The sequence below is a fragment of the Acidianus brierleyi genome (assembly GCF_003201835.2).
GTDB classification, from domain to species: Archaea; Thermoproteota; Thermoprotei_A; order Sulfolobales; family Sulfolobaceae; genus Aramenus; species Aramenus brierleyi.
Window position 1 is genome coordinate 2047101 of the sequence record NZ_CP029289.2, and the last position, 114215, is coordinate 2161315.

General features: G+C 31.4%; 130 protein-coding genes and 2 pseudogenes (2 of these 132 cut by a window edge). 65 read left to right on the top strand and 67 right to left on the bottom strand.

Annotated elements, in window-relative coordinates:
* Both DFR85_RS27250 and DFR85_RS27255 read right to left on the bottom strand, forming a co-directional pair.
* Window positions 1–954 carry the 5' portion of a dihydrolipoyl dehydrogenase family protein gene (locus DFR85_RS27250; protein WP_110270994.1) on the bottom strand. The gene continues 378 nt to the left of window position 1, outside the view, so 954 of the gene's 1332 nt are visible here — the first part of the coding sequence; its start codon is at window positions 952–954; the stop codon falls past the left edge of the window.
* Between the two features lie 5 nt (window positions 955–959).
* The gene (locus DFR85_RS27255; RefSeq protein WP_110270995.1) at window positions 960–1361 is read right to left on the bottom strand and encodes a DsrE family protein; all 402 of its coding nucleotides are present in this window, start codon (window positions 1359–1361) and stop codon (window positions 960–962) included.
* Window positions 1362–1512: 151 nt separating this feature from the next.
* Between DFR85_RS27255 and DFR85_RS27260 the strand changes: the two genes are divergently transcribed.
* The 9 genes from DFR85_RS27260 to DFR85_RS27300 all read left to right on the top strand — a co-directional run bounded on the left by DFR85_RS27260 (window position 1513) and on the right by DFR85_RS27300 (window position 8372).
* Window positions 1513–1932 carry a DsrE/DsrF/DrsH-like family protein gene (locus DFR85_RS27260; protein WP_110270996.1) on the top strand — a complete coding sequence of 140 codons (420 nt, stop codon included), beginning with the start codon at window positions 1513–1515 and terminating at the stop codon, window positions 1930–1932.
* A 10-nt stretch (window positions 1933–1942) separates the two neighbouring features.
* Window positions 1943–2185 carry a sulfurtransferase TusA family protein gene (locus DFR85_RS27265; protein ID WP_110271880.1) on the top strand — a complete coding sequence of 81 codons (243 nt, stop codon included), beginning with the start codon at window positions 1943–1945 and terminating at the stop codon, window positions 2183–2185.
* Between the two features lie 85 nt (window positions 2186–2270).
* Entirely contained in the window at window positions 2271–3107 is an 837-nt protein-coding gene (locus DFR85_RS27270) for a 4Fe-4S dicluster domain-containing protein (protein WP_110270997.1), read from the top strand.
* A gap of 116 nt (window positions 3108–3223) precedes the next feature.
* Entirely contained in the window at window positions 3224–4540 is a 1317-nt protein-coding gene (locus DFR85_RS27275) for a CoB--CoM heterodisulfide reductase iron-sulfur subunit B family protein (RefSeq protein ID WP_110270998.1), read from the top strand.
* Window positions 4541–4603: 63 nt separating this feature from the next.
* Complete coding sequence (locus DFR85_RS27280) at window positions 4604–5701, top strand: CoB--CoM heterodisulfide reductase iron-sulfur subunit A family protein (protein ID WP_110270999.1); 1098 nt, start codon at window positions 4604–4606, stop codon at window positions 5699–5701.
* A gap of 46 nt (window positions 5702–5747) precedes the next feature.
* On the top strand, window positions 5748–6440 hold the full coding sequence (locus DFR85_RS27285) for a hypothetical protein (protein WP_110271881.1): 693 nt from the start codon (window positions 5748–5750) through the stop codon (window positions 6438–6440).
* Complete coding sequence (locus tag DFR85_RS27290; protein WP_110271000.1) at window positions 6421–7113, top strand: 4Fe-4S dicluster domain-containing protein; 693 nt, start codon at window positions 6421–6423, stop codon at window positions 7111–7113. Before DFR85_RS27285 ends, DFR85_RS27290 begins: the two co-directional genes overlap by 20 nt.
* Window positions 7110–8018, top strand: coding sequence for a CoB--CoM heterodisulfide reductase iron-sulfur subunit B family protein (locus tag DFR85_RS27295; protein ID WP_110271001.1), 909 nt, complete (start codon window positions 7110–7112; stop codon window positions 8016–8018). Before DFR85_RS27290 ends, DFR85_RS27295 begins: the two co-directional genes overlap by 4 nt.
* 21 nt (window positions 8019–8039) lie before the next feature.
* A complete protein-coding gene (locus DFR85_RS27300) occupies window positions 8040–8372 on the top strand; it encodes a YidH family protein (protein WP_210433913.1) in 333 nt (110 codons plus the stop codon).
* Here the strand turns inward: DFR85_RS27300 and DFR85_RS27305 are convergent.
* The 3 genes from DFR85_RS27305 to DFR85_RS27315 are packed head-to-tail and all read right to left on the bottom strand — an operon-like array spanning window position 8365 to window position 10423.
* Window positions 8365–9291 carry a sodium:calcium antiporter gene (locus tag DFR85_RS27305; protein ID WP_110271003.1) on the bottom strand — a complete coding sequence of 309 codons (927 nt, stop codon included), beginning with the start codon at window positions 9289–9291 and terminating at the stop codon, window positions 8365–8367. The genes DFR85_RS27300 and DFR85_RS27305 overlap by 8 nt on opposite strands.
* Window positions 9292–9327: 36 nt before the next feature.
* Window positions 9328–9900: a hypothetical protein gene (locus DFR85_RS27310; RefSeq protein ID WP_110271004.1), complete on the bottom strand. Its 573-nt coding sequence runs from the start codon at window positions 9898–9900 to the stop codon at window positions 9328–9330.
* Window positions 9893–10423: an SLOG cluster 4 domain-containing protein gene (locus tag DFR85_RS27315; RefSeq protein WP_110271005.1), complete on the bottom strand. Its 531-nt coding sequence runs from the start codon at window positions 10421–10423 to the stop codon at window positions 9893–9895. Before DFR85_RS27315 ends, DFR85_RS27310 begins: the two co-directional genes overlap by 8 nt.
* Window positions 10424–10509: 86 nt before the next feature.
* On the opposite strand from DFR85_RS27315, the gene DFR85_RS27320 reads away from it, so the two are divergent.
* On the top strand, window positions 10510–11832 hold the full coding sequence (locus DFR85_RS27320) for an FAD-binding oxidoreductase (protein ID WP_110271006.1): 1323 nt from the start codon (window positions 10510–10512) through the stop codon (window positions 11830–11832).
* 32 nt (window positions 11833–11864) lie between these two features.
* The gene (locus DFR85_RS27325) at window positions 11865–12725 is read left to right on the top strand and encodes a LysO family transporter (RefSeq protein ID WP_110271007.1); all 861 of its coding nucleotides are present in this window, start codon (window positions 11865–11867) and stop codon (window positions 12723–12725) included.
* On the opposite strand, the gene DFR85_RS27330 is transcribed toward DFR85_RS27325, so the two are convergent.
* The 4 genes from DFR85_RS27330 to DFR85_RS31960 form a co-directional block, all read right to left on the bottom strand.
* Window positions 12633–13868, bottom strand: a complete 1236-nt coding sequence (locus tag DFR85_RS27330; protein WP_110271008.1) for an MFS transporter — start codon at window positions 13866–13868, stop codon at window positions 12633–12635. The genes DFR85_RS27325 and DFR85_RS27330 overlap by 93 nt on opposite strands.
* 453 nt (window positions 13869–14321) lie before the next feature.
* The gene (locus DFR85_RS27335; RefSeq protein WP_110271009.1) at window positions 14322–14771 is read right to left on the bottom strand and encodes a nucleotidyltransferase domain-containing protein; all 450 of its coding nucleotides are present in this window, start codon (window positions 14769–14771) and stop codon (window positions 14322–14324) included.
* Window positions 14734–15162 (bottom strand): HEPN domain-containing protein, encoded by a 429-nt coding sequence (locus DFR85_RS27340; RefSeq protein WP_110271882.1) that lies wholly within the window; start codon window positions 15160–15162, stop codon window positions 14734–14736. Before DFR85_RS27340 ends, DFR85_RS27335 begins: the two co-directional genes overlap by 38 nt.
* A 407-nt stretch (window positions 15163–15569) precedes the next feature.
* Window positions 15570–16538 (bottom strand): coiled-coil domain-containing protein, encoded by a 969-nt coding sequence (locus DFR85_RS31960; protein WP_246252874.1) that lies wholly within the window; start codon window positions 16536–16538, stop codon window positions 15570–15572.
* Window positions 16539–16644: 106 nt separating this feature from the next.
* Here DFR85_RS31960 and DFR85_RS27350 point away from each other — a divergent pair, with 106 nt between their 5' ends.
* Window positions 16645–16782, top strand: coding sequence for a hypothetical protein (locus tag DFR85_RS27350; protein ID WP_162582771.1), 138 nt, complete (start codon window positions 16645–16647; stop codon window positions 16780–16782).
* A 312-nt stretch (window positions 16783–17094) separates the two neighbouring features.
* Here the strand turns inward: DFR85_RS27350 and DFR85_RS27355 are convergent, their stop codons facing one another.
* The 5 genes from DFR85_RS27355 to DFR85_RS27375 form a co-directional block, all read right to left on the bottom strand.
* Window positions 17095–17388 carry a transcriptional regulator gene (locus tag DFR85_RS27355; protein ID WP_110271010.1) on the bottom strand — a complete coding sequence of 98 codons (294 nt, stop codon included), beginning with the start codon at window positions 17386–17388 and terminating at the stop codon, window positions 17095–17097.
* Window positions 17379–17990, bottom strand: a complete 612-nt coding sequence (locus DFR85_RS27360; protein ID WP_110271011.1) for a hypothetical protein — start codon at window positions 17988–17990, stop codon at window positions 17379–17381. Before DFR85_RS27360 ends, DFR85_RS27355 begins: the two co-directional genes overlap by 10 nt.
* 130 nt (window positions 17991–18120) lie before the next feature.
* Window positions 18121–18747 carry an ABC transporter ATP-binding protein gene (locus tag DFR85_RS27365; protein WP_110271884.1) on the bottom strand — a complete coding sequence of 209 codons (627 nt, stop codon included), beginning with the start codon at window positions 18745–18747 and terminating at the stop codon, window positions 18121–18123.
* Window positions 18747–19466 carry a hypothetical protein gene (locus DFR85_RS27370; protein WP_246252875.1) on the bottom strand — a complete coding sequence of 240 codons (720 nt, stop codon included), beginning with the start codon at window positions 19464–19466 and terminating at the stop codon, window positions 18747–18749. The genes DFR85_RS27365 and DFR85_RS27370 overlap by 1 nt, the downstream gene beginning before the upstream one ends.
* A gap of 251 nt (window positions 19467–19717) precedes the next feature.
* A complete protein-coding gene (locus tag DFR85_RS27375; RefSeq protein ID WP_110271013.1) occupies window positions 19718–20383 on the bottom strand; it encodes a hypothetical protein in 666 nt (221 codons plus the stop codon).
* 216 nt (window positions 20384–20599) lie between these two features.
* Between DFR85_RS27375 and DFR85_RS27380 the strand changes: the two genes are divergently transcribed.
* From DFR85_RS27380 to DFR85_RS27415, 8 genes are all read left to right on the top strand, one after another.
* Complete coding sequence (locus DFR85_RS27380) at window positions 20600–21253, top strand: hypothetical protein (protein ID WP_110271014.1); 654 nt, start codon at window positions 20600–20602, stop codon at window positions 21251–21253.
* On the top strand, window positions 21241–22542 hold the full coding sequence (locus DFR85_RS27385; RefSeq protein WP_110271015.1) for a YcaO-like family protein: 1302 nt from the start codon (window positions 21241–21243) through the stop codon (window positions 22540–22542). The genes DFR85_RS27380 and DFR85_RS27385 overlap by 13 nt, the downstream gene beginning before the upstream one ends.
* Window positions 22543–22552: 10 nt before the next feature.
* On the top strand, window positions 22553–23245 hold the full coding sequence (locus DFR85_RS27390; protein ID WP_110271885.1) for a SagB family peptide dehydrogenase: 693 nt from the start codon (window positions 22553–22555) through the stop codon (window positions 23243–23245).
* Window positions 23246–25553: 2308 nt separating this feature from the next.
* Window positions 25554–26030: a hypothetical protein gene (locus DFR85_RS27395; RefSeq protein ID WP_110271016.1), complete on the top strand. Its 477-nt coding sequence runs from the start codon at window positions 25554–25556 to the stop codon at window positions 26028–26030.
* A 76-nt stretch (window positions 26031–26106) separates the two neighbouring features.
* Complete coding sequence (locus tag DFR85_RS27400; RefSeq protein WP_110271886.1) at window positions 26107–27519, top strand: MFS transporter; 1413 nt, start codon at window positions 26107–26109, stop codon at window positions 27517–27519.
* 277 nt (window positions 27520–27796) lie between these two features.
* Window positions 27797–28216 (top strand): hypothetical protein, encoded by a 420-nt coding sequence (locus DFR85_RS27405; RefSeq protein ID WP_110271017.1) that lies wholly within the window; start codon window positions 27797–27799, stop codon window positions 28214–28216.
* A gap of 277 nt (window positions 28217–28493) precedes the next feature.
* Window positions 28494–28931: a hypothetical protein gene (locus tag DFR85_RS27410; protein ID WP_110271018.1), complete on the top strand. Its 438-nt coding sequence runs from the start codon at window positions 28494–28496 to the stop codon at window positions 28929–28931.
* 1032 nt (window positions 28932–29963) lie between these two features.
* A complete protein-coding gene (locus DFR85_RS27415) occupies window positions 29964–31151 on the top strand; it encodes an MFS transporter (protein ID WP_110271020.1) in 1188 nt (395 codons plus the stop codon).
* A 1-nt stretch (window position 31152) separates the two neighbouring features.
* Here DFR85_RS27415 and DFR85_RS27420 read toward each other — a convergent pair whose 3' ends face one another.
* Window positions 31153–31710 (bottom strand): cysteine hydrolase family protein, encoded by a 558-nt coding sequence (locus tag DFR85_RS27420; RefSeq protein ID WP_110271021.1) that lies wholly within the window; start codon window positions 31708–31710, stop codon window positions 31153–31155.
* A gap of 120 nt (window positions 31711–31830) precedes the next feature.
* Between DFR85_RS27420 and DFR85_RS27425 the strand changes: the two genes are divergently transcribed.
* A complete protein-coding gene (locus tag DFR85_RS27425) occupies window positions 31831–32937 on the top strand; it encodes an MFS transporter (RefSeq protein ID WP_110271022.1) in 1107 nt (368 codons plus the stop codon).
* Between the two features lie 202 nt (window positions 32938–33139).
* Here the strand turns inward: DFR85_RS27425 and DFR85_RS27430 are convergent, their stop codons facing one another.
* Complete coding sequence (locus DFR85_RS27430) at window positions 33140–34672, bottom strand: APC family permease (protein ID WP_110271023.1); 1533 nt, start codon at window positions 34670–34672, stop codon at window positions 33140–33142.
* Between the two features lie 162 nt (window positions 34673–34834).
* On the opposite strand from DFR85_RS27430, the gene DFR85_RS27435 reads away from it, so the two are divergent.
* Window positions 34835–35278, top strand: a complete 444-nt coding sequence (locus tag DFR85_RS27435) for a hypothetical protein (RefSeq protein WP_162582773.1) — start codon at window positions 34835–34837, stop codon at window positions 35276–35278.
* A 1-nt stretch (window position 35279) separates the two neighbouring features.
* Here the strand turns inward: DFR85_RS27435 and DFR85_RS27440 are convergent, their stop codons facing one another.
* The 5 genes from DFR85_RS27440 to treZ form a co-directional block, all read right to left on the bottom strand.
* A complete protein-coding gene (locus DFR85_RS27440) occupies window positions 35280–35765 on the bottom strand; it encodes a hypothetical protein (protein WP_110271025.1) in 486 nt (161 codons plus the stop codon).
* 74 nt (window positions 35766–35839) lie between these two features.
* The gene (locus DFR85_RS27445; protein ID WP_162582775.1) at window positions 35840–36418 is read right to left on the bottom strand and encodes a hypothetical protein; all 579 of its coding nucleotides are present in this window, start codon (window positions 36416–36418) and stop codon (window positions 35840–35842) included.
* A gap of 251 nt (window positions 36419–36669) precedes the next feature.
* Window positions 36670–38946, bottom strand: a complete 2277-nt coding sequence (gene treY, locus DFR85_RS27450) for a malto-oligosyltrehalose synthase (RefSeq protein ID WP_162582777.1) — start codon at window positions 38944–38946, stop codon at window positions 36670–36672.
* Between the two features lie 2 nt (window positions 38947–38948).
* Complete coding sequence (glgX, locus tag DFR85_RS27455) at window positions 38949–41084, bottom strand: glycogen debranching protein GlgX (protein WP_110271028.1); 2136 nt, start codon at window positions 41082–41084, stop codon at window positions 38949–38951.
* A gap of 26 nt (window positions 41085–41110) precedes the next feature.
* Window positions 41111–42820: a malto-oligosyltrehalose trehalohydrolase gene (treZ, locus tag DFR85_RS27460; RefSeq protein ID WP_110271029.1), complete on the bottom strand. Its 1710-nt coding sequence runs from the start codon at window positions 42818–42820 to the stop codon at window positions 41111–41113.
* A 260-nt stretch (window positions 42821–43080) separates the two neighbouring features.
* On the opposite strand from treZ, the gene DFR85_RS27465 reads away from it, so the two are divergent.
* Together DFR85_RS27465 and DFR85_RS27470 are read left to right on the top strand one after the other, a co-directional pair.
* On the top strand, window positions 43081–44496 hold the full coding sequence (locus DFR85_RS27465) for an MFS transporter (RefSeq protein ID WP_246252876.1): 1416 nt from the start codon (window positions 43081–43083) through the stop codon (window positions 44494–44496).
* Between the two features lie 123 nt (window positions 44497–44619).
* Complete coding sequence (locus tag DFR85_RS27470) at window positions 44620–45246, top strand: hypothetical protein (protein WP_110271030.1); 627 nt, start codon at window positions 44620–44622, stop codon at window positions 45244–45246.
* Window positions 45247–45348: 102 nt separating this feature from the next.
* Here DFR85_RS27470 and DFR85_RS27475 read toward each other — a convergent pair whose 3' ends face one another.
* A complete protein-coding gene (locus tag DFR85_RS27475) occupies window positions 45349–46182 on the bottom strand; it encodes a DMT family transporter (protein ID WP_110271031.1) in 834 nt (277 codons plus the stop codon).
* A 350-nt stretch (window positions 46183–46532) separates the two neighbouring features.
* Between DFR85_RS27475 and DFR85_RS27480 the strand changes: the two genes are divergently transcribed.
* On the top strand, window positions 46533–46862 hold the full coding sequence (locus tag DFR85_RS27480; RefSeq protein ID WP_246252877.1) for a hypothetical protein: 330 nt from the start codon (window positions 46533–46535) through the stop codon (window positions 46860–46862).
* Here the strand turns inward: DFR85_RS27480 and DFR85_RS27485 are convergent.
* Together DFR85_RS27485 and DFR85_RS27490 are read right to left on the bottom strand one after the other, a co-directional pair.
* Window positions 46846–47442 (bottom strand): FAD-dependent oxidoreductase, encoded by a 597-nt coding sequence (locus tag DFR85_RS27485; RefSeq protein WP_110271033.1) that lies wholly within the window; start codon window positions 47440–47442, stop codon window positions 46846–46848. The genes DFR85_RS27480 and DFR85_RS27485 overlap by 17 nt on opposite strands.
* 50 nt (window positions 47443–47492) lie before the next feature.
* Window positions 47493–48575, bottom strand: coding sequence for a glucose 1-dehydrogenase (locus DFR85_RS27490; RefSeq protein WP_110271034.1), 1083 nt, complete (start codon window positions 48573–48575; stop codon window positions 47493–47495).
* 142 nt (window positions 48576–48717) lie between these two features.
* Between DFR85_RS27490 and DFR85_RS27495 the strand changes: the two genes are divergently transcribed.
* Window positions 48718–50685 (top strand): protein kinase domain-containing protein, encoded by a 1968-nt coding sequence (locus tag DFR85_RS27495; RefSeq protein ID WP_110271035.1) that lies wholly within the window; start codon window positions 48718–48720, stop codon window positions 50683–50685.
* Here the strand turns inward: DFR85_RS27495 and DFR85_RS27500 are convergent.
* On the bottom strand, window positions 50671–51483 hold the full coding sequence (locus tag DFR85_RS27500) for a DMT family transporter (RefSeq protein WP_246252878.1): 813 nt from the start codon (window positions 51481–51483) through the stop codon (window positions 50671–50673). The two genes, DFR85_RS27495 and DFR85_RS27500, sit on opposite strands and share 15 nt — an antisense overlap.
* Before the next feature lie 145 nt (window positions 51484–51628).
* On the opposite strand from DFR85_RS27500, the gene DFR85_RS27505 reads away from it, so the two are divergent.
* Window positions 51629–51808, top strand: a complete 180-nt coding sequence (locus DFR85_RS27505; RefSeq protein ID WP_110271037.1) for a hypothetical protein — start codon at window positions 51629–51631, stop codon at window positions 51806–51808.
* A 10-nt stretch (window positions 51809–51818) separates the two neighbouring features.
* Here the strand turns inward: DFR85_RS27505 and DFR85_RS27510 are convergent, their stop codons facing one another.
* Window positions 51819–52196, bottom strand: a complete 378-nt coding sequence (locus DFR85_RS27510; protein ID WP_110271038.1) for a RidA family protein — start codon at window positions 52194–52196, stop codon at window positions 51819–51821.
* An 18-nt stretch (window positions 52197–52214) separates the two neighbouring features.
* Window positions 52215–53057 carry a CBS domain-containing protein gene (locus tag DFR85_RS27515; protein ID WP_110271039.1) on the bottom strand — a complete coding sequence of 281 codons (843 nt, stop codon included), beginning with the start codon at window positions 53055–53057 and terminating at the stop codon, window positions 52215–52217.
* Between the two features lie 126 nt (window positions 53058–53183).
* On the opposite strand from DFR85_RS27515, the gene DFR85_RS27520 reads away from it, so the two are divergent.
* Window positions 53184–53627, top strand: a complete 444-nt coding sequence (locus tag DFR85_RS27520) for an 8-oxo-dGTP diphosphatase (RefSeq protein WP_110271040.1) — start codon at window positions 53184–53186, stop codon at window positions 53625–53627.
* Window positions 53628–53915: 288 nt separating this feature from the next.
* Here DFR85_RS27520 and DFR85_RS27525 read toward each other — a convergent pair.
* From DFR85_RS27525 to DFR85_RS27540, 4 genes and pseudogenes are all read right to left on the bottom strand, one after another.
* Window positions 53916–54232: pseudogene (locus tag DFR85_RS27525) on the bottom strand (PaREP1 family protein); the annotation flags it as partial.
* A gap of 195 nt (window positions 54233–54427) precedes the next feature.
* Window positions 54428–54658: a hypothetical protein gene (locus DFR85_RS27530; RefSeq protein ID WP_162582779.1), complete on the bottom strand. Its 231-nt coding sequence runs from the start codon at window positions 54656–54658 to the stop codon at window positions 54428–54430.
* A 12-nt stretch (window positions 54659–54670) separates the two neighbouring features.
* Window positions 54671–54862, bottom strand: a complete 192-nt coding sequence (locus tag DFR85_RS27535) for a hypothetical protein (protein ID WP_110271042.1) — start codon at window positions 54860–54862, stop codon at window positions 54671–54673.
* Between the two features lie 35 nt (window positions 54863–54897).
* A complete protein-coding gene (locus DFR85_RS27540; RefSeq protein ID WP_110271043.1) occupies window positions 54898–55857 on the bottom strand; it encodes an alpha/beta hydrolase-fold protein in 960 nt (319 codons plus the stop codon).
* 32 nt (window positions 55858–55889) lie between these two features.
* Between DFR85_RS27540 and DFR85_RS27545 the strand changes: the two genes are divergently transcribed.
* The gene (locus DFR85_RS27545) at window positions 55890–57458 is read left to right on the top strand and encodes a cation:proton antiporter (protein ID WP_110271044.1); all 1569 of its coding nucleotides are present in this window, start codon (window positions 55890–55892) and stop codon (window positions 57456–57458) included.
* Here the strand turns inward: DFR85_RS27545 and DFR85_RS27550 are convergent.
* Complete coding sequence (locus tag DFR85_RS27550; protein WP_110271887.1) at window positions 57408–57932, bottom strand: DUF429 domain-containing protein; 525 nt, start codon at window positions 57930–57932, stop codon at window positions 57408–57410. The two genes, DFR85_RS27545 and DFR85_RS27550, sit on opposite strands and share 51 nt — an antisense overlap.
* A 26-nt stretch (window positions 57933–57958) precedes the next feature.
* On the opposite strand from DFR85_RS27550, the gene tpiA reads away from it, so the two are divergent.
* Both tpiA and DFR85_RS27560 read left to right on the top strand, forming a co-directional pair.
* On the top strand, window positions 57959–58645 hold the full coding sequence (gene tpiA, locus DFR85_RS27555) for a triose-phosphate isomerase (protein ID WP_110271045.1): 687 nt from the start codon (window positions 57959–57961) through the stop codon (window positions 58643–58645).
* A complete protein-coding gene (locus tag DFR85_RS27560; protein ID WP_110271046.1) occupies window positions 58645–59088 on the top strand; it encodes an alanyl-tRNA editing protein in 444 nt (147 codons plus the stop codon). Before tpiA ends, DFR85_RS27560 begins: the two co-directional genes overlap by 1 nt.
* Here DFR85_RS27560 and DFR85_RS27565 read toward each other — a convergent pair.
* Genes DFR85_RS27565 through purE form a run of 3 tightly spaced genes read right to left on the bottom strand, consistent with a single transcriptional unit; the run spans window position 59072 to window position 60934 of the window.
* The gene (locus DFR85_RS27565) at window positions 59072–59404 is read right to left on the bottom strand and encodes a winged helix-turn-helix domain-containing protein (protein ID WP_110271047.1); all 333 of its coding nucleotides are present in this window, start codon (window positions 59402–59404) and stop codon (window positions 59072–59074) included. The two genes, DFR85_RS27560 and DFR85_RS27565, sit on opposite strands and share 17 nt — an antisense overlap.
* Window positions 59401–60486 (bottom strand): 5-(carboxyamino)imidazole ribonucleotide synthase, encoded by a 1086-nt coding sequence (locus DFR85_RS27570; RefSeq protein WP_110271048.1) that lies wholly within the window; start codon window positions 60484–60486, stop codon window positions 59401–59403. The genes DFR85_RS27565 and DFR85_RS27570 overlap by 4 nt, the downstream gene beginning before the upstream one ends.
* A complete protein-coding gene (gene purE, locus DFR85_RS27575; RefSeq protein WP_110271049.1) occupies window positions 60464–60934 on the bottom strand; it encodes a 5-(carboxyamino)imidazole ribonucleotide mutase in 471 nt (156 codons plus the stop codon). Before purE ends, DFR85_RS27570 begins: the two co-directional genes overlap by 23 nt.
* Window positions 60935–61010: 76 nt before the next feature.
* On the opposite strand from purE, the gene DFR85_RS27580 reads away from it, so the two are divergent.
* Together DFR85_RS27580 and DFR85_RS27585 are read left to right on the top strand one after the other, a co-directional pair.
* Complete coding sequence (locus tag DFR85_RS27580) at window positions 61011–61874, top strand: FAD-binding protein (protein WP_246252880.1); 864 nt, start codon at window positions 61011–61013, stop codon at window positions 61872–61874.
* 36 nt (window positions 61875–61910) lie between these two features.
* Window positions 61911–62852, top strand: a complete 942-nt coding sequence (locus DFR85_RS27585; RefSeq protein ID WP_110271050.1) for a nucleoside hydrolase — start codon at window positions 61911–61913, stop codon at window positions 62850–62852.
* Here the strand turns inward: DFR85_RS27585 and DFR85_RS27590 are convergent.
* Window positions 62849–63127: a MarR family transcriptional regulator gene (locus DFR85_RS27590; protein WP_110271051.1), complete on the bottom strand. Its 279-nt coding sequence runs from the start codon at window positions 63125–63127 to the stop codon at window positions 62849–62851. The genes DFR85_RS27585 and DFR85_RS27590 overlap by 4 nt on opposite strands.
* A 247-nt stretch (window positions 63128–63374) precedes the next feature.
* Here DFR85_RS27590 and acs point away from each other — a divergent pair, with 247 nt between their 5' ends.
* From acs to DFR85_RS27625, 7 genes are all read left to right on the top strand, one after another.
* Complete coding sequence (acs, locus tag DFR85_RS27595) at window positions 63375–65324, top strand: acetate--CoA ligase (RefSeq protein WP_432417910.1); 1950 nt, start codon at window positions 63375–63377, stop codon at window positions 65322–65324.
* A gap of 201 nt (window positions 65325–65525) precedes the next feature.
* Window positions 65526–65705: a hypothetical protein gene (locus DFR85_RS27600; RefSeq protein ID WP_162582781.1), complete on the top strand. Its 180-nt coding sequence runs from the start codon at window positions 65526–65528 to the stop codon at window positions 65703–65705.
* A gap of 54 nt (window positions 65706–65759) precedes the next feature.
* A complete protein-coding gene (locus tag DFR85_RS27605) occupies window positions 65760–66422 on the top strand; it encodes an HAD family hydrolase (protein WP_110271053.1) in 663 nt (220 codons plus the stop codon).
* Between the two features lie 331 nt (window positions 66423–66753).
* Window positions 66754–68622 carry an amino acid permease gene (locus tag DFR85_RS27610; protein ID WP_110271054.1) on the top strand — a complete coding sequence of 623 codons (1869 nt, stop codon included), beginning with the start codon at window positions 66754–66756 and terminating at the stop codon, window positions 68620–68622.
* A gap of 30 nt (window positions 68623–68652) precedes the next feature.
* Window positions 68653–69420, top strand: coding sequence for an MBL fold metallo-hydrolase (locus DFR85_RS27615; RefSeq protein WP_110271055.1), 768 nt, complete (start codon window positions 68653–68655; stop codon window positions 69418–69420).
* 33 nt (window positions 69421–69453) lie between these two features.
* Complete coding sequence (locus DFR85_RS27620) at window positions 69454–70779, top strand: class II fumarate hydratase (RefSeq protein WP_110271889.1); 1326 nt, start codon at window positions 69454–69456, stop codon at window positions 70777–70779.
* Window positions 70780–70782: 3 nt separating this feature from the next.
* The gene (locus DFR85_RS27625; protein ID WP_110271056.1) at window positions 70783–71139 is read left to right on the top strand and encodes a hypothetical protein; all 357 of its coding nucleotides are present in this window, start codon (window positions 70783–70785) and stop codon (window positions 71137–71139) included.
* On the opposite strand, the gene DFR85_RS27630 is transcribed toward DFR85_RS27625, so the two are convergent.
* The 3 genes from DFR85_RS27630 to DFR85_RS27640 all read right to left on the bottom strand — a co-directional run bounded on the left by DFR85_RS27630 (window position 71129) and on the right by DFR85_RS27640 (window position 74704).
* Entirely contained in the window at window positions 71129–71911 is a 783-nt protein-coding gene (locus DFR85_RS27630; RefSeq protein ID WP_110271057.1) for an MBL fold metallo-hydrolase, read from the bottom strand. The two genes, DFR85_RS27625 and DFR85_RS27630, sit on opposite strands and share 11 nt — an antisense overlap.
* A gap of 70 nt (window positions 71912–71981) precedes the next feature.
* Window positions 71982–73568, bottom strand: coding sequence for an APC family permease (locus tag DFR85_RS27635; RefSeq protein WP_110271058.1), 1587 nt, complete (start codon window positions 73566–73568; stop codon window positions 71982–71984).
* Window positions 73569–73696: 128 nt separating this feature from the next.
* A complete protein-coding gene (locus DFR85_RS27640; RefSeq protein ID WP_110271059.1) occupies window positions 73697–74704 on the bottom strand; it encodes an MFS transporter in 1008 nt (335 codons plus the stop codon).
* A 126-nt stretch (window positions 74705–74830) separates the two neighbouring features.
* Here DFR85_RS27640 and DFR85_RS27645 point away from each other — a divergent pair, with 126 nt between their 5' ends.
* Window positions 74831–75109: a hypothetical protein gene (locus DFR85_RS27645; RefSeq protein ID WP_110271060.1), complete on the top strand. Its 279-nt coding sequence runs from the start codon at window positions 74831–74833 to the stop codon at window positions 75107–75109.
* Here the strand turns inward: DFR85_RS27645 and DFR85_RS27650 are convergent.
* Both DFR85_RS27650 and DFR85_RS27655 read right to left on the bottom strand, forming a co-directional pair.
* On the bottom strand, window positions 75098–75784 hold the full coding sequence (locus DFR85_RS27650) for a DUF3834 domain-containing protein (RefSeq protein WP_110271061.1): 687 nt from the start codon (window positions 75782–75784) through the stop codon (window positions 75098–75100). The genes DFR85_RS27645 and DFR85_RS27650 overlap by 12 nt on opposite strands.
* Window positions 75785–75813: 29 nt before the next feature.
* Entirely contained in the window at window positions 75814–76173 is a 360-nt protein-coding gene (locus DFR85_RS27655; protein ID WP_110271062.1) for a GIY-YIG nuclease family protein, read from the bottom strand.
* A 132-nt stretch (window positions 76174–76305) separates the two neighbouring features.
* Here DFR85_RS27655 and DFR85_RS27660 point away from each other — a divergent pair, with 132 nt between their 5' ends.
* Window positions 76306–76749 (top strand): glycine cleavage system protein H, encoded by a 444-nt coding sequence (locus DFR85_RS27660; protein ID WP_110271063.1) that lies wholly within the window; start codon window positions 76306–76308, stop codon window positions 76747–76749.
* Between the two features lies 1 nt (window position 76750).
* Window positions 76751–77845, top strand: a complete 1095-nt coding sequence (locus DFR85_RS27665) for a lipoyl protein ligase domain-containing protein (RefSeq protein ID WP_110271064.1) — start codon at window positions 76751–76753, stop codon at window positions 77843–77845.
* Here the strand turns inward: DFR85_RS27665 and DFR85_RS27670 are convergent.
* Window positions 77838–78554 (bottom strand): CBS domain-containing protein, encoded by a 717-nt coding sequence (locus DFR85_RS27670; RefSeq protein WP_110271065.1) that lies wholly within the window; start codon window positions 78552–78554, stop codon window positions 77838–77840. The two genes, DFR85_RS27665 and DFR85_RS27670, sit on opposite strands and share 8 nt — an antisense overlap.
* Window positions 78555–78763: 209 nt before the next feature.
* Here DFR85_RS27670 and DFR85_RS27675 point away from each other — a divergent pair, with 209 nt between their 5' ends.
* The 7 genes from DFR85_RS27675 to DFR85_RS27705 all read left to right on the top strand — a co-directional run bounded on the left by DFR85_RS27675 (window position 78764) and on the right by DFR85_RS27705 (window position 82575).
* The gene (locus DFR85_RS27675; RefSeq protein ID WP_110271066.1) at window positions 78764–79210 is read left to right on the top strand and encodes a hypothetical protein; all 447 of its coding nucleotides are present in this window, start codon (window positions 78764–78766) and stop codon (window positions 79208–79210) included.
* 11 nt (window positions 79211–79221) lie between these two features.
* Complete coding sequence (locus DFR85_RS27680; RefSeq protein ID WP_110271067.1) at window positions 79222–79629, top strand: OsmC family protein; 408 nt, start codon at window positions 79222–79224, stop codon at window positions 79627–79629.
* Between the two features lie 40 nt (window positions 79630–79669).
* Window positions 79670–79996, top strand: coding sequence for a hypothetical protein (locus tag DFR85_RS27685; protein WP_110271068.1), 327 nt, complete (start codon window positions 79670–79672; stop codon window positions 79994–79996).
* Between the two features lie 42 nt (window positions 79997–80038).
* Window positions 80039–80704: a DsbA family oxidoreductase gene (locus DFR85_RS27690; protein WP_210433914.1), complete on the top strand. Its 666-nt coding sequence runs from the start codon at window positions 80039–80041 to the stop codon at window positions 80702–80704.
* Between the two features lie 15 nt (window positions 80705–80719).
* Window positions 80720–81103 carry a CBS domain-containing protein gene (locus DFR85_RS27695; RefSeq protein WP_110271069.1) on the top strand — a complete coding sequence of 128 codons (384 nt, stop codon included), beginning with the start codon at window positions 80720–80722 and terminating at the stop codon, window positions 81101–81103.
* A 33-nt stretch (window positions 81104–81136) separates the two neighbouring features.
* Window positions 81137–81742 (top strand): class I SAM-dependent methyltransferase, encoded by a 606-nt coding sequence (locus DFR85_RS27700; RefSeq protein ID WP_162582783.1) that lies wholly within the window; start codon window positions 81137–81139, stop codon window positions 81740–81742.
* Between the two features lie 83 nt (window positions 81743–81825).
* Entirely contained in the window at window positions 81826–82575 is a 750-nt protein-coding gene (locus tag DFR85_RS27705) for a CoA transferase subunit A (RefSeq protein WP_110271071.1), read from the top strand.
* Here the strand turns inward: DFR85_RS27705 and DFR85_RS27710 are convergent.
* Window positions 82556–83272, bottom strand: coding sequence for a CoA-transferase subunit beta (locus DFR85_RS27710; RefSeq protein ID WP_110271072.1), 717 nt, complete (start codon window positions 83270–83272; stop codon window positions 82556–82558). The two genes, DFR85_RS27705 and DFR85_RS27710, sit on opposite strands and share 20 nt — an antisense overlap.
* A 40-nt stretch (window positions 83273–83312) precedes the next feature.
* Between DFR85_RS27710 and DFR85_RS27715 the strand changes: the two genes are divergently transcribed.
* Window positions 83313–83627, top strand: coding sequence for a hypothetical protein (locus DFR85_RS27715; protein ID WP_110271891.1), 315 nt, complete (start codon window positions 83313–83315; stop codon window positions 83625–83627).
* On the opposite strand, the gene trm10 is transcribed toward DFR85_RS27715, so the two are convergent.
* The gene (gene trm10 / locus DFR85_RS27720) at window positions 83609–84484 is read right to left on the bottom strand and encodes a tRNA (adenine(9)-N1)-methyltransferase Trm10 (RefSeq protein WP_110271073.1); all 876 of its coding nucleotides are present in this window, start codon (window positions 84482–84484) and stop codon (window positions 83609–83611) included. The two genes, DFR85_RS27715 and trm10, sit on opposite strands and share 19 nt — an antisense overlap.
* Window positions 84481–85554: a VWA domain-containing protein gene (locus DFR85_RS27725; RefSeq protein ID WP_110271074.1), complete on the bottom strand. Its 1074-nt coding sequence runs from the start codon at window positions 85552–85554 to the stop codon at window positions 84481–84483. Before DFR85_RS27725 ends, trm10 begins: the two co-directional genes overlap by 4 nt.
* A gap of 65 nt (window positions 85555–85619) precedes the next feature.
* On the opposite strand from DFR85_RS27725, the gene DFR85_RS27730 reads away from it, so the two are divergent.
* The 3 genes from DFR85_RS27730 to DFR85_RS27740 are packed head-to-tail and all read left to right on the top strand — an operon-like array spanning window position 85620 to window position 88309.
* Window positions 85620–86321, top strand: coding sequence for an FHA domain-containing protein (locus tag DFR85_RS27730; protein WP_110271075.1), 702 nt, complete (start codon window positions 85620–85622; stop codon window positions 86319–86321).
* A complete protein-coding gene (locus tag DFR85_RS27735; protein WP_110271076.1) occupies window positions 86318–87151 on the top strand; it encodes a metallophosphoesterase in 834 nt (277 codons plus the stop codon). Before DFR85_RS27730 ends, DFR85_RS27735 begins: the two co-directional genes overlap by 4 nt.
* 9 nt (window positions 87152–87160) lie before the next feature.
* Window positions 87161–88309, top strand: coding sequence for a vWA domain-containing protein (locus DFR85_RS27740; RefSeq protein WP_110271892.1), 1149 nt, complete (start codon window positions 87161–87163; stop codon window positions 88307–88309).
* On the opposite strand, the gene DFR85_RS27745 is transcribed toward DFR85_RS27740, so the two are convergent.
* The gene (locus DFR85_RS27745) at window positions 88293–88826 is read right to left on the bottom strand and encodes a hypothetical protein (protein ID WP_110271077.1); all 534 of its coding nucleotides are present in this window, start codon (window positions 88824–88826) and stop codon (window positions 88293–88295) included. The two genes, DFR85_RS27740 and DFR85_RS27745, sit on opposite strands and share 17 nt — an antisense overlap.
* Before the next feature lie 411 nt (window positions 88827–89237).
* Between DFR85_RS27745 and DFR85_RS27750 the strand changes: the two genes are divergently transcribed.
* Window positions 89238–89393 carry an AbrB/MazE/SpoVT family DNA-binding domain-containing protein gene (locus tag DFR85_RS27750; RefSeq protein ID WP_110271078.1) on the top strand — a complete coding sequence of 52 codons (156 nt, stop codon included), beginning with the start codon at window positions 89238–89240 and terminating at the stop codon, window positions 89391–89393.
* On the opposite strand, the gene DFR85_RS27755 is transcribed toward DFR85_RS27750, so the two are convergent.
* From DFR85_RS27755 to DFR85_RS27785, 8 genes are all read right to left on the bottom strand, one after another.
* Window positions 89380–90594, bottom strand: coding sequence for a ribonuclease FAU-1 family protein (locus tag DFR85_RS27755; RefSeq protein ID WP_110271079.1), 1215 nt, complete (start codon window positions 90592–90594; stop codon window positions 89380–89382). The genes DFR85_RS27750 and DFR85_RS27755 overlap by 14 nt on opposite strands.
* A complete protein-coding gene (acnA, locus tag DFR85_RS27760; RefSeq protein WP_246252882.1) occupies window positions 90560–93058 on the bottom strand; it encodes an aconitate hydratase AcnA in 2499 nt (832 codons plus the stop codon). Before acnA ends, DFR85_RS27755 begins: the two co-directional genes overlap by 35 nt.
* A 156-nt stretch (window positions 93059–93214) precedes the next feature.
* Window positions 93215–93565, bottom strand: a complete 351-nt coding sequence (locus DFR85_RS27765; protein ID WP_110271080.1) for a nucleotidyltransferase domain-containing protein — start codon at window positions 93563–93565, stop codon at window positions 93215–93217.
* A complete protein-coding gene (locus DFR85_RS32340; protein WP_432417930.1) occupies window positions 93541–93678 on the bottom strand; it encodes a HEPN domain-containing protein in 138 nt (45 codons plus the stop codon). Before DFR85_RS32340 ends, DFR85_RS27765 begins: the two co-directional genes overlap by 25 nt.
* Window positions 93656–93931, bottom strand: a complete 276-nt coding sequence (locus tag DFR85_RS27770; protein ID WP_281351035.1) for a HEPN domain-containing protein — start codon at window positions 93929–93931, stop codon at window positions 93656–93658. Before DFR85_RS27770 ends, DFR85_RS32340 begins: the two co-directional genes overlap by 23 nt.
* Window positions 93932–94080: 149 nt before the next feature.
* Complete coding sequence (locus DFR85_RS27775) at window positions 94081–94707, bottom strand: ATP-binding cassette domain-containing protein (RefSeq protein WP_162582785.1); 627 nt, start codon at window positions 94705–94707, stop codon at window positions 94081–94083.
* A complete protein-coding gene (locus DFR85_RS27780; protein WP_162582787.1) occupies window positions 94700–95590 on the bottom strand; it encodes a hypothetical protein in 891 nt (296 codons plus the stop codon). Before DFR85_RS27780 ends, DFR85_RS27775 begins: the two co-directional genes overlap by 8 nt.
* A 120-nt stretch (window positions 95591–95710) precedes the next feature.
* Window positions 95711–96211 (bottom strand): hypothetical protein, encoded by a 501-nt coding sequence (locus tag DFR85_RS27785; RefSeq protein ID WP_162582789.1) that lies wholly within the window; start codon window positions 96209–96211, stop codon window positions 95711–95713.
* Window positions 96212–96492: 281 nt separating this feature from the next.
* Between DFR85_RS27785 and DFR85_RS27790 the strand changes: the two genes are divergently transcribed.
* The 3 genes from DFR85_RS27790 to DFR85_RS27800 all read left to right on the top strand — a co-directional run bounded on the left by DFR85_RS27790 (window position 96493) and on the right by DFR85_RS27800 (window position 98689).
* On the top strand, window positions 96493–97200 hold the full coding sequence (locus DFR85_RS27790; RefSeq protein ID WP_162582791.1) for a hypothetical protein: 708 nt from the start codon (window positions 96493–96495) through the stop codon (window positions 97198–97200).
* Window positions 97201–97279: 79 nt separating this feature from the next.
* Entirely contained in the window at window positions 97280–97747 is a 468-nt protein-coding gene (locus DFR85_RS27795) for a DUF2258 domain-containing protein (RefSeq protein ID WP_110271085.1), read from the top strand.
* 12 nt (window positions 97748–97759) lie between these two features.
* Window positions 97760–98689: a zinc metalloprotease HtpX gene (locus tag DFR85_RS27800; RefSeq protein WP_110271086.1), complete on the top strand. Its 930-nt coding sequence runs from the start codon at window positions 97760–97762 to the stop codon at window positions 98687–98689.
* Here the strand turns inward: DFR85_RS27800 and DFR85_RS27805 are convergent.
* Window positions 98675–98995 carry a hypothetical protein gene (locus DFR85_RS27805; protein WP_246252883.1) on the bottom strand — a complete coding sequence of 107 codons (321 nt, stop codon included), beginning with the start codon at window positions 98993–98995 and terminating at the stop codon, window positions 98675–98677. The genes DFR85_RS27800 and DFR85_RS27805 overlap by 15 nt on opposite strands.
* Window positions 98996–99050: 55 nt before the next feature.
* Between DFR85_RS27805 and DFR85_RS27810 the strand changes: the two genes are divergently transcribed.
* Complete coding sequence (locus tag DFR85_RS27810) at window positions 99051–99464, top strand: hypothetical protein (RefSeq protein ID WP_246252884.1); 414 nt, start codon at window positions 99051–99053, stop codon at window positions 99462–99464.
* 26 nt (window positions 99465–99490) lie between these two features.
* On the opposite strand, the gene lrs14 is transcribed toward DFR85_RS27810, so the two are convergent.
* Window positions 99491–99871, bottom strand: coding sequence for an Lrs14 family HTH-type transcriptional regulator (gene lrs14 / locus DFR85_RS27815; protein WP_110271894.1), 381 nt, complete (start codon window positions 99869–99871; stop codon window positions 99491–99493).
* A gap of 238 nt (window positions 99872–100109) precedes the next feature.
* Here lrs14 and DFR85_RS27820 point away from each other — a divergent pair, with 238 nt between their 5' ends.
* From DFR85_RS27820 to DFR85_RS27835, 4 genes and pseudogenes are all read left to right on the top strand, one after another.
* A complete protein-coding gene (locus tag DFR85_RS27820; RefSeq protein ID WP_110271088.1) occupies window positions 100110–100424 on the top strand; it encodes a transcriptional regulator in 315 nt (104 codons plus the stop codon).
* A gap of 30 nt (window positions 100425–100454) precedes the next feature.
* Window positions 100455–101570 (top strand): MFS transporter, encoded by a 1116-nt coding sequence (locus tag DFR85_RS27825; RefSeq protein ID WP_110271089.1) that lies wholly within the window; start codon window positions 100455–100457, stop codon window positions 101568–101570.
* A gap of 278 nt (window positions 101571–101848) precedes the next feature.
* Window positions 101849–102235, top strand: a pseudogene (locus DFR85_RS31965) (hypothetical protein).
* 38 nt (window positions 102236–102273) lie between these two features.
* Window positions 102274–103308, top strand: coding sequence for a metallopeptidase TldD-related protein (locus DFR85_RS27835; RefSeq protein ID WP_110271090.1), 1035 nt, complete (start codon window positions 102274–102276; stop codon window positions 103306–103308).
* On the opposite strand, the gene tsaA is transcribed toward DFR85_RS27835, so the two are convergent.
* The 6 genes from tsaA to DFR85_RS27865 all read right to left on the bottom strand — a co-directional run bounded on the left by tsaA (window position 103305) and on the right by DFR85_RS27865 (window position 109104).
* Complete coding sequence (gene tsaA / locus DFR85_RS27840; RefSeq protein ID WP_110271091.1) at window positions 103305–103712, bottom strand: tRNA (N6-threonylcarbamoyladenosine(37)-N6)-methyltransferase TrmO; 408 nt, start codon at window positions 103710–103712, stop codon at window positions 103305–103307. The two genes, DFR85_RS27835 and tsaA, sit on opposite strands and share 4 nt — an antisense overlap.
* A 3-nt stretch (window positions 103713–103715) precedes the next feature.
* On the bottom strand, window positions 103716–104285 hold the full coding sequence (locus tag DFR85_RS27845) for an XdhC family protein (protein ID WP_110271092.1): 570 nt from the start codon (window positions 104283–104285) through the stop codon (window positions 103716–103718).
* A gap of 52 nt (window positions 104286–104337) precedes the next feature.
* The gene (locus DFR85_RS27850) at window positions 104338–104868 is read right to left on the bottom strand and encodes a hypothetical protein (RefSeq protein ID WP_110271093.1); all 531 of its coding nucleotides are present in this window, start codon (window positions 104866–104868) and stop codon (window positions 104338–104340) included.
* Window positions 104869–104873: 5 nt separating this feature from the next.
* Window positions 104874–106412, bottom strand: a complete 1539-nt coding sequence (locus tag DFR85_RS27855; protein WP_110271094.1) for an alkaline phosphatase family protein — start codon at window positions 106410–106412, stop codon at window positions 104874–104876.
* Between the two features lie 78 nt (window positions 106413–106490).
* Window positions 106491–108149 (bottom strand): AMP-binding protein, encoded by a 1659-nt coding sequence (locus tag DFR85_RS27860; protein ID WP_110271095.1) that lies wholly within the window; start codon window positions 108147–108149, stop codon window positions 106491–106493.
* Window positions 108139–109104, bottom strand: coding sequence for a BadF/BadG/BcrA/BcrD ATPase family protein (locus DFR85_RS27865; RefSeq protein ID WP_110271096.1), 966 nt, complete (start codon window positions 109102–109104; stop codon window positions 108139–108141). The genes DFR85_RS27860 and DFR85_RS27865 overlap by 11 nt, the downstream gene beginning before the upstream one ends.
* A 47-nt stretch (window positions 109105–109151) precedes the next feature.
* On the opposite strand from DFR85_RS27865, the gene DFR85_RS27870 reads away from it, so the two are divergent.
* Both DFR85_RS27870 and DFR85_RS27875 read left to right on the top strand, forming a co-directional pair.
* The gene (locus tag DFR85_RS27870) at window positions 109152–110024 is read left to right on the top strand and encodes a heterodisulfide reductase-related iron-sulfur binding cluster (protein WP_110271097.1); all 873 of its coding nucleotides are present in this window, start codon (window positions 109152–109154) and stop codon (window positions 110022–110024) included.
* Window positions 110018–111154, top strand: a complete 1137-nt coding sequence (locus tag DFR85_RS27875) for an LUD domain-containing protein (RefSeq protein WP_110271098.1) — start codon at window positions 110018–110020, stop codon at window positions 111152–111154. The genes DFR85_RS27870 and DFR85_RS27875 overlap by 7 nt, the downstream gene beginning before the upstream one ends.
* 18 nt (window positions 111155–111172) lie before the next feature.
* On the opposite strand, the gene DFR85_RS27880 is transcribed toward DFR85_RS27875, so the two are convergent.
* The 5 genes in view from DFR85_RS27880 to DFR85_RS27900 are tightly spaced (at most 57 nt apart) and all read right to left on the bottom strand, a layout consistent with a single transcriptional unit that may run on beyond the window.
* The gene (locus tag DFR85_RS27880; protein ID WP_110271099.1) at window positions 111173–111553 is read right to left on the bottom strand and encodes a hypothetical protein; all 381 of its coding nucleotides are present in this window, start codon (window positions 111551–111553) and stop codon (window positions 111173–111175) included.
* A 57-nt stretch (window positions 111554–111610) separates the two neighbouring features.
* Complete coding sequence (rfbC, locus tag DFR85_RS27885; RefSeq protein ID WP_110271100.1) at window positions 111611–112150, bottom strand: dTDP-4-dehydrorhamnose 3,5-epimerase; 540 nt, start codon at window positions 112148–112150, stop codon at window positions 111611–111613.
* On the bottom strand, window positions 112140–112979 hold the full coding sequence (locus DFR85_RS27890; RefSeq protein WP_110271101.1) for an SDR family oxidoreductase: 840 nt from the start codon (window positions 112977–112979) through the stop codon (window positions 112140–112142). The genes rfbC and DFR85_RS27890 overlap by 11 nt, the downstream gene beginning before the upstream one ends.
* Window positions 112973–113908: a dTDP-glucose 4,6-dehydratase gene (gene rfbB / locus DFR85_RS27895; RefSeq protein WP_246252885.1), complete on the bottom strand. Its 936-nt coding sequence runs from the start codon at window positions 113906–113908 to the stop codon at window positions 112973–112975. The genes DFR85_RS27890 and rfbB overlap by 7 nt, the downstream gene beginning before the upstream one ends.
* A gap of 3 nt (window positions 113909–113911) precedes the next feature.
* Window positions 113912–114215, bottom strand: the end of a protein-coding gene (locus DFR85_RS27900) for a glucose-1-phosphate thymidylyltransferase (RefSeq protein WP_110271102.1). 737 nt of this gene lie beyond the right edge of the window; the window shows 304 of its 1041 coding nt (coding positions 738–1041); the start codon falls outside the window, past its right edge; it ends in the stop codon at window positions 113912–113914.

Genomic DNA, 114215 nt, shown 5'->3' on the forward strand with positions numbered 1-114215 from the left:
AGTTTCCTTTATCCCCAATATGTCTAAAGCTGCAATCATTCCTTCAGACATTGCAGCATGTGCAACTTTTTTTTCTTTATCAATAACGTCTCCTATAGCATGTACTCTTGGATTATCAGTCTCCATGTTATTATTAACCTCTATACCATTTGAAAAAGATTTGACCCCAAGTAACTCTAAACCATAAGGAAAATTAGGTTTTCTTCCAGTAGCATAAACAATTATTTCTCCTTTAAATTCTCCTTTATTAGTAATCACTTTTTCATCTTTTATATGTTTTATCTCAGTATTCTCATAAATCTGAATATTATCCCAATCAAAACTGTCTAGTAAAATATTTCTAGCATCTTCAGTTATTTCCTTAAGTATCTTACCTCTAGTTATTAGCGTTACATTACTACCAAGTCTAGCAAATATTTGGGCTATCTCTGTTCCTGCATATCCTCCACCTATTACTACCATACTTGAAGGTATCTCATGAAGATTTACAGCTTCGTCCTCACTTATTGCGTAATCTATTCCATCTATTTGCGGGGGTACAGAAGAAGATCCAGTAGCAATAATTAGCTTTTCAAATCCTATTTTTTCACCATTTACTTCTATTTCTTTATCTCCATTGATTTTTCCTTCTCCTATAAAAGTATCTCCTCCAGCGTCTTCTATTAATTTCCTTCCTGCATCTGAAAGATAATTTATTATTTCGTCTCTCTTTTTAAAGAAATTATCCTTAGATATCGAAATATTTAGTCCTTTATAATTTCCTAACTCTTCTAATCTAGAAAAAAGAAAAGAAATATCTGATAAAAAAATGCTAGGGACACATCCAGAGTTAACGCATACTCCTCCGAATGCTTTTTTCTCTATTACAGCTACTTTTAGATTATTACGAGCTAATATACTACCTGCAACATATCCAGCCGATCCTCCGCCAAGCACTACAACATCATAATGCATGCCAATCAGAAGAATAATGTTCTATCAGCATCTAAAGTTAAGTCTATTAGTGTTGATCCTCCTACTAGTTCTATTCCGTCTACTACATCTGTTTCATTCATATGGCACATATCTTTAAGACTTTGCACGCAGACATACATTTTAACTCCGTTGTCTTTTGCCATATCGAAGAAGTGTATGAATGGATTTCCTCCTTTCTTTCTTTCATCTTCTTGCCATTTTTTGGAAAGTAATAATGGTCCCTTTATCATGAAGAATACTGAAGTTTCATATTCCATAGAAGCGGAAATAGAAGCCATAAATAATGGAGCATAAGTTCTATCTAGATCCTCCGGTCCATGTGTTACTACTATTAATATTTTCTTTTTTTGCTCACTTTCTTGAGATTCAGCTGTAGTTTGGGACATTTCTCATCAACATTATATTTATTTAGCTTACTTATATTTTTTATCAAAAATATTTACCTAAGATCTTGATCTTTTTTTAACTTTTTTTAAATAATTAAGGAATAGCATAAAGCTTAAATATTTTTAAGAGAAAGTAGATTTTGGTGAAAAAGTGTCCAGTAACAAGAAACTATCCATAATCGTATTTTCTGGAACTATAGATAAACTAATGCCAGTTGGAATACTAGCTAGTGGAGCTGCTGCTTCTGGATATGAAGTTAATCTATTCTTCACGTTTTGGGGATTAAATTCAATAACTAAGAAATCACTTGAACAAATGCAACCTATTGATAAGAATTATGAACAATTCGGTTCTGTTATGATGCAAAGAATGCAAGAAATGAAATTTCCAAGTTGGGTTCAACTAATACAACAAGCAAAAGAAGTAGGCGAAGTTAAAGTTATAGCGTGTTCTACTACGATGGAATTCTTCGGAATTAAAAAAGAAGATCTGGCTGACTTTGTAGATGATGTAGCAGGCGTGGCGACATTTTTAGATAGAGCAGAAGGAGGAATTACATTATTTATCTGAGGTGAAGAAGATGAGTCAAGAAACTAAAATTGCAAAAACATTAGATCTAAAGGGAATGTATTGTCCTGGTCCAGTTATGGAAACAGCTAAAGGTATAAAGCAAATAAATGTAGGGGAAGTTCTAGAAGTTTTAGCTACAGATCCTGCAGCAAAGCCAGATATAGAAGCATGGGCAAGAAGGACTGGTCAACAAATACTAGATATACAACAGCAAGGCGGAATAACAAGAATACTCATTAAGAGAGTTAAATAATTAACTCATGCTAACTTATTTTATTTAAGATATTTTTTAATAAAATTTATAAGTTCCTTCTTCTAACATAAATCTGGTAATAGAAATGTCTCAGAGTAAAGTATTGCAACTTCCTGATGATCCAAGATTTCTTGATATGGCCTACGCTGAGCAAGGAGCTTTACCAGAAGAAATAAGAAATTTAGATTCTTTAAAGCCAGAGGATAAAGAAATAGCAGAAAAGTTCTGGAAAGCAGTTAAGTCGGATTTCAGATTTAATGAAGATTTAAGAGGTTGTCTTAACTGCGGTGTTTGTACTTCTGGTTGCCCCGCAGCAAAGTTCTATGATTTTGGACCAAGAGAAATGATTCAGTATATGATGAGGGATGAAGCAGACAAAATATGGGAATTCACAAATAAGAAAGTTTGGGCATGTGTGCAGTGCTATACTTGTTCTATGAGATGTCCATTCAATAATGAAATTGCTGGGTTAATAATGTTATTGAGAGAATACGCTGTGCAGTTCGCTCTTCCATCTGCTAAGGAAATATTAGCACCTTATAGAAGAGTGCTTTATACTGTAATGACACTTGGCAATCAAGTAACGCCAGATATGATACAACCAGAAGCATTTCCAGATTGGGGTCCTCAAGCAGTAGAAGAATCTAAAAATATGGACGTGTATAGGAAAGCTATCCCAGTAGATTTAATGCAGAGAACTGATGTAGGTTGGCATCCTTCTCTACAGACCTCTGTAGAAATGATGACAATAATGATAGAATCTGGAGTTATGGATTCTATAAAAGGAGTAGATCCAGATCTTTATGACATGATAATGGATATCTATGAAGATAGAAAAGCCCAACTAGAAGAAATCAAGGAAAAATGGCAGAAAGGAGAACTTAAAGAAGACGAATTACCAGATAGTTGGTTAGACTTATAAATTAACTTTTTTTTGAGAATTCAAAAATTTTTGTAATTTTTTAAATAATTAAATAGCTTCTTTAATAAGTAAAGTTTTTATGCCAAAAAAACCTACATATATATAGGGTTATACACATGAGTGAACAAGTAGATAAAAAGATTCAGGAAGGGATAAAAGACGCCTTCCCGATGGCAGATACTACTGACTGGAACGAAGTTTATCAAAGGATTATTTATAGGTATAGTACACCTCACGGGTTACAACATGTTAAGGAAGAATTATACAAATTAGAGGATGAAGGAGAAATAATAGTTCACCATATAAAGCCTTATAACGACCCAGTTAAGATGCAATCGCTAAATGGCACTCCAAAGGTCATACCTACAAATAAATTATGGCATCATAAGAGTTGTGGACAATGTGGCCATATACCTGGTTATCCTACATCCGTATTTTGGATGATGAATAAGATGGAAGTAGATTATCTAGACGAGCCACACCAAACTTCGTGTACTGGATGGAATTATCATGCTTCTGGTGCCTCAAATCCTGTAGCGTTAGCAGGAGTTTATGTAAGAAATATGTGGAGAGCATATGAAACTGGATATTATCCTTTAATTCATTGCGGGACCTCTTTTGGACATTATAAAGAAGTAAGAAATATGATAGTTTTACATAAAGAGGTAAGGGATAAATTAAGGCCAATTATGAGAAAATTGGATATGGATATAGTAGTTCCTGAAGAAGTAGTACATTACTCTGAATGGTTATTCACTATGAGCAAGAAAGCCGCACAACAAAAGAAATATGATCTAAGCGGTATAAAAGCGGCAGTTCATACACCTTGCCATGTTTACAAATTAGTCCCAGAGGATACTATATACGATCCAGAAGTATTTCAAGGAAGAAGACCTGCAGCACCTAGTGGAACAGTTCAGAATTTCGGCGCTAAACTAGTTGATTACTCAACATGGTGGGATTGCTGTGGATTCGGATTTAGACATATATTAACTGAAAGAGAGTTTTCAAGAAGTTTTGCATTATTCAAGAAAGTAATTCCTGCAGTAGAAGAAGCTCATGCAGATGTATTCGTAACTTCTGATACAGGCTGTGTTACTACATTAGATAAGAGTCAATGGGCAGGAAAAGCACATGGATTTAATTATAATTTACCAGTCTTAGCTGACGCTCAATTTGCAGCAATAGCGATGGGAGCAGATCCTTATACAATAGCACAAGTTCACTGGCACGCTACAGATGTAGAAAGCTTTATGAGAAAAATAGGAGTTCCAGTAGATGATTATAAGGAGAAATTTATACAATACTTATCAGATTTAAGAGAAGGGAAAGCAGAGCCACAGTATCTATATACTCCTCACAGGAAGATTGACTTCTACATAGCAGTTCCAGAAAGAGTAAAGTGGTATAAAGGACAACAAATACAAAAGTAAAACATAGTTAAAGTAAATCTTTTTAATTAAATTTATTAAAAATAAATAGGTAGGTGAATTTGATTGGTAAATGAAAAAGTTCTCGTGATTGGATCTGGTCCAGCAGGTCTTTCAGCTACAAAGGAATTAACAAATATGGGAGTTGACGTAGTATTAGTAGAGAAAGAATCGTATCTTGGAGGAACACCTAAAAAATTAAAATATAGTCTCCTATTTCCAGAACTTAGACCAGCCTCAGAAGTTTTAGATCCTATGATAAAGACTGTTCAAGAAAGCAAAATAAAGACTTACATGGAAAGCATAGTTGATGGAGTAAAGCAGGAAGACAAAGGCTTTACAGTTTCAATAAAAGATAAAACAGGAAAGATAACATCAGAAAAAGTTAACGCTATAATAGCCGCATCTGGTTTTGAACATTTTGATTCTAGAAGAAAATATGAATATGGTTATGGTATAGTTCCTAATATATATCAAATTTCAGATATAGAAAGGATGCTTTCAGAAAACAAACTTGTAACTACAAAAGGAACTCCACCTAAAAGAGTAGCTATATTACTCTGTGTAGGTTCAAGGGATGCAACAGTAGGGAATACATACTGTTCTAGAGTATGTTGTGCAGTATCAGTAAAGCAAGCTATGGAAATAAAGGAAAGAATACCAGATGCAGTAGTTCATATTTACTACATGGATATAAGGACATATGGTTTAATGGAAGATAAGCTATATTGGAAATCACAGTTAGAGTACAGAGTAGGTTACATAAGGGGTAGAATTTCAGAGTTTATGAGAGGACCAAACGATACTGTAATAATAAAGGGAGAAGATACTATGAATTTGAATAGAGCCCTAGTAGTTCCATACGATATGGTTATCTTAGCTAACGGAATGGAATTAGGTTTAGGATCAAAACAAGTAGCTAAAGCTTTAGGCCTAGAATTCGAGGAACATGGATTTATAAAACCATTAGACCCAGACAGATTACCAGTACAATCCACTAAGAAAGGAATATTCTTAGCTGGAGCATTAACTGGTCCTAAAACAATTTCTGATTCTATAACAGAAGGTTCTGCAGCAGCTATGAAAGCATATGAATACGTAACAAAGGGTATCTGGGAAGACTCAGATTTCGCCAAGAGAAAAATTGAGGTGGCACAACATTAGCCTTAGTTTTTTGAATATTGACTATGTTAGGGAAATTTATAATGCTATGTTAGAGGTAGATGTAAATAACACTGTTTCTGGAGACGCAAAAAAGTCTCTAGAAACAATCCTTCAGGCTATGAAAATTAAATCGGAAGAATTGAGAAAATTAGATATAAAAACAGAGTCAGACGTTAGAAAGGTATTTGATTCAGTTTTTTATGCTAAAAAACATTATACTGACGTTATATCAAAAACTCCTTTGCCACAAATTAGTCAAGCATTTAACGAACTTAAAGATGATAACAAGAGCTATAATGAGAGGGTTTCGTCTTTCCTTTCCAAAGTTAATGGAGGAGAAAGAGAAGACATAGAAGACATGGCTAAAGAAATAATACATTTCTTAGAACCAGAGAAGTATCCATTATGGACTAGATGGATATGGAATAAGAAAAGAAATTCTGGATCAATAAATTATGTATTAAAAGACGAAGTAAAAATAAATGGCGAGGAAGATTTTTGGACATCAATAGACGAATTAAAGAAAGTTTTAGATATATTTGGTCTTCACTCAGATAATTATTATGTTACATCTGTTTTTTTGGTTTATTCATACGTAAGATATTTAGATTACACTACACATCTCGCGGTAGATAAGAAAGCCGCGGGATTAATTCCAACTCATTTAACTACTACGGCCCTTGTTTTGGGCCTTAAACCATATCTTAAGGTGATCAAACTTGCCAATACCCGAACTTGAAAAACCCATAATTAAAGGTTTAATTGAAAAAAATAAGGTAGTAATAGATGGAGTAGAGCTTGACGGGACATGGAACGCATTCATGATAGAGAGAACACAGACAGGCTACGATCCTTCAGTATGGGACGAAATAGCGGATACTGTGGAAGGTAATACTATATCCTTATGCTGGCAGTGCGGTACATGTACTTCTGGATGTACCATGAGAGAATATGATCCTAACTATAGTCCTAGACGTTTTATTGATTTAGCAAGAAAAGGTGATAAGCAGAGTCTCATAGAACTACAAGATAGCTTATGGAGATGTGTATCGTGCCAAAAATGTACTCATAGATGTCCAAAGGGAGTTCTAGTAGAAGAAGTGGTTCATTCTATTCATAATTACATGTTAAAACATGGGTTAGTAAAAACAGATCCAGGAACAGTTTTTGACGAACTATTCCTTGACGCCGTTATGAAAAATGGAGGAAGAATATCCGAACTTATTCTTGGTGGAGCATCAGCCAAAGCAGGATTCGTGACATTAAGTATAAAGGATCTACTTACAATGACAGGTCCATTATTAAAATCTGGGTTAATTAAAGATTTAATGAAACCAAATAGAGTAAAGAATTGGGATAAGATAAAACCAGTATTAGAAGAAGCAATGAAAGAGGAGGTGAAACCAGAATGAGCACATATGGTAAAGTAGCGTTCTATCCAGGCTGCGCATTAGATGGACTAGGCAAAGGATACGAAGTATCATTAAAATTAGTAGCTCAAGATCTAGGGTTAGAATACGAAAAAATTGAAGATTATAACTGTTGTGGAGCGTTAGAAGTTAAGAACGTAAATACTATGGCTGGACTCTTACTTCCTGCTAGAAATCTATCATTAGCTAGAAATATGGGAGCTAATGCTATAATGTCAGCTTGTCCAGGATGTCATTACTCATTATCTAGAACTCAATACTTTATGACAAGATATCCTAAATTAGCAGCTAAAGTTAATGCATACTTAGAAAAAATGGGAGAAAAATCTTACGATAATCAATTATTAATGATTCATGCTGTAGAATTCTTCTACAACACAGTAGGCCCAGAAGGAATAAAATCTAGAGTTAAGAGACCACTAGAAGGACTTAAAGTAGCTCCATATTACGGTTGTCTATATACAAGGCCCAAAGCATATACTCTTACTGGCTACATGAAGCTAAAAGACGATCCAGAGAGACCAATATTTATGGATGAGCTATTGAAAGCTTTAGGTGCTGAAGTGGTTCCATTTGAAGCTAAAACCATGTGTTGTGGAGGCCCGCATGTATATTCTGACGCTCCAACGTCAATTCATTTAGAAGCCAGAATATTAAAGGAGGCTAAGAGAAATGGTGCAGAAGTATTAGTTACTGATTGCCCACTAGGACACGTAGCTATAGAGACTAATATGAATAAAATTGCAGAAAAATATGGTGAAGAATTAAGGATGCCGTTAGCATACTTTACACAGCTAATGGCATTTGCATTTGGTCACAGTCCTGATGAAGCACTACTAACTGCTAACCTAACTAATCCAATGTCTGTACTCAAAAGATATTTATAAATAATATAACCTTTTTTTATTATGACTTCTCCATCAGACCATTTCGCTAATGAAAGAACGTTTTTAGCTTGGGTAAGAACTGGTATAGCATTAATAGGTTTTGGTTTTGTAATAGCAAAGTTTGCTTTGTTTTTAGAAATTCTTAAAGGTGAGAAATCTATTGGTGGATCAGTAGCATATGGTGAAGTAATGATAATTTTAGGGGGAGGCGTAATAGCTTATGGGATCTATAATTATTTGAGAAACGAGAAGGATCTATTTAAGAACACTTATACTCCTAAAACTACTGAAAACGCTATGTTTGCACTAGCAGTTCTGCTTATATCTATAGTTTTAGCGCTGTTAATCATTTAGTAAATATAAAGGAAACATATATCATAAAGAAGTATAATATCATTAGGAAAGTAGACTCTTTAGCTCCTAATTTTCCATCTAGTAACGTTACTAGTCCTATTATATTGGCTATAAAGGCAGCTATAATTTCTGGTAATGTAGTATTAAGATTAAAACTGGAAAAAAGGCCAATTAAACCAAGGAGAACAGTTGCGTTCTCTATTTTACTTCCTATAAAACTTACAATGGCTAGAGATCCTCCTTCAGAATTAGCGAAAGTTAAGCGTAAAGCAGAAATTTTCTCTTCTAATTCACTCGCTATTGGAGTTATTACTAGAGCTAACCAAGCTGGAGAGATTCCAAAATCTTTTGCAGTTACATAAAGGTAATTTACAAAAAAACCAGAAAGCGTTACTATTATTATGGCTCCTATACTTAAATACGTTAATGCTTTTTTCATATTTATTTTATCAATTTCTCTATTTTCTCTCTTATTTAATCTATAGAAGATATAGTATATATAAATGAAAAATAACGGTATAGCAGTTATTATATTCAATTTCCCATAAACTATTATCAATGCCATACTTATTGTTGTTAAAATTAGAAATCTATTTTCAACTTTATAATCTCCTTTCATTCTAAGTTTAGATTTCCATTTAAAGAAGTAGGCTAGACCTATTAATCCTATTCCAAATGTAAATAATACGACGTTACCTCCTATTGCTGATCCTAGAGCTACTGAATATTTCTTATCTATTATTGCGACAATAACAAATATGGTTTCAGGCAGTGACGTTAGAAACCCTAAAACTAAGCCCCCTGCTATTCCTTGGCTTAAACCTTTCTCTAATTCTTCAGTTCCTCTAGCTAAAGACTCCGAAGCAAAGCCTAACGCAATTATTATAGCTGTTAGTACGCTTAGTGTATAAAAATCCATTAATTTTATCTTTAAAGATATTCCCTTTATACTTGTCTATAATATGTTATAGTATAAATATAACTCAGTTACTGTAAGGAAAGTTATAAAAACGAAGGCAAAAAATACTTGAGCTAATGTATGTTGCTTTAATTTAATCCTTGATATTCCTACAATTAAAGGTAAAAATAGAAGAAAAACGTAAGTAAACCCGAATATATAAATTACTGCTGAAACTATACCAGCAATACTTGATTCATGCAAGCTTATCTTAAATTTAAGAGTAATTATTGCCAAAAGAAGTGTATTAAAAGCATAACATATTGATAAATAGGTCACAATGTTCCTAGTATTGTCAAGATAAAGTAAAAAAGGGACTATTAGATATAAAGGGTAAGTTAAAGCAAACATAAGTGGTCTTTCTTTTCTTTCAGTTACAAAAATGTTGCTAACTTTTCCTTTAATTTTAAGAAAATATACCATTATATATGGCATAATACCATAAAATATAAGAAACAATATTATTACTGAAAGACGTAATTGAAATGCCATTGCTATAGCAGAAAAACCTACTGCTGAAGTAATTGAAGGATGAAATATTCTTGATATAACGCAGTATATTTTACCCAAAATCTTTCGTCTCGCTGCTCTTTAAAGAACATAAAGTTTTAGCTAATTCTCTAGGATTATCTATATAACTAACTTTTACTACCTCTCTATGATCAAAGTAATCTGGAAAAGCCTTAATTAGTTTGTCGGTACTGAAGCCAGTGTTACTCAATACAAAAACAGGTTTTCCCATTCCATACCCCATTAATATCTCGATTTCAGTCCCAACTCCTCCACCTAAAGCTACTACTGCATCACTAGATCTTATTAGAGGAATTGACCTAGCCCTATATTCCATTCCAGTCTTTATTTTTATAACACTATCTGGCGGACTAACGTCTTCGTTTTCTATTGGCAATAGGAGTATTACTCTTAAACCTAAATTACACGCTTGATCGACAACCTCTTTCATTAGTCCCCAATATCCTCCTAATAGAAGAACTGGATTCTTACATTCATTACTAACTCCTTCTAGAAACTCTTTAACTTTAATTTTCATTTCCTCATTGTACTCCCCACTATGAGCAGCTATTGCTATCTGCATATATCGATTTAAATAATTATTAATAAAAAAGATCTTTCCACGTCATTTTATATAAGGTTTTTAAAATTTTCATGTGAGTAATTATCATGGAGATAGAAAGTTTAGGAATAGAATATTCTAAAGAGGAAAGACAAGATTTTTCTGGATTTAAGGTTAATCCATCATTTATCTTTTATCCAAAAAACGAACATGATGTAGCAAAAATAGTAAAATTTGCAAACAATCATAAAATTCCTATAGTAGTTTGGGGAGCGGGAACTAGTCTTACTGGAGCAGTAAGTTGTAATGGATGTATCTTAATTGATATGAAATATATGAATAACATTATAGAAATTAATGATGTAGATTGGTACGTAAGGGTTCAGCCTGGAATAAATTTAGAATTTTTAAACAAAAAATTAATGGAAAAGGGGTTTTTCTTACCTCCAGATCCTGCTAGTTTTTTCCTTTGTACAGTAGGAGGTGCTACTTCTAACTCTTCTGGCGGAATGAGAGGAGTAAAATATGGAACTTTTAGAGATTGGGTTCTGGCATTAAAGGTAGTTCTTCCAGACGGAAATATAGTTAAGCTAGGAGAACCACTAAGAAAAAATAGAGCAGGATATGATTTAGTTAACCTGTTTGTAGGCAGTGAAGGTACTTTAGGCGTAATCACTGAAATATGGTTTAGAATAACTCCATTACCTAGAGAAAAAATACTTACAGTTCTAGCATACATGAAAGACTTAGAAAGTGCTGCCAATGTAATAATAGGTTTAAGGAAAGGAAAAATAATTCCTGAAATATCGGAGTATATGGATAATAACGTTATTAAGGCGCTTAATAAGAATCTCAATGCAGGATTAGAAGAAAGTGAAGGAGGTCTAATGTTAATTTCTATCGAAGAAAAATATCTAGAAGATCTAAAAGCTATTCTGAGAGATAACTCAACAAAGATCATAATTGCAGAAGGTGAAGAAGCTGAAAGACTGTATTCTATTAGGGCACAATCAGCAATAGCACTTAGAGCGGAAGCAAAGAATATGTTTGTGGAAGACATAGTAGTCCCAGTATCTAAATTACCAGAAGCTATATTGAGGCTAAGAGAAATAGAAAGTAAGTATAAAATCAAACTTCCTATAGTTTCTCACATAGGAGACGGGAATCTTCATCCAAACATTTTATTTGACGAAATGAGTAATGCCCAAGAGGTATTTGAGGAAATAGCAAGAATAGCAATAGAATTAGGAGGTTCAGTTTCAGGAGAACATGGAATAGGAGAACAAAAGGCTAAAGTTATGGCAGAGCAAATAAAATCGCATAATGGCGAAGAAGTTCTTGAAATAATGTATAAAATAAAAGGGCTAATAGATCCTAACAATATAATGAATCCAGGAAAATATGTGGAACTAGCATATAAATTAAGGTAATTTTTTAAGATATTACTCTTATTTTCCTATCCATGAACTTCACTATAACTTTTATTTTGCTATATGCAATTTCTCTAGCGGTAGGAAGGAAAGTTAAGCTCCCATCAGTTATAAGTGATATTACAGTACTTCTATTGATATTTTCCATATCATTTTGGGGAGGTAACGAAGTATCTACTCAAGCAATAGAGAGAATAGTATGGATTTCTATAGTATCATCGTTTATTATAGTGATCATAACTTATTTTGTAGGTTCCTTTATAAGACTAAAGGTAAAAGAAGGAAAAATAAAGTTAGATTGGAAAACTCAAGTTAAATATGTATTACCTTTAATATTCGGTTTTATCTTAGGTTTTTTAATAAAGGTTAATTTACCATTTGGCTCAATTATAGACTGGGAGTTATATCTTTTAGCTATAGTCATAGGTTTAAGTATAGGTAGAGATCTAAAGCTAGAAATTCTTAAAAGAATAAGCGGAATTGCCATATTTTCCATATTTGTAGCAATATTTGGAGGTTTAATTTCTTCTATTCCACTTTACTTTTTAGGTCTACGACCTTTTAATTTAGCCCTTTCAGTATCTTTAGGCTCTGGATGGTACTCTTATTCTGGACCTATAGTTGCAAAGTATTATGGCCCAATTGACGGGGTTATAGCATTTCTAATAAACTTTCTCAGAGAACAATTAACTTTCTCACTAGTTCCATTACTCTTAAAATTAAGATCCACCCCCTTAGGCGCAATAGCAGTAGGAGGCGCAACATCTATGGATACTACATTAGGTTTCTATGTAGATGTCTTAGGATACGAATACGGAATAGGTGCGATGATTAATGGCGTTATTCTCACTCTCATAGTTCCTATTGTGCTCCCCTTGATTCTCTCTCTTTAGAAGCTTCATATAAAGTATTCCACTAACAGCTTGAAATATTCCACCTATAAATAATGGTATCGGAAGATCTATTTCCATTAAATATCCACTAAGTCCAGAACTCATTTGTGAGGCTCTAGTTGCTATACCTTGTAAACTTGAAGCTGTACCATAATCTTCAGAAGAAACTCCTCTAATATTAACTGCAGTTCTATTTGGAGCACCGAAACCAGCATTAAATCCTCTTATAATATAAAATAAGGCTGCCAAGAAAAAGAAAGGAGATAAGGCCATTATAGCTAAGAATACACCATTTAAAATTCTTGTTATTGACGCAACTCTTAGAGATTCAAAAGATAGTCTAGTTGCCATAAAAGATCCTAAAGAGGTAGTAATATAAGATATAGTAAAGACTATTCCGATCAATGCAGAAGACGCATGATAATATAATGAAAACCATAGAGGTAGTAATGGAATAGCCATACCTATACCAAAACCTGCAAAAGAATTAGCCAATATTACCTTGGAAATATATTTTAAACTAGAAATTTTCATTATTTTAGTAGTCTTTTTAGGTCTAGGCTTTTCTTTCACCATAAAAACACTCACTAATGAAGCTAAAAGCATCAAGAATGAAACAAAGAAAAGAAACCTATAATCACCTACTGCACCAAAAGGTAGATAAGAATGGATAGTTAGCATTAAGCTGCCACCTATAGCAGAAACAGAAGCAACTGAAGTAAGTATACCTATTTTATTTACCCTGTCTTTCTCATATTCCCAATTGCTCATAACTAAGGCAGTTAATCCTGGAGAATAAACTCCTCTCATACCTCCAGCGGTTCCTCCAATTCCTGCTATTATTAATGCTATAGCAATAAGTAGTACATTTTGTGATAAAGAAAGAATTAAAACTCCTATAACAGCAAAACTATCGCCTATAATAATTGCGTTTTTATACCCTTTCCTATCTCCGAACATTCCTAAGATCAAAGAAAGTATAGACGAAAATCCTATAACTCCAGCAAATATTACACCAATAATTACCAGATGTACTCCGATTAACGCAAGATACAGAGAAGATGATAAAGTAACGAATATTATACCAATACTTCTTAGAATCCTCGATAAAACAAGATATTTGAAGCCCATATCCATTGGAATACACCAAAAACAGTAGTAGATAACAATTATACCTAAAAAAGTTTTATTAGATATATCTAAGAAAGAATAGAATTATGTAAGCAAATATATATTTACCCTTTTTTAGTAAAAACGCGATATAACATAATTTGATTTTATATTAGTATTAAAATATCTATTTTAATTTCGTATTCAGTATACTGATACATCAATCTGTTTATCTATACCAAAGAACACAGTGCAATTCAAATTTTATAATCAAAATCCCTCAAATGGAAATCTTAACATTTTTATGTTACTTTTAATTTTAAAGTATGATGTAATGATTTACAATATTATAATGACATATCTCTCTACTATTCAGTTAATTAAAAATCATTTACCTTATTCGTTAATGAATGATAGAGAAATTTAAGATAACGAGAAATCCATAAAACATTAGAAAAACTAGCATACTAAAGCTTCTCTAGATTTTCAGTCAAAATTAACTTTACATTTTCTAACGGTTTTACCAACAATGAATTTTCCATAAGGCAGTTCAAGCACTGCACCGTATTTCCTTATCTCATTACTCCATTTTACTAATTCCTCATAAATATTAATCTTATCATATGTAACACAAAATGCTATAGATACTCCCATTAAAACAGTCCCAAGAGTTAAGTTATTTTCAAATTCCTTTTTTGTCATAATGGTAGTATCTAAATAAATATTTGTATCTTTAACAAACCTCAGTCTAACATCGTTAAAATTCAATCCTTTGGCCTCGTCCTTTATAATAACCAATACATCTAGATCAGAATTCTTATCATATTTACCTATAACTCTACTTCCGAAGAATATTATGGCAAGTACCTCGTTTCTTCTTAAAAATAAGGTAGCTTTTCTAAATAACTCCATATTTTCTAAGATAGTTCCCTGCAATTGCGATCACCTCATTAGAATACTCTATTCCTTGTCTACACATTTCCTCAGTCACAAATTCTTCTGGAGTAGTTATATTATTTCCGTTAAAAAACGGGTATCTAGATATGTTCCATGCACCAGAAAGATAATCTAATGCATTCAAAACTATGTCTAATTCGTTTCCAAGATCCTGTAAATTGCTTGAAGCATCTGCTATAATATCATGTTCTTTTTTGTATATTAATTTTAATTCTAACATAGCTTTTACACTTTTTTCAACAGATTGCTGAGAATAAAAGAAACATTCAGGATAATCTTTAAGTTCCAGGGCTCTTTTTGCTCTATTATTATCCTTTATTGCAACATTGTAGAAAGCTTTAGCATATTCCCTAAACTTTGGAGGAATCACAAGCAATTTATAAAGCAAGAGAATAAATTATTTTACGCCTCTTATACTGAAGCACATTGCATTTCCAACTATTTTTAATCTCTTATAGAATAAAATATTCCAAATACTAGTATTTTCAGAAAGTTTATGGCTTTTATCTAAGGATTTACTGTTAAAATCCTGGTCTAAGAAATTTTGGAAAATACTAACGGGAGTATTTGCAGATCTCCAAAAAATTTTTCAGAAATAACGTATAACTTACTTTTAATCTTATGCTAGATTTAGATTTTTTTCTTTTCTAAGAGCTAAGAAAATTTTGCTAGTATACCTAGTAACATGGAAGTAGATTTTAGTTCCATTAATATCAAAAGTTAAAAACCCAATATGTACTTGATCTTTTAGAGTAATTTTCATATTTTATAATAAAATTATTCGACAATTATTCCAGCTATCACTTTTATTCCCAATTTCTCTGCCTCTTCTTTAACAGATTTTTCTATGGAATTAGCTATTAAAAATAATTTAACAGGCTTATTATACATCGATCTGAAGATTTTTTCCCTTATTTCTAATTGCTCTATAGCTCCTTCATCTCCAAAATTCTTAATCTCAAAAACGTAGATTGCGTCATTAGATTCATAGAAATCTACTTCATATTTTCTGCCCTTCTGAACAATGCCTATATTATCTATAATAGTAGTATGAGTAACATTTGAAGGATCTATTCCATGAAGTTTTAATGCTTCTTTATAAACCTCCATAATTGTTCTTTCAATGTAATGTCCACCTCTAGTAGTAAAAGAAGAAAATGAAATATTTAGCCTCTCAATACTTTCCCAGATCTTTCTATTTTCTTCTTGGATAGCCCTTATAGATTCCTGAGTCTCCTTTATACTTTCCCAGATCTTCTTGTTTTCCTCTTTGATCGCTTGAATTTCTTGCCAGATCTTCTTGTTTTCCTCTTTGATCGCTTGAATTTCTTGCCAGATCTTCTTGTTTTCCTCTTTGATCGCTTGAATTTCTTGCCAGATCTTCTTGTTTTCCTCTTTGATCGCTTGAATTTCTTGCCAGATCTTCTTGTTTTCCTCTTTGATCGCTTGAATTTCTTGCCAGATCTTCTTGTTTTCCTCGTTAATACTCTCTATTCTTTTATTAGTCTCTTGAATTTCTTTCCATATTTTTTCATTACTTTCCCAAATTAATACTATATTATCTGAATTGTTTTGAGTAACTTTCTTTAGTTCACTAATTTCATTACTCAAAGCTTTTATTGACGAAGTTAACTCGTCTATTTTCTTAAGGACTATATCATCCTTAAGTTTTGGATAAAGTTTATCGACTAACTTATCCAAAAGTTTCTCATCGCTAATTATTCTCTCTACTATATCTTCGCTCACAGAATTAACTTCTCAAGAAAAGATAAAAATCTTATCTAATAATGAGATAATCTTCAATCTTTAATCAAGATATAGCTTACTTTAGTTAACTCCTACGGTGATTTTCATGAACAACATTCCTAAACAAGAAGACAAGCTTTACAAGAGTGAGACTAAGAAGACTAGGTATAGGAGAGGAGGTGGTGAAGGCCCTCAAGTTAACCCCGATCAAGTAGTTCCTTCGGCTCTTCAAGCCATCGCCTAGCCATGTTAGAGGCAAAGCATGTGGAGCCTATCCATCTCCACGGATGGAGTCTTCCGCTCCCTTTGAACACCTGATCATGATAAAGCAAATATCAGTTCATTAGTTTATCTACTACTGAAATGTATCTTAATTAGTTATATCTAAATATGAGAATATTTTATAGGAAATAAGATAATTTTACAAATTAAAAGGTATACTTTAAACTACTCTATAAATTTAGTTTGAGAAGATATTTATTTTATAGGTTGTAAAACGAAATTTGGCTATTGGATTGCAATTTTTTATAGACTAATATATGTTGGAGCAAGCATATTATCCTCCCAATAATTCGAGGTATTGTTTTACAACTCCTTCGCCTTTTTTAGTTATTAAAACTTTTATCCTCTTACCCTCAACAGTAGGAACGTAGTTTATGTCTATATACCCCTCCCTATGTAAGACTCTTAAATGCTGATAGAGTTCAGCCTTATTTAACTTAGTAGCTTCTAACAATTCCTTAAACCATGCAGACCTTGTATAATAAAGTCCTAATAAGATTCCTAACCTAACGCTAACGTTCAATGTCTTATTATCCTTCAGCAGTTTTATTAACTTCTCTAGCTCCATTCCTGAGCTCTCCTCACTAATTTGTATAAAAGTGCTAAAAGTGGTGGAATTAATATAGTAATAGTACTGAAGGGTGAAAGTGCTATTGATATTCCAGAAATTATGTAGGAGAGGACTAGGAAGTATTCTATAGTTCTCTCTTTTAGAAACCTTATATTAGTAATTAACTGACTTCCAATAAAAGATATGTACCCCCCAACTAGAAAAGCCGGTAAGATAGATAAGGAGTGAACGTAAAATGATAGAAGAAATATAGCATTAAGCAATATAAGTGAAAGTACGTAGGTTAACTTAATAAGAAAGGGAAATTTTTTTGCTATTAGCAAAGATTTGTTGGAACTAAAGGTCTTAACTAAAGGGTATACAAATCTACTCATTTTCCAAGATATAACAACATACGTCGTGGAAAAGACTAGTAGACTAATGTTTAAGGTAAGAGGGTTCTGGAGAAGCCTTATTAGTAAAAAAGCGATTATGCTTCCAACTCCTATAAAGTCTAATACGATTTTTGATATGTTCAACATAACTCTATAATATAACATCTGACTTATCTCTAGGGATTTTTGAATATCTATTTCCTTATCTATAAGACTTCTCACCATTACTTAATTTTACTTTATAATAATTTTAAACTTAGAACACAGTTAAGATTTTTTAACTTGATGTGTAGTCCAACAGCTGAACCAGCATCCAGCCCAACAAGCTATATATACTTCTCCTCCTCTAGCCTTCCTATTGCATTTTATTATCTTCAACCAGTTCACCGTTGACCATATTGTAAACTCTTACATTCTTCTCCAAAAGCTTAATTAGTTCCTTCTGGTGAGTTACAATTATACCCTCATTAATCCTTTCTCGTAGTAACGATATTACCTTATCCAACCTATTAATGTCAATGTTTTCTATGGGTTCGTCGATAGTCACTATTTGTGGTCTTGTGAAGAGAGCTAATGCTAAGGATACTAAAGCCTTTTGTCCGGTTGACATCTTAAAAATCGGCTTATGAATTACTCTCCTATCCAAGTTTAAGTAGTCCAGGATTTTGAAGAAATCTTTCAAATCTCCTTTCTTTATTTCCGAGATTATTTTTGCTGTTTCTAATACTGAATTTCCTATAGTATATACCTCTTGAAGGTTAGTAGAGTACTCTAGCAAACCCTTTGCGCTCCTAACCTCCACACCGTTTATCTTTATTGAACCCTTATATGGGATTATACCTGAAATAGCTCTTAATAAAGTAGTCTTACCTGAACCGTTGGGACCCAAAATTATATACACTTCCTTGTCCAACTTTAGGTTAATGTCGTTTAGAACAGTAAAGTCATCAAATGAGACTGATAAGTCTTTTATCTCTAACATTACCATACCACCTCTTCTAATCTCAGCGCCCTAATCTTCCTTAGAGCTAAATTACCTAAGAATAGTAGCAGAAGGGCTAGTAAAGCTACTTCAATAGTGTAAACGCTTATACTGTAGTGGATTAGGGAGTATGAGATAATATTTTCAGCCTCGTAGAATGGATTCAGTGGAGATGATGCTGAAGGAGAGAGTTCTGAAATTGCCAGTAGCCCGAAGAAAATGTAGTAAACGTAGTTTGACGCCTTAGCACCTACCTTGATCAGTAGTGCTGATGTTATTGTAAACGTTAGAGAAAGTATGAAAAAACTAGAGATCAATACTGAGATTATGAATTGTGCAGCGTTACTCAATTTGATAACTTGGTAGAACTGATTTAGTGTGACTTTAGTTACTAGCGGTGTAACAAAAATTGTGAAGACTAAAGAGTATATAATGGTGGAGATTATTGCTCCCAAGAACAAGCTCATAACGTAATTATACATTTTAAGTTTACTGAACCGCAAGTAGTAAGCTAATGCTGAGGAATGATAGACTAGAGCTATGCTGAAGCCCGTTGAGAGGCTAGCTACTAATAGTATTATTGCAACGCTGTACCACATTATTCCCGAACCTATGCTTTTAACGCTATCTAGGGCAAAATAGAGTCCTACAGAGTCTAGCATCATCATTCCGAGTAGGTAAGATATTGCTGTTGGAGAGAAGGCGAATCTCTTTATCATAGATTTTTCTAATTCCATGAGTAAAATTTTGTGAAAGATAATAAAAATAGTGGATTAAGTTAAAACTTTATAACTTAGCAAAGGGTTTATTTTTGGTTTGAATTTAAGTGTATAGAGAAAGCGATAATAAATGAGAGTAATAACTAGTACTAATAAGAAATCAATAGATTTAGTCAGAACTAATCCAATAATGCTTGGTTGTTGGTTTGGGTGTTGGTGCTGTTGTGGATGTAGAATAAAATAAAAAATAATTAAGGAAGAACTTCCCTACTTTTTACCAAATTATTTATAAGCCGTAAGTTTAAGTATACGAAAATCGATATAGTTACTGAGAGAATAATTACGCTAGGTTGTATTGTAGTTTTTTCGATTAATATTCCAAATATCCAAAGAGGGTTAAACGAACTCTTTAAGAAGGAGATAATGAATGTTGGCACAATAACTATTGGGTAAATTATTACGATTATATAACAATCTAATCTCCCATTAGTTAATAGAAGCGATAAAAACATAGAAATAGATTCTAGAAATAGGAAGACTAGAAGTGCTGTAGTAAAAAAAGGAATCATGTCAATAATAGCAAGACTATTGGAGAAGAGACAGTATAAAATGATAAGTAATGTAGTGTATAATAATGCGGCTATCTCCCCCGAAAGGTAAAGTAATACTAAGTATATTCCTATTCTTAAGTTTCCGAATCTCATTAGGAAGGGCAGAGCAGAGGAGTTATAAAGTAACATAAAGCTTACTCCAACTGACAAGATACTGAGTATTAAAATTTCGGAAACATTTAAGGCAATGCTGGACTTAATTATTCTCCAAATAATTAGGGCGGTAATAAAGCCTAAGAGCATGTTATAAGCTGCAGGTTCACTTAATATTAGTTGTTTGAGGAAGTATGTAAAAAGGCTCTTCATCTTGTTGTATTAAGAAACTAGTGTTATCAAGACTAAATGTAGTTAAAAAGATTTAACTCTACTATGTGTTTTTATATTCAAAAATCAAAAATACTGCATGCAGATTGACTATACCTATAAGAAGGCAGTAGAGATAACTAAAGATAATAAAGTGGTTTTTAGCTGGGTTGGCTGTTGGATTGGTTGCTGGTTTGCTAGAAAATAAGGTGATATAAAGTGCAAGCTAGTCTAAAGGTATCACCTTTTTTCTCCATATATAGAAATGGCAATAAGTACATTGCATATGCAGAGGCTTCTGGTTTAATAGAGTTGAGTGAGGATGAGTTTAACAATCTATTGTCATTAGACGTGAAAGAATTAAAGGAAATTAGAATGTTGATTCCAGAAAAGGAGAAGAAGATTAATGCAGTAGTTAATGGTATAAGACTTTTAAATCAGGAAGCGATTAGCTTCTTTGAATCGGATAAAGAACTGCCTAAGGGCGAGAATGCATTAATAATCTCAAGTAGTATGAACTTTCTTCTCACTACTGACTTATCAAAGTTTGAAAAAGTCCTTATAGCATATGTCATGGATCCTTATAGATTTTTTATATATGTCATGAAAAAGAACAGTCCTTGTATTTACGAGATATACCTATGGTTAAAGAACTCTAGGCTAATCCTAGATGTGAAAGTTGATGGTGCCATTGTAAGAGAGGGATCTCCTACCCTAAGTGAGTTCACGGAATTTTTATTATTAGGACTCGCTAAAATACTCTTAAACGGTAATAGCTATGATGGGAAGCTAATATATATAGATATGATGGATGGGGAATTAATAGTAAACACACCGTTAAAGATCCCAGGGTGTCCTAAATGCAAGATTTGATCAACGAATTTTTAGGACCTATCTTAGGTTACACTATAGAAAAATATGATAATGTGGTAGTCACCAAACTACTAAATTACGTAAATAACGATTTGCTTGAATCCCATCTAGCAACTCAATATGTTAAGGCTAGGTATACCATAAAATTACCTATTGAATTTACGCCACTTCTAAGATACTTAGAAGACGTTGTACCTGCTGGAGGTAAAGGAGAGACTGAGGAGGAAAGCCTTATGGGTGCTATTGGAGAGTTTTTAGAAAGGTTTTACGGTTACTCGATCTTTTTCGATGATAATACATCAATTTTTGGAAGGGTAGGAGAATTGAAAGAACAATTTAACGTTCTTCCTACCAGATACAAGTTCTTTTCAAAGGAGCAAATTAGAAAGTTCTTCTTTTTTAAGGACTATTCCAATGACACATTTGTAACGTTTACTAAAGCAATTTCTTATAAGGATAATAAGACAATTTACGTACCCTCACAAATCGTTTATCTAACAGATCTAATCAGACCAGGCGAGAATTTAATAGCTTATTCAACTACTGGCGGTCTTTCTTATCATGAAGACTTCGAAAAAGCCTTCTTACACAGTTTGTTAGAGTACCTGGAGAGAGATGCAATAAATATCTCGTGGATTTCACGTATAAGTCCATTAAAAATACAAATTTCAGAAAAATTGAAAAGGAAATTTAAAGTATTGGAAAACAAGGACGTTGTTTGCCTAAGGTTTATTAATGAGTTTAAGGGACTTTTCGTAATAGGTTGTCTAGGATTTGTTAATGGATTTTATGTTGGCGGTGCTGCTGCAGATATAACTGTTGAAGATGCATTAAGAAGAGCAATTTATGAAGTTTATCAATCTATTTCATCTTTCAGTAAGGTAAGTGATGAGGAAATTAAGCTTGCTAAAAAGCTCAATCAAGATCTTTTAGTTGATTTCGGATTAGTTCCACTCTACTATACATATGTGAAAAGGGAATTTTTAATGGATTATTTAAATAATTTAAATACCGTTAGTTATGAAGAATTAGAAAGAGAAGAGTCATTGACTTACAAGGCTCTTATCGAAGAATTGCTAAATCATGGCTACGATATAATTTATAAGGATTTTAATGTAGAGAAATACGTGGATAAAGGAAAGCTAATTAGGGTAATAATTCCAGATTTAACACCAGCACATGCCCCATATTTGCCGTTCCTAGGCTATGAGAGGTATTACAGTATTAGGAAGATAATGGGACTTAAGGAAGTTAAATTATTAACTGATGAGCCAGTCCCATTTCCTTGAGGTAATTATGATGAATATATTTGAGGAGTTCTATCTGAAGACTCAAAATTTTACTTTTACAGTAATCCCAAATAATTATCCGAAAGAGTACAATGGTGTTAAAGTTATACCCTTACCTAAGCCTAGAGAGATAGTAGAAGGTTTTCATAAGGTAATTACTACTAGATCTTCAACGAGGAGGTTTATGGAAGAAAAGGTCGATATTAGCGCTATTTCTGATTTGCTCTATTATTCGGTAGGTGTCAGGAAAAAAGAGAGCGAGGTAATATATAGAATGTTTCCATCAGCCGGAGGTTTAGCGGAAAGTGAGGTTTATTTAGTACCTCTCATTTCCGATTTAGAAGTTGGTATATATCATTACAATCCCTTGTCCCATTCTCTAGAGAAACTTAACATTGAGATTGAGCTAGAAATTCTTAAGTCTGATATTGTTAGTTCTATTCCAGATATTAATGCAATTCCTTTACTTCTCATCTTAACAGCAAGATATTGGAAAGCTTTAGCAAAATATGGTAATAGAGGTGGAAGGTTTGTATTTATTGATATAGGAATAGTTATGGAGAACTTTTATTTAGTAGCTACAGCCCTTAATTTGGGAATATGTGCTGTAGGTGGTTTTAACGATTACATTTTTAATAGAGCGCTTGACCTAAAGAATAATGAGGTCGTACTAGGATTATTAGTAGTTGGAAAAAAGAATTAATGTCTAAAAGTGCATATAAGTCGATGCCTTATGTCCATTTTTAAGAAGCACTGCTTTAGCCTTAATAGTTCTTGTTGATTTAGCTGAAAATTTGCCATCCTAGGAGTGTGTATTTTTACTTCTTCATAACTAAGAGTTTATTAGAAACGCTAACATTCCTTAGTAGTTCCTATATAAGGATTTACTACTGTAGACCATGTTCTTTTAGAAAGAAAGTGTAAAATTTCAACTACATTAAATAATATCTTACTTGAGCATCTAAGAGTTTATTTATGTTCATTATTTAATATAAATATCTACAGTACCAGTACAAGGTTCTTAACATTAAATATAGGCAATTAATATTATAATATTATGTGATAGTTTAATTACAAAATCGATTTTGGTAATCTATATTTTGAGATCTCATCTTATTACAAAAGGATTATGTTAGTTAATGGATAAAGGAAAACTATAGTACAGTATTTTGATTCAAAGAGTTTTTGATGAAGTATCTTCAATTTATATAAATACTTAAAGAATTTGATAGAGTAAAGCTAACATAATCCAAAGAAATATCAGATCCGTAAGTAGACATAAAGATATAATTTCTGGATAAAATTAATTCTTATTTATTTAATCCTATATCTTCACAATTCTTAGTCTTATTTCATTATTATAGATAATCTTAAGCAGAGGCAAATATATCCATTTTAATCATCGTAATTCTAAAATATAGCCGTAATATAACTAATTCAGTGAATATATTTGATTATAAGAAAAAAATATAACAATATTTACCAAGTTAGAATAAGAATTGCATACTAACGTTTAATAACTTTAATAGATTTTTTCCTATTATTGTCTTATAATTGGTTCTTAATATTCTCATTTTACTTTTTTTATTCCTTAAGCAGTTTTCTAGAAAAGAGCTATATCAAATGTTTTTTCTTAACGTGTAATACGCAAGGAAGGTATTACTTTCAATTAACGATTTGATTAAAAATACCACTATTTCTTTTGAATTTCACGTCTTTTACTTTCTCTATCTGGGAATCTCATAATACAGAGTATAGTTAACTTCCAGTTATCTTGTCATTTCAAGAAGAGTTATAACTAAACTATAAAACATCCTACAATCCCTAAATTTAAGTCTTTTACGTTATTTTCTCTTTATCCATTACTTCCAATGTACAAAGAAAAATCTTATAAAATTTGTAGAAAAAATGGATATCTCATATATATTCTGAGTCTTTAGTATTTTAAATCACTAAATTCACTAATAACGGAGTATAATTCATTAATACTCTATTTCTATTCTATAAAACTCCTTCTTTTCAGAAGTCTAGAGAGAAGAAGACGTAGATAAGTATACATTTAGCTTTAAATATACAGCCAAAAATTTTCCATGATATGATATAATATGATCAAATATATAAATGTATATCTACCTAAACTAAAATAGCCTACTTATTATCAAACTGATTTTCTTACCCATAAAACACCCTATTAACCTAATGATTTACCTTCTTAGCTAATTTTCTCTAGATAATAGTAAACATAATTCATAATTAGTTTATATAGTCTAAATAAATATATCACTGAAGTAACCTTATTAGATTTCTTGCAAATATTCCTACAGAGAAAATGAACAGATCTATATTTTTGAAAAATCGTTATTATGAAGAAATATTATGTTATTATTGACGAATCTCATGGCAGTAATGTTTTCGTTTAAGCCTTGACTATAATTGTCAAGATCTACGTTATACTTCTTTTGACTATAAAGGTAAAGAAGATATCTCCGTTTATTCTTAATAGAAGTTAATAACTCTCTCGTTCTTTAAGGTACTAACTATAATCTTTATCCGGATTTTGAAAGATGATTTTAATTTACTAAACGTCTTTATTAACTGATTAGATTTTTATTAATTTTAACTTTAGAATATTTGCATTTAGAATTCTACTCTATAAAATCTCTTTTAGTGTGAATTCACCACCAAAATTCTTCAGTCTTTAACGTATAATCCTTTGAATATACTACAAGCAAAACTTTATCCTAACGAGTATCAAATAGGAATTTATGAGTTATATCTAATGCTTTAAAGGATAAGATGTTACTGTAAAGCTCATTGTAAATTCAACACTGTAGTCTAAAGGACCTAATAAAATATTGACATTTAGATTCTAAGAAAGTATAATAACATGAACAAAATAACTTTGTATGATTTTTAAACAATCTTTATATTTTTATATATTCAGATAAAAATATTGGTACAAAATATGAACTTATACTTGGACTTTTATTAACTCTGTTCATCCATTAAGTATGGAGCAATATATTTCTCAAGCAAACACGATAGATTTCATAGTATTCTTTGCAGTAATTATTTATATAACAGTAAGAAGACTAAGGCCTAGAAAATTTAGACCAACAAGAATGTACATATGGCCAGTAATATATGTCCTTTTAGTTATCTTCTTTGCAACAGAAATCAATGATCCTTTAATGTATTTAGCTCTCCTAATTTTAGGAATTTTAGGATATTTGCTTGGAAATAAATTCCTGGAAAACGGCGAGATAGAATTTTTCTATAATAGCGGAAGACTGTATTATAAGTGGCCCTATTCTATAACAATCTTATGGTCAATATTATTTCTAACTAGAATATTCTTAGAATTTATAGGTGAAGGAAATATTCTTTTATTAAGTATAGTAGATTTTCTTCTATCCCTAAATACAGGTCTGCTTGTCTCTGCATCTTTTAAAACAATTAAGGAAGCTAAACGATACAGATATATCTAAACCTTTTCGCTATAGAACTAAAAATTAAACAATGTTAAAGATAGATTTTAATATAAAAACTCTGGACAACATTTTTATGAACATTAAACTCATCCTTACAGTTTTAACATTAGGAACACTAATGGCAGCAGTTGACACAACAATAGTGCTATTAGCTTTACCTACAATGACTATAGATCTTCATACAGATCTTTACTCCTCCATTTGGGTTTTATTAGCATATTTACTTATCCTTGCAATACTTTCCACTCAATCTGGAAGAATTGGAGATATATTAGGAAGGTCAAGAATATATAATCTAGGTTTCGTAATTTTTACTGTAGCATCAGCATTATGTGGATTATCACCAGACGTTTATCTTTTAATATTCTTTAGAGTACTTCAAGCTATAGGTGGAGCATTATTGACAGCCAACAGTTATGCTATAATAGCAGATACTTTTCCACCTAATCAAAGAGGAAAAGCTTATGGAATAACATCGCTTGGATGGAATGTGGGAGCTTTACTTGGCATAGTATTAGGAGGGATACTAACTACATTTCTAGGATGGAGATTTATATTCTACATAAATGTTCCAATAGGAATAGCAGCAGTTATTTTAGGCTTAAGAGAAATTAAAGACATTAACAGAGTAAATACTAAACTAGATATATCTGGTGCACTAATACTTGGAGTGTCCTTGACCCTAATTTCATTAGGCGCAATGTTTATAGCAGGTTCTGGAGTTTCACTAGATTACATTACAGAAATCATAATAGGACTAGCCCTCATTCCCCTATTTATTTATAACGAAACAAAAGTTAAAATTCCTATAATAAATCTCAATGTATTTAAAATAAGGATACTTTCTTTCTCTCTAATGGCAAGTTTATTACAAGGAATAGGAGCTCTCTCATTAACTTTCTTATTAATAATGTATTTACAAGGAGTTAGAGGATTGTCCCCATTATACTCATCATTACTATTAACTCCAGGCTATGTTATAGCAAGCATTTTAGCCCCATTTATGGGAAGAATAGCAGATAGAGGAAAACCTGGAACATTAGCTGGAACAGGTCTCATTTTAACATTCATTTCATTAATGATATATTATTTTATTTTGACTCCTTTTACTCCCTATTATATTATTCTGGCAATTACAGCAATAACTGGAGCAGGTTCATCAATGTTCTGGCCAGCAAACGCTACAGCAGTAATGTTTAGTGCACCTAGAGAATACTATGGTGCTGTTTCAGGAATTTCAAGAACTTTAGGTAGTATAGGAACTACTTTCAGTTACGTTTTAAGTATTACAGTAGCTACGCTAGTAATTCCCAGATATGTAGCGTTTGAAATATTTTTAGGCACTAATGTTCTCAATGGAGATATAAGCAATACTTTTGTATCAGGCCTTCATTTTGCTTTCCTAGTATCAGCTATTATAATTCTAGCTTCTGCAATTCTTTCAATATTGGGTGGAAACACTGCACAAAAGGTTCAAAAGAGATAAATCGTTGCTTTGTGGATTAGTTGAATTTTCTTATATCTTGAACTAGTTAGTTCAAGATAAATTTTGGGACGATTAAAGTAAGTTTAACGTTATTTCTGAGAAAAAAAGGAAGTCAATAAAGCATGTTGCTATATTCTATCTTAAAATGGCTAATCATCTTGTAGTGATCTTGCTTGATTATTTTTAGATGTTATGCTTTACGCAATTTTAGAGTAAATAACTGTTATACTTAAAAAATACAGAAAAGTATTTAGCTATAGAAGGAGAAAAGAAATACATGGGAATATTTGACAAAATGAAAAAGAACGTTAGTGATGTTATAAACACTACTGAACATAGATTAACTGGAAGACCTCCAGTAAAAGGCAAATTCATCACAAATATCCCAAAGGCATTAATGGTTGAGGATTGGTATTGGGACGAGGAAGGCGTTTTTACTTTGGAGAAGAAGCCAGGACTTTTAAGTTCTGGTATAAAAAAGGGGAAAATAATAAGATGGCAAGAGATTGACGATATAATACCATTAAACGTTAGTCAAACATCTAATTATAGTGCTTTTGGATTATCTGGAGAGACAAATATGATAGGAGATTGGGTGATTAAGAAAAAGGACGGAGCTACAGTTACTATAAAATATGTAATAGACCCAATAAATAGGGCAGAAGCTTTTAAGAAAATTTACCTAAATAAAAAATAATTTTCTAATCTCTTACTTTTTGCTTTAATATAAAATAAGATTTACTGATAACTAATCTATGAGTTATGTAATCTTAATTGCTCTTTTGTTTATAAATAATCTTACTCAATCATGTAATCCATTATATTCTTTAGATAAGTAATTATCATGCCAAAACAAACGGAAAAATATTTAGCTATAGAAGGAGAAAAGAAATACTGAAACGAGGATAGGGGAAGTTCTGAGTATAATATTGTATGTATTAGCAGCATTATTTATTCTGGGGGGTATCGGTCTAATGGCATCACCTCCTTCTCCAGCTTCAACTATGGGTGCAATAGTGGGCTTTGGTTTCGGTGCATTATTTATCATATTAGGAATTATAGCCTCAAGGAAAGAATCAGCCAACTCGGAAAAATTAACTCTTATAGCTGGAAAAGGATTATTTTCACCCTGGTATTATATTGGGAAGGAAGGAATATACAAGGGAAAGAAACTGTTACTCGGATGGAATGAAATCGCTAATATTTTTGTTATTCATGAGTACGAGATAACTAAATCAAATCTAAGTGTAAGGACATTACAAACTGGTGTTCCTTCTATGAGCGGAACTATCTATAAAATGGGAACTTTTAGAGTGATAACTAAGGATGGTAGAGAAATAGATATTAAGAATGTTATAAACCCAAAAGAAATTTTAGAATATATAAAAAACGTCTATTTAAGGACCCTCTAAAGTACAATAATTTCTTCAATTTTGCGAAAAAGATCTTTAGAATATTGTTAATTTTGTCATGGTGTAGAGTAAGTGTGATAACGTCCCCTTAAATTTTTGCATACTCCTACTCGTGATCTTGTCCCGCATGTTAGATCGTGGGGAACGTTTAGCCAGTCTATGAGGGTTTTTACTCCCATGTTCACTTTTGGCTTGTATTGTTTTCTTTGTTCTCTTTATACAAATTTTACAAGAGTAAAGCTTGTCTTCTTGTTTAGGAGTGTTGTTCGTGAAAATCACCGTAGGAGGTTCCACATGCTTTGCCTCTAACATGGCTAGGCGATGGCTTGAAGAGCCGAAGGAGTTCATATTGGCTAAGTTATTAATGATATTATGCTCAAATTTAAGAATATTATTTGCTAACATAATATATATTTTTTATCAAAATCTTTATTTAATAATACTTTTTTGTATACAAAATTAAATATTTAAGATGTAAACTATAAATTACATAATATATTTCATTTATGAACAATATGAACTCCATTTAAGATATAATTATATATATTATATATAGTTTTGTCTTAGAAATATTTTTCGTATCCAAAAAATCTATATACTATATAATAAGCGTAAATTATTTTTATATAAAAATACTCAAAAAAATTTATTAAGGTTATTATATCATACTTTATCTCAATTTATATCTAGTATAGTCTGGTAATATTCGCCTACCCCTTTTAACGTAAACTTTAACAAAATGATATAGCCCAAAATATAATAGATCCTATAATGGGATTATATCTATACGTCAATCTTTCAGTCGATACACTAGTATACTGAATTATAATAATAATTCTCTATAATTTAAAAATTTATTATGTAAAAGTTTTATTCCTTTTAAACATTTTTTATTTTTTCTTTACATGTATGTATATTTATGATTGAAAAATGTTATTTGGTTATATCTCATTAGCTATAATATCGTGATTTAGTAAGTATTTATATTAGGGCTACGCTAATTTTATAAATATAGATAACAATGTTATCTATATGGAACCAACTAAAAATCTAAGGATTTTAAGTATAACTTCTCTTGCACACTTTATGAACGACGGTACTTTTCTAGTTTTTCCGTTATTAATAGTATACTATACAACAATTTATCACGTAAGCGTAGTATTTCTTGGCACTTTAGCTATAATTTATACATTACTTTCTGGGTTACTTTCTCCATTCTTTGGGGATTTTGCAGATAAACATGATAAAGACGCTGTATTGATGGCGCTTGGGATTTTCTTAGAAGCGTTATCTTTTCTATTTTTTGCTTTGTCGTTTTCTATTCCTAGTTTGATCTATGTTTTAGCTTCCTTAGCTGCAGTTATTTTAGGTATTGGACAAGCCTTTTATCATCCGATAGGCGGTGCTATTTTATCTAGAGTTTTTGGTAAGAGTGCAGGAAGAGCTTTGGGAATAAATGGCTCTATGGGAAGTATAGGGAGATCTGTAATGCCTTCAATAGTTACTTTTCTTATATTAGTTTTTGCTGAAGTTACTGGTCTTCTTTTAGTTTCTGCATATATGATAGTTGCTTCATTGTTGATATTCTTTGGATTAAGATTTTACAAGAGAGGTAGTAAAGAAGAAATAAGGAAATCTAAAGAGAAATTGGAATCGCAGTTTTATAGATTTCTATTTATTTTAGGTTCTATAGTATTTATAAGGAGTATGTTCATTACTGGTACAACAACTTTTTTGGGAGATTTTATTTATGATATTTATCTTTCAAAGACTCTGGCTGGTATATTTTTAACAGTAGGATTTATAGGTTCTGTATTTGGACAGCCTGTATTTGGCTGGATTACTGAGAGAAAAGGTGGCAGATACGCCTTTGTATTAAGTAGCATAATCTCCATAATATTCTTCTTACTTTTCTTGATATTTTCTAATAATCTAATAGTATCTTCACTGTTCTATACGCTCTTTACTTTTGCTTCATTTAGCTCTTTTCCAGTTCTCCTAGGCTATGTGGGTCAAACTTTTCCTAAAAGTTTCTTTACTGTCGCAAACTCATATATTTGGGGAGTGGGAGTTACGGTAGGAGGAGCTGCTGGTACTGCAGTTATAACGCTCTTGCTTGGAATGCATTTTTCTATATTAACGTCTTTCTATATTATGTTTGGATTAGCAATAATTTCTGCTATATTGATGCCATTAATACCAAAAAAGATATCTAAATAAATTACCATATTTTTGATAATTCTTCTGCTGTTACTATGGGGAAGAAAGATTTCATATTTTCTAATGATCTATCGTGGGCTTCTTTGTTTCTTGACGATACTGCGTCTTTTACTATAACTGGTACATATCCATAAGCAAATGCATCTCTAGCACTAGTTTCTACTCCTATTTCTGTTGCAATACCAGTGAACACTATGGTAGTTCTTGCAGAATTCTTCATTAAGAGATCAAAATTTGTTCCAACAAAAATGCTCCAAGTATTCTTATTCAGTATTATGTCATTTTCTTGGGGTTCTATTGCTAATTTCATTTCTTCTGGCTTAAATTGGAATCCTCCTCTGTACATAATTTTTGACGCTGTTGATTCAAAGCCTTTAGGATAAGGTGTTATTTTTGTGAAAAGTATTGGAACACTTGCTTTCCTAGCTGAGTCAATAACTATTTTAAGATTCTTTAGGAATTCGTCTTTATTAAAAATGCTATTTACTAAAGCTAAGTGTACATCCCAGACTACTAGGAGTGATTTTTGAGGATCTAATATCTCTTTTACTGATTGCATATAGATATATCTAAAATAATGTTAAAAAAATTAATGTTCGAAATAGAAATTTTTGCATTATTGTAAGTAGTTAATTTAGCTATTAGTTAGATTTAATATAAATAATGTTGATAAAGCACTATGGACAAGGACGTTATAAAAATAGCGTTTTCGGCGTTTTTTAGTGATCTGGGTTATCAAGCAGTAGTGGCTTCATTTCCTTTGTTGTTAGTATTCTATTTTCATGTTCCTATCTACGTATATGGTATAGTCGAATCATTTAGCTATGGGGTTGGGCTTTTCTTTTCTTTCTTGGGTGGATTATCTGCAGATAGATTTGGAAGTAAGAGAACTTCTATATTTGGTAACGCGCTTATAGTGTTATTATCTTTTACTGGATTTGCAAGAAATGCTATTGAGGCTATATTATTTTTCCTTTCTGGTTGGTTTATGAGAAACTTAAGGAGCCCAGCAAGAAGAACAATGGTTGCAGAAATAACTAAGGATGAAGAAAGGAAGAAGGCTTACGGAATTTTACATGCTTTGGACGTAGGTGGCGGAATGCTCGCTATAGTATACTTGACTATATTATTATACCTTAAGGTATCTCTATACTTTATTCTTCCATTTACAGCTATTCCTATAACTATAGGTACGCTGCTCTTAGTTTTTTCTAGATCTGGTGGGAAAAAACCTAAAGAAAAAATAAATTACAAGGTCATCACTGGAATATTGATCGCAACAGCTTTTTTTGGAATAAGTACCTACAGTCCAGGATTTCCTATAATAACTGTTACACAATCTACTCACGAAATATATTTGGGAGCTTTAACTTATGGTATATATTTAGGGGCTTCTGCTCTCTTTGGATATATATTTAGCTATGTTAGAATCGGGGATTTCCAAGGTCTTTTTTCAGGATATGTTCTATCTGCTTTAGCTAGTTTGGGTTTCGTATTTCTTTTTGGATTTAAGGCTGAAGGTCTTTATCCTCTTGTTTTTCTGCTAGGAATAGCCATGGCATCTGCAGAAACTTTTGAGCCAAGTATAATTTCTAAGGTTTCTGGTCAAAATATAGGCAGAGGGATGGGACTTCTTTCTCTAGCTAGAGGTATAGGATACTTTATAGGAAATTCTGTCATGGGTATACTTTATACAATAAATTACGCATATGCATATACTTTTGCTTCTTTAGTATCATTCGCGTCTGCCATAATAATTCTTATACTGATAAAATATAATAAGTAAAATTTTTATTAAAACGTTTTTAATACTTAAATTTTGTTTGACTTTAATCTCTATTAGGTTAACTCAATTGGGCTATATAGCGAATTTTATATTATCGAGTAATATTGTAGTAAGATAATATCTACTTTGTCTTTTTAAATAAGAAATTTTAGTATTATTATATAATTATTTATAAAATCTAATATAGCATTATATTAATTTCTTATTCCGGTGGTATTTCCTTAAATGTTATTGAAAGATCTATTCCTTTTTTATGATTGTAATACCTAGAAAGTAGATAAATTGTAATTCCTAAAGCAAAGGCTACGATTACAAAAGTTGCTGTTATATCATTAATCCCTGTTGGTGTCATAAATCCGAAAATTGGGTTTGTTCCTGCATCGAATGTTAAAAATGCTAGATAAAGTGCTGCTAGAGGTCCTGTTATTTTGAGTATTTTGATTTTGTTCTTAAAACCATAGATACTTGCGGCTATCATTACTGTAAGAAGGTATGAAGCGCCTAAGATAGTTGTTCCATATAACGATGCTGCAGCAGATAGTGAAAATACTGGAATAAGCAATAGTGATAGCGTTATAGTTAAGTCTAATAAATGGGCATATATTGGAGAACCTTGTGAGTTTACTTCCGAAAACTTCTCTGGTAAAACTCTATCAAAGGATAACGCAAAAACATATCTTGAAAACACTACTACTCCATAAGACAGTGTGTAAAAATTCCATGCTATTAATCCTAATCCTATTATCCATTGAAGTATTGGATTTGAAGCTACTGCAATAGCTACTGTCCAAAAATTGTAAGTAAAAGTAGGATATGCTAATAAATTCAAATTATAACCTGCTACTAAATTCATTTCTAAAAATCCTAATGTTACTAAGATAGCAGTAATACTTACTGCTAATATTACATTAAATTTTGCTATCTTATTATTTTTAAATTCTGAAGATACTGCAGCACCTGCGTTTATCCATGGATATGTATAGAGCGCAAATAATGGGAGGAGTGAAAACGTTGCAGCAATACTTATTGGAGGTAAGAAGGAATACTTTGGAATTACATTTGTTATGTTATTTGTTTGCAGGAAGGGTAAGATTTTAGTTCCGAAATCTGATGCAGAGAGTCCAATTGCTATCATTGCTATTATTAAACTAGATAATGAAAAAATGCCCAAAGCAGTTACAATACTAAAGCCCCATCTTGATTTCGTTATGTTTAACAATATGATTATTATAAAGAACGATGCCGAAATACCGTAAAATATTAGTCTATTAATAATAGGTGCATTATAAGGATTTACGAAGATTGTATTTGCTAAATAAAGAAGATCTGGTATCTTATCTACTTGTCCTATCGTTGTTAAAGTACTATTTATTGATGCGCCAGAAAAGAATGAGATTATAGCAAAAAACGATGCAGATTGTATTAAGTACATAATGGCCATTATTGATCCTATTCCTCCACTTAAGTTTCTGGAAATCCAGATGTAATCTCCTCCAGTTCTAGAGATCTTACTTGTCATTATAGTATAGACAATTATTTCGGGAATCGTAAAAATTAACGCAAATATTGATGCTAACCATAAAACTCCTCCTTTCTCTAGATAGGGAGAAATAGAAGTATACAATGCTTCGCCTATAGATAAATTTCCTATATTAAGCAATACTGCATCAGTTAGGCTTACTTGCTTTATTAAGCCAGAGCTCTCCCTTATGAAGTAACTCTTGCTTTCTACCATAAAGTGATCTTTATGGTTTGGTATTTAAAATTAATACTCAAGTAAAAATTTAAAGAGTATTATCAAGCTATTTTTTACATAACTAAGTTAAAACAGATCTTAAGATTGTATATTAGGTTGTTTCGATAAATTTTATTATTATAATGAGGGTAAATGGTATCAATGCGAAAGAATTTTGTTACTATAGGGATAATATTGATAATTATTGGTGTTGTAATATTTGCTTCTTCTATGTATATAGCTACATCGTCACTTCATTATAATGAAATTAATTTAGCGCCAGGTCAGCAATATTCTTTGCATGTAACTAATACTGGCATATTTATGTATAAATCCAATATATCTTATCCAGTAAAACTTCTTCAAGACAACGTTACATTGACATCTTCTAGCTATAAATCAGGGTATTATAGTTACGTAGTAGAACCTTCTAATGCGCATGCTATAATAAATATATATAATAATTATACGGTTCCGCTTGAAATAGTATATGCAAATATTCCAATTTCATCGAGCGTCGTAATTTCAGGATTATTAGTTATAATCGCAATAGTTTTAGTAATAGCTGGTATAGTCATTGCTATTTATGGGGCGATAAAGAAGTAATCTAAATTTCGATAAATGGTAAAATAATCTTTTGATTTTTTCTACCAAGTAATATTTCTACTAAATTATCTAAAGTAGGTTCTGTAGAATATTCGTTCATAAAAAAAGCACCGTTAAATGGAACTAGAATTATTGAAATAAAATTATCTATTTCTTCTTGCGCTAATATTATTTCTTCTATAATTTCTTTAGGTATTGGAGAGACTTTGTTTATAATTAGAATTTTTTTTCCATTCCAAGATTTCGAATAGTCAACTGTAGTTTTTAGGCTAAACTTATCGCATACAAACAAATTTATTGAATTTTCTTGGTCTGGTCTGGCTAATCCAAGATCATAAATTTCAAAGTCTACTTCTTCATTTTCTACGGCATATTTATCAGGATAGACTTCTACTTTAAAATTCATTTCTCTAAGTTTTTGTGCGATGTAATTAGCAATCAAAGTTTTTCCTACTCCACCTTTGAGTCCTATTACTTTAATTTTCATTAATAATCACTTTACGTTTTTAATATAACGTTATCTATTTGTCTATTCTATATTGGTAATCCTATAAACATAATTTAATCTAACCATCCTAAAGTTTTATAACAATCAATGGAGAATCCACTAGATCTCATTTTAAATTTTATTAATACATTAAATAATTCCTGCCTTGTTACAGGTATATATGCAGAACCTAGTGGTCTACAAAATATTTCTTTAGACTCAGCTAATATATTATCTTTGTTCTTTTCCTTAATTTCTAATACAGATAGATCTGTAAACCATCTGTTTGGTCTTATAAGTAAATTTTCATTTTCTGTTTTTCCTATAAGTTCTCCTATAGCAGATTCCTCTTTTAATTGAGTAAAAATTACGACAGCATTCTTATTTAAAAAATATCCTATGATCCCTGTTCTAGGATCAGAAATAGGAAAATCCTTTCCTATAAGATAACTTTTATTTTCAGTATCAGAGTAATTTATTCCTACTGTTGAGTCTACATTCCATGTCAATTCTTTTCCCCATTTTTTAATTCCGATATTCAAAATTAATTTAGTATTTTTTGCAATTTTAGGTTCTAATGTAGGTGGAGATCCATTTATAGAAACTTTAACACCAGCTTCTCTTAAAGCTCCAGCTAACTCTAGTGTTTCCATTAAAGTATCGTCACATGGATATAAGTATATCACATTAAAGAAAATAAGTTTACGGAAAAGCTTTTTATACTGCTTAGTATCTATTCTTATCTCGATCTCTTTCCGATCTTTAAAGTCAATATCGGAGATCTCTGTCGCTTTATATATCATGTATAATGATTATCTGTCTATATAAGTTTTTAAGCTTTTTTAATTAGAATGTCATAAAAATCTAATCATATATTGTTAACAGTCAGAAAACTGTTTTTTATCTATTTTTTATATAGAATAACAATAGGATAATCGGAAAATAATTCTGATACGTTAATATTATTGGTTATTTTAACTTGATTATCTGTAAGAATATCAATAAAGTCTCCATCAAGTTTCATAAATGTATTCTTTAATTTATCTTTGAATGGATATGCTTCAGTTACAAATCTTGGAAATATTACTAAGATTCCTCTTCTCATAAAACCACAAATATTATTGCTTCCTTCTACTTCTAGTGGTTTATACCCAGAGAACGCTTCCGGATCTTTTTTCCTTAAGTTTAAAATCTTCCATGTAACATATAATTTATCATCAAGGTGTCTATTTTTCTTAATATTATTTAATTTATTTTTTAATTCCACAAAATTCACTTGTCTCCTATTGTCTGGATCAACCATGAGATATGTAAAACTCTCATTTCCTTGATAAATATCTGGTACGCCTGGCAGAGTCAATTTAAGTGTTGTCTGTATTATTGAATTCATTTTACCATAGAAGTCTATCTTCTTCCAAAAATCTAAAAATGAGTTCATGAATAATTGATTATTGAGAGCTTTTTCAATAAAATCCTTAACAGCATTTTCATATTTTATATTTGGCTCTATCCAGAATGTGTTTTCCTTTTCTTCTCTAATAGCCTTAAACATATAGTTTATTAATCTTTCTTTATATTCGTTGCTATACCCATTCCATGTACCTAATAACACTTGATAAAATCTATATTCATCGTTCTTTGTAGGTCCTATAGTTACGAATTTTTCGTTAAACTTAGACCATTCTAAAAGTTTTTTCTCCCATTCATCTGGTATTTCAGAAAGTACATTTATTCTTGCACGTACGTCCTCACTTAATTTAGTATCGTGTGTTGATGTAGTTAGCATTGAATTAGGCCATAAAATTTCTCTTTCAATGTTAAATAAATGGAAGTCTACACACGATATTCCATTAAGCCATGGAGTACCTCCTACTTCGTTCTGGGAAATAAGGGGATTATAATAATAAAAGAATGTATCTTCTATTCCTTTAGCCATTACTGCAGGAGAGAATTGTTCTATTCTTTGCAAGATCTCCTTATTATTTAATAGATTGAGTATCTTACTGTCTTTAGAGCATTCTTCTATGTTTTTTATTACTTCAGTATCTATCCAACTGTAATTCTCTACGTAAGTTCTGTAAATATTTATACATACTAAAAAATTAATTAATGTTTCCCTATAATCTTCACTTAACCCAGTTATTCTCAGTAACCTTTCTATATCTCCTTTAAAGAGCTGGTCTATTACTTTTCTCTTTTCTCTTACTAATAAATCTTTGGAAAACTCTATTCCAGTAAAATTATAATAAATTTTTCTCATTTTTTCCATATTCTTTATAAATAGTAAATTTAAAATTTTTAAGAAATCATATCCCGTAGTTCCTTCGATTTTCCAATCTCTCAATCTTTCGTTCTCTCCTAATATTTTTTCAACAAATAGGTAAATGTTTCCTAAATTAGCTCTCAGTCTTTCTATATATTGTTTAGGATCATATAGTCCATCTATATGATCTACTCTTAAACCTTCTATGTATCCTTCTTTTACTAATTGAAATATCTTTTTATGAACTTCGTTAAATACATCTTCGTCTTCTTCTCTTAATGCTATTAAGCCGTTTACGTCGAAAAATCTCCTATAATTTATTTTATTGGAAGATTCTTTCCAAAAAATTAGTTCATAATTCTGGTCTTCTAATATTTCTTGTAAATGTTTATTTAGACATTCTTCGTCAGCGCAAGAATATTTGTTCTTAATTTTTTCTATACTATCGTCTTTTATAGGCAATTTTAATTCATAGTATCTTATATAAAAAGAATTATCTTGTTTTTCTATTCTTAATTTTTTAATATCTTCAGGATTGCCTAATATTGGTAATAATATTTTATTTAAACTCCAATCTATATCAAAGAATTTAGCATAAGTTGAATTTTTACCATATTTTAAAACATCCATCATGTAAGGATTTTCTAATGCCATATGATTCGGTACTATGTCTAGAATTATTCCTATGCCTTTTTCTCTAGCTTTTTTTGATAATTCTATAAACTTCTCTTCTCCTCCTAATTCCTCGTTTATTTTAGTGAAATCGAAGACGTCGTATCCATGACTACTGCCTTTTCTAGCTTGTAAAATTGGAGATAAGTAAAGATGTGTTATTCCTAGATCTTTTAGATAATCTAGTATTTCAATGACTTGTTGGAAATTAAAGTTTTTATTAAGCTGCAATCTGTAAGTTATCAATTTTATATCCTCCTATAAACTATTGCAGATCTACCCTCAATCTCTAATTCCTGTTCTGCTTTAACTATCTTCTCTTCTTCTTTTGGATCTCTATCATAAGACCAAAGAATTAGTTCCCATTTTTCTCCTATTTTAGGCACTTTAAATTTTATGGTATTTGGATTTGCGTTTAGAATTATGAGAAATGTATAGTCTGCTACTCTTTCTCCTCTTTCATTAATCTCATCCATAACGTCTCCTGATAGAACGAATGCTATTGTATTTGTTGGTGAATTCCAATTGTTTTCTTTTATCTCTAGTCCGTCTGGGCCTAGCCAAGTTATATCTTTATAAGGGGCTCCGAAAAGTTTTCTTCCTTGGAAAAACCTTCTTCTCCTAAATATTGGATGGGACTTCCTTAAGAAAATAGACGATTTAACAAAGTCATGAAATTTCTTTTTCCTATCATCTAAATTCCAGTTAAACCAGCTAATCTCGTTATCTTGACAAAAAGCATTATTATTGCCTCTTTGAGTTCTACTAATTTCGTCTCCTCCTAGTAACATTGGAACTCCTTGGCTTATGAATAATGTTATAATAAAGTTTCTTTTTTGCCTTTCTCTACATGCTATTATATTAGGATCTTCAGAAGGCCCTTCAAATCCACAATTCCAACTATAATTTTCATCCATACCGTCTTTATTATCCATTAAATTTGCTTCATTATGCTTCTGATTATAACTAACTAGATCCTCTAGTGTGAAGCCGTCATGTGATGTAATATAATTTATGCTGGCGAAGGGCGTTCTTCCTGATCCCATGTAGAGATCTGGAGAACCCATTAGTCTGTTTGCTAATTCGCTATAAACTATTGGTTCTCCTCTCCAAAATCTCCTTATTGTATCTCTATATTTTCCATTCCATTCTGCCCATTGATATGGAAAATTTCCTACTTGATATCCTCCTTCTCCAACGTCCCATGGCTCTGCTATTAATTTTACTCTTGAGAGAACAGGATCTTGTTGAATTGTTACAAAAAAGGTGGATAACATGTTTACGCTGTATAGTTCTCTTGCTAGAGCTGAGGCTAAATCGAACCTGAAACCGTCTACATGCATTTCTAATACCCAGTATCTTAGACTATCCATAACCATTTGCAAAACTCTAGGATGCCTTAAATTTAGGGTATTTCCTGTTCCGGTAAAATCCATGTAGTATCTTGGGTTCTCTGGGTTTAACATGTAGTATGATTTGTTATCTATGCCCTTGAAACTTAGCGTAGGACCTAGTTGATTACCTTCTCCAGTGTGGTTGTAAACTACGTCGACTATAACCTCTATGCCTGCAGTATGGAGTTCTTTAACCATCTTTTTAAATTCTATAACTTGTTGTCCTAAGCAACCGCTACTGGAATATCCACAGTCTGGTGCAAAATATGCTATAGGATTATAACCCCAATAATTAGTTAGACCTTTATCGAGTAGCCATTTATCTCTTACGAATTGTTGAACTGGCATTAGTTCTAGAGCCGTTATTCCCATATCTTTCAAATATGATATAACTTGTTTTGACGCTATTCCCATAAACGTTCCACGTAGATTTTCGTCTATGTCATCCCTTAATTTTGTCATTCCTCTTACATGTGTTTCGTAGATGATTGTTTGACTCCAAGGTATCCTTAGACTAAGAGGTCTATCTCCTTCCCAGTCAAAAGAATCTTCGTAAACAACAGATTTAGGTATAAAAGGGGTAGAATCTCGTTCATCAAAGGAGAGATCTTGATTTTGATCTCCCATTTTATATGCAAAAAGAGAATCATCCCATTTTATAAATCCTGCAAGAGCTCTAGCATATGGATCTATGACTGCTTTATTTTTATTGAACCTTAAACCCTCTTCTGGTTTAAATGGACCATCCACTTTATAGGCATATAATTGTCCTGATAAAATACCTGGTACCAGAACGTGCCAAAGATCTCCAGTCTTTTCTTTAACATCTATTATCTCTTTAGGTTCTTTATCATCGGGATGGGAAAATAATAATAGTTGAACTGATGTAGCGTTCTCAGAGAATAATACAAAATTTGCTCCATCCTTAGTTATTGTAACTCCTATAGGATAAGGTTCTCCTGGTCTAGTAGGTCTCTGAACAGTAGACATAGTATAAGAATATATCAAGAGGTTTTTTAGTTAGCGTTTCTATAAATAGCAGCTCCTCTACCTATTTTAATCTCTCCTTCTATGTATTCTGGAAATTCAGCAGTAGATAATATAAGTTTCCATTTTTTCTTTAAATGAATAGTAGAATCTTTAAATGCTGCTACGACTAATAATTTATCTCTTTCAATTAACAATGAATTATCTTCTATTTTTACTAGAATATTTCTTGAATGATCGAGCTCTTTTTTAATTTTTATAATATTTTTATAGAAATTTAGTATTTCATAATCTATTTTCCAACTTAACTTAGATTTATTATAAGTGTCGTCTGATTGAGGATCGTAATAATACTCTCCTAATTCTTTTTTTCTACCTTCCCTTAATGCATTAATTAGCTGAACATCTGAAAAGTCAGTAAAAAATAAGAAAGGATTTTTTTCTCCATATTCTTCTCCCATAAAAATCATTGGTATATAAGGAGACATAAAATATAGAGTGGAAAGTATTAGAAAGTTCTGTTTATCAATTAAATTTAGTAATCTTTTACCGTCTTTTCTATTACCTATCTGATCGTGGTTTTGAATATATACAATAAATTTATTTCCTCCTAGATCTCCCACCGGTGCGCCATGAGTTTTTTTCCTGAAATTTGAATATACTCCATCATATATAAATACTTTCTCTAAAGCTTTTACTATTTGTTCTATAGATCCAAAATCTTCATAATATGAATCTCTCTCCCCAGTAGCGTAAGCATGTAACGCGTGGTGAAAATCATCAGACCACTGAGCGTCAATGTTATAACCGCATTTTTCTTTAGGCGATATTATTTTAGGATCGTTCAAATCACTTTCTGCTATTAAATTTATTTTTCTTTTTAATTCACTTTCTGCTATTTTAATTTTATCAGAGATTTCGGATAATATATGTTTTGGAGAAATGTCGTAGATACTATGTACCGCATCTAATCTTAATCCATCCATATGATATTCGTAAATCCAATATAGTGCATTTTGAGTCACATAATGCCTTACTTCATCACTCCATGCTTCATCATAATTAAAAATTGGACCCCACGGAGTAGTATATCTTGAAGAAAAATAAGGTCCAAATTTTCCTAGATAATTACCCTCAGGACCTACATGATTATATACTACATCTAAAATTACTCCTAGGCCTTTTTTATGTGCTTCATTAACTAATCTTTTTAGTTCATAAGGGCCACCATAGCTATTTTGTACAGCATAAAGAAATACTCCATCATAACCCCAGTTTCTCTTTCCCCCAAATTGAGATACTGGCATTAATTCAATGGCTGTAATACCTAAGTTTTTGAGATAATCTAGTTTTTCTATAACTCCTTGAAAATCTCCTCTTTCACTAAATGTGCCTACGTGTAGTTCATATATTATAAGGTTATTCTGATCTATACCTTCCCATTCTTTGTCTTCCCAATTAAAATTTTCACATAAAACCTTAGATTTACCATGAACTCCTTCAGGCTGATATCTAGATGCAGGATCTGGTATTTCCATGTTTTCTATTAAATATGAATAATATTCCACATCCTTATCTTTCAGCGAAAAATATCCCTTATCTTCCTTATTCATCTCTACTATTTCCTTTTTATTCTGTTTGTATAGAACTATTGATAAAGAATCATAGTACGGTGACCATATTCTAAAACTTACATTAGACTTTTCACAATTTGCACCAAGATCTAGTTTCCAGGGCATATAAATACTATTATTTAAATATAAAAAAGCGAATCTATAGAGTATTAAATAATGGAAATTATAATTACTTTCTATCAGAATTATTAACCAAATATATTAGTATGATTCAGATAATAGCGAAATAAAGTAGCTATTGTTTAATATTAAAGACGTAAAGACTAGTTTATTATCAATAATATCTATATAGTCCTATATAGTCCTATTGGAATATATAGAATAAGTATATATTTTCAGTAAAAGACTCTCTATACGAAAGAAAGATGGGATCACCTTTCAAAAATTCGCCATTTAAAGAATTTGATGATCTAAGGCTAAGTTTTAATCATATCAAAGTTTGGTACACTTCTGGCATGGGATTCTTTACTGATGCCTACGATTTGTTTATCATTTCAGCAATGTTAGATATATTTGGAACGCAAAATTTACCAGGATTTCATTTAACTCCTTTTACTGAGTCATTATTAGCATCCTCTGCGTTAATCACTGCGGTCTTAGGACAGCTAACTTTTGGATTCTTAGCGGACAAATTTGGCAGAAAATCAGTTTATGGAATAGAGGCAACTTTGTTGGCATTGGGAGCTTTACTTTCAGCTTTTGCTCCTAACATAATTTGGCTAATAATATTCAGATCTATAATGGGATTTGGAATAGGAGGAGATTATCCAGTATCAGCAACTATAATGAGCGAATATGCCAATGTAAAAGACAGAGGCAAATTAGTTGCTCTAGTATTTGCTAATCAAGGTTTGGGAAGCTTAGCCGCAGTAGCAGTAGGCGCAATTTCTGCTTATGTGTTACCTTTGTCAATAGCGTGGAGAGTTATGGCAGGCATAGGTGCAATTCCAGCAGCTTCTGTTATATATCTAAGGAGAAAAGTACCAGAAACTCCCAGGTATGCTGCACTAGTAAAGGGAGATTATAAAGAAGCTCAGAGATCCGCTACATTTATGGGGACTAAATTACAAGCGAATAATGTAGTTAGTAAAAAACTTTCATTTGGTCAATTCTTAGGAAAATATGGGGCATTACTTTTAGGTACTGCTGGTACATGGTTTATAACGGATATAGCGCTTTATGGGACTGGAATATATTCTGGTGCTATAGTTACTTCAATTTTAGGAAAGCCTCCGTCAATTGGATATGAGATAGTAGAACAAGGCGTTCCTTTCACGGTAGGATTCTTTGGGTACTTTACTGCAGTAGGATTAATGGATAGATTAGGAAGAAAGTGGATACAAACGCAAGGCTTTGCTATTATGGCAGCAATATATGCAATAGTATCAGCTATATTGGTAACTTCAGGAACAAAAGTTACAGGATTTATAATTCCAACAACAGAAGCTTTCGCAATATACGCTTTATCATACTTATTTATAGACTTTGGTCCTAATACTACTACATTTGTTATACCGGCGGAAGTATATCCTACTAACTATAGAACTAGGGGGCATGGTATTTCAGCAGCAGCAGGAAAAACTGGTGCAGCAATAACTACATATTTGTTCCCATACCTATTAACAGGAATAGGAATTAAGGGGGTCTTAGAGATGTTAGCAGGAGTTAGCATAGTAGGCGCGTTGCTTACAGTGTTCTTTATAAAAGAGCCAAAGCTAAAGAGCTTAGAAGAGATATCTGATGAAGAAACAGTAGAAAAACAATCTTCGCAATCTCAATAATTTTAAGTAATTAAATGGTATTGTGTTTTTTATTTAGTTATATATAATAATATAATGCATATGTATGAACTTAGTAAGAGACTAAACTGGTAATTTTTTAAGTATCGTATATCGAGTAAACATATGGACGTTGGTATATTTCTTGCGGCTTTTGGAATAAGTCTTCTAGAACTGTCAGAAGCTGGAGCTGTAGCAGTTATCTATAGAGGGATATTTAATAGCAATAAACCTTACATTTATGCAATATTAGGAGTTCTTACAGTACTAATTCCAACTTTTCTTTTAGGCTCTTTTATATCTCTATTACCATTAAATTACGTACTTATAGCAGCAGGAATCATTCTTTTTTATTTTGGATATAGATTATTAAGAAGTGCTAGAAGATCAATTAAAGGCTTACGGAAACCACATGAGAAAGAAAAGGAAGAAAGTATAGCGGTTGTATATACTATAGGAGCTACAGAAGCATTTGAGGCAGCATTAGTCATTATTGCGTTAATACCTCAAAATTACGTATCTACTTTGATTGGTACATTGTCAGCTTCATTAGTAGTTATAGCTCTGACAATAATTCTAAAATCTCAAATAATGAAAATAAGAGTTCCTCAGTTAAAGTACGCATTATCTGCACTTCTTTTTAGTCTAGGAACTTTATGGTTTGGCGAAGTATTTATTGGTATAGATGAAATATTTCTTCCATTATTTTTTGTAGTATATCTAGCTGTAAATTACGCATTAATAAGAATATAACGATATTAGAAAGATAAGTCAAAATTTTTTATGACATGTTTTATAGGATCCAGCGATTGTTATAATTTTTACTAAAAATGTCTATATTATTTTAAAATATATCTAATTACTTCCTGAAGTGGAAAATGTCATTCCGTTGATTATTACTGAAATTAATATTATTATTGTTCCTATAAATTGAACAAAATTTAGACTTTCCTTCAAAAATATGTAAGCTAAAATTATCGTAAATACTGGCTCTAAAGCCGAAATTATAGTTGCTGTTCCAGAATCACTCTTTTTCATTCCTCTATAGAAGAAAAAATATGGTAAGATTGTTGCAAAAATACCAAGATATATGCCTCCAAAAATAGAAGGTAAGTTTATTTTAGAGAATATTTCGAGTATTATTACAAATGGAATAGACCATATGGACTGAGAAGCTATCATTTCCCACTCCTTTGATCCTCTAATTTGTAAATATCTAGAGTAGGAAACCAATAGAGCGTAAGTAAAGCCCGACATAAGGCCTAATAACGTTTCCATCAGATTTAACGTTCCTTCATAGATTATGTAAAGGCCTATAACGATACATATAGAGGATATGATTTTTATTGCGTTTGTAGATTCCTTAACAAGGAGTTTAGATAACATGAAAACCCATAGAGGCGCAGTATATAATAAAACAGCAGATAATGCTGCTCCGTCTATAGTTATGGTATAAATGTATGTTTCGTAAAAAGCTGCTGCGAATAAACCAAGAATTATTTGTTTGAGGTTAAGTATATTTCTAATTTTTATAATGAAAAAAGATATTATTGCTGAAGAAATACTTCTAAATAAAACTAATGAATAAGGATTAGCACCTTGGATATAGAAAAATTGTGTTGCTATACCAATAGTTCCCCATAAGAACGAGGTTAATAATAGATCATAAAAACCTTTCTTTAAGTGCATTAAAATAATTTCATAATTAGGTCTATATTATCTTAATTGATTTTAGGTAAACTAATCCATTGTCAAGGATGGCTCTATGTTAAGAAAAATGTTTATTAATATAATTAATATATTAAGTTAAAGATTATAAGAGCTCTATTCTGAAGCTGTAGTATTTGTTGAGAGAATCTTTTTACAATCTCTTTTTATCTATTTATAAAACGATTTTGCTCTACGAAATGTCAGGTTAAAGAGCTAGATAATATAAGATTGTTGCGAATATACTCTTACAATGTATAGATTCATAGTCAAGGATAATAGATAGTTAAACATAATACTGAAAGATTTTAATAATTATTTTAGTTGGAAAGTTGGTTTGCCCATATTATAAAAACGGAGCTTGTTATTCTCCGTCATTAGATCAACCAGATGCTAGTGTAACCTCTAAAGAAAGATGTCTAAAGAATTTTAAAGTATGCAGATATTTTCAAAATGAGACTAAATTAGATATTAAAAATTTTTATTTTGAAATGAAAACAAAGCTTTCAAGCGAGTGTAATTATTATGAGCTTAAGGATGTTGGTAGTGGATTTGTAGCATATTGCAAGGTACTTAACAGAATTATAACGGAATCACAAGCAATTAACTGTAATAAATATTGGAATGACTGTCCTTTAAGAGCTATTATGGATATCCACTGAAAGGTTCTATAATTATTTTGCCAGTTTTACCGCCTGCATCCAATGCAAGTTTAGCGTATTCTTTTGTATTTGTCGGCATTCCACTAATATAGAATAATGCGTCTTGATAAGGTCGTAATTCATCTGCGGAAGGTTTCTCAAATTTTGCTACTTTTTCCAAATCTTCTTTGAATAATATAGTTCCATCATCATCAGGTTCATAGAACAATATTATTTTTGATTTAGGTTTATCTTTCAATAAGTAAAGGATCATTGATCTTATAGGTGTTATTCCTATACCTTTTGTTATAAATACATATTCGTCTGAATCTTTTATTACAAATTCGTCTTCAAATGGGCCTTCAAAACTTAACTTATCTCCAGGTTTCAAGGTCGATAATCTTTGTTTGAATGCTGAATTTCTAATTTTAGTAGCAAACATTAGAAAGTCCTCAAAAGGCGAACTAGCTATTGAAAATGTTCTCTTATCATTGTCAAAGATTACATCTATAGTATTGCCTGGTTTAAAGTTTAATTTGGTGTCTAATTTCATTATCAATTTATCTCCAACTTTATCTATTGAAAGTATTTTTGCATCCATATTCTAATTACAGATAGGAAGTAAAAAAATGGTTCCATTAATTAATGACTTTAACTCCATTTTATTACTGTTTTAATCTCTCCAGGTATTTTTTTGCTTACTACCTCAGGTCCATTTTCAGGAGAAACCATGGAAGTAATCATTCTAGGCACTAATGATCCATATTTTTCTTTCCAAAGTGTCAAATAGTTTACGGCTTCCCTGAAATGCTCCTTGCTGGCATTTACACTTCCTACTACGGCAATGTTATTTTCTACAAAGAATGTTACTAGATCTGCGTCTATTTCCACTTTATCTCCTGAAGATGTACCAAAGAGTACTAAAATAGCATTCTTTTTAAACTTCTTTAAAAGAGGTAAAAATGCTGACGGATAACCAGTGGTATCTACAATAACATCGGCAGAAGGAAGTTTTTCTAATCCTTGTGTAGTATTATAAAATGTTGTACTCATTCTTTCTGCTATGTATGCCTCTGTAGGAGAGGGATCTCTCTTATTAAGGAGATATACATTAAATCCGTTAGTTCTTAAAAGAAGGGAAAAGAAAGTTCCTATTGGTCCAGATCCAACTACCAACGCATTTCTGCATTCGTAAGTAGAGTCTCCACAAGTCCAAATCATTCTATTCTGTATATTTAATATTTCATCCACTGCTTTTACTACATTGGATAATGGTTCTGTAAGCATCCCTATATCTTTTATAGGCTCTGGAACTCTGACAAGATACATTACATCGTCAACAAATTCCTCTCTCATAAATCCATTAAGTCCTCTTATACCAGCTTCTACAAATTTTCCAGTTTCACAGAAATCTGGTCTTCCTATTTTACAATTTAAGCAAATACCACAGCCTCTTCTTACTACTGGAACTACTAAATCACCTTTTTTAAATCTTTCAACTCCTTCTCCTACTTCTTCTACAACCCCCATAGCTTCATGGCCTAAGATTAGCTCTGATGCATTTTCTTGTGGTCTAGAAAAAGTTATTTTTCCGCTAACTATTCCTCTATCTGTACCACATATTCCAGTATAAAGTGTTTTTATTCGTACTTGACCAGGTTTAACTTCTTGAGAAAGTTCTATATCTTTAACTTCTGCGCCAGGGTTAGGTGGTTTTACTATAATAGCTTTCATGTATATATTTAAGATAATAATAGATAAAAAATAATCCTTTTAACGGTATGTGTTAATAATATGATCTTAAAGTTAATATCTAACGTATCGTAGTATTATAGAGTGCAAAATCAAATAAGGTTTTACCCAAAGAATTCTAATCGTGTACTTTGCGTTCATTAAGGATAATAAAAAAATTCTGTATAGCGACGGGATAATTAGTGAGTATGATGGTAAACTTAAAGTTAAAGACAATATAATAGGTTACGTTTTATCTCCTTCAGACGGTAAGCTAAAACAAACTAAGATTCCAGTTTATGATTGCTCTAAAGTAGAATTTTCTGGAGCATTAAGGGGAAAAGTATCTGATTTCTATATTTTTGAGTCTAAAGATTCTCTTTGTTTATATTTTGGAACTCTAGATAAAGAAATAAGTGGAGCAATTTATGATTTTGTAAGCGGATTGTCATTTATTAAAGGTGATAAGACAGAAATTATAAAAAATATGGATAAATATGAAGTAATTCAGTTTGCTTTAAAAAGTTTTAATGATGATGAAATAAAAAGATACGCAATAATTAATTTATCAAAGTTGAATAAATGTAATGAAGCTATAGACTTATACTTGAAATTAGATAAGAAATTCCCAGAAGAAGCTCTAGCAGCGGCTGAATGCTATGAGAAATTAGGTGAGGACTTAGAAGCATTAAAAATATACTCTTTCTTTTCTGAAGAAAAATATAAAGAACTTGAAAGTAAATTAATGAAAAAAGTTGACCTAATGATAGATGAATATAAATCAACAGAGAATCCTAAACGTCTGTTTGATGCATTAAATGTTTTACCTACGTATGATGCACCTGCTGTTAAATTAGGCTGGCACTATATGAAAAAGAGAAATTATAACGATGCAGTTAAGTACTTTGAGGAAGCTTTGAAAAGATCAAACAGTTACCAGAATATGTTAATGTTATCCTATGCGTATTTTAAATCAGGAGAGTATAGGAAAGCATATGATCTAATAGAAAATGCAGAGAAAATAAGAAGAACTGCTAACTCAGCCTATCTTAAAGGTTTAGCTTTAGAAGCTTTAAATGCTCCATCTAACGCAGAAAAGGAATTTACATATGCATGTAAAGAAGGAGTAGTAGAAGCATGTGAGAAAGTTTCACCAAATAAGTTATATTTACCTAAGGATTTTTTGCCGGAACAATGGCTAGGCTATGTACTTTATGGCTATGAAGTCAAGAAGATAATAGGAAATGGTGGAATGGGTTATGTATTGTTAGTAGAGAAAAATACTAGAAAATATGCAATGAAAATAATGAAAAAAGAATATAATTTTACAGAAATGCTATACGAGGTGGCTAAAATGCAAGAAATATCAAAGGGATCAAAATATGTGGTAAGAATTCTTTCAAGTTTTATAGACGAGAATTGGACTGATTACTTTTCATCTCCTCCTGCTATCATTATGGAATATATGGAGGGTGGAGATTTGAGGAAAATACTTATAGAAGAGGAGTATCAAAGTTTGCGACATTCAGTAAGATGGCCTGAAATAGTATCATTAATATATTCTAAAGTATCTGATGGCATAATACACATGCATAAAGAGGGTTATGTTCATTGTGATATAAAGCCTTCAAATATCTTATTTAGTTCAAAATTACAAAAATATGGAGAAGACGCTGAGACAGATATTTTAACAGAAAGATCTGTTCCAAAACTTTCCGATCTAGGCAGTGCAGTAAAATTTGGAGTTCCTGTAATACATTATACTCCTTATTATGCACATCCGCTACAGAGGTTTGGTTATAGAGCCGACTATAGTATGGATGTGTATTCTTTTACAGTATCTTTATATGTAACATTAACTAATAATTTCCCTTTCCCAGAATGGCTTGAAAGAGAATTAGAAGATGCTGTAACAGATTCTTCAAAGAGAGAGCAAGCGTTAAAAGATTTTTATAATGCAGAACCTAGAATGGATTACGTCCCAGACGAATATAGGGAATTAATAGAGAAAGGATTGAAAGGAGAGATAACTATGGAAGAAATTTCAAGGGAACTAAAGAATTTAGTAAGTAGTTTCTATAATATACAAGATAAAATTTTAATTTCCTCGTGAAATAGCTGTTTTCTTCTTTCTTCCTTTAAGTCTTGATAATAGTATTCCTGAGAACATAATTGTAATTCCTACTATAGAAAAATCAGATGGTAAGGACATGGTCTCTATTCCATCTATAGCTGTTGTAAGTAGCGGTACAGAAAAAGAAAGTACTGTAACCTTTCCGACTTTCTCCATCCTTAACATTTGATTCCATAAAATAAAGGTTAAACTTCCACCTAGGATCGAGACATAAATGAGATCTGCTATAAAATTATATGTAAAATCCAGCTTAAAGTCTAGGAAAGAGAAACCGAAGAAAAACATTGAGCCTATAATAAGCTGTGACGAATTTACAACAAATGGATCCATATTTTTTAGAAATCTAAAAAATACTGTAAAAGAAGCCCAGAAGAAGGCATTAACTAACGTGAATATAAGTCCTATGAGGGTATATCCAAAGCCTAGCGGTATTGAATAAATTATAACTCCTAAGAAGCCTACTGTAATCCCTAATATTTCAGTTATTTCTGGTTTCTCTTTTATAAGGAGTAGCGATAATGGCAAAGCAAAAAGCGGCATTGAGTAACTCAATACTGCAGATTCTGAAGGAGATACATAAAGTAGTCCATACGCCCAAAGTCCAGAACTTAAAGTAGTAAGAATCGTTAAAAATATTATATTTCTATTTATAACAATCTTCTTAGCTAATGGAAGTAATGAAATACCTCCAATTAAATATCTTATTGCCATAAAAGGTAAAGGAGAAGCATATTGTAATCCGTTTTTAACAAATTCATAAGAAAATGCGCTTAACACGATGTATGGAATAGCGTATTTTAATATTTTCAAGTTTTTATCAGTTATCGTCTTAGAGATTCCATTAAAATTGTTAATTGAAGCTGTAAAGAGTAGAAAGGCTTATAACTGAGAAAATGAAGTATAAAAGATTAAGTGAGAAGAAATGGAATACAGAAAAATCTTTGAGGGGGCTGCATATTCAATATTTGAAGACGATGAGGCTACATTGGTATTGTTAGAAGGGAAACCTGTTGCTGCCTCATGCATTGAACATGGTAATCATAACCTGTTCGATTTTGATTGCCCCCATGTAGAAAAACTAATGAAGAAAATTTTTTCTTAAACCCAAAAACTTATACTACGGCTATACATGCTATTTCTATAAGAACATCTCTAGGTAATCTAGATACTTCTACAGTAACTCTTGCAGGTGGTTTTGTACTGAAATACTCTTGATATATATCATTAAAATCTGAGAAATCTTTCATGTCTTTTAAGTAAATGAACGTCATAGTGACATTTTCTAATGAAGCTCCAGAACTTTCTAATATTGCCTTTATGTTTTCTATAACCTTCTTAGTTTGCTCTTTAATATTTCCCTTTATAATTTCATTTGTTTTTGGCTCTATAGGTATTTGTCCAGATACAAAAATTATATTTGAAGATTTTATAGCTTGAGAATAAGGTCCTATAGGCTTTGGGGCTTTTTCGGTATATATTACATCTTTCATTACATAAAGCAGACTCAATTAGGTTAAATTCTTTTTTTCTGAAACGAATGGTAAATGCAACTGATAGTGAAGTGCTATTAACATATCTCTTTCTGTTATTATACCCTTTGGCTTTCCTTCCTCGTCAAGAATTAGAAGTGAACCTATATTTTTAGATATTAATAGGGCAGCAGCTTCATTTATTGACTTATTTTCGTCAATAGTTATTACGCTCTTATTCATAACGTCCTTTATATATCTTCCAAAAAATGCTTCTGGTTCCATTTTCTCAACTGATTTTCCAGCAGATTTTACTGCGTCAGCAGCAGTAATCATTCCTATAACTTTTCCGTCTTCGTCAGCTACAGGTAGTCTTCTAAATCCTCTATTCAACATTTGTCTAACTGCCTGCTCTAAAAGTGTGTGTTTATATACTGTTGTAACTCTTTTTGACATAAACTTATTTACAGGGAATAACTCGTCAAGATCTTGAAACGCTAGTAAGAAATCTCTTTCTGTAACTATTCCTATAGGCTTTCCTTTTTCATCTAGAACGGGTAAAGAACCAAAGTTTCTAGTAACCATTAACGTTATTGCATCTATTATATCAGTATCTTCAGTTACTGTAACAGGGTTAGGCGTCATATAATCTGACGCTTTAGCATTTCCTAATTTATACAAATCTCCTTGAGTGCACGTAGTAGGGCAGAAACTTAAATAAACTGATAGAAGATCTCTCGTTGAGAGCAAGCCATGTATTTTATCGTTTGCCACTATAACTCGTCCTATTCCTCTATCATTAACTTTTTTGAACGCTGTTAGCAATTTATCATCTATTGATACTATTGGAGGATTCAAAATCTCTAAAGTTTTTATAATCATAAAATATGTGTGTAGAGAAGTTTTATAAATATTTTGAATGAGGAAAATTAATATTATATATTAACCTTGTTAATATTGAAGTCATTTGACTATTGGCTTAAAAATATTTATAAAAATCATTCTTTTATGGAACTTCCTACATGTTTATCTATAGTAATAAAAGACAATGAAGTTTTAATGATAGAGAAGAAAAGGGGTCTAGGTAAAGGTCTTTTGACGTTTCCTGGATGGAAAATAGAAAATGAAACCTCATATGAATGCGCATTAAGGGAATTAGAAGAAGAAGTAAACGTTAAGGGTTATGATCCACTATACGCTGGTAGAATTCTATTTAAGCAAGAGAATGGATATGTGATTTCTATGTACGTATACCTAATAAGGAAATTTTCTGGAGTTATAAAGGAAACAGATGAAGCTAAACCTTTTTGGCAAAGAACTGATGATATACCTTATGCAAGGATGTGGCAGGATGACAGATTTTGGCTGTATAAAGTTCTGTCAGGCAAAATAGTAGATTGTGTATTTACATTTTCTAATGATTGGAGTGAAATTATGGAGGGATATTGCTAAATACATGAACTATCCTGTCCTTACGAATAGGACTTTCTGCTTTATGACTTCATTTTACCAATGGTAGAGGGCGAAACTCACAGTGGGGGTCGTTATGATCTATATAGGAGCCCGATGGTAATATACCAACACTAGTATTTACTGAAAGTTCTTAGACTAGAATTTAACGGTAAATCCTTAAAATAAAAGCTATAAACTTTCTGAAAGTACTAACTGGACTGCTTATTGAAGCAGAGACGTACTACATAGACCCTTACTTTACCTAAGGCGTCTTGGCGACATTTAATTCTATGTATTCAAAATTTTCTCGCTTTCGTCAAGCATTCTCTTTACCTTATTTATTAACGGCAAAATATCATCTAATGAAAGCTTAGCTTCATGGAAGCCCCATACATAAAGAGTATAAGCAGAATTCCAATCGTCTAAAACCCAGTCTCCAGGTTTTTTGAGAGTTTACTTGATGCAGAAACTAGCCAACTAGTATACCATCTCTCTTCATCTAAAGCTTTCTTATATTCGTCTAGCGTGAACTTTTCTGAAAGCGCTTTTATAATCTCTTCAGCAACTTTGTATGCCCTTTCGAAAGCTTGTATTACGTCTTCTTTATTGTCACAAACTTGAAGTTTTAAAGCGTTTCCTTAGACGCCATTAGTTTACTCCTCTAATAAGTTCTTATGTTATCCTTTTTAGCTTTATATTATTTAGCAGATAAAAATTTTATAAAAATACTAATGTCAAGAATTGTAAATATTTTTTAAAGACGATAATAGGCAAAAAATCAGTGCACTTTATTATAATTTCTATGCGAATTTACATGATTTTGGTCTTCCGAATACTTTTGATGCTACTTTTGAAAGGCAAATATCCTCGTTATCATTACATATAAATATCTTTTTTCCACTTTTTGTAATTTTATCAAATTTTTCCTTATCCAAATTTTTAACGATAAATATGCTTTCTTCTTCATTAGTTTCTCTTATTACTCCATTATCGTAAATAACAAATCTCTTACCGTTTTCAAATGCTACCACTATATTCATCAATTACAGTAACGTGTATGCTATAATAAAAATACTTATTGAAACGCCTATCAGCATACTTCCCATAAATCTCATAACTTTTCTATCTATTTTCATAACATTAAAGGATGAAAGCGTTATATACGCTATACCATAAAATATAGCTATAACACCTATTATGTTCAAGATTATTTTAAATATTATGTCAGGACTCATATGGTTAATGTTATAGAATCTTAATTATAAATCTTCTATATGTTTTTGAGATAGTTTTCTAAGATAGGTATTGAGACATCATAACGGTATGATACATTAAGGTGGCCGTCTTCAAATTCCTCGTATATATGCTGTATATTTTTCTGTTTTAGCTTTTTATGAATTATACGTGAGCCGTATTGTATGTTAAATTCGTCTTTAACGCCGACATCGATATATACAAATTTGTTCTGCAAATTTCCAGAAATTTTGTCTACCATTCTAACTGGATCTTTCTGTAACCATTTTTCCCAAATTTCCATTATAATTTCTCCAGTTTCTAGATCAAAAGGTAAAAGGATATCTCCAGAAGAAGAAGGAGAATAAAATGCTGACATTCCTATTATATTCAGCGTATTTATATCTTCTTTTTTCTTTTTATTCTGTTTTGTCCAATAATAATCTAGCCATTCTTTTGGTGTCTTAAATTTTCTTAGATATGGTATAACTTTTGGGAAACTTGGTAAATATACATATTCGAAATACGCATCTCCAGAATGTGACGCTAATGCTTTTATTTTTTTACTTTTCATTCCAAGTGTTAGTGATCCATATCCTCCAGAAGATTTTCCAAATACTCCTATTTTGTCAGTACTATATTTTTCTGAGAAATAGGGAATTATCTCGTTTAATATAAAATCTTCATACTTTCCTACTGCTTCTGAATTTAAATATTGATTTCCGCCCACTTTAGTAAAAGTATCAGGCAAAATAATTATACTTCCGTCTATTTTTCCTTCACTTTTTAATCTCTTTACACGCGAATAGAGATCTTCTGACAAAGGATCATAATTTAGTTGTGCTAAGGATGACGATAGAAATCCGCTCAAATATACTAAGAGTGGTTTGCCTTCTGGCTGATCTGGCTCTATAATTGCTGTTTTTCTAATAAAAGGATCTTTTAATACGTTATCTTTTAATACATCACTTTCAAACTCTAAAAATTTTAGATTCATAAATATAATAGGCTATTATAGATCTTATTTTTATGCAAAGTTTACAAACATTGGCACTTATTTTAGTTTCAGCGTCAGTATTAGGTTTGATCTTAAATAGGTTTAAAATTTCGCCCGTGTTAGCGTATTTATTAGCAGGGTTATTAGGTGTTTATTTAAGTGTAAATTATGAAGGTGAGATATTTCAATTTTTAGATTTTTTAGCACTCAATTTAATATCCTTTGAAATAGGAGCTACTCTAGAGATTTCTAGATTAAAAACACTGTTTATACGATCATCAGTAATCGTTTTTATAGAAACTATTAGTGCAATATCAATAATATTAACATTGGGATTTTTATTAAGATTAAATATTTTAGAATCAATTTTTCTAGGTTTAATAGCAGCCGATACAAGCACTTCAATAGCGTTCAAATTATCACAAGGAAAACTAGACGAGAAAGACAGAGAACTTATTCTCTCAGTTTCTTCATTAGAAGACGTCTTATCTTTTTTAGCATTAGCAGCAATATCTGCCTCAAGAGACATAGGTAGCTTAATAGTTGATTTACCTATAGCTACAATATCTTCGCTTATTTTGGGATATTTTATTTCAAGATATCTAATAAAGCCTACATTAAACTTTTCAAATGAAAGTATAATATTATCCGCAATAACTGCAGTATTTTTATTTAATCTTATAAGTAACGAATTAGATATTCCTAATACATACGGATCTTTTTTACTAGGATTATCTGCAGCCTTAACTCTAAAGAATACAGTTAAGGTTACAAATCTTCTCATGCCTATTAGAGAATTGTCATTAATATTCTTTTTTATAGTAGCAGGTAGTTATTTGAAAATCGGAAACTCATTATTAATATTTCTACCAATAAGTATTCTATTAATTATAGTAAAATATTTGTCATTCAGTATAGCCACGTGGATGACTGGAAGCGAATTCTTAAGAGCTTTTAGATTAGGGCTTTTTATGACACCCATAAGTGAGTTTGGAATAATAATTTCTCTAGATGCTATAAATCAAGGATTTAATATACTTCCAGTTTACGATATTTCTACTTTAGTAGTGGCTTTTTCTTCAACGGTATCGTCGATTATTATTAACTCTGAAAAGAGAATACTAAAAGGAATATCTAAAATTTATTTTAAATCTACATTTCTTCAAAATGTAGATAGAATAGTAAAATCAAATAGCTTCTCAAGAAAGACTCAGTTTAATTTTGAATATGTAAAACCAATAATAGTAACAATAGGTATAGTAACTAGCTTATATACAGTTTTAGTTTCACTAAAAACATATCTTCCATTTTTACTTAGTTTCACTGCACCTATAATTACTGCATTTTCTATACTATTTATCTTGTTTTTATGGAAGGATTCAATAGAAAAAGTTAATACAGAAGGAAAAATAAAGGAAATACTAAAAATTCTTTCAATTATGATCTCAATACCAGTATCTTTAATTCTCATTAGTATGTTAGTTTCATTTCTAGGTTTCTCATTTATTTCTATTCTAGCATTATTTATATCAATATTAGTTTTATTATTACTATATAGAAGAATAGAAAGAATTGTTAGAGAAATAGAAAATATAATCTGAATTTTCTTTTACAATTTTCATTTTCTTATCGATTAGATATATTTCTCCATCTTTTGCTTTAATTGCCTTTGCCTCTCCATTATCATATAAATATGCAGTTATAGCACATAATACAGCGTCAAATTCGTCTTTAATACTTGTATAATCCTTCCAATTTATTTTCATTAACTTCATTGAAGACGTGGGATGAGTTTCAATAGAATTAAGTTTTTTAGATAATTTTATTCCTCTCTCTACTAAACTAGGCATAAAAGACGGAGGAAGTACTTTTAAACCTAATTTTAACATTTCTCTATCTATCTCTCTAAAACCTTTAGAATATGATAAAGGAGAATCTATTGCAGTAATTTTAGCTTTTGAACATAATTCTAATATTTCATCATCCGTAGATACAAAATATATTTTTATCTTATTATCAATCAATAAGCCTACTGCTGTTTTTCTCTTTACTGCTAAATCTATTCCACAATAAATAAAAGTCAAGTGTTTTCTCTTAAATTATGAAAAAGCCAATAATATTAATAAACTTTAAGGCATATGAGAACTCCTTTGGCGAAAAAGGAATACAAATGGCTAAAATTATAGAAAAAGTAAGTAGAGAATACTCAACTGACATAATAATTTCTGTTCCAGCTACAATGATTTATAAAATAGCTCAAGAGGTGTCAATTCCAGTTTTTGCTCAACATGTAGATAGTGTTAGCTTAGGTGCTAGGACTGGACATACAACTGTAGAGATGATTAAAGACGCTGGTGCTAAGGGAAGCTTACTAAATCATAGTGAAAAAAGGATAAGGTTAGATGAGATAGACGACGCTATTAAGAAATTAAACAAAGAAGGATTAGAGAGCGTAGTTTGTGTAGATAGATATAGTATAGTAGCTCCAATAGGGATGCTAGGTCCTAATTCTATTCTAATTGAACCTCCAGAGCTTATAGGCAGTGGAATTTCGGTTTCAAAAGCTAAACCAGAAGTTATTACAAAGGGAGTCGAAGAAATAAATAAAGTAAAAGGCGTAGATCTTATTGCAGGAGCTGGAATAAGCAGTGGGGATGACGTTTATACTGCTATTAAACTAGGTGCTGCAGGAATAGGAGTAGCTAGTGCAGTAATGAAATCGCCAAATCCAGAACAAGTAGTAGAAGATTTTGTTAAATCTGCAATCAAAGCTATGAGTGAAAAATAATGGAGATAAGAACTCATTCAGCTCTCCATGTATTAAAAGGTGCAGCAAGGAAAGTTCTAGGTACAAAATGGACAGCTAGTACTTATGTGAATGGTTTTCATGGTAGACTTACAGTAAAAATGGAAAGAAAACCTTCTGACGAAGAAATAAACAAAGTTTTTTATGAGGCTAATCAAAAAATCAAGGAAAATCTTCCTTTTATTATTGAGAAAATGAGTAGAAAGGAGGCAGAGGAAAAATATGGCGACGAGATATACGATCTTTTTCCTGTTCCTTCAGATGTGGTAGAACTTACTATTGTAATAATTCCAGATTGGAATATTAATGCTTGCAATAAACAACATGTAAAATCTACTATAGAAATTGGAGAAATAATACAAGATGATTGGAGATATAGAAATTCTAAACAACTTTTAGAGTTATCTTTTAACTTAGCTCATTAATCATTTTAGTATATTTTTCTAAAACTTTTTGTACTTCCTCTTGAGCACTATTATATATTTCTAACATTTTCTTTAATTTTTCTGGAATTTCAGTTCCTCCAGCGTTCTTTCCTCCTTTCTTTAGTTCCATACCACCAACAGACGCATTTATTCTTCTTACGTACTCCCAGGCAAACTTGTATGATAGGTTTAGTTTTTCGCTTGCACCAGAAATAGAACCTGTTTCTATTATCGCTTTTACTAGCTCTACTCCCCCTTTTCCTAGTATAGGCTTTCCATCTTCGTTTTCAATCCATAATTTAAAGTTAAACTTCATAATTCAATACCTTCAGTATATAATATTTTCATAATATTATCAATTTTTCCTTTTACGTCTTCTAGGTCTTTACCAACAATATTTATATGGCCCATTTTTCTTCTTTTTTTAGCCTGATTCTTTCCATACCAATATACCTTACCTATTCTAAGAATTTCCTTAGGAAAATCAGATTTTCCTAGAATATTTACCATTCCAAACGGTTTTAAAAACGTGGTATCTCCTAAATCCATATCAGTTATAGCCCTTAAATGTTGCTCAAATTGCGAAACAAAAGAAGCATCTAAAGTATAGTGACCAGTGTTATGGACTCTAGGAGCAGTTTCGTTTATTAGCACTTTGTTTTCCTTAACAAAAAATTCTATACCCATCGTTCCTATGTAATCTAAATCTTTAGTTAATTTTTCCCCAATTTTTACCATTTCTTCATTAAAATATGGTCCATAGTTATATATTAATATACCTTTTTCATTATAATTAAACGATGGAGTAAATGCCTTAAATTCTTTTTTACTTCTTGTAACTATAATTGATGCCTCAAAATCAAAGTCTATAAATTCCTCTACTACAAATTTACAATTCATATTTTTTATAAATTGATATTTTTCAGAATCTTCTTTAATAAAATATTGGCCTTTACCATCATAACCGCCTTTTGATTGCTTAATTACACCTAAATTATTAAAATCGTTTTTTAGTATTCTAAGAGCTTCTTCTCCATTATCAGCAACTTCAAATCTAGGTACGGGAAAATTATGATCTCTTAAGAATTCTTTTTCTTTATATCTTTCTCTCTTTAGTTCAACGCTGTTTAATCTAGGTAGCAATTTATTTTTTTCTTCAGCATAATTTAAGGCTTCTTCACTTACATGTTCAAATTCAAAAGTTACTACATCACTTTCGTCTATCATTTCTTTATAATTCTCTAAAGGATAACATTTGTCAGCAATTTGGCAAGCAGGGTCTTCTGGATTTCCTAGAACATAAAACTTTAATGGTAACTTTCTTCCTTCTAATATCATCATCCAGCCTAATTGTCCTCCTCCTAGAATGCCTATTTTATAATTTTGTAGAGAGGACATCGTTCTTCATCTCTTCCATAAAGTTTTTCATTTTAGAAAATATATCTGGATATTTTATGCCTAGAATTCTAATTGCTAGAAGTGCAGCATTTTTTGCTCCTCCAATGGCTACTGTAGCCACTGGTATTCCATAAGGCATTTGTACTATTGAAAGTAATGAATCTAAACCATTTAAATTCTTAGAAGGAATAGGAACTCCTATAACAGGTAGTTGAGTCATTGAAGCAATCATACCAGGTAAATGTGCTGCACCTCCTGCTCCAGCTATTATTACTTCTATGCCTTTTTCGTGTGCCGATTTGGCGTAATCTAACATGTATTCTGGTGTTCTATGAGCCGAAACAACTTTAGCTTCGTAACTTACTCCAAATTTTTCCAATACACAAGTAGCTTCCTTCATATATTCCCAATCACTTTTACTGCCCATAATTACTCCTACTAAAGGCATGAGAAAATATACGAACAAAGGTAAATAAGCTAAAGAGCCCTTTACTTTTAAAGTTTTTATAAAGAATTTTTTTAATATGATTGAAGTTGCTAACGAAGAAGAACTTTTTAAAGAAATAAGAAATGCTTACATCGGAAGGAAGAAAATTTCAATTGTCGGTTCTGGTTCTCATTCGGATAAGAAAGGAGAAGTTATATCTACAATTAAAATGAATTCCTTTGATATTAAAGGAGATATAATAGAAGCATATGCTGGAGCTTCTGTTTTAAAAATAAGAGAGGAAGCCTCTAGCTATGGCTATCTTTTCCCTACACTTTATGACGGAACTATAGGAGGATTATTAGGGATAAACTATGTTTCGCCATTATCGACGTTTTATGGGACCCCAAGAGACTTTACGCTGTGGTGTAGAGCAATAACCCCTTATGGTGGATTAAATTGGAAAATATTTATAGGATCTAAAGGTCTTATTGGTGCCATTTCTAAAGCAGTCATGAAGTTATTTCCTAGGCCATATAAAATAGTGACTCTAGAAAAATCTTATGATAGTGTAAATGAACTTTTAGACGACTATATAAAATTGAAAGAAAATAAACCCATAGCTACCTTAGTTGAATATGAGAAAACTTATAAAATTCATTTTACATACTCTGTCGACCCAGATATAACTGGTTTCAATAAAGATGATGGGGTTCCATTTATAGAAGAAAGTGATAAAAATAGTTATATAGTCGAAACTCCTTCTTTAAGTGAATTTATTAAATTGGTAGAGAAAACTAATCCCATTTATGCATATACTGTAATTAACTCAGGATTCTCAAAAGTATATCTGGCAGACGAAGATATACTAGCTGGTTTTAATTATTACCCATATAATGGAGTTAAAGGCATTTATTTGAAGTTAAAGAAATTATTGGATTATAGAAATATATTTGAATAATAAAAAGTTTAAATTTACGCCTAACTTTCTAACTTTATGTCTAGGCATTTTATAATAGATTGTGATACAGCCGAAGACGATATAATGAGTTTATTCATGCTTTTAAAAAATAATATGGTGATTGAAGGAATTACTATAGTTGAAGGAAATATAGCGTTTAATCAGGAGATAAACAATGCGTTGTGGGCGTTAGAATATATTTCGGACAAACTCCCTTATGAAGTAAAAGTTTACCCTGGAAGTAATAGACCATTGGTTAAAACGTTCAGAACAGTAGAAAATGTCCATGGAAAAGGAGGGATAGGAGACGAAATACCTATTCCTAAAAAACTTTCTGCGAGTAGCAAGAAAGCTGTAGATGCGATAATTGAATTAGCAGATAGATATCCAGGAGAGTTAGAGTTCTTAGCTATATCACCTTTAACTAATTTAGCTTTAGCTTATTTAAAGGATAATTCTATTGCCGAAAAAATTAAGAAAGTATGGGTAATGGGAGGGACTATTTATGGTAGAGGAAATATTACACCAGTTGCGGAATTTAATTTCTGGGTAGATCCTGATGCTGCTAAAATTGTGTTTAACTCAGGATTAGATCTTACAATGGTTTCTTGGGACTTAATAACGAATTATACTATAGAAAAAAACGATTGGGATAATATTAATTCAATGGACACTCAGATGTCCAAATTTTATTCCAATATATATAAACATTATAGAGAATTTGCTATGACTAAGCAAAAAATGAAGGGTAATCCACATCCAGATCTTATAACTACTGCTATTGCTATAAATCATGAAATAGCTAAAAAAACCGAAATGCAATTTGTAGATATTGAAAATTGCGAGTGTCTAACTAGAGGAATGACTGTTATAGATTATCTAAATGTATGGAATAGAAATCCAAATACTGAAGTGGTTTATGAAATAGATAAAAGTAAATTCATGAATATGTTGTACGATCTTTTGAAATGGTTTTAACAATCAAATTTGCTACACAGTGCAAATTCCATGTCCGGCATAAGTTTCTGTAGGAAAACATAATATCTATATAATTCTTCTAACCCTCTATCGGTAATTCCGAATATTACATCATCTCCAATAAAGGCCTTTTTTTCAACATAGCCTTTGTATTCCAACAATCGTAAAGCCTTAACTATAGTCTTTTTTGACAAACCCGTATACTCCATTATTTCCTTTACACTAAGTTCTCCTTCAGCTAAATTAGTTAGCATGACTAATTGCGTTAAGTTCAACGATCATCAAATACTAATTTGTTTTTCATAACTTAAAAACAGTATCCACGTCAACTTTTAATGGGAAAATTAATAATGGATGAAGTTTTACTTTAATGCCTAAATTCTGATTAGCCTTTTGTAATTTTTATATTTTATCGTATATTAATTTATAGCAAAAACAAGAAGAAAATATATTATGAGTATCCAAAGCAATGTTTTTTAATACTGTATAAGCATATTTATACGATATATTATGGTAGAAAACATGACAGAAGAAGAACAGAAACTGGAAGAAAAAGTAGACTATAATATGCGCTATTATAAATATTTATTTGATTTAAGCAAAAATAATCCTGAAAAATTCTGGGGGGACCTTGCTGAGCAGCTAATAGACTGGTTTGAACCTTGGAAGACAACTATGAAACAAGAAGATCCTATGACAAAATGGTTCATAGGCGGAAAACTTAACGCTTCTTATAATGCAATAGATAGGCACATAAATACTCAAAGGAAGTATAAGGCTGCAATAATTTGGGAAAGCGAAAAGGGAGAAAAGAAAGTTCTGACTTATCAAGATCTCTATTATGAGGTAAATAGATGGGCTAATGCTCTCAAGGAGCTAGGAGTTAAGAAAGGCGATAGAGTTACTATATACATGCCATTAACTCCAGAAGGAGTAATAGCTAAGTTAGCATGTACCAGATTGGGAGCTATACATAGTGTAGTTTTTGCAGGGTTTGGATCTCAAGCCTTAGCTAGTAGAATAGAAGACGCTAAAGCAAAGGTTGTAATTACTGCAGATTCTTATCCTAGAAGAGGGAAAGTCGTAGAGCTAAAAAAAGTGGTTGATGATGCATTAGACATATTAGGTGAAAATAATCCAGTTAGCAAGGTTTTAGTTTATAAAAGACTTGGAACTGAAATAAATTTTAAAGAAGGCAGAGATGTCTATTTTGATGAAATAGGTAAATACAAATATATTGAGCCTGAATTAATGGATTCTAATGATCCATTATTTATCTTATATACTTCAGGGACTACTGGAAAACCTAAGGGAATAGTTCATTCTACTGGTGGATATCTAGTAGGAACATCAGCAATGCTACTTTGGAGCTACGGGTTAAGCCAGGAAAATGATGTACTGTTCAATACTTCAGATATAGGATGGATAGTAGGTCATTCTTACATTACATACGCACCCTTAGTAATGGGAAGAACTGTAATAATCTATGAAAGTGCACCGGATTATCCTTATCCAGATAAATGGGCAGAAATAATAGAGAAATATAGAGCGACAACTTTTGGAACTTCTGCTACAGCTTTAAGATACTTCATGAAATATGGAGATGAATATGTCAGAGCACATGATTTATCATCATTAAGAATTATTGTCACAAATGGAGAAGTTCTTAATTACGCTCCGTGGAAATGGGGATTAGAAACGTTAGGCCAAGGAAAAGTATTTATGTCCCATCAATGGTGGCAAACAGAAACTGGAGCACCTAATTTAGGTTACTTACCAGGTATGATATTTATGGAAATGAAATCTGGACCAGCTTCTGGATTTCCATTGCCTGGTAACTTTATTGAAGTATTAAATGATCAAGGAGGTCCTTCAAAACCTAGAGAGAGAGGATATTTAATTATGAGACCACCATTTCCACCTTATATGATGATGGGAATGTGGAATGACGACGGGAACGAGAGATTAAAGAAGACTTACTTTAGCAAATTCCCTAGTCTATATTATCCCGGCGATTACGCTATGGTAGACGAAGACGGTTACGTATGGGTCTTAGGTAGAGCTGATGAAACAATAAAAGTTGCAGCTCATAGAATAGGAGCAGGAGAAGTAGAGTCCGCGATAACGTCTCATCCATCTGTAGCCGAGGCAGCAGTTGTCGGTGTTCCGGATCCAGTTAAAGGAGAGGAAGTTTATGCGTTCGTAGTTCTTAAACAAGGATACTCTCCTTCTGAATCCTTAGCAAAGGATATACAAGCCCATGTAAGAAGCGTAATGGGTCCAATAGTAACGCCTCAAATAAGATTTGTTAAATCATTACCAAAAACTAGATCCGGTAAAGTTATGAGAAGAGTAATTAAAGCAGTAGTTAGCGGTTCTCAGATAGGCGATATTTCTACAATAGAAGATGAGGCATCAATGGAAGAAATAAAGAAGGCAGCAGAAGAACTTAAGAATGAGCTAAATAAATAGCGAAATGATACCTCAGAGAATATTATCATTTTTATCTGCTTTCAGTTTAGGGAAAAAGTTTTAGTATATGGTGAATTACCACCATTAGAATCTATACAAACTATTTCAATTGATGATGCTAAGGATTGCTGTCAATTTGATTCAGCAATATCATTAATGTATATTCACAATGCTAATAATCCTATAAATATAATAAAAAAGATGTTAGACTTATCAAAAGGAATAGTTCTTATAGCTGACTGGAAACCCTCTTACTCAAAAGATTTAAAATATCTACTAGATAAGTCAATGAAAAAAGTTGTCTTCTATACAACGAGAAATATGGGTTTTGAGTTTTTTGAAGGAGATTGTTGGTATGCTGTAGTAAGAGGTTCTCCATAAAACTATATAGTTTATAGTAAGTTATGCTTATTTTATATAGTTAGTATATATCATATGCAATTAAAATCAGTATTTATTGATGCTGGAGAGACTTTAATAGGGTTTAGGCCTAGATCCTATGAAATTATTCTCGCAATATTGAGGGATTACGGCTATAAAATAAATACTACTACCTTGTTTAGAGCAATAGCTAGATCTATCTCTAAATATAACTTTCCTAATGAATTTGGTACTAATCCATTAAATGTAAGAGATTTATTATTCGAATTAAATATTTATCCATACAAAGAATTGGTAAAATCTTTAGTAAACAGAGATTTCTATGGAGGAGAATATTTTCTTTATGAGGATGCTACAGATTTCCTAGAATTTCTTAAAAGTCAAAGTTTAAGTAGTGTTATAGTTACAAATGCTACTAGGAGAATGGATAAAATCTTAAAAGAATTTGAACTACCTAAGAAGGTAAATGGTATAGTAGAATCTTTTGCTGTAGGTGTAGTTAAACCAAATCCAAAAATTTTCTATTATGCAACTAGAATTGGTAAAACTCCAGCTATACATATTGGTGACATCTATGAGGTAGATATCGTTGGTGCCAATAGAGCAGGATTTGATGGTATCTTGTTGGATAGATTCAGATTTTATGACGATATAAAATACAATAAAGCCATGACTTTAAAAGATGTAACTAAATTTTTAGAAAAAAATTGGAGCTAAGTGTTACAATCTATTTTATTTGTAATTACTTTAATCTATTATACTAATTTAATGTTTCTTATGTCTTTTAGCTTTCTATAATATATTTTAGAGTAAAGTCATATATTAATTAAAATTTCTAAAAATAATTATAAAATATAATCTAAATAAAATGTATTATAGCTACTAAAACAAATATTTAAATTATAATATATTCTTCATTCCTTTTATATCTACTATAACATATATTGAACTAAGTTTTATAGAGATCCGTTGAATGTTAAAAAGAATCTCTAATTATATGTGCAAATATAAGATAACTTTTTAAAGTCTTCAGTTTCTCTTTTTATTTATGGCATCAAAAAATCCAGTATCTGGAGCAAAAGATTTAGGTACACAAGCAGATGCCCAATTAAGGAAATCGCTAAATAGATTCGAATTATTATTCTTATCATTAGGTGGTGTAATAGGTTCAGGATGGTTATTCGGATCCTTATATACTGCAGGTTATGCTGGAGGTGCTGGAGTTCTTTCATGGATAATAGCTGGTGTACTAATAATATTCGTAGGGCTAGTTTATTCTGAAATAGCTTCAGCAATACCGAAATCTGGAGGAATTGTAAGATATCCTCACTATAGTCATGGGGGAGTAGTAGGATTTATAATTGCGTGGGCTTATTTCCTTTCTGCAGCTTCAGTACCTGCAATAGAATCCACGGCAACTGTTACTTATTTAAGCTATTTTATTCCTAGTTTAACGTATCCTAATGGCGTTCTAACTGTGGAAGGTATAGGATTAGCTTACGTTTTGCTAATACTATTCTTTCTCCTTAATTATGCAGGCGTTAATATTCTTGGTAAAGTAACTCATTTTGCTGGATGGTGGAAGTTAATTATACCAGGCTTGACAGTGATTCTAGCATTAGTTTTCCTTTATCATCCGGCTAATTTTACAATGGGAGGAGGATTTTTCCCAGCAGCAAGTAATCTAGCCGAAGGATTCTCAGGATTTTCTACGGTTCTTTATGCTATACCCACTACTGGAGTAATATTTTCCTATTTAGGATTTAGACAAGCTATAGAATATGGCGGAGAAGGAAAGAATCCAAGAAAAGATATTCCGTTCGCAGTAATAGGTGCTCTAGCTATAGGAATAGTTCTTTATACATTACTTCAAGTAGCTTTCACTGGCGGGGTCAATTGGACTGCTGCTGCAGTAACGCCAGGTAATTGGACTGGACTATTAGATTCTAATGTAAGTCATGGTCCGTTCTTATATTTATTTGAACATTCAGGAGTAGTAGGTCCAATATTAGGCTTATTCGGAATATGGGCATTAATACTCTTAATAGACGCAGTTATTTCTCCAGCAGGAACTGGTTGGATATATATAGGAACTGCCGGTAGAACAGTTTATGGTTTCGCTTCAAATGGATATCTGCCATCTTTATTCCTTAAAGTAGGAAAAACAAGAGTTCCAGTATTCTCCTTAATAGCAGCCCTAGCTATTGGTATGCTCTTCTTATTGCCGTTTCCAGCATGGGTAGCGTTAGTAGGTTTCATATCCTCTGCTACGGTGTTTACATATATAATGGGAGGTATAGGTTTGCATACTCTTAGGAATGTTGCTCCAGATTTACCAAGAAGATATAAAGTTCCATCCCACCTTATAATAGCTCCAATAGCTACCTTAGCAGCAGGTTTGATAGTTTACTGGTCAGGTTTTGCTACATTATTTTATGTTGTTACTGCAATATTCTTAGGATTACCACTATTTTTCGGATTTTATGCATATAAAGCCTACAGAATGAATATAACATTAGCTACAATATTAGGAGTTGTAGATTTAGGTATAACAATAGCCTCTGCTTTCTTCTTCGATATTGCTACCTCTGGTCTAAGTGTTGCGAATAACATAGCATTCCTATTATATATGTTACTTATGATAGCGTTAGTAGGATTCAATTTAATTGTATTATGGACAAGTGTAAATGACGACGTTAAAAGAGAGATAAAGGCTAGTTATTGGCTTGTAGCGTTAATATTTGCAATAATAGCGCTATCGTATTTTGGAGGATTCGGTCTCGACGTAGTTATTCCGTTCCCTTGGGATACTTTAGTTGCTGGAGCAGTTATACTTGGATTTCACTTCTTAGCAGTAAAAAGCGGTTTAAGGACAGAAGCAATAGACGAAATAATAAATCAAACTAAAGAACCATGATTTTTTAATCTTTTATTTTTCTTTTTTTCTATGCCATGTAAAGGAATACACGCAATATCATCTGGTCCTGTAGAGTTTCCAGAACTAGTTTACTCCTTCGTCATATGTGATGATAAAACTGTAATGATCGATTCTGGAGTTTCAAATAGTGTAATGGATATTAGCTTTTTAGATAAACTAGACTATTTAGTACTGACTCATATTCATGTGGATCATGTAGGAGGAGTTTCTGAATTAGTTCAAAGGTATAAGCCTAAGATAATACTGTATGAGGGATTTTCAAAGTATTTAGAAGATACTACACATCTTAATGCAAGCGCTAGAAATGTATTAGGGGATTTATTAGATATTTACGGTGAAGTTGATCCAGTTAAGGGGGGAGAATTTCTTGAAGTTAAGGGCGGAGAAGAATTGAAATTAGGGAAATATACTATGAAAATATATTATACTCCAGGTCATGCAAAACATCATATATCTATCCTTATAGACGATATACTATATTCTGGGGATTCTGTTGGTGGTAGATATAATGGAATACCTTTTCCTACTACTCCTCCACCGCTTGATTACGATAAGTATATTGAGAGCTTGAGATTACAAATATCTTTAAATCCTAGAATGGTTGGCCTTTCACATGGAGGTTTTGTATCTTCAAATCATATGGAAGAACATCTTAATCAACTCATAAAAGGCGATTATAGAGTGAATATCGATCTAGGCGGAACTGCAGGAGAACTATTAAATAAATTATTAGAAATAAATTATAGTGGGATAGCTAAAAGTCAAAACGCAAAATGATAAAAGTCCTCTAGCTAAGTGTATATAGGGATTATGAAATACACAGAAGCTGCACCTAGACTTTTTATGAATACAGGAACTAAATTTCCTAGAAAAATTATATGGTCCATGGGTCTAGTAAAATTAGCTTGTGCTAGAGTTAATACCAGTTTAGGATATTTAGATAAAGAAATAGGCGATGCTATAGAAAAGGCATCTTGGGAAGTTATGGATGGTCTACATGATAGTAAAGTAATTCTTGATGTTTTTCAAACTGGTTCTGGAACTGGACTTAATATGAATATAAACGAAATTATAGCTGAAAGAGCATCGGAGCTTTCTGGAAAAAAGATTCATCCTAACGACCATGTTAATTTAGGTCAGTCCTCTAATGATACCGTTCCGACTGCAATAAGAGTTGCAGCGGTTGCTAATGCAGTAGAAAAAGTTGTTCCAGCCTTAGAAAATATGGTATCTGTGTTAAATAGAAAGAGTGAAGAATATAACAATGTTATAAAGTCAGGACGTACTCATTTGAGGGATGCATTGCCTATAACTTTAGGTCAAGAGCTATCAGCATATCATGATGCTTTTTCTCATGAGATAGAAGAGATAAGAAGTATTTTAGAGTATGTTAAGGAGTTACCTATTGGTGGTAGCGCAGTTGGTACTGGATTAAATGCAGATCCAAGATTTCAAGAGATGGTTATACAAGAGATAAATAAGATAACTGCATATGGATTTAAGCCAGCAAATAAATTCCGAGCTATGAGGTTTCTTACTGATCTTCTTCTACTTAGTGGGAATATTAGAAATATCGCAGTTGAATTATATAGAGTAGGACAAGATTTTAGATTAATGTTTTCTGGTCCTTTTACCTCTATAGGTGAGATAGATTTACCTACGCAGGAAGAGATAGCTGGAAGTAGTATAATGCCAGGGAAGACAAATCCAGTGACAGTAGAAGCTTCACTGTTAGTTTCTGCACAAGTTGTTGGACTAGATCACGCAAATCAATTTGCTTCAATGTTAGGAGAATTTGAGTTAGCTATGGGTGTTCCGTTAATAGGATATAATATAGTTACAGAAGAAGACCTTATATCTGAAGCATTAAATAAGTTCTCAAATCTTGTTATTGAAGGAATGAAACCTAATGTTGAAAAAATGAGAAAATATGCTGAAAGTAGTCCTTCCTTAATTACTGTAATTTCTCCAGTAGTTGGTTATGATAAAGCTTCGCAAATAGGCAAGATGCTTAATAAAGGAATGTCTATAAGGGAAGCATTAAAAGAATTAGGTTTTAGCGACAATGATATTAATAAAATTCTTAAGTTAGACGAACTAGTTAAACCTGGTATTCATGCAAAGAAAGAGGGTTAAACTATGAGCTGGAAAATAACCAATTCGAAAGTGGACGCTAAATTAGACGTTAAATGTCTTATAGATGATATAGCTAACTCTCCAAAAATTAAAGAAATATGTGAAAGGAATGGTATTAGTACTGGGCATGCCAGTGAAATACATAGGTTAGTAAGTGATGTCATTATCAAGATCTTTAAAGAGAAAAGAATGAAACCTTCAGATATTCTCTTAAAATATTCTAAGTTGGCTGACGAGAAAACTCTAAAAGAATTGATTATAGAGATAGTCAAGGCAGCTAATAGTGTCGGTGAAATAAGTTATAAGGTAGGTAATTCTAGCCTCGAAGAAGAATTCTCCAAATTAGAATCTAGCCTGTAAAAACCACGCCTTTTTCTGTAACTTTTATATCTTTGCTTATTTGAACTAAGATTGATTTAGCTACAATTTCATTAAGGAAAACGTTAGCTGGTTCCAACTTATTTGATATCTTTACTACAACTTCTTCTGCAGTCATTTCATTCCCTTGTATTGCGTTCTTAATTTTTTCAACTAATTTATTATTATAATCTAGGTTAAAATTGAGAAGATCTTCGACTTTTCTTTTATCAGTATATACTGGACCATGAGAAACGAAAACGTAGTCAACACTTTTTATCAATTCTTTTAATTTTTCTAAGCTTTCCATAGCCTTCCAGAAATCAGTATAAAAAGGAAAAACAAAAGATTCTAGGACTCTTTGTCCAAAAAATGCATCACCGCAATAAAGTACGTTATCGATCAAAAAAGCCGAATGTCCTGGAGTATGGCCTGGTAACTTTATAACTTCGACTTCAGGATCTGAAAAATTCTCATTTAAATTATCCTTTATTAAGTCGTAAATGAATAGCTTAGAATCAGGAGAACTAAATCCATACGTCATTGCCCTCCTTCCTATAATGTTTAATGTCCAAAAATCTTCCTTAGGAATAAATTTCTTTTCAGATTTTTTGAATAATCCAGCTATATGATCCATGTGTCCATGTGTAGCCAACTGTATTTCTGAATTAATATTTAAAGAAGCGTTTTTACCTCCTTGATCTATTACTATTCTTCCATCATAAACTAGAGTATTTGGACTTCCATTTATAATCTCAATTTTTCCAAGTTTCATATAGGATAGAAGTTAAATATAGTTAAAAAAGAGTTTTGATTTGAATAAAATATTTTGATTTTGAACAAAATCATTTCTCTTTATTCGTTTTATTTTTAGCTTCTAATAGTTCTTCCTCAACTATGTTAACTCTCCTACCTGCATTCTTTAGAACTTGTGGTTTAGACTTTTTGATCCAATATGCATATACTGATGCTCCTGCTAGATATAGTGCTCCTGTAGCTACTGCTTCGGTTACTGGAAATACTGGAGGTATGATAGATTCATAAAGTACGAATGCAAATATCGCTGTAGCTATTCCTGGTAATACATAATGTTCTATTGGATGTATGATCTTATGGAATCCAAAATGTTTCTCCTTTAATCTTCCAAACAATGTCATTACAGAAGTATTCATCATTACATGTGCTACTACTAATCCGACTAACGCTATTGTTGTCAGATAATCAAATGCGTTTTCCAAAGCGTTAATTATTGCGCTTGATGTCGCAGGTAATGTGAGCATTTGAATTGGCGATATACCAGAGAAATATCCTATTATAAATCCAGCTAATATAGAGATAACTGATGATGAAATCGCAATAAATGCTAGCGCCTTAGTAGGAGTTATCCATTTTGGATGGACATATGCAAAGAATTTAGGTATTATACCATCTCTCGCCATTGCAAAGTATACTCTTCCAGCGTTAGACTGCATTGCAACGCTATCTGAAAACGCTGAATTAAACGCAAATAGAGCTAATAGTAATCCTCCTGCTAAACCCATATATTCTGCATAAACAACAATTCCAGGAATTCCATTACTAGCAAAGCTCACCATATTATCTACTCCCCAACCTACAGTTAATGAATAAGATACTTCTGTTAGTACTATTCCAACTACTAGAACTCCAAAGACTAGAGCTTTAGTTATTTGTTTACTACTTTTAGCTTCTTCTCCAAGTGGAGCGGATCCTCCATATCCTATGAAGCTAGTTATTCCGAATACCATTCCTAAACCTAATGCTGCTATTGGTCCTCCTACACTTGTAAATTTTGATCCATATACTGAATTCCATGCAAAAGGATTAAATACCTGGATTGTATTATCTGGAGCTTTCAATATTATAATCAAACTAGTTATTGCTAAAAACGCTACTTCAGTTAATGCAGCATATCTAATATACTTCATTTGTGGTCTTATACCTAGCATCGAAAGTACTATAGGCACAACAATGAATGTTATTATAAATGGTATCCATATCCAGCCTGGTAAGCTGATTCCCCAGAAGTAATTTAATACTCCAGGTAAAACTACACCGGCTACATAGATGGGTATAGCTGATGTACTGACTACCTGGTATAAGACGTAAATTAAACCTACTACTATTGCAGGAGTAGGACCAAAAGCTGTAGCAACATATCCATAGTACCCACCAGCACTAGCATGTCTCTTAGATAAATGATAAAGAGTATTCACTTCTAAGTACATCGTAGCCATAGCTAAAAGAAAGGCTAACGGTGTTAATACAAAAGCGAAAGCAGCTGCAGACGTTATAAAAGCTACAGTATCGCAAGCAGGGGCCATAGCAGCTATTTCTTGACCTATTGCTTCTAAAGTTCCAACGACTCCTCTTCTTAATCTAGGTACAGTAACTGAACTTTTCTCGTTACTCATAAATTGTCACTCATAAATTAGGGGAACCCAAATAGTATATAAATCTTTCTGTCAAACGAGGTTAAAAAAGCTAAGTATAGTATTTTTTGCAATATGTAACTATTTCGTAATAATCAATATATACGATATTAAGTTTTATTAATTCTAATAAATAGAATTATAGAGAGTATTATTGAAATTAAACTAGAAAACTCAATGGCAATGGTTATATTTCTTATTATTGATGTAATAGCATAGCCTATTGTCCAACCTAGCGATTGCGTAAAATTTATTGAAGCAAAATCTTCTACAGACCTAGAGTTAGAAAATATTTCTAATGTAACAGGAATGATGACTTCCCAAAATCCGTAAAAAATTGCGAAATAAGGAGATATTATACTTAATCCTTCAATGGAAAACAAAAGAATGGAAAGCGGTAGGAGTTTCTTTGTAAAGAAGAAGGACGATACTATAGAGAACATCATTCCGATGAATTCTGCTATAGATGCCAATATTCCTATTTCTGTATCTGAAAAGGAGAATAATAGTTTTATTTCTAGGAAAATAAACTCCATAGAAATTGCTATTGGTATTATAATGAGTAATATTATTGGTGATATTCTAATTTTTGAATTTCCTCCTTTTACATTATTTTCTTTTAATATTGGAAAAACGGAAAATAGCACAAATAATCCTGAAATAAGGAATAGTATTTTATATCCGAAATAGCTAGCTATAATACCTCCTAAGAAAGGAGAAATTATTGATGGAGAGACCGATATTCCCCATATTCTCTCTATAGTACCGTCTCCTATTGATTTAAAAACTACATAATAGCTAGGTAAAGAAAAATAGAAAAAGTAATACGTAGTTAAGGACGCTATAGCCTCATATATATTTCTTGAGAATCCTAATAAGAATAGTCCTAAACTAGAAATTATCATACCTATTATTATAGTTTTTGTAGATCCAATTTTCTTGTGTGAAATCATTCCTAAAATTGGGAAAGGCAATGAAGATAATTGACTAATGAAATATATTTCTGGAATGCTTGAAGGAGAAGTAATTTTTGCAAGGAAAATAGACAAGAATGGTAAATATAAGTAAAATCCTATTCCCCACAGCAACCAACTAACGGTAAATGCTAAACCTCTCATTTCTTTTAAGTTGATATTTTCTTCCTTTAAAGTAAACCCAAATTTTTATATATTAAGGTAACCCTAAATATAACTATAAAGTTCAGGAATAACTGTGAAAAATAATTAAATAATGGTGAATGTGAGATGTTTGTTAATTACAATATAGGAAATATTTTAGAGACCTCGGTTTTAAACGTAAGATATTTGCGTAATATAAATAGATTATCTAAATATAAAAGAAAGCAGTTAGAAAATAAGCTGATTTTGCTAGAAAAGATAGAAGGTTTAATTCCATTAGTTGTAATTAAGGATGAACCTATGATTTTTGTTATTAACTGTAAGGAAAAAAGATCAGATATTATATGTATGGATAGTTTAACAAATACTCAAACAAATAAAATATTCAAAAGTTTAAATCTCTAATTTATTTATTTCTGGCAAAACTTTTGAATATATTTGAATACTTTTGTTTAATTCATTTTTATTCAACGTTAATCTATGTCTATAAATCCCTATTATTTTTTCCATTACGTTTACGGAATAATATTTTGACAATTGAGAAATTATTCTAGCGGAATTTTTAGGATCTTCTTTGATAATATTTATTCCTTCTTTATATGCTTTTAGAACGTTATCAATTTCTTTTGAATTAGAATATATCATACATGATGCTGCTCTTGCGTTTAATTTTCCAACTTCTTCTTCAAAACTCTCTCCTATTTTAACTTCTATTCCTACTAAGGCTAAATTGCCTTTTTCTGCTTCATTTAGAGCATTCTCTGCAGTAGTGTTTATAACTTCCTTATTAGTCAATATAGCAAGTAATCTAGCATTATAGTCTGCTAAAGTTCCTTTTCTTATTGTAAATATTTTGTTAGAATTTTTATTCCCTATTAATGAGTACATGTCTATGAATACTCCTGCTACTAACTTATAATTCAAGTTAAGTTTAGGTAAGTTAGTAATAGAATCTAGTATTACATCTCCTATCTCTTGGGTCTCACAGGAGTTTTTTATCTCAAAGTCTAATTTACCATTTTCTTTTGCTACGAGTGTAGGAAAAGATACTGGTCCAGCAAATGGTGCAGTTACGAGCATAGAGTTAAATTGTATTCATCGATTATAAACTATAATTTTAGTGTTGTAATAGCTGATATTATATTAATCTTAAATAAATGACTTTTATTTCTTTTATCGTCTGCAGATCCAAATCCGTGTATTGATGGAAAATTAGAGAATTTTGATGCTATTTCCTTTTCTTCCATATTTAACACTAGAACTGCAATGGGGGTACAAATATCTGATAAGTAATCTATATGCCAATGAAAATTTTCCTTCTCTTTCCTCATATGTCTAGATATTCTTTTATCACAGTAATTACCACAAGAACCTACGTAAGCGTAATTTCCATCATCTATAATGAATTCTTTTCCTTTAGTTTTTATTTTGCCCTTTTTACAATTTAAAAAAACTATGTATCCTTTCATTAAAAGATATAGATTATTCTTCTATATAAGTCGATAACTTGGGTAATTTTAAAATGTTTAGGAATATATTTCAACTAAAATATAGGAAAATTTTTTAGTATAGTTTTTATGATAAGTTAAATAAGTGATAATATGGTAGTTGAATCGAATTGTGAAATACCGGAAGATCTTCTCTATTATATAGAAGGTAAAAATACTGTTTGGGCAAAACAAGACGGAGATTTATTAATAGTTGGTATAACAGACGTAGCTCAAACAATGGCAGGAAAAATTGTAAAGGTGAGAATAAAGAAAAAAGGGATAAAGGTAGAGAAAGGAAAACCAGTAGCTACAATGGAAAGTGGTAAGTGGGCCGGTCCAGTTCCTGCTCCAGTTTCTGGAGAGATAGTAGAATCAAATACCGAGGCAGAAAAGAATCCAGTTTTAATAAATCAAGATCCTTACGGGAAAGGATGGCTTGTAAAAATGAAACCTTCTAATCCAGAAGACTTAAAACAGTTATTCGCAGGTGCGCAAGCAGTACAAAAATTAAAGGATCTAATAGCTAGCGAGAAGATCTCATGTAAGAGGCTTTAAAATGAGCTGGCGTTTTTCAGAATTACCTCCCCAAGACGGATATCATATGGTGACTTCTTTCGTATCAGTCGCAGATTATGTAAGTAGGGGAGGTAAAAATACATTGATGCTTTTTTATTCTAAAGAACCGTTTGTAAATGTAGGAGTTCACCAAGAGGTATGGTTAGAAGTAGATTTAGATTACACTAAGTCTCACAATATTCCCGTTGTGAGGAGAGACTTAGGAGGAGGAACAGTAGTTATTACTCCTGGAGAGCATGATTATTTTCTTGTAATTAATCAGAATGAGGTTCCAGGCGAACCTAGTAAGTTATATTCTAAATATCTTTCTCCAATTGTTGACGTTTTGAAAGATTATGGTATAAATGCTACGCTTAGAGATCAAGACATTGTAGTAAACGGTAAAAAAATAAGTGGAAACGGTGCAATGACTTATGAAAAGGCCGTAGTTATTACAGGGAATATCTTGCTCAGCCTTGATGTGGATCTTATAAGTAAATGCATTAGAGTTCCAAGCGAGAAATTTAGAGACAAGATGGCTAAAGATATGAGGGATTGGTTAACATCACTAGAGAATGAACTTGGTTATACTCCTTCTAGAGAGGAACTAAATAGAAAAATAAAGGAGAAATATGAGAGTGAACTTGGAATAAAATTTGAGAGTTCTCAGCTAACTCCAGAAGAGATAGAACTTTGGAATAAACTTGCAGAGGAAAAAAGAAACGAAGAATGGACATATTATAGAGATAATAGGCATCCAGATCTAAGGACTGAAAGATGCGTAAAGATCTCTTCCTCTGTTGCTCTATGTCATCTAGATTATAAAGCTAGAAAATTATTAAGAATAACTATTAAAATAGTAAATAAGAAACTTCAAGAAGTTTCAATTTCTGGAGATTTCTTTATAATGTCTCCTAACGGGTTCTTAGATTATTTAGAAGATAAATTAACTGGAATTGATCCTAATGAAATTTCTAAAAAAATTGATGAAGTATTTACTGAGAAAAAACCAGTTATATTTGGTTTTACTAAAGAAGATTTAGAAATAGCATTTCAGAAAATTATTGAAAAACCAGAAATTCAAGAAGTCATATAGAAAGAACTGCTAATATTTCTCTTTCGCTTACGCTTCCTAACAGGCTTCTGCTATCAACTACCGGTAAGAGTCCTATATTTTTCTCTGCCATCAGAAATCTAGCAGTTTCTATTGTAGAATCTGGAGTTACTCTATAAACTTCAATTGTCATGAAATCTTTGGCTTGAAGGTTCTTCATATTTCTTCCACTAGCTAACGGTCTCGCTATATCTCTAACTGAAAGTATACCTCCAGGTAAATTATCCTTAATAATTACTGCGTGTCTTTTGAATTTTTGTTTCATAACTTCAATTATTTCATCTAATGTTGAGTCTGGAGATGCAATTATAGGTGAAATATCCATTATATCTCCAACATTGCCGTTTATATTTACCTTACAGTATCTTATTAAATCTCTCTCTGTTATTATACCTTGTATATTAGTTCCGTCTCCTACTAGTAAAGATCCGACTCCTTTTGCTGTTACTACTTTGCAAGCTTCTTTTAAATCATCTTCTGGATTAACGAAGATAAGATCTTTGCTAGATATTTCTTCTACTGGCATGTCTGGATTTTGCCAATTATATACAAGGTCTCTAATAGTAACTATTCCATCTCCTACTACTAGCCTTCTTATGTTATTATATAGCATGATCTTTGCAGCGTCTTTTATTTTAGTATTAGGATCAGCCTTTATTACGTTCGTACTCATAATTTCCTTTACTTTCATTTTAAATCACGGTTTAACAAAGTTTAATGATTTACACTTTGAAATACATTCATCTATATTTATATATCTCCATTGTGAAGACGGCTTAAAACATTCTGCTACACAAGGGTCTGAAATTTCTGACATTCTATCACCTAAGATAATTTAGAGATTATTGAAGAAAAAAATCTTTACGTTTAATTTTTAATTAAAATATAGGTGTAACTCTGTTGAAAGAAAAAGTAGGTGTTCTTGAATTGGAAGTTAAAGCAGTGATGGAACTGGAAGGCAATGAATATAAAGTTGTAGACGTACCTAGTGCCGATGAATATAAAGGATTCCCTCCATCGTGGGAATTTGTTAAGTCTAATATGCTTAGCTGGAGACCTTATTTTAAAGGAAAGATGATAGAAATAAATAATCAATTAATTCCAGCAGTAGGTAATTATCTTCTGAACATGGATGAGGAAATGTATAATTTTGTTTTAGGTATATATAATACTTTTAAAGTAAATAAACCATCAATAGAGACTAATATAAGCGTTGTAATAACAGATCAGATTAATGAAATTGAAAGAAAATTAGGTAGAAGTCTTAATGAGGAGGAGAAAACTAGATATTATATAAGATACGCAATAGAAGCCGCTATATTAAAGGACGTAGGTCTATTAAATTAGGTGAATTAGTAATGATGACCTTCACAGTAGAAGGAAAATTAGATGGAGATGTAGTAAAAAGTTGTGTTAATGGTACTGAAGTTACAATAGGTCTTTTTGGATCGGATTATCCTACGCCAGAAGAGATGCTGTTAGCTTCTGCTTTATCATGTATGCTTCTTACGATATATTATGTAGCTAAAGAAAAGAATGTAGAAATAGAAGAAGCTAATGGCTATATAGAGGGTACTATGGATCCTAGAGGATTCCAAGGAGATCCTACTGTTCCGCCTGGTTTACTTGAAGTTAATTACGATATTACTGTAAAAAGTAAAGATCCTAAAATAAATGAAGTAATAGAATTAGCTAATAAACGGTGTCCTTTAAAAGATACTTTAACACGGTCTATTAAGATTAATATAAAATGGAATATAAGCTAACTTTATAAATTAAATTATTAAAAAATTTTGATGATAAACAATGTCTGAGGAACTAATGAAACCAGGAGAAAGACAGCTTACTGAGATAAGAAGCTATCTTTTTGATTTACTGGATAAAGTTAATTCTCTAGCTGAGGAAAATAGAGTTTTATTATCTAATAAAGGTTTAGAAAGTAAACTTAGCATAGCGTTGGAGCTTATTACAATGCATAGATATGATTTAGATATAGTGATGAAGAATTATTGGAATTCGTTTAAAGAGATAATAAGTGAACTAAGTAATATAACAGAATTAAAGGATAAACTTAATGACATTTTGGAAGATGTGAATCAGATAGAAGAGTTAAGAAAAGAAGCAGGATTTTAGTAAGTGTTATATTTTACAAATCTTTTTGTCATTAGAAGTAACATGATAGAAATAAAGTTCTTTCATGACGTGCTTTGTCCTTTTTGCTTCCTGACATCAATGAGATTAAAAAATATTGTAAAAGATTATCAAGATCTCAAGATAAAGCACAAAGCGTTTATGATGATATCTTCTCTAGAGGATTTGAAAGCTATAGCTCCAACAGAGGCTGATGCTAGAGAAGTTTTTAAAAACGAATTTAATATATTAACCAGATACCTAAAAGATTACGATCCCGATAAACCTATATCTAAAGGAAAGATAGGTTATGTTTGGTCTCTTCCTCCTTTAATGGCATGTAAGGCAGCGGAGTTTCAAAAAGGTGATGAAGGACATTGGGATTATTTTAGTAAAGCTCAAGAAAAATTCTTTATAGAAGGAGAAGATGTAACAAACGATGATGTGTTAATTAGTATAGCTAAGGAAGTTAATCTTGATGTAGAGAAATTTATTCAAGATTTTAAATCAAAGAAAGCCAAATTAGCTGTAATACAAGACGAAGAAGAAGCAAAGGCCATGGGTATAAGAGGAGTTCCGGCTCTTCTCATTAATGATAAATGGCTTATAAGAGGTTTGCAATCTGAGGAATATTTAAGAAAAGTTATCGAAGACTTAGAAAAAAATGGAGAACCTAAAAACGTTGAACTAAAAGCTTATTGGGAACAATGAAGAGAATATACCACCATGGTATCTGTAAAAGAATATATGACTACTCCTGTATTTCAAGTAGAAAGTAATACATCACTCCAAGAAGTATGCAAACTAATGATGGAAAGAGGCGTAGGGTCAGTAATAGTAACTGAAAATGGAGAACCGAAGGGAATATTCACAGATAGGGATGCTGTAAAAGCTCTTGCGCAAGGATTTTCTCCGTCAGACGACGTAAAACTAGCTTCTACATGGGGAGATCTAGAAATCGTAGATCTTAACACTGACGTTATGGTAGCTATTCAAACTATGACAAAAAGAAAAATAAGACATCTACCAGTTAAAGATTCTGAAGGGAAGATAATAGGAATGTTTTCAATAATGGATGCATCAAAAGCAGTACAAGATCTGAATAGATAAAAATATTTATAATAAGATAGATAATTTTTTACTGTGAGATTAACGCTTTTAATGAAGGGCAATGCTTTATCTTCATTGTGGAATGCGGAAAAGATAGTTTCGATAGATGGAGATTATGAAGAAATAAATACAGGATTAAACAGGAGTTCATTATTAAAATATTCAAATTTTATAATAGGTAACTCTTTTCTATATGGTGAAAGGAATCTTTTATCGTTAACGGCTGATTACGTAATAGATGGAAACAAAATAATTAGATCAGAGAATCTATTTGAAAACTTTCCAAGTATAAAATTTAAAGGTAAGACTGTAACTGTAGGTTTTTGCCCTGAGATAGGTGAAATAGCATGTATATCTACCTTGCATCAACATAACTCTTTACAAGCTATATATCCTCTCCCTTTTAGAGATTCTTCAATAGACGAGATACTATTTTACGAAGTATTAGATTATGATATAATGAGAGAAGCTAATAGAATACTCAAAATAGGCGGTAGAGTTTACCTTATAATAAGGGATCAGGTCTTTGGAGGAATAGATCCTAGAGATTCTTTGAAATTTTTATTAAAATTTTATATAGAAAGTGCGCAAATAAAAGATAATTTCTGGATAATAAAAGCCAAAAAGATTAGAAACTAATTTGGTAAACTCTAAGCAGTTTTTTCAGGAGTTTATGCAAATATATTATTATATTAGAAGTAAAGAATAAATAAGGTGTGAAAATGATTCTTGATATTAACGAGGCTGTAAAATTACTCAAGAATGGAGATACTATAACGATAAGTGGAATGTCTATACATAGAAATCCTATGGCATTTATTTATGCTTTAGTAAATAGTAATGTAAGAAATTTAAACTTCGTGGATAGAGAGCCAGGTCTAGGTCTGGAAGTTCTTCTGAAATATAATGTAGTATCAAAAGTTAGGGTAGCTATGGCAACTTTAGAATGGTTTGGTATGCTTCCTAATTTTAGGGAGAAAATTGAAAAAGGCGAGATAAGTATTCTTGAAGATACTTGCGGTGCCTTTATGGCAGGAATAAGGGCAGGAGCATTTGGAATTCCATTTATGCCGGTTAGAGGAGTCTTAGGTTCTAGTCTAGTTTCTCTTCATGAAAAAGAAGGTACATGGAAAGTGTCAGAAGATCCTTTTTCTGGGGAGAAAATTGTTCTCGTTAAGGCAATAGTTCCAGACGTTGCAATAATACATGTCAATAAAGCAGATGAAGAAGGAAATAGTGAAATTCAAGGTCCTCTTTATGAAGACGAATTTAAGGCAAAAGCTGCTAAAAAAGTAATAATAACTGCAGAGGAAATAGTTCCGAAAAGTTATTTTTATGGAAAAAGACCAACTATAAATTCTGAATACGTATCAGCAGTAGTTCATGCCCCAAAAGGAGCAGAACCTACTAGTATGTATCCGCTTTATGATGCCGACTATGAAAAAATTCTATCTATTCTAGGGCAAGCCTAAGTTCATAAGGATCCATATTTTTTATAAACTCTTCCTCATCTTTGTTTAGTTCTATAACTTGTGGATTTTCTGCCTTAACAGTAAATTCAGTATTATCATGAATTTCTTTCACACTACTAAAAGGATAAAGTCCAGTGATCTTCCATAACTTATTATCTCTATCATATTTTAAAACACCTAAATTTGTTACAATAACTACTTTATTATTTGAGAATTTTGCACTTCCAGTAACAAAATCAACTTTTTTTACTAATGATTTTTTAGAGTGTTTTAAATTCCATAAAATCACTTTTTTTACCAATGGCATTATATACGCTGTAGCTGCTCCTCCAGGTAATCTAACTTTAGGTTTAAAGTAGTCTCCAATTACTGAAAGATTAACGTTAGTTTCTTCATCTATCTGGACAGGACCTAAGAACATTACGTCCAGTAACCCCTTTTGTGCTAAATCAAAAGAGTCAACAGTGGTCATTACCGGAGATTCCTCTATAAAGAACGGACTTCCGGTAGATGGGGAGATCTCTATTCTTTTTGGATTATCTGCTTCTGCAACTCCTAAAATCCTTATTTTTCTTTTATATAGATCTCGTGCCATAAATGCAGCAATTACTGCAGGAATTGAATTGAGCCCAACGTAAACCTTTTCTCCATCTTCAAGCTCAAGAGAAATTGCCTTAATAACATAGTCAATTTTCATGATAGTTAAATCCTTAAACTATAAAATAAATGTTTATAGTATGGTAGTTTATAAATACCAGGATTACTTTATATCTGGAATAAATCATGTAGTTGAAGGATATTTTCAAGATATAGTATTCATTTATAAAAATGGAAATAACTGGAATGCTGTAAGTGCAGAGAAATTTAGAACTAATGATAAGGTATTAAATGAAATTAAAGATTTAGTAAAATTTGCTACGCATGTTGATGATCTTAAAAGCGCTATTAATGAATTGAAGAAAAAAGGTATAAATATAGAAGAAATTGATAGATATCCATTTCCAAGAAAGCTTATTGAGGGTAAGAAGAAGATTCAGGCTGAGTTTGACTGAAATACTTTTTTAGCCATTTTAATTACTTTTTCATTAGCTTTAAGCCATCTTGCTCCTTCTTCCAGGTTACTTTCTCCATCCCTTAGTAGTCTTAAGTATTTATCTGCGTTAGATTGATTTTCTATTATTGAATCCTCTAGGCTTTTTCCTTCTATCACATCTAAAATAATATTTACAATTTTATTAATTCTGTCAGGAACTCCAACTCTTGAACCTTTTAACTCTATTCTAACTTGTGGATAATTATAATGAAATTTTTCTGATAACTCTGTAGTAGCGTTCTTCCATCCAGTATTATCAAGAATTCCTCCAATAATGAATGTGTCAGTATTCCTTATAATGCTCTCATCAGCTACTACATCTCCATAGGGATTTAGTACAATAGTTTTACCTATTGGAGAAGCCTTATATCTTATCTTATTCTGTATCCCTAATTTTTCATGTAAATTGGGGGGAGGATGTTCTACTGAAATATTATAATCCCATAGATGTTTTCTAATGGTGGATATGGATAGCAATAGTTGTAATATTAATTTCTTCTTTTCCTTTTCTGAGTGTTTATCCCAGAATCCCATGTCTATTATAAAAAGTGGAGTTTTAGGAAAATTGTCGAGAATATCTTTCCCATTCTTAGCTAGAGAAAAATTACTTTTTTCCTTTCCTTTTCCTTTCAGAATCTTTATTCCGCATTCTTCGTCAGCTAAAAATCCGTAAAAATCTCCTTTTACTATTCCTAAATCCTTTAATAAAATGTCTACTGCAATTTTCTGTAAAAATGGCCTTTTATTTGCATTATAATATATAGAATTTATACCTTGATCCAATAGATTTTTGGCAAGTATTTTTCCTAATATCATTGCCTCATCTTTCTGGTAGCAGCAGATAAATCAGTTTTTGCGTCTCCTGTCATTTTCTGCGTATATTCTATTAAGTCTTCTTTTCTAGTTTCTTCAGCAACTTGTTTTAGTTCTGTCATTATTTTAGTAGCTTCCTTACCTTTTTCTAGTGCTTCAGTATAATCTCTTAACAATTTATAATATTTTATTTCTGCATCAACTTCCTTGTTTAAGTTAGCGTTTACAACGTCTTCATTAGCCCTTTTTAAAACTACAGAATATGAAAGAGACTTATTTTGCGATGTTACTGGATCATCGTAGTTTGCTATTATATTTACTGGGTAATCCTTATCTCCTGGTGGGACAGTTAAAATTCCATACACACTGATTAATCTATCTACTATAGGTATTTTAATTGGCATATCATAATTAAGTGGGGAAAATCCTTGAGGTACACTTATAGAAAGATTAAGTGCATGAACATTATTTGTTGTTTGCTCTTCAAAGAGTGTAGGTAACTGAGAAGGATCGTCTATATGATAAAAGATTCCTGAAGTTTTATCTGCTAACAGACTAAGGATAGTTTCGTTATAATCACTTCCTATTCCTATAGATATTATCTCCATATTTTTTGGAATATTCAGTTTTTCATAGTCTTTTATATTTCTTTTATCTATGGGTTTTCCATCTGTTAGTAAAATTACTTTTGTCGGTATAGGATTTTGCGAAGCCATAGCCATTATGAATGTTATTAGTTCGTAAAATCTAGTCGTAGCTCCAGATTCTTTATTGATATTTACTTTTATTCCAGTAGCTCCGCTGTACATTATCTTTGGATGATTTGAAAATTCGATAATAGTTACTGTATTTCCTTGCGGTAACGTTTCTAGTAATTTTTCAGCAGATTTTAATGCAATATCCAGGTTTCCATTTTTAACCATAGAAGGGCTATTATCAATAGCTATTATAAAATGAGTATTTTTTATCTTTGCCACAGATTCTGGTACAGCATAGATTATAAAGCCTATTTCAGTAGTTTTCTTATAATTAATAAAAGAATTTGAATACCTTATCTTTAATGAGATTGTCAAGTTTTCTATACCATTATACTATAACGTAGAAATCCTTAATAAGCTTTATATACAATATACAAAACATGACATGGAAATGCCCTATATGTGGATATGAAAATTCTGATGATGCTCTTTTTTGTGTTCAATGTGGCACAAAGAAGCCAGAAGTTCAATCAACAAATGAAACTCCAGAAGTAAAGCCTGAACAATCATTAGAGCAGCAATCAGCTATAGAGACTCCCCAGAATTCTCCACAAGCTAGCGAAAATCAACCATCAGAACAGCCTATTGAACAAGCGAATCAATCTGAGATAGCAGCTGTACCTCAAAATTTAGAACAGCCTCCACAAGAATCTCCACAACAATCACAATCCCAAACCGAAAATCCTTCTGTTGAAAGCCAGTCATCACAAATACAGGTTGAGAGCAAACCAGTTGAAACTGAAGTACAAACTACTGGGAAGTATTATATACAGTTCATAGCTACTTCTGCTTCAGCACTAAATAAAATGAAAGTTCCGTTAGATTTCGAAGTATTTGAAAATATATCCGTAGGCAGAAGTCCTGAAAATGTAATTGTAATACCAGATGCAGAAGTATCTAGAAGACATGCAATAATATCTCTAGAAAGAGGAAACTTATTTATAGAGGACCTTAACAGTACCAATGGAACATATGTCTACGATGGTAAAATGTTTCAGCCAATAAAAGGGAAAACAGAAATTCAGCCAAATTCCATAATTAAGCTTGGTAACAATACTATAATAAAAATTGTGAGAGAATGAGTTTGATGGAATATACTAAAATCGAAAATATTTTAGATTTAGTAAAGAAGTCTATTGATAAATTTGATTCAGAAGAATTATTATTAAATCTTCCAAGTGTAAAAAAGGCTGTTTTTGTTGGAGATACGCATGGAGCTGATTGTATAACAAAATATGTCTTTGAAAATTATTCAGACGCTGATCTTTTTGTATTTATTGGTGATTACGTTGATAGGGGACCTAATGGTATAGAAAATTTAGAAATATTATTAAAAAAACATCTTGAGGATCCAAATAAGGTAATATTATTAAGAGGAAATCATGAAAGCCCGCTAACCAATATGTATTATGGTTTTTTTAATGAGGTAAAGAAAAAACTCGGAAATGAGGAGTATTACTCATATTTTGTTGAAATGTTTTCTAGAATGCCTTATGCTGCTCTTTTTAATAACTATTTGATAGTTCATGGAGGAATAGCAAGACACCTAAATAAAGTAGAAGAAATTAAGGGTCTTCCAAAACCAGATAAGAATCCAGATAATGAGATAGCCTTTGAGATACTTTGGAACGATCCTAGAGAGGAATTAGATGGATTTGTACCCAATATAAGAGGGGAAGGAACGTATTTTTATGGCAGGGATGTTACAGAAAAATTTCTTGAGGATAATAGCTTAAATGGGATAATAAGGGCTCATGAGGTAGCAGATGGATTTAGAGAAGACATTATAAATTCTGAAAAGGGCTTAAAAGTTATAACCGTATTCTCAAGCGCTTATCATGGCATGAGAGCCGGTGCTTTAGTCTGGAATGAAGAAAAAAAGAGTTTTAACTATGAATATATACCATATTAGGTGATAAAAATGACCATTTCTATGCGTGTAGAAACTAGTCACAAATATTCATTTAATGCCAACGTTAAGATGATATTTAAAATTCTTTTAGTGCCAGAAAAAGTTTCTGTAGCTTCAGGATTTCATTATATCATATTGCTAGATACTAGCGGATCTATGGAAGGAATGAAACTGGATAGTGCAAAGACAGGAGCTATAGAACTATTTAAAAGAATTCCAGAAGGAAATAAAGTCACTTTTATTACATTCTCCTCACATGTTAACGTAATTAAGGAATTTACCGATCCTCAAGATCTCTCTGAAGAAATTATATCCTTAAAAGCTGGTGGACAAACGGCTCTTTATACCGCATTACTTACAGCATTTAATCTAGCTAGAAAACACGAAATGCCAAGTTATATTGTTCTCCTTACTGACGGAAATCCCACAGATGAAACAGTTGAAGGTACATACAGAAAAATAGTAATCCCTGAAGGAATTCAAATTATCTCTTTTGGATTAGGAGAAGATTATAATGAGAGTATTTTAAAAATATTAGCTGATAGAACTAGTGGACAATTATATCATGTTGACGATCCTATGCAAATTCCAGAAAATTTACCTAAAGCCGCAAAGACTAAAATAGCTGGAAAAAATATTGTTATAGACATAATTTCAGAGGCTCCAGTAAAAATCTTAAATTATTCTGATCCTCCCATAAAGATTAATGCTCTAGAAGGCGTAGTCAAAATCTTAGGCGAAACTAATGTTCCACCAAACTATAATGGTAATTTTATGACAATAAAACTAAATTATGAAGATCCGTCATCTCAAAGACAACAAGCGTTGATGAGTATAGTCTCTTTAACACCTGCAAAAGATCAACAAACTTTTGTATCTGGAGTAAATAAGGATCTTACATTTGAATATGAATATTATAACGCATTGCAAAAATATTCTTCTGATGTAGAGGCAGGTAATTTAGTAGAGGCCACAAGAACTTTAGATAAAATGAATGAACTTGCCCAACAAACTAGAAGGATAGAATTGATTGAAACTACAAAAAGGCTTTCAAGTAGCCTGGAAACTACTAAAAGAATAGGTACAGTTGAACAAACTAAAAAGCTGTCAAAAGAAGTAACTAGTGAAGTTACTAGAAAACTTAGAGGAGAAAGCTAGCATAATCGACATCAATAGTATTAACCTTAATTTTCACTTTCTCAAATCCATTTATAATGCATGGTATATTGTTAATAGTTATAGAAGCCCATTCAGCCATAAAATCTTTAATGTTTGCAAGAAGTTCTTTTCTGTTTGAAGCTACTATTGGGACATCATGCATTATCAGTAGCTTACTTGGTTTGTTTTTAATTCCTAAAAATCTTAGTTCTGTAGTTATACCATAAGACATTTTTTTAGCTTTAATTCCTAAAACTATTTTATTACTACCAACTAAGGAATTAAGTTTTCCATCGACGTTAGACGTCAAAGAGTATTCATATCCCAATTGGATTTCATGACCTTTAAAGAAAGGTTTAGATAAGATAATTAATTCTCTAATTATTTTCTTATCTTCATTGAGAGAGATGAATGATGGATATTCGTCTCCAAAGCTACTGAGAAATCGTTTCTTAGTAACTATAAACCTAGTTTCAGGAGTAATGAGAGAATCAACATTAATCCCAAAGAGTCTCATGATTAAAATTTCGTTTTTTAAGTTAATTTGTCTTTCATTTAATTCTACTTTAATATGTTTGGTTTATGATATACTATTCTTTTTTGTTTAAACATTATCTCGAATAACAGCGTAATATAAAAGGGATATCTAAAATAAGTTATCATGCAAATTAAACAGATACATTATTTATTATTAACATTTTACACAGGAAAATAAATACTTTTTAAGGTATTAGACATTTATAAAAAATTACCATAAATATAATGATTTAATTAAGTATTATTACCTAATTTTAAAGGATATCATTTCTAAACTCAACGACGTATTTTTCTATATATCGATTTCCTTTTTATGCCCATTCATATTACTGCTAAAATGTATTATAGAAAAAATTATAAACTATGAGTGTAATATAATCACTGAGAAAAAATGACAGTCGAAGATATAGTAAAAGTAAGTAGAAACTATCAAGTCACAATACCAGCAAGAATTAGACAAAAATTCCAAATAAAAGAAGGAGATCTAGTAAAAGTAGTTTTTGATGATCAATCTAATTCAGTAAAGATAGTTCCTATAAAGCAGTAAAGTTATCAATAATTTTTTTAACTTCCTTTTGTAAATTTTCACTCAAGTTATTTTTTATTTTTTCAAATTCTTCCATGTCAATAACTTCCCTTTTTCCATCTCTCTCAACGATATCAATCTCCAGATCAACATATCTTATTTTACCTTTAAGAAGTTCTGGAGGAGTTGAAATGTTAATATATTTTCCCTTTAGTTTACCATCTTTAGAATAATAGTTATGAACTTCATACCATTTTGAAGAATCTATCTCCATTATATCGTAATCTCCTTCTTCTTTTAGGACATTAAGACCATCATAAACTCCATTTGGAGAAATTTCTCTTCTTAGCAAAATTTTATATCCATCTTCTGTGACTTCTTTTTTAATCACCTTTCCTCCTCTTAGTCTTATTGCTTTTTTATTGACTTTTACGTGGTCTATTCCCATGAAGTCTTTTATTAGTTCATTTAGCATATCTATAACATTTCTTTCATCTACGTCAGAAAAACTAAGTTTTAACATATGATGAAACTTTTGCGTCTTTATTACTTTACTTCTTATACTGTCTAAGAATATCTTATCTTGTAATGAAGGTATTATTAAATAGAAATCTTCTCCTTGGTTAAACGTGTTAGTATCATAATTCATAATTAATCTTTCTATTTCTGCTTTCAAATCAATATCTTGAGCATAATCTGCATTACTTCTCCACTTAATATTGTATCCTTTTTTATTAAATGGTAAACTTAACTTTAATAGCCTATTTTTATCATGAACATGTTCAGAAAAGTACGTCCTGCCATTTTCTCTCCAAACGAAAGCATATTTACCCACAGCTTTAGGTTTAGAAAGCAAGATTCTTCCTTCATATGGAGGTTTTATAACAAGCCCTTCATCAATACAAGGGTCAACTTCATAATTCATAAATTTACAATCCTCGGTCTTAATTACTGAATAGAGTTTTATAGGAGATTTCCAAATTACAGAATACTTGAAAATATTATGTAAAAAATCTCCTATATCTTTACCAATTACTATGATATTTCCATCTTCTGTATCTTTTATTGTAACGTCTGCAGGAAGTTCTCTTATATTTTCATTAAATCTTAACGCAATTTGAGGGCTTTGTTGAACTACATTAAAGTTTTCTTTAGCTAAATAAGTAAGAGCTGTAGCATAAATACCCCTAATCCTTATTTTTAAGTTGTTCGAAGACGAAATTTAAGATCCCTCCAGAGTTGATATATTTAACTTCAGCCTCAGTATCTATTCTAACTAACCCTTTGAATGTTTTTATTCCTTCTTCACTAATAATTTCTATCTTTGCCTCTGACTTAGGTTTAATGTCAAAATATAAATTGACCTTTTCATTTCCCTTTAAACCCATTTCCTTCCAGCTAACGCTTTCTATTGGTATAACTCCCATTGCAACCAGGTTACTTCTATGTATTCTTTCAAAACTTTCTGCTATTACTGCCCTTATTCCTAGTAATGCAGTAACTTTAGCTGCCCAGTCTCTGGAACTACCTGACCCATATTGCTTTCCAGCAAAAATTACTAATGGTATTCCTTCATTTTTATACATCATTGAAACTTCGTAGATTGAACCTTCTTTTCCATCAGGATAATGAACAGTATAGCCTCCGTCTCTATTTACCATGTAATTCTTGATTTTAGGATTCGAAAAACCACCTCTAAGCATTACTTCATGATTACCTCGCCTTGATCCAAATGTGTTTAACTCTTTAACCCCCAGAGAAATCAAGTATTTTCCTGCATCGGAATCGGGGGAAATAGGGCCAGCCGGAGATATATGATCAGTTGTTATTTTATCTCCAAGTAGCATTATGATCCTTGCGTTTCTTATTTCTGTAAACTTCTTCTTTTCCTTAAACCATGGTGGTTCAACTATGTAAGTGCTATTCTCCCATGAATAAGTTTCTGTACCGGAAATAGAAAGCTCATTCCAGTTTGCGTCTCCTTCAAATATTGTAGAATATTGTTCTTTAAAGAATCCCGGATTTAGAGCTAAATTCATGTATTCGCTTATCTCTTTCATTGAAGGCCATATATCCTTTAAATAAACTGGATTACCGTTAGGATCTAAGGCAATAGGTTTTTCTACATCCATATTTATTTTCCCAAAAATAGAATATGCTACAACTAATATTGGAGAAGTCAAGAAAGTACCTTTTAATAACTTATTTATTCTTCCCTCAAAGTTTCTGTTTCCACTTATTACAGCATATACTTCTATACCATTTTCTCTTACGTCTTCTTCAACATCTTTGGGTAGAGGTCCTGCATTACCTATGCATGTGGTACACCCAAATCCAACTATATGAAATCCTAGTGCTTCAAGATATGGTAAAAGTCTAGATTCTCTCAGATATTTTGCTACTACAGGCGATCCTGGGGCCATACTCGTTTTTACATAGCTTTTTGATCTTAATCCCAAAGATACTGCTTTTTTAGCTAGTATTCCAGCTCCTATCATTACAGTAGGATTAGAAGTGTTTGTACAGCTAGTTATAGCAGCTATTACTACACTTCCATCTTCTACAATTTTTCCTCTCTTTTTACCTATTTCAAAATTTTTCATATTACTTAAGGATATTCTTTCATCAGGATTTTTAGGACCTGCAAGAGAAGGTTCTACTTCACTAAGGTTTATTTCTATAACTTCATTATATTTAATTTGATTTTTACTATCATAGAAGAGTCCTTGTGCCTTAGCATATTTCTCTACAATTTCATAATATCTCCCAGTAGCCTTAAGGAATTTTATAGTTTGGTCATCTATTGGGAAGTAACCTACAGTAGCGCCATACTCTGGTGCCATATTTGATATTGTAGCTCTGTCTGGCACTGAAAGAGAAGAAATCGCAGGTCCAAAGAATTCAACAAATTTTCCAACTACACCTTTTTTCCTTAATTTCTCAGTAATAAAAAGCACTATGTCTGTAGGCGTTACGCCTTCTCTAATTTCTCCATCTAAATTTACACCAATAACTTGAGGTATTGTCATAAAGTAAGGTTCTCCAAGCATTACAGCTTCAGCTTCTAATCCTCCTACGCCCCATCCCAGAATACTTAGACCGTTTATCATCGTTGTATGAGAATCTGTCCCTATAACTATTTCTGGATAAGCTATTCCGTTTTTAACATCTATTACTTTACCTAGGTATTCCAAATTTACCTGATGTATTATACCTTTCCCTGGTGGTACTATTCGCAAATTTTCGAAAGATTTTTGAGCCCATTTTAGGAATTGATATCTCTCTTTATTTCTTTCGAATTCTTTTCTCATGTTTAATTCTAATGAATATTCAGTTCCATAATAGTCGACCTGAACCGAGTGATCTATAACTAGGTCAGACTGAATTTCAGGATTGACTATAGAAGGATTCTTCCCTATCCGTTGGAATTCAGATCTCATTGCTGCTAGATCTACCAAAAGGGGAACTCCAGTATAGTCCTGCATAATGACTCTTGTAGGAAGGAAAGCTAAATCTTTCCCTACTTCCCATTTAATAACTCTATCTAAATCTTCTTGTGAAGTTTTATTCCCTAAATTTCGCAGTACATTTTCTATTAATATTTTTGCTGAGTAAGGATAGTCATCTATTCCTAAATTTTTTATAGAATAAAGTGAAAAATCTCCTAAAGAAATTTTGTTTTGCATATTCATCATTCATATTTGAACCTTATAAACAATGATTTTGTAAAGGTTTTAATAAATCATTTTACTTATAAATAATTTATAAGTAATTATCTAATAAATTTTTAAATAATAATAACTAAAATTCCTAAAATTACATTATGCATATTTTATATTCTTCTAATAATTTTCTGTTATTATTTCGTCTAATCTCTTTGCCTCCTTCTTCATCTCTTTTACATATAAAGAGGAGGAGTTGTTCCATTCTTCTGGAGTATATGCAAAGAATTCTAATCCTGGTCTAATGTATTTACTTAACATTTCTAATCTTTTAGTGTATTTCATACCTTCAAAGTCTCTCGATATTATAACTAGATCTATATCGCTTTTATCTAAGTAATCTCCTCTGGCCCTAGAGCCAACAATATAAACATTCTCAATTCTTATTTCTTTTTTTACATCTTCAATGAATTCCTTAGCTCTTTTTATCATTTCTCTTTGACTATCTATTGCAGATTTCGCCTTACCCATGTTACCACCTTCTCTGATCTTCTTACCAGCTCTTCTGCATCTTCCTTAGAGTAAAGCTCTGCAGGTAGGCTATTTGCAACGTCTGGATATCTAGATATCGTATAATTGAACAGTTAACTTTCTCACATCATCTCTTATTTCATCAACAGATATAGAAGACTCAGTCTTAATGATATTTAAAAGTTCATTTAGATCATGACTACGAATAGTTTTTCCTAAGTTCAATAATAGTGATTTTAGAGCCTTTTCTGCAGCTTGTTGAGCCCAAAATACTGCTGCATAATAATGCCCAGTATTTATCGTATCTTTTGCAGTAGAAAGGTCTTCTATGGCTTGCTTAAACCATTTTTCGGCTTCTTCTCTCATTATTTAAAAATATGTAGCTAAATTAAAAATCTCATCTTCATTACGTATTATGCTCTACTCAAATTTGTAGAAAAAGATTGTTGATTATAAATAATAATTATAAAAAATAAATAAAAATACTAATCCTAACTAAATTAAAATCAATATTTCTAATTTTTATTTCTTTTTTCTGTATACTCTAGTTTTCCATTTCTAATGTGCACAATGGATTCAGCAGCGTTGATAGCTTCAGGATCATGAGAAGCGAAAATTACTGTCCCATCATATTGTTGAATTAACGAAAACACTTTTTTGGAATTATCTATATCTAGGTTAGAAGTCGGTTCATCAAGCAGAAGAACCTTGGCTCCAGAAGAGAGTGCTAATGATATTTTTAATAGTCTTCTTAGACCAGAAGATAATTGATAAACTTTAAGATTAGTGTTAATATTGAATGTATCTATTAAATCAAATAATTGGTCATTAAAATATCTTAAGGATTTAACGAAATCTATGAATTCTCTAACTGTAGCTCTCTCTATGAAGATTAGTAATTCTTCTAACATATAGACGTCGTTTTTCCTCATTTCTATATTAGGTTCTCTACCTAAAATCTTAATATATCCAGAATCTGGTCTTAAAATACCATAAATTAAATATAATATCGTAGTTTTACCTGCACCATTAGGTCCCAATAACAATGTTTTAGTATTTCTTTCTACTTCTATATTAATATCATATATTCCACGATCTTTCCCAAATGATTTTGTAACTTTATTTAGTTCTACGTCAATCAATATCCCTCACCTTTATATTTTTATATGGATCCTTATATACAGAATTTAGCGTATATAATTCTATTAATATTGATAACGGTATTATAAAAATTAGTTTGATGAGAACGTTTACATAGTTCATAAATGGAAAATAATAATAACTTACCGTTAAATATTCTATAACAAATGGAATTATAGAAATAAAAGAGAGTAGTAAAAATACTGGAACAAGCTTCTTAAAAGCATCTTTTACTTCAACTCCATTTATTATAAATAACCATAATATCTCTTTCATATTTTTTCGTTCTGAAAAGATATACCATACTGATACTAGTATTGAAACTAATGTTAATCCATTTATCCATTCTAATAAATCACTAATAATTGAGATATTAGGAACTATGCCGGAGATATCTATTCCGCTAGTTGTATTTATATATCTATTAGAATAAACAATTAATCCAGATGCAATATATTTTGAATAATTTAATGGGAGCACCAGAAAATTTCCCGAGTAAAAGTTCAAATACAGAATACCTGCAAATTTTATAGTTGTATTAATATTCTTTAAGGACTGTATATTTGCTCTTAAATCATGGCCTATTGGAGTTTTTATGTACTGTGCCATATTAGAAGCTACATATAGACCGTACTGTGGAAATTTTCCTTGAAAGATGTAATCTCTAAAATTAAACAGAATATTTAATTCTGAAAGATTATTTGTAAGATAAACATATACCGGAGTATTTAGATTATTTACTTTAACACATGCAGTACCGTATTCTATGTAGAACTTTGAGATATTCTCTATATATTTTGTATCATTGTTAATATTTATCATGTAAGTATTTTTTAAACTAAGTTCATGTATATCTCCTTCATAGCTTGTTACATATAATATCATAGAGCTCATAAAGAAAGATATTAGAAAAAGGATTACAATTAAAAATATAGATGTTTTCAATAAAGATTTTCTTAAGAAAAAATTTTTTATAATTAATGTACTCCTCAACTCGCATCACTTTTAGTTATATATACAGAACGCTTCATCATTGTACACATTTCCTAGAATGTTATGTGCCCATGGAGGAGTTTCTGGAGTGTTTATGGATTCTGCAACACCATAATCATACTGATATACTAGTTCATGGTTATCTGGTACAGACTGATGAATATACCATCCTACACAATCTCCACTATTAACACCAACGAATTTTATACAATCTACTTCTGCATAATACATTTGTGCTCCAAGCAGGCGAGCTTCACTTATCTTAGGATTTCCACTTATGTCTCCTTTCTCTCCAGTTATCTTAAAAACTGGCATTGTAACACCATTTAAGGAATAATTAGTTAGTACATCAAAGTGAATAGTAGTCAATCCAAATCCATCACAACCAAAATATTCTTGTCCTAATCCATTATTTGCTCCTCCTATAGAAACGGTATTACTATTCCATGCAAAATACGGATTGTATCCTACTGCCATTACAGGAATTGATGGTATGAAAAATACTAATACCATAAGTACTATTATTGTTGACAATATTATAATTCTTATATTATTTTTAACGATATTCAGATTCATACTCTCTAAAACATTTTCTTCAACCCAATATATATATAGGTTTAAATAAAATATTATTGTTAAAACTATTAACTAACGAAATAAAAGATTTTCAACTATATCGTAATTATAAGAAAAAACAGTTTAATATATCTATTTTATTTTTGGCGGTATTAGATAGTTCCATAAGTATTTGAAAAGATTAACGTTATTTTATGTCAAACAATTCTATTATTTATATGGATATAGCAGAACTTTGTGGACGAGTAAAATCTATAGGATATTTTGGTTCTTATACTCGGGAGGATTACATTGAAGGAGTTTCAGACATTAATGTGTTTGCAATAACTGAAGATAAATCATTACTTATAGAATTAGCTAGTAACGATTTCTCTCCTGTAGTTCTGAGCGAGAACGATTTACAAAAAATATGTTCAGAAGGTGAGCCATTATGCTACTATATAATCTTTGATTCTAAAGTAGTATGTGGGAGTATTAATGCTACTTTCATTAAGACACAAAAAACTTGTGAAAGATTAAAGAAACAAATAGTCTCTTTTCTTCAGATGAGTATTGAAGGATTCTTTAGAGGCGATCAGATTAGTTCTCTTTCAAACGCATACAAGAGTTTTAGGTCATTAATTCAGTGGAAATATTGTTTAACTCACGATATGATCCCATTAAGTAACAAAGATCTTGATAATGCATGTAAAGAGTTAAATATGCAATGTGCAACTTTCGACGACATTGTAAATTTAAGGAAAGTGAGAATGCCTATTACGTTGTGGAGTTTAAATAAAATATACAAGGAAATTAACTCACAGATACATATACCTTTTCCTTCTCCCATTAAAATAAACGAATTAACTAAGGGTAAATTAAGTAAAATTCTGTTAAATGATAAAGTATATCTTATTACGAATGAAGGGGATAGAATAGAAGTATAGTTTTTATACTAAACAAATACGTTATACAAAAAACATTGATTGAAGAAAGATTTATTACTATTATAGAGAATTTTCAATTATGTCCACAGAAGAAGTAAATAGAGATATGGAAAGAGCTGAGGAATATGAACAATTAACGCCTAGAACTACTGCACTTGGAGGAAATAAATTCGAGATTTCTACAGGTTTAATAATAGCAGCTAGATATGCGGATAAATTGAGAAGAGTTTCTTTAGTGTCGCTAAGTAAAATGGTACCAAAGGATATTATTATAAGAGATGTTTCAGAGCTTAATAAGAAACTTTACGATGAGATAATAAACAGAAAAATAGATAAGCTTAGCGTTATACGAATTACAGTAACTGCTCATTATGATGCTGATAAGAAGAAAATATTTTTTGATGATGTAAAAATTCAGAGATACTATACTGAAGATGAGTGTAAAAGGCAATATGAAGAAATTGCTAAAGAAAACGAAAAATTGAAATCCGAAATTTCTACAATAAGACAAAAGTTACAAGAGCTTTTAGCCGTAAATAACTTTTAACTTTGAGGATTAATGAGTGTTGAATCAGAACTAAAGTTAAAAATTTTTGTTTCAATTATTTTAACTATAATTTCTGAAATAGTAATAATTTCACTTATTGTAAGCATCTTAAGGTTGCCCTTATTTTTGATAGGTGTTTTCTTAGGTTTATTATGGTTAATACAATGGTTAATATCACCATATCTTGTAGCAAGGGATGCGTACGAGGTTACTCCTATAGATCCTTATTATAGTTGGGTTTATTCTATTGTTAAAAATGTATCGAGAAAAAGTAATATTAAAACACCTAGAATATTTATAGTAAATGAGCCTTTCCCTAATGCTTTTGCTTATGGAAATTATGTATCTGGAAAAAGAATAGGAATAACCAAGCCATTACTTTCCATATTAACTCCTGAAGAATTAGAAGCAGTTATAGGTCATGAAATAGGTCATATAAAGCATGCAGATGTTGAAATAGGTATGGCTATAGGTTTAGTTCCTTCAATAATCGGCTATCTAGGAATGCTTTTAATCAATACAGGTCTAATTTTCTTCCTTTTTATAGAGGATATTTCCGATATTATTTTTGCAATTATATTAATTTCGTTAGGATCCTTAATGTTAGCTATAACATTTTTTATTCAAATATTCGTCCTGTGGTTTAATAGATTGAGAGAGTCATATGCCGATATGTATTCTGTAAAAATCTTAGGGAAAAGGGCATATTATCTTGCTACCGCACTTGCCAAAATAGAAATATATATGAAAAATATTAGAATAGATCCATTTACTGGAATTATTGTAACTGCAACACCAGTTAAAGTTACGTCAAATGATCCAAATCTCCTTTTGGAAGAATGGTTACATAAAAAAATCTCACCTTTTTCTGATATATTTGATACTCATCCTCATCCAGCTAAAAGAGTTAAAATGATATTTGAGCTATTATCCCTTTACTAAGCCTATTACGAAACCAATTATGAAGGCTATAGAATTATACGGTAATAAAGAAACATATTTAGAAGCATAATCTTCTGCTTTGGTAGCATATACTCCTAAATCCATTAATCCGTGTTGAATACTAGATGGCGATATAGCTCCTATTGCAACTAGTATTATAATTATAGCAAGAATAACTATCCCTACTTTAACTATGTTTTTTACTAAATAACCTACTAATAACCCTAAAACGAAAGCTACTATTAGTGAAACTACGTCGCTAGTAGTTATTGAAGATAGCCCAACACTACTTACCATAATGTTCATATTGATAATATATAATTCTAGACAACCTTATAAGTTTACTTGAGAGGGTAAATTTATGAAAGTTCTTAAATATCACCTTAAGGCCAAAATACAAATTAAGGATAAAGAAGAGACCAAGGAACTTACATTTAGGCATCTCATAAATGTTAGGAAATTTATTAATGGCATGAGTAAAAAGTATGACGTTAAATGCTCTAAATTAAATTCTTCTGGAGATGTATATACTACTCAATGCGAAGGAGGAGATTCTACAAAACTATTTTTTGAGGTTAAAAAAGAACGAATAAAGAAACCTAAGGCAGAAAAGAAAGAGGAAAAGAAGGAAGCTAAAAAGGAAAAGAAAGAGGCTGAAAATAGGGAATATCAAGTAGAAAGCAAACCTGAACCGGCAAGCGAAACTAAGCGAGATACGGAAATGGCTCAAGAAAAGAAAGAAAAACAAGAAGAAACTAAAAAAGAAAACTCTTAACAAAAATCTACTTTTTTATATAAAATTTACGCTGGGATAGTCTGTACGTGAGATTGTAAATCTTTCTTTACAGTATCAACCAATTTATTCAAATCTTGTATTAATCTACCGTATAATTCTTCATTATTTACCCAGTATACATAGTTAGGTCTTCCTTTTTGCTTTGTTTGATCGACTACTTTGTCTCTATTTATTAATCCTTTGTAGAGTAGATTATTTATTGATTTACTTATTGATGCCTTAGTTACGTGTAAAGATCCTGCTAATTCATCAGTATCTAATTTCTTTCCTTTTGTCATGAGTAGATGTAGTACTTCAACGTCGCTCTTTGAAAGTCCGTACAGAAACGCTATTACCTCATGAATGTCTACTTCTCTACCATCTGGAAATCTTATTCTTTCTGACATTTTTAATCCTATTAACATAATGTGTTTTTTAACTTAAAAAAACTATACATTCTAATGTATAAAAAAATATACTTTTATGTACTTTAGCTAAGAAAACATCTTTACTTATTTGTGAACTTATGTATAAAAGTACATATTTATATAATTGACGTAGAACGGTGTTAAATTAACAGAGTTAAATATTTTCTCCTCTATTATATATATGCGATTTTTTTATCATGAAAAATAAGTAAAAAGTATGGAATGGAAAACTTATTGCGAAGAATCATATACGAAGGTAATTCCCTATTTAAGGACCGCTATAATAAAAACTCTAGTTAAGAAAGGGATTCCAGTAAAGAAAGCCGTAAAGATTGTAGGAATTTCTACTACTGCCTATGAAAGGCATGTTAACGATAAAAAAGTAAATATGATACTTCAAGATGAGGAACTTGGAGATATGATAGAAGGTGTAACAAGTAGATTATCTACAGGAGAAGTTGTAGAAGCTACTAGTTTCTGTATATTATGCTCAAAATCTAGGAAAGTTTTCGGACTTCAACCTTGTACCTAAATTTATTTTATTTTAAGTATTTTATAGTATATGAAGAATAAGGACATAGTGGCCTTTAGTAGCATTGCTTTCTTTTTGTCTTACTTTTCTAGATTAGCATGGAGTATACTATCTCCGTTTTCTAGCTTAAAGCCTACTATAGAAGATGATGGAATAATTTTTACCTTATTTTTTATAGGTTATGTATCAGTTCAGATACCTGCTGGTATACTTTCTGATAAAATTGGAACTAGGAAAATAATTTTTACCTCTTTATTGGGTATATTTATCTCTTCATTAATTTCTGGATTAGCAGTGAATATAATCCAAGAATTTATAGCCAGCTTTATCATGGGCTTATCTGCTGGCTGGATTTATCCAGTTACAATAAAAATGATTTCTAATTTTTTTAAAGGAAAGGAGCTTGCGATAGCTATGGGTTACTATAGTTTAGCATGGCCACTGTCTCTGGTTTTAGCTGGAGACGTACTTCCATTTGTAGGTACTTCAATAGGATGGCGTTGGGGATATTTTATAATATCGATAATATCTATATCTTCAGCATTATATTCATTAAAGATACCTTATGCTACTTCGCATAAGTCTTCAAGTTTTACTATTATTAGAGACAAAAGTGTTGTAATGATAGCTATAGGCGGATTTCTATTTTTTCTCTCATACTGGAGTATAGCTTTATTTCTTTACAAATATTTATTAGAAACAGTTTATAATCCTTATATCTCTGGTGTAATATACTCTCTAACCGCTTTACCAGGAATTTTTTCTACAATAGTTTCTGGAAAGATTATCAATTTACTAGGAGTCAGAAAGGTATTTATATTATTTATTTCGCCATATGGTATTTTGACTATATCAATATCTTTTGTATATTTTGCAATATTTTTAGGAATAATAGCATCTTTTATGGGTCTGATCAGATTTGTAATAACCCCAGCTAATTCTACTGCAGTAGCGCAAATAGGTAAAGAAAATAGCGGAAGCGTAACAGGATTCGCTAATTTTTTCTGGCAATCGAGCGGAATATTAAGCTCATTCCTCTCAGCTATTATAATTTCGTCATTAGGCTTTAGATTTTTATGGATATTTATGGGTTTAATAACACTGTTATCTGTAATATTTTACTCTTTAATAAGGGTTAGCCAGTAACTTTTAAAACAGCCTATGATTTGGGTATAGTTTTTAATTGGCAAAGGATTAACAACCTTATGTTAAGTTTTAGATACGATTTAAGTTTGAAATTTCTGATAACTTACTTCACTAAACATATACAAAATACTATTATATTATAGAATAATTTTCGGCGTATTTTTAACTTATATTGCATATATTATACATTTATATCATATTTCTTCTTCTTCAGTTATTTTTTAATCTAACTTATGATTTGGGGAAAAATATTTTTAAATATAAGATAACATTTCCATATGTCAAGCAGTTTAGGAATTCAAAAAATAGGACTACGATGGAGTGCAATGTTACTATCGGCATTATGGGCTTGAGTACATCTAGATCTAACATCTGCAGTTTTACCTAATCCTACGGCAACCTTAATCTATAGAATATTTTTCGGATTTACAGCGTCTTTAGCTATAGTAGCCGCAGTAGCTTTTATTCAAGGTATTAGATCGTTATATCTACCTGCTGCAATATTCTATGCAATAGATTTAGCGTTACTTACAGAGACTAGAACAGCACCAGCGTTATTCGTAGGGAAAGTGCTTCCAGTAAACCCGTATGTAGAGATTTCAATAGCACTCGATGTAATATTACTAGCTCTATCCCTAGTACTATGGAAATTCGATAGAAAATAGATAACAAGTTTTTTCTTAAGAAAATCATTTTTTAATATATGAAGCATGAGTTATATGAGGATGTTATAGAAGCCGAAAATTCTTCTCAAGGTTTTGGTATATATAGATATAACAGAGTAATTTCTGTAAATAAATATCTAAATAATGGCAAGTGGATAATAGGGGAAGGAACAGACGAGAATATACCTTTTGATTGTACAAGTCTCATTAGGGAAGAAGTAAAAGATTGGGAAAAAGTAGAGGATATAATAAGAAGATTTACTATAGAAGGTGTTAAGATAACTGTCAAAAGAGTCAAAAGAAGATTACAACACAAAGATAAAATTTGTGAGGAAGATAAAATAGTTAATTATGTTAATTTTAATGGAAATCTTTTCGCATTTACTGGGTCTCCTAGAGACATAGGTGCGGTTTTAGACTATTTGAAAATTGAAACTCCTAGATCCCTAACAAGGATATGGAGTATAGATAGAACCGCAGTAATTTTAGATCCCGAAGCATCGGCAAAAGTTTTCCACGAGATTTTCTCCTTATTAAAAGGGGATTCTCCCAGAGTTAAAAAGAATGAAAAATTATTCTCAGATCTATCTATCTATGATAATCCTGAAAATCCTTTTTCAGTAGGTTTCTATGCTTTTGACGATGAAGGAACAAAAGCCAGGAAAAAGGAAATAATAGGAGACGGGTATGTTTTAGACTATCTAGGTACTTTAACTACAAAGCTAGGAACTCCTGGTAATGGGAGAGGAATAATACCTAAACCAGACTATTTTACTTTGGAAATAAGAAGAGGAGATTGGGGATTTCAAGAAATGATAGAAGATACAAAAAACGGTATTTTAGTTCTTGGAGCTAAATCTACAGAAATAGTAAAGAACAGCGTGAGACTAGTGCCAAGAGAATCTATTCTAATTGGAAATGGAAGTATTATTCTAAGAGAAATTGCCATTCCTTTCCAAGAGTTTCTTACTATAGACGGAATATCAAGGGAAACTAAGAATGTTATTATAGACGAGGAGCACGGGGGTATATCTCCATTTATTAGAATTCACGCTAGACCAATACTATACTAGAAATATTTTTGGCATGATCTATACCATGACGGTATTTTTGGATTATTAATAGAATCCCAATCATCATACGGTTTTATATCTAAAACAGGCGTGCCATTGTATGCATTTATACCTTTAACTGTTAATGTATTTTCTTTTATATTCAATAGTTCCACTACTGAAATTCCAATAGGATTTGGTCTGTTTGGGCTCCTAGTTGAGAATATACCTATGTTTTTCCCATTACACTCTCTCGTGAGAGATTTGAGCGAAGATAAATGCATATAATATATAATAAATAAATGAGAAAATTCTTCTAAGCCTCTTAATCCTTCTGAGTAATCTTTATCTATCACTATATTTACGGGCTCATGTCTAGATGCTCCTTCATTTCTTCTCACATAACCTATGGGTATTAGATTCAATGCCTATAGATCCTCCAGTAATTTTTCAAATCCTTTAATATCTCTTAATGGTAATCCAGTTCCTCCTTTAGTTACCATCAATATTTCAGATACTATACTAAACGCTATATCTTTTTCATTTTTAGAATTTATATCTAGACCAGCAGGTATTCGTAGTTTTCTTAATTTATCTTTATCTATTCCCGCTTCAATTACTCTTTTTAATATAGTTTTGGCTCTTTTCAAGCTCATCACAACTGCTATTTCCTTAGCTCCGCCAAGTATTGACTTTATAATTGCCCACGTATCATAAACATGTTTTGTTGCTATTAGGACATAATTATCTTTTACAATTTCGTCTGGAATTTGGAAAGTAGTTCCTTTTATGACTTCATCTGCCTCATAATCACCAGCAAACGGATCTACTACTATAACGTAATAACCTAGATCTTTAAGATGTTTAGCAACATAAGGCGCTACAGAAATTGTTCTTCCAGTACATTTACTTTCGTCGACCTTTACTGTATCTCTATCACATATTACTGGTTCTTCCATTTCTGCCTCTTTGCTTGATGCAAAAATAACTATTTTCATGATATAATATACGGAAAGCTTGAATAAAAACGTAATTCTTGATTTTAAAAATCTAAACTAAACCACTAGTAAGTATTACAAAACCTACAGTATAAAGTATACCTATAGCAATTTTCCTCATAATTTCATGAGGAATTTTAGGATATATTAGATAAGATAACAAGAGTATCCATAAGAATCCAACAGATCCACCAATAAATGCAGGGAAAACGCTTCCTGTCATAAAATATGCCGATATTTCAAAAAGATTTACTTCTACTCCCTCTCCTAATACTCCTACTAAACCAGTAATAAAAGCACCCTTTGGAGTAGGATAATCGGTAAAAAGGAAATAACTAGCTAATCCCAGGAAAAAGAATCCTAAAATAATTTTCATGAGATATTCTGCAGTATCTGTAATTAAAATTGGCAGCAACATATATATTAAATAGCTAATTAGAAAAACTGATATTACGCCAAAGAAAGTGCCTAAATTTCCCATTTTCTTATCGTTAGATCTTGCCATGTAAGAAAACATTGACATTTCAATACCCTCAAAAGTACATGGAAGAAATGATGCTAAAAAAGGAATTTCCCAACTCATGTCATTTACCTTCTTCTGTATATCCTAGCCAGCATTACTCCGCCTATTAGAAAACCTATGAACGATGCAGTAAAATAGTACTCGCTAACAAATTGGTAAATATTATTGACCTCATAAATATATCCAGATATTCCTAGTGAAATTGTGAATAACAAGAAGGCAGGCTTAAGTAAAGTTCTCTTTTTAAATGATATAAAAAGTATAACGAAAGCTACTGTATCAAGAGGTAATAAGAACATCATTTCTGGTACTGGATACACTTCTGCGTATCCCTTATAGCTGGGAACTGTAGCTATATATCCATAATGTATAGGATACTGTAAAGCTATAGGATACGTCCAGTTATTAGGCTCTAATATTATAGGCTGTCTAGGATTTACATCGAAATTAAAACTTTGTAATATACCGTGAACTCCTCTTTCTGACAAGTTGGTTATATATGGTAAATGAAAATTATAGTCTATAAATCCTAAAATACTGTACCCAGATATTGTATAATTATTTACCCAACCTTCTTTTGCATATGGAGAAATTATCAATAATGGTATTCTTTGGCCCAAACCATAATGATTTATTGAAGGTGGTATTATTTGATCATAATATCCTCCACCTTCGTCAAAAGTTATAAAAATTGCAGTGGAATTCCAGTATTTGCTCTGCATTACTGCATTTATAACACTAACAAGCTCTTTTTCTCCTTTTAATATATTATATGGTGGATGCATATCATATTCGTCATTCGAACATCCTATGAACATAACCCATGATACTGAAGGAAGATTTCCTTTAAGGTCTTCATAAAAGTTAGATATTCCATAGAAATGATTTTTGTATTCAGAAATTCCATTAAATGCATTTAATGGCCAAGGTATTCCTCCAGAATATCCATAAGTGTAATATCCCCAGCTTACGTTATAATAGGAAAGTTGATAAAATATACTAGAATTTAGTGGGCACGTTCCACTAGCATCGTCCGTGTAAAAATTAGGAGGAAATCCAGTTAAGTAAGCTATCCTGTTTGGTTCTGTTAATCCCATTACTGGAGCAAAGTAATTATCTGCGAGAACGTATTCTTCTGCATAATCCCATAGCGGAGCTTCTTGCTCATAGGAGAAGTATGCCATTGATTGAGGTCCAGAATAGTAAACAAATCCATCATCTGTATCAAACCAATAGTCACCATGATAAGAATTCCATCCTTCATAAGGATCTACTGTAGAATAAGCGTCGGCATAATATGGATGAGAATTTCCCAATTCTGGTAGCCATGGTACATTTGGAACGGAAACGTAGTTTAAAGTACCTTTCTTTAATTGTGTATAATTCGTATAAAGACCTTCTGGGTCCATTAGTGATAATGTTATATTATTAACTATAGGCGGATAGCCAAATGGATACGTTCCAAAGAGATTATCAAAAGAATGATTTTCTTCTATAATAATTATAACATGCTTTATTGGAGTTTGTGTGTCTGAGTACGAATGTAGAGGTATGCTTAGTAAAAATAATACTGTAATTGCTAATCCTATAAGACCAATTTTCATAGAACTATTAAAGAAGAAGAGTTATTAAATTCTTATTATAGTGCATTTTATCATATAAACTATAGAGGCTATATATTCCTATTTAGTTTTTATATTTTCTATAATTTCCTTTAAAACTTCTGGATCTTCAAGCATGGTTTCATCAAATTTATTTCCTATAATAGCATCTCTAAGTGCTCTTCTAACTATTTTGCCACTTCTTGATCTAGGCAATCTGTTTACTTTAAATATTTTATCAATAACGTAGATAGGTCCTAATGATTCTTTTATTTTTTCTCTAATCTGATCTTCACTTACATTGCCTACAATGAATACATCTAATTTTTCTCCTTTAATCTCGTCTGGAACTCCAATAGCGGCAACTTCGATTACTCCAGGGATTTCAGAAATTACACTTTCAACTTCCCCGCTGGTTATTCTATGTCCTGCAATTTTTATCATATCGTCTGCTCTTCCCACAATTTTTATATAATTTTCATTTATAATAGCAAGGTCTCCTGTATAATGATATCCAAATTTGAAATATTCCTTGAATTTTTCTTGATTATTTAGTATACCTATAAATTGTGTAGGAAACTTTGATTTCATAACTAAGTAACCAACATCATCTGTATGTTTACCATTTTCGTCTACAGTATCTAATAATGCTCCAGGGAAAGGTACTCCTGCATAACCTTTTCTAGGCTCTACATTCATCGAAAAAGGTATACCAACTACGTATCCAAGTTCTGTTTGTCCATAAACGTCGGTATATTTGTCCGCAAAAGACACATAATCCCAACTTTTTTCGTCCATTATTTCTCCAGCAGTAGCAGCAAATTCTACTCTAGGTATTTTTATCCCTAATTTTACTAGAAGTCTGAGAAGAGTAGGTGAAGTAAAGAAAAGTTTAGGGTTTATTTCATCAATTATTTTAGCTACACGATCTTTTGGATAATCTGGAGCACCTTCCATAAATACTAATGTACCACCGTGAAGTAATGTAGCGTACATAATTCTAGAAAAAGTTATCCAACCTACGTCAGCTGTTGTAAATACTATATCTCCTTCTTTGAGAGAAAACATTATATCAAAAACTGTGTAATCTCCAACCATCCAGGCTCCATGAGGTAAAATAATTCCTTTTGGTTTTCCTGTAGTTCCAGATGTATACATAACTTTTAATGGCTCATTACTTTCAATTTCCTCATATTTATCATATTCATTATCAAAATCAAACTCATTATTTCTGTCAAAAACTATACTTCCTTCTAAATATAATGGAATTTCCTTGCCTCTTCTATATGTCTTATTTGCCTTTATTATGGCATTAGGTTTAAAATCGTCTATTCTTGATTTTACAGCTTCATAACCTAATCCAGCAAATATTAGTGAATATATTGCACCTAATCGAGCGCACGCTAGAATTGATGCTATCGTTTCTATCATATTGGGCATGTAAATTGCTACTCTATCTCCTCTTTTGACTCCTATATCTTTTAATTTTCCTGCAATTCGTCTTGACAATTTATCTAAATCATTATATGAGATCTCTCTGACTTCGTTTTCGCCATACCATATTAGTGCCTTGCCAGAATGGTTCAAGGAATTCATTGCAATATTGGTTTTTCCTCCAATAAACCACTTGTTTTCAAATACCTTATCCCATTTTCTAAACCAATTAAGGGAAGATGCAAAAGGATTCCAATATTTTTCTGGATTTTCCAAGGCTAGTTCGTACGCTGTTTTATAGTCCATGGGATAATTCTTCTGTATTCTCGATAAAAAGCAATTTTCTTAATTTTTCTTCAGGTTCCTTTATAAGATTCTTGTTTAATTGTTTTACTAAATCATCTCGTATTTCTTCCTTGTTTATTTTTTCTAATGTTATTATTCCACCTATAACCGAATGATATCCATAGAAATATCTTACTTTGTTACTCATTAAATTCCTTATAGTTGAAGATCTCATTACTCCTCCTAATAAGTAAACATTATTTACATCTTTTTTTAGTCTATTTACCATTAAATCTATATATTCTGCGGCATTTTTCATTACTTTAAAAGCTAATTCATCATTTTTAGAGAGCTTATCAATATTCACAGCAAAACTAGCTATTAATCTTTTATTTTGTTCTTTAGATAATCGTGTTACTACTTCTCTAAACTCTCCTCCAAAGAATTTTTCAACTTCTTCAGGAATTTTACTTTCCTTTTCTATCTTATCTACACTTCTTATTGCATAAGTTATAGCATTTTTAGCTATCCATGATGCCGATCCTTCGTCTCCAAAAAACCAACCCCAACCTCCTACCCTTATTATTTCTCCATTTTTCTGATAAAACGCTACGCTTCCAGTACCTGGAGCAAAAACAGCTCCATCATTAAACAGATTAGTTGCTCTTAATGCAGAAACTCCATCATTCATTACTATCGAATCTTTAAAAATGTCCTTAGCTATTCTCTCTCCAATTTCTGTAAATTTTTTAGAGTCACCAACTCCTGCAAGAGCAAAAACTGCCTTATTTATTTCTTTAAGTGAGACTGAAGAATTATTTAATGCGTCATTTATAGCTTCCATTATATTTTTCTTGGCTTGCTCCTCTCCTACTTCTGTATAATTTCCAGAAGACGAAATTCCAACACCTAAGATTTCATCTTTATAAACTGCTGCAACAGTCTTAGTAGCTCCACCGTCTACTGCAAGTATCATACAAGTTTGGAAGAAAACAAATTAATGTAGTTAACTAAAATATTGTAATGAATAATCTCGCAGTAATAAAAGACGCGTTGACTGAAAATTTAAATAAACAAATGATGCCTTTCCCATTTGATAAAAAAATTTGCAGTGGATGGACTACTGATTTGCCTAAAACTGGAGATACTATAATTTATACCTCTTGTATGTATCAAATAGAAACTATAGTTCCGATTTTTAATAAATTTCTACCGTATTTGTCATCTCTTAAGTCCCTAATACCTTTAGCTAGTAGACTAAAGCCAAGCAAACAACAAATAGATAGAGCATATCTCATATTAAATAATATAGTAAATGCAATAAAAAAGGAGGGAATAGTTCCAGCATATTTTTACGATGAAGAACCTTATAGTGGAGCTATACTTTTAGAAATGGGATTCCTCACAGAATTTGAAGAATATGGAAAGAAAGTTTATGAATTCTTCAAAAATAAGGGAGTAAAAAGAATAATTACTGTAGATCCTCATACTCATAATGCTTTAACAAGATATAATGACTTTTTCAATTTTGATATTGAAGTGATAAGTTATTTAGAAATTGTAAAACCCAAAAAAATTGAAGGTGAATTCACTATTCATGATTCATGTCTTTATTCTAGATTCCTTAACTTGAGAGATAAATACAGAGAAATGATAACATCATCAGGAATAAAACTTATTGAAGATGATATGTTAACTGGGAAGGATACTTCTTATTGTTGCGGAGGTCCTTTAGCTCCAGTTGATTCGAAAGTAAGTGAAGAAATGGCAAAAGAAAGAGCTAAAGGTTTAAGAAAATTAAGTAAAAAACTATTAGTTACATGTCCTATTTGTTATGCTACTTTATCTCCTCATTTTGAGGGCGAAATTAAAGATATAGCAGAGGTGTTATTATGAGCTGGGAAATAGCTGTCAATAGAGCAATAAATAACAATGTACCTAGAGTATACAAAGTATTAAGGGAATATCCTTATATCATTGAGTTAGCTAAGGAATTAAGAGAAACTAAGCTTAAGGTTCTTAATAATATTGATTATTATATAGATCAGACGCTAAAATCTGTAGAAAAAATTGGAGGAAAAGGATATTTTGTGTCCACACCAGAAGAAGCTAGAGAAATAGTGGGAAAGATTGTAGGAGAAGGAAAAACTGTAGTAATGGGCAAATCGATGGTAGCTTATGAGGCAGGAATTAGAGAATACCTAATAAGAAAAGGTAACGAAGTTTGGGAAACCGATTTAGGAGAGTTCCTCATTCAAATTGGAAATCAACCACCTTCTCACATAATAGCTCCGGCAATACATCTTACAAAAGAGGAAACTGAAAAACTTCTTAAAGATAAAATAGGCGGAGTCAATGAAAATTCTACACATGAGGATTTAGTAAAAAGAGTGAGAGAATTCCTTAGGGAGAAATTCATTAAAGCAGATATAGGTATAACTGGGGCTAATTCTGTAGCTGCTGATACTGGGACTGTAGCACTAGTTGAGAATGAAGGTAATATAAGATTTTCAACTGTAGCTCCCCAGGTTCATATAGCTATTACTGGAGTAGACAAGATTGTCCCAACTCTCCATGATGCTATGATAGAAGTAATGGTTCAAGCAGCATATGCTGGAATTTATCCTCCAACTTACATAAATCTTACTTCAGGACCAAGTTCTACTGCAGACATAGAAATGAAAAGAGTTAATCCAGCGCACGGGCCTAAAGAGTTTCACTTAATATTATTGGACAATGGTAGACTAAAAGCAAATAAAGATCCAGTATTAAGGGAAGCGTTACTATGCATAAGGTGTGGTAGATGTCATTTTCATTGTCCAGTTTATAGGGTAATGGGTGTAAACTGGGGAGACCCTCCTTTTACTGGACCTACTGGAGCTATGTGGTCGTATATAGTTAATGGGGATACAAAACCTGCACTTTACTGTACACATTCTGGTGGATGTAAAGAAGTTTGCCCTATGAAGATAAACATTCCTAGGATATTAGAGTATATAAAGTGGAAAAATAACGATAAAAAATAATTTCAAATATAAAAAATTTTAAAGTATATTTCCTAGTGTAGGAATTTTTAATCCTATATATCCTACTAATATTAATATAATAAATTCAATAATTATCGACATTATCCCTATACCTATTGCTCCTAGCCAACTAACGTCAAATATCGCTCTATATATCGCAATTACCGCTAATATGGAAACTAGAACTCCTATTAATTCTAGATGAAGTAGTCCAAAAATTCCGGAAATTATAATAATAGCTATTATTCCTGCAAGTGTAGCTATCATAGCTCTACCTATTGTGCCGTTTTTACTAAATATCTTGGCAGAAATCCATACAGGTATTGAAGTTATTACCCAAGCTAAGATGAAAATCACTATTGTTGCTAAGATAGTTTCAAGTGGCGTTATTATTGACATAGTAAATCGTCTTCATAGGAGTTTTTAAATTTAAGTAATATTAATGGACGGTTTAAATCAGTATTCAAAATTATTTTTAGCATTTTCGAGTTTAGGCCATTTTTTATCTTTTTCTGACAGTATCTTTTCTTCTACTGGCCATGGAATTTTTAATATAGGGTCATTCCATAAAATTCCTGCTTCATGTTGAGGAGAATATTCGCCGTTTGTTATAAAATATACTACATGAGACTTTTCTATAGCCTGGAATCCGTGTGCAAAGCCTGGTGGTATCCAAAGGAGTTTTCCTGGAGTTAGCTCATATGCTACAAATTTACCATACCAAGGAGAACCTTTCCTTATATCTACTGCTACATCATAAATTTTGCCTGAAACTACTGTAACAAGTTTTCCCTGAGCTTTAGGATTAATTTGATAATGCAATCCTCTTATTACTCCTCTTATTGAAAACGAATGATTTACTTGAATTATTTCAGGAATAAATTCTAATTCGTCCTTCTTGAACATTTCAACGAAAAATCCTCTTCCATCAGTATATATTTCGCTTTCTATATATTTTATATCAGGAATTTCTGTTTCAGTTATTTTAAATGGCATTTTTTATTAACCTTCTTATTCCCTCATCTAAGCTTAGATCCACATCTATAAATTTCTTTGCCTTTGAAGAATCTAAAGAAGAATCCAATGGCCTCTTGGCAAGCCATTTCATGTCCTTGAATTTGACTCTATTTATTAAAGAAGGATCTAATGAAGATTCTTCAGCAATTTTTATGGCTAAATTATACCTAGATACTCTTTCGCTTGCTACGTTTATTATCCCAGTACGTCTTTGAAATATTAGTTCTACTATTGCTTCTGCCAGTTGTGAGGCATGAATAGGAGAATAGTACATGTCATCTACGGCATTTATTTGCTTGCCTTGCTTTAGTGAGTTAAGAACTAGAAGTGGAAAATTATTCTTATTATTACTATAAACTCCAGAAGTCCTTACTATTAGAGAGTAATCATAAGATATGGTATAAGCGTCCCCTAAAAGCTTTGTTAAACCATAATAGTTCAAGGGATTAGGTAAGTCGTTCTCAGAATAATTACCTTTTTCTCCATCAAAAACATAATCTGTAGAAATTTGAATAAAATATGATTTAACAACTGACGCTGCTCTGATCATATGCCTTACTGATTCTGCATTTATTTTCATAGATTTTTCCTTAGATCTTTCACATTCGTCTACGTCAGTCATAGCTGCGGCATTAATTATTGTTTCAGGCCTAAGTTTTATTATAGCGTCTTCAATTTCAAGAGGATTTTCAAGGTCTATCTTAATTCCTTGGATTTGCTTTTTATTAAAGGTCATTACGGCATTTTTCACTCTTTTACCTAACTCTTGACCTAATTGTCCAGATCCTCCAAAGATTAGTGTTACCATGGTACCTCACTTCTGAAGAACTCATCTCCCAAAAGTGGAGTCCACCACCATTGGTTATTTAAATACCATTCAACTGTTTTCTTTAATCCTTCTTCTAGCGGTATTGTTTTGTATTCTAACTTAGTATTTTTCATTGAATATAATTTATCATGACCAGGCCTATCCTTTACGTACTTTATTAATGGTTTTTTACCTAGAATTTTTCCTATCTCGTCTATAATCTCTATATTAGTTCTTCTCTGTCCTCCTGGGACATTATATATTTCTCCTTTTTTACCCTCTTGCATTATCTTTTTTATTATTTTTGCAGTATCTTCTACAAAAATCCAGTCTCTTTCTTGTTTTCCGTCTCCATAAACAGGTATTTCCATATTTTTTAGAATTCTTATAATAGTCTTTGGAATTAATTTTTCAGGAAATTGTCTAGGTCCATAATTATTTGATGGCCTTATTATCAGGGCGTTTACTCCATATGTTCTAATGTAAGAATGGATAAACATATCTCCAGATGCTTTAGATGCAGAATAAGGTGAAGACGGTTTTAAAGGAAAATCTTCAGTGGAATTCTCTTGTTCTCCATATACTTCATCAGTAGAAATATGAACTAATTTTAAATCATATTTTCTTGCTACTTCAAGTAAATTTATAACTCCTTTAACGTTTGTATCAAGAAATATGAATGGGTCTACTATAGATCTGTCTACGTGACTTTCTGCTGCGAAATTTACTATAGTATCCACATGATTTTCCTTAACGGCTTTCTCAATTTCTTGGAAATTCCTAATATCTCCTTTGATAAATAAATGTTTAACGTCTTTTAGATTTTCTAATCTTCCAGCATAAGTTAGGGCATCAAAGACTAAAGGATTATCAATCTCTCTAACGAATGCCGATCCTATAAATCCTGCTCCTCCAGTTATCATTATCATTTTTTATACCTCTACAATAGAATTTTCTCCAACTATAATTTTTCTTCCTGAAGGTAATCCGTCTTTTTTAGATATTTTAGCCTTCTCTCCTACTATAGAATCTATTATAGAAACGTTACTAATTTGTGCTTCATCCATTATAAGAGAATTCGATATTTCCGAATTTTCTATTATACAGTTATCTCCTATAGTAGTATAAGGACCTATGAATGAGTTTTTGATTACAGAATTTCTACCAATATATACTGGTCCTCTTACTGTGGAATTCTCTATAATACAGTTTTCAGCTTTTACTCTACCTTCTATT

What these genes read in the sequence shown, in the direction of transcription:
- DFR85_RS27490 (WP_110271034.1), bottom strand. Translation starts at nt 48,575, where the DNA reads ATGAAAGCTATTATAGTAAAACCACCTAACCCTGGCGCAGAAGTTAAA.
- DFR85_RS27810 (WP_246252884.1), top strand. Translation starts at nt 99,051, where the DNA reads ATGAAAGTTCTTAAATATCACCTTAAGGCCAAAATACAAATTAAGGAT.
- DFR85_RS27295 (WP_110271001.1), top strand. Translation starts at nt 7,110, where the DNA reads ATGAGCACATATGGTAAAGTAGCGTTCTATCCAGGCTGCGCATTAGAT.
- lrs14 (WP_110271894.1), bottom strand. Translation starts at nt 99,871, where the DNA reads ATGTCAGAAAGAATAAGATTTCCAGATGGTAGAGAAGTAGACATTCAT.
- DFR85_RS27680 (WP_110271067.1), top strand. Translation starts at nt 79,222, where the DNA reads ATGATGACCTTCACAGTAGAAGGAAAATTAGATGGAGATGTAGTAAAA.
- DFR85_RS27635 (WP_110271058.1), bottom strand. Translation starts at nt 73,568, where the DNA reads ATGAGTAACGAGAAAAGTTCAGTTACTGTACCTAGATTAAGAAGAGGA.
- DFR85_RS27745 (WP_110271077.1), bottom strand. Translation starts at nt 88,826, where the DNA reads ATGAGACTCTTTGGGATTAATGTTGATTCTCTCATTACTCCTGAAACT.
- DFR85_RS27665 (WP_110271064.1), top strand. Translation starts at nt 76,751, where the DNA reads ATGAGCTGGCGTTTTTCAGAATTACCTCCCCAAGACGGATATCATATG.
- DFR85_RS27785 (WP_162582789.1), bottom strand. Translation starts at nt 96,211, where the DNA reads ATGGTATTAGTATTTTTCATACCATCAATTCCTGTAATGGCAGTAGGA.
- DFR85_RS27315 (WP_110271005.1), bottom strand. Translation starts at nt 10,423, where the DNA reads ATGCAGATAGCAATAGCTGCTCATAGTGGGGAGTACAATGAGGAAATG.
- trm10 (WP_110271073.1), bottom strand. Translation starts at nt 84,484, where the DNA reads ATGATATTAGGAAAAATACTTGCCAAAAATCTATTGGATCAAGGTATA.
- rfbC (WP_110271100.1), bottom strand. Translation starts at nt 112,150, where the DNA reads ATGCCATTTAAAATAACTGAAACAGAAATTCCTGATATAAAATATATA.
- DFR85_RS27430 (WP_110271023.1), bottom strand. Translation starts at nt 34,672, where the DNA reads ATGGTAGAAAGCAAGAGTTACTTCATAAGGGAGAGCTCTGGCTTAATA.
- DFR85_RS27275 (WP_110270998.1), top strand. Translation starts at nt 3,224, where the DNA reads ATGAGTGAACAAGTAGATAAAAAGATTCAGGAAGGGATAAAAGACGCC.
- DFR85_RS27880 (WP_110271099.1), bottom strand. Translation starts at nt 111,553, where the DNA reads ATGTCAATAATAACGCCACTTGAAACTATCTTAGCAACAATAGTGATT.
- DFR85_RS27510 (WP_110271038.1), bottom strand. Translation starts at nt 52,196, where the DNA reads ATGAAAGATGTAATATATACCGAAAAAGCCCCAAAGCCTATAGGACCT.
- DFR85_RS27615 (WP_110271055.1), top strand. Translation starts at nt 68,653, where the DNA reads ATGCCATGTAAAGGAATACACGCAATATCATCTGGTCCTGTAGAGTTT.
- DFR85_RS27365 (WP_110271884.1), bottom strand. Translation starts at nt 18,747, where the DNA reads ATGTTAGAGATAAAAGACTTATCAGTCTCATTTGATGACTTTACTGTT.
- DFR85_RS27580 (WP_246252880.1), top strand. Translation starts at nt 61,011, where the DNA reads ATGATTGAAGTTGCTAACGAAGAAGAACTTTTTAAAGAAATAAGAAAT.
- DFR85_RS27420 (WP_110271021.1), bottom strand. Translation starts at nt 31,710, where the DNA reads ATGCAATCAGTAAAAGAGATATTAGATCCTCAAAAATCACTCCTAGTA.
- DFR85_RS27560 (WP_110271046.1), top strand. Translation starts at nt 58,645, where the DNA reads ATGGAGATAAGAACTCATTCAGCTCTCCATGTATTAAAAGGTGCAGCA.
- glgX (WP_110271028.1), bottom strand. Translation starts at nt 41,084, where the DNA reads ATGTCTACTGTTCAGAGACCTACTAGACCAGGAGAACCTTATCCTATA.
- DFR85_RS27685 (WP_110271068.1), top strand. Translation starts at nt 79,670, where the DNA reads ATGTCTGAGGAACTAATGAAACCAGGAGAAAGACAGCTTACTGAGATA.
- DFR85_RS27415 (WP_110271020.1), top strand. Translation starts at nt 29,964, where the DNA reads ATGGAACCAACTAAAAATCTAAGGATTTTAAGTATAACTTCTCTTGCA.
- DFR85_RS27820 (WP_110271088.1), top strand. Translation starts at nt 100,110, where the DNA reads ATGGAATGGAAAACTTATTGCGAAGAATCATATACGAAGGTAATTCCC.
- DFR85_RS27350 (WP_162582771.1), top strand. Translation starts at nt 16,645, where the DNA reads ATGAACAACATTCCTAAACAAGAAGACAAGCTTTACAAGAGTGAGACT.
- purE (WP_110271049.1), bottom strand. Translation starts at nt 60,934, where the DNA reads ATGCCTTTAGTAGGAGTAATTATGGGCAGTAAAAGTGATTGGGAATAT.
- DFR85_RS27470 (WP_110271030.1), top strand. Translation starts at nt 44,620, where the DNA reads ATGGACGTTGGTATATTTCTTGCGGCTTTTGGAATAAGTCTTCTAGAA.
- DFR85_RS27405 (WP_110271017.1), top strand. Translation starts at nt 27,797, where the DNA reads ATGGGAATATTTGACAAAATGAAAAAGAACGTTAGTGATGTTATAAAC.
- DFR85_RS27465 (WP_246252876.1), top strand. Translation starts at nt 43,081, where the DNA reads ATGGGATCACCTTTCAAAAATTCGCCATTTAAAGAATTTGATGATCTA.
- DFR85_RS27735 (WP_110271076.1), top strand. Translation starts at nt 86,318, where the DNA reads ATGAGTTTGATGGAATATACTAAAATCGAAAATATTTTAGATTTAGTA.
- DFR85_RS27695 (WP_110271069.1), top strand. Translation starts at nt 80,720, where the DNA reads ATGGTATCTGTAAAAGAATATATGACTACTCCTGTATTTCAAGTAGAA.
- DFR85_RS27370 (WP_246252875.1), bottom strand. Translation starts at nt 19,466, where the DNA reads ATGATAAAGAGATTCGCCTTCTCTCCAACAGCAATATCTTACCTACTC.
- DFR85_RS27385 (WP_110271015.1), top strand. Translation starts at nt 21,241, where the DNA reads ATGCAAGATTTGATCAACGAATTTTTAGGACCTATCTTAGGTTACACT.
- DFR85_RS27265 (WP_110271880.1), top strand. Translation starts at nt 1,943, where the DNA reads ATGAGTCAAGAAACTAAAATTGCAAAAACATTAGATCTAAAGGGAATG.
- acs (WP_432417910.1), top strand. Translation starts at nt 63,375, where the DNA reads ATGACAGAAGAAGAACAGAAACTGGAAGAAAAAGTAGACTATAATATG.
- DFR85_RS27390 (WP_110271885.1), top strand. Translation starts at nt 22,553, where the DNA reads ATGAATATATTTGAGGAGTTCTATCTGAAGACTCAAAATTTTACTTTT.
- DFR85_RS27790 (WP_162582791.1), top strand. Translation starts at nt 96,493, where the DNA reads ATGGATATAGCAGAACTTTGTGGACGAGTAAAATCTATAGGATATTTT.
- DFR85_RS27660 (WP_110271063.1), top strand. Translation starts at nt 76,306, where the DNA reads ATGGTAGTTGAATCGAATTGTGAAATACCGGAAGATCTTCTCTATTAT.
- DFR85_RS27890 (WP_110271101.1), bottom strand. Translation starts at nt 112,979, where the DNA reads ATGGTAACACTAATCTTTGGAGGATCTGGACAATTAGGTCAAGAGTTA.
- DFR85_RS27570 (WP_110271048.1), bottom strand. Translation starts at nt 60,486, where the DNA reads ATGTCCTCTCTACAAAATTATAAAATAGGCATTCTAGGAGGAGGACAA.
- DFR85_RS27640 (WP_110271059.1), bottom strand. Translation starts at nt 74,704, where the DNA reads ATGAGAGGTTTAGCATTTACCGTTAGTTGGTTGCTGTGGGGAATAGGA.
- DFR85_RS27400 (WP_110271886.1), top strand. Translation starts at nt 26,107, where the DNA reads ATGAACATTAAACTCATCCTTACAGTTTTAACATTAGGAACACTAATG.
- DFR85_RS27520 (WP_110271040.1), top strand. Translation starts at nt 53,184, where the DNA reads ATGGAACTTCCTACATGTTTATCTATAGTAATAAAAGACAATGAAGTT.
- DFR85_RS27620 (WP_110271889.1), top strand. Translation starts at nt 69,454, where the DNA reads ATGAAATACACAGAAGCTGCACCTAGACTTTTTATGAATACAGGAACT.
- DFR85_RS27795 (WP_110271085.1), top strand. Translation starts at nt 97,280, where the DNA reads ATGTCCACAGAAGAAGTAAATAGAGATATGGAAAGAGCTGAGGAATAT.
- DFR85_RS27715 (WP_110271891.1), top strand. Translation starts at nt 83,313, where the DNA reads ATGGTAGTTTATAAATACCAGGATTACTTTATATCTGGAATAAATCAT.
- DFR85_RS27710 (WP_110271072.1), bottom strand. Translation starts at nt 83,272, where the DNA reads ATGAAAATTGACTATGTTATTAAGGCAATTTCTCTTGAGCTTGAAGAT.
- DFR85_RS27825 (WP_110271089.1), top strand. Translation starts at nt 100,455, where the DNA reads ATGAAGAATAAGGACATAGTGGCCTTTAGTAGCATTGCTTTCTTTTTG.
- DFR85_RS27865 (WP_110271096.1), bottom strand. Translation starts at nt 109,104, where the DNA reads ATGATACTTGCAGTAGACGGTGGAGCTACTAAGACTGTTGCAGCAGTT.
- DFR85_RS27515 (WP_110271039.1), bottom strand. Translation starts at nt 53,057, where the DNA reads ATGATTATAAAAACTTTAGAGATTTTGAATCCTCCAATAGTATCAATA.
- DFR85_RS27505 (WP_110271037.1), top strand. Translation starts at nt 51,629, where the DNA reads ATGGAATACAGAAAAATCTTTGAGGGGGCTGCATATTCAATATTTGAA.
- DFR85_RS27805 (WP_246252883.1), bottom strand. Translation starts at nt 98,995, where the DNA reads ATGAACATTATGGTAAGTAGTGTTGGGCTATCTTCAATAACTACTAGC.
- DFR85_RS27545 (WP_110271044.1), top strand. Translation starts at nt 55,890, where the DNA reads ATGCAAAGTTTACAAACATTGGCACTTATTTTAGTTTCAGCGTCAGTA.
- DFR85_RS27305 (WP_110271003.1), bottom strand. Translation starts at nt 9,291, where the DNA reads ATGGATTTTTATACACTAAGCGTACTAACAGCTATAATAATTGCGTTA.
- DFR85_RS27705 (WP_110271071.1), top strand. Translation starts at nt 81,826, where the DNA reads ATGATTCTTGATATTAACGAGGCTGTAAAATTACTCAAGAATGGAGAT.
- DFR85_RS27440 (WP_110271025.1), bottom strand. Translation starts at nt 35,765, where the DNA reads ATGAAAATTAAAGTAATAGGACTCAAAGGTGGAGTAGGAAAAACTTTG.
- DFR85_RS27435 (WP_162582773.1), top strand. Translation starts at nt 34,835, where the DNA reads ATGCGAAAGAATTTTGTTACTATAGGGATAATATTGATAATTATTGGT.
- DFR85_RS27850 (WP_110271093.1), bottom strand. Translation starts at nt 104,868, where the DNA reads ATGAGTTGGGAAATTCCTTTTTTAGCATCATTTCTTCCATGTACTTTT.
- DFR85_RS27645 (WP_110271060.1), top strand. Translation starts at nt 74,831, where the DNA reads ATGTTTGTTAATTACAATATAGGAAATATTTTAGAGACCTCGGTTTTA.
- DFR85_RS27690 (WP_210433914.1), top strand. Translation starts at nt 80,039, where the DNA reads ATGATAGAAATAAAGTTCTTTCATGACGTGCTTTGTCCTTTTTGCTTC.
- DFR85_RS27410 (WP_110271018.1), top strand. Translation starts at nt 28,494, where the DNA reads ATGGCATCACCTCCTTCTCCAGCTTCAACTATGGGTGCAATAGTGGGC.
- DFR85_RS27535 (WP_110271042.1), bottom strand. Translation starts at nt 54,862, where the DNA reads ATGAGTCCTGACATAATATTTAAAATAATCTTGAACATAATAGGTGTT.
- DFR85_RS27780 (WP_162582787.1), bottom strand. Translation starts at nt 95,590, where the DNA reads ATGATATTATATGTAACAAGCTATGAAGGAGATATACATGAACTTAGT.
- DFR85_RS27650 (WP_110271061.1), bottom strand. Translation starts at nt 75,784, where the DNA reads ATGCTCGTAACTGCACCATTTGCTGGACCAGTATCTTTTCCTACACTC.
- DFR85_RS27600 (WP_162582781.1), top strand. Translation starts at nt 65,526, where the DNA reads ATGTTAGACTTATCAAAAGGAATAGTTCTTATAGCTGACTGGAAACCC.
- treZ (WP_110271029.1), bottom strand. Translation starts at nt 42,820, where the DNA reads ATGCCCTGGAAACTAGATCTTGGTGCAAATTGTGAAAAGTCTAATGTA.
- DFR85_RS27750 (WP_110271078.1), top strand. Translation starts at nt 89,238, where the DNA reads ATGACAGTCGAAGATATAGTAAAAGTAAGTAGAAACTATCAAGTCACA.
- DFR85_RS27270 (WP_110270997.1), top strand. Translation starts at nt 2,271, where the DNA reads ATGTCTCAGAGTAAAGTATTGCAACTTCCTGATGATCCAAGATTTCTT.
- DFR85_RS27360 (WP_110271011.1), bottom strand. Translation starts at nt 17,990, where the DNA reads ATGGTGAGAAGTCTTATAGATAAGGAAATAGATATTCAAAAATCCCTA.
- DFR85_RS27485 (WP_110271033.1), bottom strand. Translation starts at nt 47,442, where the DNA reads ATGGATGCAAAAATACTTTCAATAGATAAAGTTGGAGATAAATTGATA.
- DFR85_RS27740 (WP_110271892.1), top strand. Translation starts at nt 87,161, where the DNA reads ATGACCATTTCTATGCGTGTAGAAACTAGTCACAAATATTCATTTAAT.
- DFR85_RS27630 (WP_110271057.1), bottom strand. Translation starts at nt 71,911, where the DNA reads ATGAAACTTGGAAAAATTGAGATTATAAATGGAAGTCCAAATACTCTA.
- DFR85_RS27845 (WP_110271092.1), bottom strand. Translation starts at nt 104,285, where the DNA reads ATGAAAATAGTTATTTTTGCATCAAGCAAAGAGGCAGAAATGGAAGAA.
- DFR85_RS27855 (WP_110271094.1), bottom strand. Translation starts at nt 106,412, where the DNA reads ATGAAAATTGGTCTTATAGGATTAGCAATTACAGTATTATTTTTACTA.
- DFR85_RS27800 (WP_110271086.1), top strand. Translation starts at nt 97,760, where the DNA reads ATGAGTGTTGAATCAGAACTAAAGTTAAAAATTTTTGTTTCAATTATT.
- DFR85_RS27670 (WP_110271065.1), bottom strand. Translation starts at nt 78,554, where the DNA reads ATGAAAGTAAAGGAAATTATGAGTACGAACGTAATAAAGGCTGATCCT.
- DFR85_RS27655 (WP_110271062.1), bottom strand. Translation starts at nt 76,173, where the DNA reads ATGAAAGGATACATAGTTTTTTTAAATTGTAAAAAGGGCAAAATAAAA.
- DFR85_RS27355 (WP_110271010.1), bottom strand. Translation starts at nt 17,388, where the DNA reads ATGGAGCTAGAGAAGTTAATAAAACTGCTGAAGGATAATAAGACATTG.
- DFR85_RS27540 (WP_110271043.1), bottom strand. Translation starts at nt 55,857, where the DNA reads ATGAATCTAAAATTTTTAGAGTTTGAAAGTGATGTATTAAAAGATAAC.
- DFR85_RS27770 (WP_281351035.1), bottom strand. Translation starts at nt 93,931, where the DNA reads ATGAGAGAAGAAGCCGAAAAATGGTTTAAGCAAGCCATAGAAGACCTT.
- DFR85_RS27395 (WP_110271016.1), top strand. Translation starts at nt 25,554, where the DNA reads ATGGAGCAATATATTTCTCAAGCAAACACGATAGATTTCATAGTATTC.
- DFR85_RS27870 (WP_110271097.1), top strand. Translation starts at nt 109,152, where the DNA reads ATGAATAATCTCGCAGTAATAAAAGACGCGTTGACTGAAAATTTAAAT.
- DFR85_RS27375 (WP_110271013.1), bottom strand. Translation starts at nt 20,383, where the DNA reads ATGAAGAGCCTTTTTACATACTTCCTCAAACAACTAATATTAAGTGAA.
- DFR85_RS27285 (WP_110271881.1), top strand. Translation starts at nt 5,748, where the DNA reads ATGTTAGAGGTAGATGTAAATAACACTGTTTCTGGAGACGCAAAAAAG.
- DFR85_RS27605 (WP_110271053.1), top strand. Translation starts at nt 65,760, where the DNA reads ATGCAATTAAAATCAGTATTTATTGATGCTGGAGAGACTTTAATAGGG.
- DFR85_RS27860 (WP_110271095.1), bottom strand. Translation starts at nt 108,149, where the DNA reads ATGGACTATAAAACAGCGTACGAACTAGCCTTGGAAAATCCAGAAAAA.
- DFR85_RS27325 (WP_110271007.1), top strand. Translation starts at nt 11,865, where the DNA reads ATGAACTTCACTATAACTTTTATTTTGCTATATGCAATTTCTCTAGCG.
- acnA (WP_246252882.1), bottom strand. Translation starts at nt 93,058, where the DNA reads ATGCAAAACAAAATTTCTTTAGGAGATTTTTCACTTTATTCTATAAAA.
- DFR85_RS27565 (WP_110271047.1), bottom strand. Translation starts at nt 59,404, where the DNA reads ATGAAGTTTAACTTTAAATTATGGATTGAAAACGAAGATGGAAAGCCT.
- tpiA (WP_110271045.1), top strand. Translation starts at nt 57,959, where the DNA reads ATGAAAAAGCCAATAATATTAATAAACTTTAAGGCATATGAGAACTCC.
- DFR85_RS27585 (WP_110271050.1), top strand. Translation starts at nt 61,911, where the DNA reads ATGTCTAGGCATTTTATAATAGATTGTGATACAGCCGAAGACGATATA.
- DFR85_RS27835 (WP_110271090.1), top strand. Translation starts at nt 102,274, where the DNA reads ATGAAGCATGAGTTATATGAGGATGTTATAGAAGCCGAAAATTCTTCT.
- DFR85_RS27425 (WP_110271022.1), top strand. Translation starts at nt 31,831, where the DNA reads ATGGACAAGGACGTTATAAAAATAGCGTTTTCGGCGTTTTTTAGTGAT.
- DFR85_RS27475 (WP_110271031.1), bottom strand. Translation starts at nt 46,182, where the DNA reads ATGCACTTAAAGAAAGGTTTTTATGATCTATTATTAACCTCGTTCTTA.
- DFR85_RS27765 (WP_110271080.1), bottom strand. Translation starts at nt 93,565, where the DNA reads ATGGGTAAGGCGAAATCTGCAATAGATAGTCAAAGAGAAATGATAAAA.
- rfbB (WP_246252885.1), bottom strand. Translation starts at nt 113,908, where the DNA reads ATGATAATGATAACTGGAGGAGCAGGATTTATAGGATCGGCATTCGTT.
- DFR85_RS27300 (WP_210433913.1), top strand. Translation starts at nt 8,040, where the DNA reads ATGACTTCTCCATCAGACCATTTCGCTAATGAAAGAACGTTTTTAGCT.
- DFR85_RS27255 (WP_110270995.1), bottom strand. Translation starts at nt 1,361, where the DNA reads ATGTCCCAAACTACAGCTGAATCTCAAGAAAGTGAGCAAAAAAAGAAA.
- DFR85_RS27625 (WP_110271056.1), top strand. Translation starts at nt 70,783, where the DNA reads ATGAGCTGGAAAATAACCAATTCGAAAGTGGACGCTAAATTAGACGTT.
- DFR85_RS27730 (WP_110271075.1), top strand. Translation starts at nt 85,620, where the DNA reads ATGACATGGAAATGCCCTATATGTGGATATGAAAATTCTGATGATGCT.
- DFR85_RS27445 (WP_162582775.1), bottom strand. Translation starts at nt 36,418, where the DNA reads ATGGAAACACTAGAGTTAGCTGGAGCTTTAAGAGAAGCTGGTGTTAAA.
- DFR85_RS27610 (WP_110271054.1), top strand. Translation starts at nt 66,754, where the DNA reads ATGGCATCAAAAAATCCAGTATCTGGAGCAAAAGATTTAGGTACACAA.
- DFR85_RS27320 (WP_110271006.1), top strand. Translation starts at nt 10,510, where the DNA reads ATGGAGATAGAAAGTTTAGGAATAGAATATTCTAAAGAGGAAAGACAA.